Source organism: Thermosynechococcus sp. PKX95 (assembly GCF_031583295.1).
Taxonomy (GTDB): Bacteria; Cyanobacteriota; Cyanobacteriia; order Thermosynechococcales; family Thermosynechococcaceae; genus Thermosynechococcus.
In genome coordinates, this window is sequence record NZ_CP134171.1 from 1,035,222 (window position 1) to 1,149,950 (window position 114,729).

The 114,729-nt window shown below is 53.4% G+C and carries 103 protein-coding genes, 2 pseudogenes and 1 CRISPR repeat array (2 of these 106 running past the window's edge); of the genes and pseudogenes, 44 read left to right on the top strand and 61 right to left on the bottom strand.

Going from position 1 to position 114,729, the window contains the following annotated elements; translation table 11 throughout:
• The 3 genes in view from fabG to RHH81_RS04825 are tightly spaced (at most 41 nt apart) and all read right to left on the bottom strand, a layout consistent with a single transcriptional unit that may run on beyond the window.
• Positions 1–350, bottom strand: partial view of a 3-oxoacyl-ACP reductase FabG gene (fabG, locus tag RHH81_RS04815; protein WP_206201306.1) — the 5' portion only. It extends 355 nt beyond the left edge of the window; 350 of the gene's 705 nt are visible here — the first part of the coding sequence; its start codon is at positions 348–350; its stop codon lies beyond the left edge, outside the window.
• The gene (locus RHH81_RS04820) at positions 347–1,069 is read right to left on the bottom strand and encodes a M15 family metallopeptidase (RefSeq protein ID WP_206201307.1); all 723 of its coding nucleotides are present in this window, start codon (positions 1,067–1,069) and stop codon (positions 347–349) included. The genes fabG and RHH81_RS04820 overlap by 4 nt, the downstream gene beginning before the upstream one ends.
• 41 nt (positions 1,070–1,110) lie before the next feature.
• On the bottom strand, positions 1,111–3,219 hold the full coding sequence (locus RHH81_RS04825; protein ID WP_310743468.1) for a transglycosylase SLT domain-containing protein: 2,109 nt from the start codon (positions 3,217–3,219) through the stop codon (positions 1,111–1,113).
• Between the two features lie 232 nt (positions 3,220–3,451).
• Between RHH81_RS04825 and RHH81_RS04830 the strand changes: the two genes are divergently transcribed.
• The 5 genes from RHH81_RS04830 (at position 3,452) to mreD (ending at position 6,621) form a co-directional block, all read left to right on the top strand.
• Positions 3,452–3,766 carry a hypothetical protein gene (locus tag RHH81_RS04830; protein WP_310743469.1) on the top strand — a complete coding sequence of 105 codons (315 nt, stop codon included), beginning with the start codon at positions 3,452–3,454 and terminating at the stop codon, positions 3,764–3,766.
• The gene (locus RHH81_RS04835; RefSeq protein WP_206201310.1) at positions 3,763–4,122 is read left to right on the top strand and encodes a YtxH domain-containing protein; all 360 of its coding nucleotides are present in this window, start codon (positions 3,763–3,765) and stop codon (positions 4,120–4,122) included. Before RHH81_RS04830 ends, RHH81_RS04835 begins: the two co-directional genes overlap by 4 nt.
• Positions 4,123–4,310: 188 nt before the next feature.
• On the top strand, positions 4,311–5,351 hold the full coding sequence (locus RHH81_RS04840; protein ID WP_206201311.1) for a rod shape-determining protein: 1,041 nt from the start codon (positions 4,311–4,313) through the stop codon (positions 5,349–5,351).
• 12 nt (positions 5,352–5,363) lie between these two features.
• A complete protein-coding gene (mreC, locus tag RHH81_RS04845; RefSeq protein ID WP_206201312.1) occupies positions 5,364–6,128 on the top strand; it encodes a rod shape-determining protein MreC in 765 nt (254 codons plus the stop codon).
• The gene (mreD, locus tag RHH81_RS04850) at positions 6,094–6,621 is read left to right on the top strand and encodes a rod shape-determining protein MreD (protein WP_206201313.1); all 528 of its coding nucleotides are present in this window, start codon (positions 6,094–6,096) and stop codon (positions 6,619–6,621) included. Before mreC ends, mreD begins: the two co-directional genes overlap by 35 nt.
• A 45-nt stretch (positions 6,622–6,666) precedes the next feature.
• Here mreD and RHH81_RS13065 read toward each other — a convergent pair.
• Both RHH81_RS13065 and RHH81_RS04855 read right to left on the bottom strand, forming a co-directional pair.
• A pseudogene (locus RHH81_RS13065) lies at positions 6,667–6,837 on the bottom strand (hypothetical protein); the annotation flags it as partial.
• A gap of 247 nt (positions 6,838–7,084) precedes the next feature.
• A pseudogene (locus RHH81_RS04855) lies at positions 7,085–7,774 on the bottom strand (IS630 transposase-related protein).
• A gap of 549 nt (positions 7,775–8,323) precedes the next feature.
• On the opposite strand from RHH81_RS04855, the gene RHH81_RS04860 reads away from it, so the two are divergent.
• Positions 8,324–8,677, top strand: coding sequence for a hypothetical protein (locus RHH81_RS04860; protein WP_206201314.1), 354 nt, complete (start codon positions 8,324–8,326; stop codon positions 8,675–8,677).
• Here RHH81_RS04860 and RHH81_RS04865 read toward each other — a convergent pair.
• The 5 genes from RHH81_RS04865 to RHH81_RS04885 form a co-directional block, all read right to left on the bottom strand.
• Positions 8,674–8,946 (bottom strand): DUF3143 domain-containing protein, encoded by a 273-nt coding sequence (locus RHH81_RS04865; RefSeq protein WP_149817855.1) that lies wholly within the window; start codon positions 8,944–8,946, stop codon positions 8,674–8,676. The two genes, RHH81_RS04860 and RHH81_RS04865, sit on opposite strands and share 4 nt — an antisense overlap.
• A complete protein-coding gene (locus RHH81_RS04870) occupies positions 8,943–9,416 on the bottom strand; it encodes a J domain-containing protein (protein WP_206201315.1) in 474 nt (157 codons plus the stop codon). Before RHH81_RS04870 ends, RHH81_RS04865 begins: the two co-directional genes overlap by 4 nt.
• Positions 9,417–9,424: 8 nt before the next feature.
• The gene (locus RHH81_RS04875) at positions 9,425–10,645 is read right to left on the bottom strand and encodes a type II secretion system F family protein (protein WP_206201316.1); all 1,221 of its coding nucleotides are present in this window, start codon (positions 10,643–10,645) and stop codon (positions 9,425–9,427) included.
• A 36-nt stretch (positions 10,646–10,681) separates the two neighbouring features.
• Positions 10,682–11,779, bottom strand: coding sequence for a type IV pilus twitching motility protein PilT (locus RHH81_RS04880; protein WP_206201317.1), 1,098 nt, complete (start codon positions 11,777–11,779; stop codon positions 10,682–10,684).
• A gap of 67 nt (positions 11,780–11,846) precedes the next feature.
• A complete protein-coding gene (locus RHH81_RS04885) occupies positions 11,847–13,871 on the bottom strand; it encodes a GspE/PulE family protein (protein ID WP_206201318.1) in 2,025 nt (674 codons plus the stop codon).
• A gap of 261 nt (positions 13,872–14,132) precedes the next feature.
• Here RHH81_RS04885 and RHH81_RS04890 point away from each other — a divergent pair, with 261 nt between their 5' ends.
• From RHH81_RS04890 to RHH81_RS04900, 3 genes are read left to right on the top strand one after another with little or no spacing between them, the layout of a single operon-like run.
• On the top strand, positions 14,133–14,345 hold the full coding sequence (locus tag RHH81_RS04890; protein WP_206201319.1) for a hypothetical protein: 213 nt from the start codon (positions 14,133–14,135) through the stop codon (positions 14,343–14,345).
• A complete protein-coding gene (locus tag RHH81_RS04895; RefSeq protein ID WP_206201320.1) occupies positions 14,346–14,543 on the top strand; it encodes a lipopolysaccharide assembly protein LapA domain-containing protein in 198 nt (65 codons plus the stop codon).
• Positions 14,540–16,066 carry a right-handed parallel beta-helix repeat-containing protein gene (locus RHH81_RS04900; RefSeq protein ID WP_206201321.1) on the top strand — a complete coding sequence of 509 codons (1,527 nt, stop codon included), beginning with the start codon at positions 14,540–14,542 and terminating at the stop codon, positions 16,064–16,066. Before RHH81_RS04895 ends, RHH81_RS04900 begins: the two co-directional genes overlap by 4 nt.
• Here the strand turns inward: RHH81_RS04900 and RHH81_RS04905 are convergent.
• Complete coding sequence (locus tag RHH81_RS04905) at positions 16,063–17,025, bottom strand: hypothetical protein (protein WP_310743472.1); 963 nt, start codon at positions 17,023–17,025, stop codon at positions 16,063–16,065. The genes RHH81_RS04900 and RHH81_RS04905 overlap by 4 nt on opposite strands.
• Positions 17,026–17,115: 90 nt before the next feature.
• Here RHH81_RS04905 and RHH81_RS04910 point away from each other — a divergent pair, with 90 nt between their 5' ends.
• Positions 17,116–18,072 carry a glycosyltransferase family 2 protein gene (locus RHH81_RS04910; RefSeq protein WP_206201323.1) on the top strand — a complete coding sequence of 319 codons (957 nt, stop codon included), beginning with the start codon at positions 17,116–17,118 and terminating at the stop codon, positions 18,070–18,072.
• Here RHH81_RS04910 and leuD read toward each other — a convergent pair.
• Positions 18,065–18,655 (bottom strand): 3-isopropylmalate dehydratase small subunit, encoded by a 591-nt coding sequence (leuD, locus tag RHH81_RS04915; protein WP_206201324.1) that lies wholly within the window; start codon positions 18,653–18,655, stop codon positions 18,065–18,067. The two genes, RHH81_RS04910 and leuD, sit on opposite strands and share 8 nt — an antisense overlap.
• Before the next feature lie 9 nt (positions 18,656–18,664).
• The gene (locus tag RHH81_RS04920) at positions 18,665–19,717 is read right to left on the bottom strand and encodes an adenosine deaminase (protein WP_149817839.1); all 1,053 of its coding nucleotides are present in this window, start codon (positions 19,715–19,717) and stop codon (positions 18,665–18,667) included.
• A 211-nt stretch (positions 19,718–19,928) separates the two neighbouring features.
• Here RHH81_RS04920 and RHH81_RS04925 point away from each other — a divergent pair, with 211 nt between their 5' ends.
• The 10 genes from RHH81_RS04925 to cas5 all read left to right on the top strand — a co-directional run bounded on the left by RHH81_RS04925 (position 19,929) and on the right by cas5 (position 33,438).
• Positions 19,929–21,683 (top strand): RDD family protein, encoded by a 1,755-nt coding sequence (locus RHH81_RS04925; RefSeq protein ID WP_310743473.1) that lies wholly within the window; start codon positions 19,929–19,931, stop codon positions 21,681–21,683.
• A gap of 12 nt (positions 21,684–21,695) precedes the next feature.
• A complete protein-coding gene (locus RHH81_RS04930) occupies positions 21,696–22,307 on the top strand; it encodes a hypothetical protein (RefSeq protein ID WP_206201326.1) in 612 nt (203 codons plus the stop codon).
• Positions 22,308–22,327: 20 nt separating this feature from the next.
• Positions 22,328–22,900: a Uma2 family endonuclease gene (locus RHH81_RS04935; protein WP_149817833.1), complete on the top strand. Its 573-nt coding sequence runs from the start codon at positions 22,328–22,330 to the stop codon at positions 22,898–22,900.
• Positions 22,901–22,946: 46 nt separating this feature from the next.
• Positions 22,947–24,605 (top strand): type I-MYXAN CRISPR-associated endonuclease Cas4/Cas1, encoded by a 1,659-nt coding sequence (locus tag RHH81_RS04940; RefSeq protein ID WP_302676608.1) that lies wholly within the window; start codon positions 22,947–22,949, stop codon positions 24,603–24,605.
• A gap of 3 nt (positions 24,606–24,608) precedes the next feature.
• Positions 24,609–24,902 (top strand): CRISPR-associated endonuclease Cas2, encoded by a 294-nt coding sequence (gene cas2, locus RHH81_RS04945; protein WP_149817829.1) that lies wholly within the window; start codon positions 24,609–24,611, stop codon positions 24,900–24,902.
• A 252-nt stretch (positions 24,903–25,154) separates the two neighbouring features.
• Positions 25,155–27,111: direct repeats of the CRISPR family, unit length 36 nt; unit sequence GTGCCTCTACCTTTGATGCCGTAAGGCGTTGAGCAC.
• Between the two features lie 290 nt (positions 27,112–27,401).
• Positions 27,402–28,070, top strand: a complete 669-nt coding sequence (gene cas6, locus RHH81_RS04950; protein WP_310743474.1) for a type I-MYXAN CRISPR-associated protein Cas6/Cmx6 — start codon at positions 27,402–27,404, stop codon at positions 28,068–28,070.
• Positions 28,071–28,158: 88 nt separating this feature from the next.
• Positions 28,159–30,339, top strand: coding sequence for a CRISPR-associated helicase Cas3' (cas3, locus tag RHH81_RS04955; RefSeq protein WP_310744316.1), 2,181 nt, complete (start codon positions 28,159–28,161; stop codon positions 30,337–30,339).
• 14 nt (positions 30,340–30,353) lie between these two features.
• A complete protein-coding gene (gene cas8a1, locus RHH81_RS04960) occupies positions 30,354–31,871 on the top strand; it encodes a type I-MYXAN CRISPR-associated Cas8a1/Cmx1 (protein WP_310743476.1) in 1,518 nt (505 codons plus the stop codon).
• Between the two features lie 29 nt (positions 31,872–31,900).
• The gene (gene cas7i, locus RHH81_RS04965) at positions 31,901–32,773 is read left to right on the top strand and encodes a type I-B CRISPR-associated protein Cas7/Cst2/DevR (RefSeq protein WP_206201331.1); all 873 of its coding nucleotides are present in this window, start codon (positions 31,901–31,903) and stop codon (positions 32,771–32,773) included.
• Entirely contained in the window at positions 32,773–33,438 is a 666-nt protein-coding gene (gene cas5 / locus RHH81_RS04970) for a CRISPR-associated protein Cas5 (protein WP_302676603.1), read from the top strand. Before cas7i ends, cas5 begins: the two co-directional genes overlap by 1 nt.
• A 52-nt stretch (positions 33,439–33,490) precedes the next feature.
• Here the strand turns inward: cas5 and RHH81_RS04975 are convergent, their stop codons facing one another.
• On the bottom strand, positions 33,491–34,105 hold the full coding sequence (locus RHH81_RS04975) for a histidine phosphatase family protein (RefSeq protein WP_206201333.1): 615 nt from the start codon (positions 34,103–34,105) through the stop codon (positions 33,491–33,493).
• 123 nt (positions 34,106–34,228) lie between these two features.
• Here RHH81_RS04975 and thrC point away from each other — a divergent pair, with 123 nt between their 5' ends.
• On the top strand, positions 34,229–35,317 hold the full coding sequence (thrC, locus tag RHH81_RS04980) for a threonine synthase (protein ID WP_206201334.1): 1,089 nt from the start codon (positions 34,229–34,231) through the stop codon (positions 35,315–35,317).
• Here thrC and RHH81_RS04985 read toward each other — a convergent pair.
• The 6 genes from RHH81_RS04985 to rsfS form a co-directional block, all read right to left on the bottom strand.
• Positions 35,314–35,928 carry a hypothetical protein gene (locus RHH81_RS04985; RefSeq protein ID WP_310743477.1) on the bottom strand — a complete coding sequence of 205 codons (615 nt, stop codon included), beginning with the start codon at positions 35,926–35,928 and terminating at the stop codon, positions 35,314–35,316. The genes thrC and RHH81_RS04985 overlap by 4 nt on opposite strands.
• Before the next feature lie 111 nt (positions 35,929–36,039).
• The gene (locus RHH81_RS04990; RefSeq protein WP_206201336.1) at positions 36,040–37,434 is read right to left on the bottom strand and encodes an ATP-binding protein; all 1,395 of its coding nucleotides are present in this window, start codon (positions 37,432–37,434) and stop codon (positions 36,040–36,042) included.
• Positions 37,435–37,438: 4 nt separating this feature from the next.
• Positions 37,439–38,113, bottom strand: coding sequence for a two-component system response regulator RppA (gene rppA, locus RHH81_RS04995; protein ID WP_149817808.1), 675 nt, complete (start codon positions 38,111–38,113; stop codon positions 37,439–37,441).
• A gap of 30 nt (positions 38,114–38,143) precedes the next feature.
• Complete coding sequence (locus RHH81_RS05000) at positions 38,144–40,969, bottom strand: cation-translocating P-type ATPase (RefSeq protein ID WP_310744317.1); 2,826 nt, start codon at positions 40,967–40,969, stop codon at positions 38,144–38,146.
• 45 nt (positions 40,970–41,014) lie between these two features.
• The gene (locus RHH81_RS05005; RefSeq protein WP_310743479.1) at positions 41,015–42,892 is read right to left on the bottom strand and encodes a GTPase; all 1,878 of its coding nucleotides are present in this window, start codon (positions 42,890–42,892) and stop codon (positions 41,015–41,017) included.
• Between the two features lie 3 nt (positions 42,893–42,895).
• A complete protein-coding gene (gene rsfS, locus RHH81_RS05010) occupies positions 42,896–43,279 on the bottom strand; it encodes a ribosome silencing factor (protein ID WP_225901661.1) in 384 nt (127 codons plus the stop codon).
• Between the two features lie 86 nt (positions 43,280–43,365).
• On the opposite strand from rsfS, the gene RHH81_RS05015 reads away from it, so the two are divergent.
• A complete protein-coding gene (locus tag RHH81_RS05015) occupies positions 43,366–44,652 on the top strand; it encodes an AMP-binding protein (protein WP_206201340.1) in 1,287 nt (428 codons plus the stop codon).
• 30 nt (positions 44,653–44,682) lie between these two features.
• On the opposite strand, the gene RHH81_RS05020 is transcribed toward RHH81_RS05015, so the two are convergent.
• From RHH81_RS05020 to msrB, 8 genes are all read right to left on the bottom strand, one after another.
• A complete protein-coding gene (locus RHH81_RS05020) occupies positions 44,683–53,988 on the bottom strand; it encodes a hypothetical protein (RefSeq protein WP_310744318.1) in 9,306 nt (3,101 codons plus the stop codon).
• Positions 53,989–54,198: 210 nt separating this feature from the next.
• A complete protein-coding gene (locus RHH81_RS05025) occupies positions 54,199–55,944 on the bottom strand; it encodes a ribonuclease J (protein WP_206201342.1) in 1,746 nt (581 codons plus the stop codon).
• Between the two features lie 58 nt (positions 55,945–56,002).
• Entirely contained in the window at positions 56,003–56,893 is an 891-nt protein-coding gene (gene dapA / locus RHH81_RS05030; protein ID WP_302679018.1) for a 4-hydroxy-tetrahydrodipicolinate synthase, read from the bottom strand.
• Complete coding sequence (locus tag RHH81_RS05035) at positions 56,890–57,318, bottom strand: hypothetical protein (RefSeq protein ID WP_206201344.1); 429 nt, start codon at positions 57,316–57,318, stop codon at positions 56,890–56,892. Before RHH81_RS05035 ends, dapA begins: the two co-directional genes overlap by 4 nt.
• 6 nt (positions 57,319–57,324) lie before the next feature.
• Complete coding sequence (proC, locus tag RHH81_RS05040) at positions 57,325–58,146, bottom strand: pyrroline-5-carboxylate reductase (RefSeq protein WP_206201345.1); 822 nt, start codon at positions 58,144–58,146, stop codon at positions 57,325–57,327.
• Positions 58,121–58,690 carry a cell division protein SepF gene (locus RHH81_RS05045; protein WP_206201346.1) on the bottom strand — a complete coding sequence of 190 codons (570 nt, stop codon included), beginning with the start codon at positions 58,688–58,690 and terminating at the stop codon, positions 58,121–58,123. Before RHH81_RS05045 ends, proC begins: the two co-directional genes overlap by 26 nt.
• 288 nt (positions 58,691–58,978) lie before the next feature.
• The gene (locus RHH81_RS05050) at positions 58,979–61,159 is read right to left on the bottom strand and encodes a GAF domain-containing protein (RefSeq protein WP_310743481.1); all 2,181 of its coding nucleotides are present in this window, start codon (positions 61,157–61,159) and stop codon (positions 58,979–58,981) included.
• The gene (gene msrB, locus RHH81_RS05055) at positions 61,159–61,563 is read right to left on the bottom strand and encodes a peptide-methionine (R)-S-oxide reductase MsrB (protein ID WP_206201348.1); all 405 of its coding nucleotides are present in this window, start codon (positions 61,561–61,563) and stop codon (positions 61,159–61,161) included. The genes RHH81_RS05050 and msrB overlap by 1 nt, the downstream gene beginning before the upstream one ends.
• 128 nt (positions 61,564–61,691) lie before the next feature.
• On the opposite strand from msrB, the gene RHH81_RS05060 reads away from it, so the two are divergent.
• Positions 61,692–63,068 carry an isochorismate synthase MenF gene (locus RHH81_RS05060; RefSeq protein ID WP_206201349.1) on the top strand — a complete coding sequence of 459 codons (1,377 nt, stop codon included), beginning with the start codon at positions 61,692–61,694 and terminating at the stop codon, positions 63,066–63,068.
• Here the strand turns inward: RHH81_RS05060 and RHH81_RS05065 are convergent.
• From RHH81_RS05065 to RHH81_RS05095, 7 genes are all read right to left on the bottom strand, one after another.
• Entirely contained in the window at positions 63,065–63,373 is a 309-nt protein-coding gene (locus RHH81_RS05065) for a hypothetical protein (RefSeq protein WP_226971987.1), read from the bottom strand. The genes RHH81_RS05060 and RHH81_RS05065 overlap by 4 nt on opposite strands.
• A gap of 178 nt (positions 63,374–63,551) precedes the next feature.
• Complete coding sequence (gene petH, locus RHH81_RS05070) at positions 63,552–64,712, bottom strand: ferredoxin--NADP reductase (protein ID WP_206201351.1); 1,161 nt, start codon at positions 64,710–64,712, stop codon at positions 63,552–63,554.
• A gap of 147 nt (positions 64,713–64,859) precedes the next feature.
• Positions 64,860–65,882, bottom strand: a complete 1,023-nt coding sequence (locus RHH81_RS05075) for a diguanylate cyclase domain-containing protein (RefSeq protein WP_310743482.1) — start codon at positions 65,880–65,882, stop codon at positions 64,860–64,862.
• Between the two features lie 34 nt (positions 65,883–65,916).
• The gene (locus RHH81_RS05080) at positions 65,917–66,474 is read right to left on the bottom strand and encodes a methanogen output domain 1-containing protein (protein WP_206201353.1); all 558 of its coding nucleotides are present in this window, start codon (positions 66,472–66,474) and stop codon (positions 65,917–65,919) included.
• Between the two features lie 151 nt (positions 66,475–66,625).
• Positions 66,626–67,090 carry a PAM68 family protein gene (locus tag RHH81_RS05085; RefSeq protein WP_206201354.1) on the bottom strand — a complete coding sequence of 155 codons (465 nt, stop codon included), beginning with the start codon at positions 67,088–67,090 and terminating at the stop codon, positions 66,626–66,628.
• A gap of 5 nt (positions 67,091–67,095) precedes the next feature.
• Complete coding sequence (rpsO, locus tag RHH81_RS05090) at positions 67,096–67,365, bottom strand: 30S ribosomal protein S15 (protein ID WP_206201355.1); 270 nt, start codon at positions 67,363–67,365, stop codon at positions 67,096–67,098.
• Positions 67,366–67,471: 106 nt separating this feature from the next.
• The gene (locus RHH81_RS05095) at positions 67,472–68,512 is read right to left on the bottom strand and encodes a LysR family transcriptional regulator (RefSeq protein ID WP_206201356.1); all 1,041 of its coding nucleotides are present in this window, start codon (positions 68,510–68,512) and stop codon (positions 67,472–67,474) included.
• A gap of 394 nt (positions 68,513–68,906) precedes the next feature.
• Between RHH81_RS05095 and RHH81_RS05100 the strand changes: the two genes are divergently transcribed.
• On the top strand, positions 68,907–71,084 hold the full coding sequence (locus tag RHH81_RS05100) for a CHASE2 domain-containing serine/threonine-protein kinase (RefSeq protein WP_310743483.1): 2,178 nt from the start codon (positions 68,907–68,909) through the stop codon (positions 71,082–71,084).
• Between the two features lie 8 nt (positions 71,085–71,092).
• Positions 71,093–71,341 carry a FeoA family protein gene (locus RHH81_RS05105; protein WP_310742767.1) on the top strand — a complete coding sequence of 83 codons (249 nt, stop codon included), beginning with the start codon at positions 71,093–71,095 and terminating at the stop codon, positions 71,339–71,341.
• Here the strand turns inward: RHH81_RS05105 and RHH81_RS05110 are convergent.
• The 5 genes from RHH81_RS05110 to RHH81_RS05130 form a co-directional block, all read right to left on the bottom strand.
• On the bottom strand, positions 71,324–72,955 hold the full coding sequence (locus RHH81_RS05110) for a CTP synthase (protein WP_206201359.1): 1,632 nt from the start codon (positions 72,953–72,955) through the stop codon (positions 71,324–71,326). The genes RHH81_RS05105 and RHH81_RS05110 overlap by 18 nt on opposite strands.
• A 79-nt stretch (positions 72,956–73,034) precedes the next feature.
• Positions 73,035–73,379, bottom strand: coding sequence for a helix-turn-helix transcriptional regulator (locus RHH81_RS05115; protein ID WP_206201360.1), 345 nt, complete (start codon positions 73,377–73,379; stop codon positions 73,035–73,037).
• 117 nt (positions 73,380–73,496) lie between these two features.
• Positions 73,497–75,182, bottom strand: coding sequence for a B12-binding domain-containing radical SAM protein (locus tag RHH81_RS05120; RefSeq protein ID WP_206201361.1), 1,686 nt, complete (start codon positions 75,180–75,182; stop codon positions 73,497–73,499).
• Between the two features lie 69 nt (positions 75,183–75,251).
• A complete protein-coding gene (gene cpdA, locus RHH81_RS05125) occupies positions 75,252–76,037 on the bottom strand; it encodes a 3',5'-cyclic-AMP phosphodiesterase (RefSeq protein WP_206201362.1) in 786 nt (261 codons plus the stop codon).
• A 62-nt stretch (positions 76,038–76,099) separates the two neighbouring features.
• Positions 76,100–77,038 carry a DMT family transporter gene (locus RHH81_RS05130; protein WP_399364969.1) on the bottom strand — a complete coding sequence of 313 codons (939 nt, stop codon included), beginning with the start codon at positions 77,036–77,038 and terminating at the stop codon, positions 76,100–76,102.
• 245 nt (positions 77,039–77,283) lie between these two features.
• Between RHH81_RS05130 and RHH81_RS05135 the strand changes: the two genes are divergently transcribed.
• Genes RHH81_RS05135 through RHH81_RS05150 form a run of 4 tightly spaced genes read left to right on the top strand, consistent with a single transcriptional unit; the run spans position 77,284 to position 82,254 of the window.
• On the top strand, positions 77,284–79,194 hold the full coding sequence (locus RHH81_RS05135; RefSeq protein ID WP_310743484.1) for a hypothetical protein: 1,911 nt from the start codon (positions 77,284–77,286) through the stop codon (positions 79,192–79,194).
• A 53-nt stretch (positions 79,195–79,247) separates the two neighbouring features.
• Positions 79,248–81,056: a proline--tRNA ligase gene (locus tag RHH81_RS05140; RefSeq protein WP_206201365.1), complete on the top strand. Its 1,809-nt coding sequence runs from the start codon at positions 79,248–79,250 to the stop codon at positions 81,054–81,056.
• Positions 81,053–81,682, top strand: a complete 630-nt coding sequence (locus RHH81_RS05145) for a methyltransferase domain-containing protein (RefSeq protein WP_302679032.1) — start codon at positions 81,053–81,055, stop codon at positions 81,680–81,682. Before RHH81_RS05140 ends, RHH81_RS05145 begins: the two co-directional genes overlap by 4 nt.
• Positions 81,682–82,254, top strand: coding sequence for a hypothetical protein (locus RHH81_RS05150; RefSeq protein ID WP_206201367.1), 573 nt, complete (start codon positions 81,682–81,684; stop codon positions 82,252–82,254). The genes RHH81_RS05145 and RHH81_RS05150 overlap by 1 nt, the downstream gene beginning before the upstream one ends.
• Here the strand turns inward: RHH81_RS05150 and murA are convergent.
• A complete protein-coding gene (gene murA / locus RHH81_RS05155) occupies positions 82,210–83,529 on the bottom strand; it encodes a UDP-N-acetylglucosamine 1-carboxyvinyltransferase (protein ID WP_206201368.1) in 1,320 nt (439 codons plus the stop codon). The two genes, RHH81_RS05150 and murA, sit on opposite strands and share 45 nt — an antisense overlap.
• 129 nt (positions 83,530–83,658) lie before the next feature.
• Between murA and RHH81_RS05160 the strand changes: the two genes are divergently transcribed.
• The 4 genes from RHH81_RS05160 to aroB all read left to right on the top strand — a co-directional run bounded on the left by RHH81_RS05160 (position 83,659) and on the right by aroB (position 89,329).
• The gene (locus RHH81_RS05160) at positions 83,659–84,090 is read left to right on the top strand and encodes a hypothetical protein (RefSeq protein WP_302679035.1); all 432 of its coding nucleotides are present in this window, start codon (positions 83,659–83,661) and stop codon (positions 84,088–84,090) included.
• A gap of 163 nt (positions 84,091–84,253) precedes the next feature.
• Entirely contained in the window at positions 84,254–86,854 is a 2,601-nt protein-coding gene (locus RHH81_RS05165; protein WP_206201370.1) for a glycogen/starch/alpha-glucan phosphorylase, read from the top strand.
• Between the two features lie 56 nt (positions 86,855–86,910).
• The gene (locus RHH81_RS05170) at positions 86,911–88,176 is read left to right on the top strand and encodes an AmpG family muropeptide MFS transporter (protein WP_206201371.1); all 1,266 of its coding nucleotides are present in this window, start codon (positions 86,911–86,913) and stop codon (positions 88,174–88,176) included.
• Between the two features lie 46 nt (positions 88,177–88,222).
• Positions 88,223–89,329 (top strand): 3-dehydroquinate synthase, encoded by a 1,107-nt coding sequence (gene aroB, locus RHH81_RS05175; protein ID WP_310743485.1) that lies wholly within the window; start codon positions 88,223–88,225, stop codon positions 89,327–89,329.
• Here aroB and RHH81_RS05180 read toward each other — a convergent pair.
• Positions 89,326–89,559: a hypothetical protein gene (locus RHH81_RS05180; protein ID WP_206201373.1), complete on the bottom strand. Its 234-nt coding sequence runs from the start codon at positions 89,557–89,559 to the stop codon at positions 89,326–89,328. The two genes, aroB and RHH81_RS05180, sit on opposite strands and share 4 nt — an antisense overlap.
• 257 nt (positions 89,560–89,816) lie before the next feature.
• Here RHH81_RS05180 and RHH81_RS05185 point away from each other — a divergent pair, with 257 nt between their 5' ends.
• Positions 89,817–90,251: a hypothetical protein gene (locus tag RHH81_RS05185; protein ID WP_206201374.1), complete on the top strand. Its 435-nt coding sequence runs from the start codon at positions 89,817–89,819 to the stop codon at positions 90,249–90,251.
• Here RHH81_RS05185 and nusB read toward each other — a convergent pair.
• The 9 genes from nusB to RHH81_RS05230 all read right to left on the bottom strand — a co-directional run bounded on the left by nusB (position 90,230) and on the right by RHH81_RS05230 (position 98,865).
• Positions 90,230–90,868, bottom strand: coding sequence for a transcription antitermination factor NusB (gene nusB / locus RHH81_RS05190; protein WP_206201375.1), 639 nt, complete (start codon positions 90,866–90,868; stop codon positions 90,230–90,232). The genes RHH81_RS05185 and nusB overlap by 22 nt on opposite strands.
• Positions 90,869–90,892: 24 nt before the next feature.
• Positions 90,893–91,564, bottom strand: coding sequence for a DUF502 domain-containing protein (locus RHH81_RS05195; RefSeq protein ID WP_206201376.1), 672 nt, complete (start codon positions 91,562–91,564; stop codon positions 90,893–90,895).
• 33 nt (positions 91,565–91,597) lie between these two features.
• Positions 91,598–92,707 carry a M48 family metallopeptidase gene (locus tag RHH81_RS05200; RefSeq protein WP_302679037.1) on the bottom strand — a complete coding sequence of 370 codons (1,110 nt, stop codon included), beginning with the start codon at positions 92,705–92,707 and terminating at the stop codon, positions 91,598–91,600.
• A 43-nt stretch (positions 92,708–92,750) separates the two neighbouring features.
• Positions 92,751–93,884, bottom strand: coding sequence for a molecular chaperone DnaJ (gene dnaJ / locus RHH81_RS05205; RefSeq protein WP_310438430.1), 1,134 nt, complete (start codon positions 93,882–93,884; stop codon positions 92,751–92,753).
• A 17-nt stretch (positions 93,885–93,901) separates the two neighbouring features.
• Positions 93,902–95,857, bottom strand: coding sequence for a molecular chaperone DnaK (gene dnaK, locus RHH81_RS05210; protein WP_206201379.1), 1,956 nt, complete (start codon positions 95,855–95,857; stop codon positions 93,902–93,904).
• A 169-nt stretch (positions 95,858–96,026) separates the two neighbouring features.
• Entirely contained in the window at positions 96,027–96,566 is a 540-nt protein-coding gene (locus RHH81_RS05215; protein ID WP_206201380.1) for a DUF2854 domain-containing protein, read from the bottom strand.
• Between the two features lie 13 nt (positions 96,567–96,579).
• The gene (locus RHH81_RS05220) at positions 96,580–97,071 is read right to left on the bottom strand and encodes a YajQ family cyclic di-GMP-binding protein (protein WP_206201381.1); all 492 of its coding nucleotides are present in this window, start codon (positions 97,069–97,071) and stop codon (positions 96,580–96,582) included.
• 2 nt (positions 97,072–97,073) lie between these two features.
• Positions 97,074–98,360, bottom strand: coding sequence for an ABC transporter substrate-binding protein (locus RHH81_RS05225; protein WP_206201382.1), 1,287 nt, complete (start codon positions 98,358–98,360; stop codon positions 97,074–97,076).
• Between the two features lie 142 nt (positions 98,361–98,502).
• Complete coding sequence (locus RHH81_RS05230; RefSeq protein ID WP_310743486.1) at positions 98,503–98,865, bottom strand: hypothetical protein; 363 nt, start codon at positions 98,863–98,865, stop codon at positions 98,503–98,505.
• A gap of 207 nt (positions 98,866–99,072) precedes the next feature.
• Between RHH81_RS05230 and petB the strand changes: the two genes are divergently transcribed.
• Together petB and petD are read left to right on the top strand one after the other, a co-directional pair.
• Complete coding sequence (gene petB / locus RHH81_RS05235) at positions 99,073–99,720, top strand: cytochrome b6 (RefSeq protein WP_011056639.1); 648 nt, start codon at positions 99,073–99,075, stop codon at positions 99,718–99,720.
• 106 nt (positions 99,721–99,826) lie between these two features.
• The gene (petD, locus tag RHH81_RS05240; protein ID WP_011056640.1) at positions 99,827–100,312 is read left to right on the top strand and encodes a cytochrome b6-f complex subunit IV; all 486 of its coding nucleotides are present in this window, start codon (positions 99,827–99,829) and stop codon (positions 100,310–100,312) included.
• 57 nt (positions 100,313–100,369) lie between these two features.
• On the opposite strand, the gene RHH81_RS05245 is transcribed toward petD, so the two are convergent.
• Both RHH81_RS05245 and RHH81_RS05250 read right to left on the bottom strand, forming a co-directional pair.
• Positions 100,370–100,900 (bottom strand): NYN domain-containing protein, encoded by a 531-nt coding sequence (locus RHH81_RS05245; RefSeq protein ID WP_206201383.1) that lies wholly within the window; start codon positions 100,898–100,900, stop codon positions 100,370–100,372.
• A gap of 416 nt (positions 100,901–101,316) precedes the next feature.
• Positions 101,317–101,790, bottom strand: a complete 474-nt coding sequence (locus tag RHH81_RS05250; protein WP_206201384.1) for a hypothetical protein — start codon at positions 101,788–101,790, stop codon at positions 101,317–101,319.
• A gap of 175 nt (positions 101,791–101,965) precedes the next feature.
• Here RHH81_RS05250 and RHH81_RS05255 point away from each other — a divergent pair, with 175 nt between their 5' ends.
• From RHH81_RS05255 to RHH81_RS05280, 6 genes are all read left to right on the top strand, one after another.
• Entirely contained in the window at positions 101,966–103,417 is a 1,452-nt protein-coding gene (locus RHH81_RS05255) for an ATP-dependent DNA helicase RecQ (RefSeq protein ID WP_206201385.1), read from the top strand.
• Positions 103,418–103,537: 120 nt separating this feature from the next.
• Positions 103,538–104,236, top strand: a complete 699-nt coding sequence (locus RHH81_RS05260) for an FxLYD domain-containing protein (protein ID WP_206201386.1) — start codon at positions 103,538–103,540, stop codon at positions 104,234–104,236.
• Positions 104,237–104,271: 35 nt separating this feature from the next.
• The gene (locus RHH81_RS05265) at positions 104,272–105,057 is read left to right on the top strand and encodes an HAD family hydrolase (protein ID WP_206201387.1); all 786 of its coding nucleotides are present in this window, start codon (positions 104,272–104,274) and stop codon (positions 105,055–105,057) included.
• Between the two features lie 65 nt (positions 105,058–105,122).
• A complete protein-coding gene (locus tag RHH81_RS05270; protein WP_206201388.1) occupies positions 105,123–105,404 on the top strand; it encodes a hypothetical protein in 282 nt (93 codons plus the stop codon).
• 150 nt (positions 105,405–105,554) lie between these two features.
• On the top strand, positions 105,555–106,121 hold the full coding sequence (locus tag RHH81_RS05275; RefSeq protein WP_206201389.1) for a DUF2808 domain-containing protein: 567 nt from the start codon (positions 105,555–105,557) through the stop codon (positions 106,119–106,121).
• A gap of 122 nt (positions 106,122–106,243) precedes the next feature.
• Positions 106,244–106,930 (top strand): 1-acyl-sn-glycerol-3-phosphate acyltransferase, encoded by a 687-nt coding sequence (locus tag RHH81_RS05280; RefSeq protein ID WP_310743487.1) that lies wholly within the window; start codon positions 106,244–106,246, stop codon positions 106,928–106,930.
• A 6-nt stretch (positions 106,931–106,936) separates the two neighbouring features.
• On the opposite strand, the gene RHH81_RS05285 is transcribed toward RHH81_RS05280, so the two are convergent.
• Entirely contained in the window at positions 106,937–108,310 is a 1,374-nt protein-coding gene (locus RHH81_RS05285; RefSeq protein ID WP_206201391.1) for a 1-acyl-sn-glycerol-3-phosphate acyltransferase, read from the bottom strand.
• 26 nt (positions 108,311–108,336) lie between these two features.
• Positions 108,337–109,236 (bottom strand): Hsp33 family molecular chaperone HslO, encoded by a 900-nt coding sequence (gene hslO, locus RHH81_RS05290; protein ID WP_206201392.1) that lies wholly within the window; start codon positions 109,234–109,236, stop codon positions 108,337–108,339.
• A gap of 139 nt (positions 109,237–109,375) precedes the next feature.
• Between hslO and mazG the strand changes: the two genes are divergently transcribed.
• Entirely contained in the window at positions 109,376–110,497 is a 1,122-nt protein-coding gene (mazG, locus tag RHH81_RS05295; RefSeq protein WP_310743544.1) for a nucleoside triphosphate pyrophosphohydrolase, read from the top strand.
• Here the strand turns inward: mazG and RHH81_RS05300 are convergent.
• The 3 genes from RHH81_RS05300 to trxA are packed head-to-tail and all read right to left on the bottom strand — an operon-like array spanning position 110,494 to position 112,808.
• Positions 110,494–112,242: an ABC transporter substrate-binding protein gene (locus RHH81_RS05300; RefSeq protein WP_315863349.1), complete on the bottom strand. Its 1,749-nt coding sequence runs from the start codon at positions 112,240–112,242 to the stop codon at positions 110,494–110,496. The two genes, mazG and RHH81_RS05300, sit on opposite strands and share 4 nt — an antisense overlap.
• Positions 112,242–112,463: a sulfur carrier protein ThiS gene (gene thiS, locus RHH81_RS05305; protein WP_206201394.1), complete on the bottom strand. Its 222-nt coding sequence runs from the start codon at positions 112,461–112,463 to the stop codon at positions 112,242–112,244. Before thiS ends, RHH81_RS05300 begins: the two co-directional genes overlap by 1 nt.
• A 21-nt stretch (positions 112,464–112,484) precedes the next feature.
• Entirely contained in the window at positions 112,485–112,808 is a 324-nt protein-coding gene (gene trxA, locus RHH81_RS05310; protein WP_149817697.1) for a thioredoxin, read from the bottom strand.
• A 207-nt stretch (positions 112,809–113,015) separates the two neighbouring features.
• On the opposite strand from trxA, the gene psaX reads away from it, so the two are divergent.
• Complete coding sequence (gene psaX, locus RHH81_RS05315; protein WP_081711791.1) at positions 113,016–113,126, top strand: photosystem I protein PsaX; 111 nt, start codon at positions 113,016–113,018, stop codon at positions 113,124–113,126.
• A gap of 180 nt (positions 113,127–113,306) precedes the next feature.
• Here the strand turns inward: psaX and RHH81_RS05320 are convergent, their stop codons facing one another.
• The 3 genes from RHH81_RS05320 to RHH81_RS05330 form a co-directional block, all read right to left on the bottom strand.
• Positions 113,307–113,675, bottom strand: a complete 369-nt coding sequence (locus tag RHH81_RS05320) for a YccF domain-containing protein (protein WP_206201395.1) — start codon at positions 113,673–113,675, stop codon at positions 113,307–113,309.
• Positions 113,672–114,247 carry a hypothetical protein gene (locus RHH81_RS05325; protein WP_310743489.1) on the bottom strand — a complete coding sequence of 192 codons (576 nt, stop codon included), beginning with the start codon at positions 114,245–114,247 and terminating at the stop codon, positions 113,672–113,674. The genes RHH81_RS05320 and RHH81_RS05325 overlap by 4 nt, the downstream gene beginning before the upstream one ends.
• A gap of 113 nt (positions 114,248–114,360) precedes the next feature.
• Positions 114,361–114,729 carry the 3' portion of a glutathione peroxidase gene (locus tag RHH81_RS05330; RefSeq protein ID WP_302679045.1) on the bottom strand. 366 nt of this gene lie beyond the right edge of the window, so 369 of the gene's 735 nt are visible here — the last part of the coding sequence; its start codon lies beyond the right edge, outside the window — the gene reads right to left on this strand; it ends in the stop codon at positions 114,361–114,363.

A 114,729-nucleotide genomic window follows, 5' to 3' on the forward strand; every position in this document is an offset into this window, starting at 1 on the left:
AAGAAGGTGGTCTCGACATTGAGGCGAAAACTCTGCTGCCAATCACTGAGGGCAAATTGTGCCGTTGCGCCCATGCTAAAGCCACCGACAAGGTGAACCACGGCATCCAATTGCGGCATGCGCTCCACGAGAGCGGCCACTTCACTTTCATTGTTCAAATCCGCTGCCACAAACCGCACGTTGGCCAACTCCGCTGCCGCCAATTGCTTTTCGAGGGCGTCTCGGGCAGCCGCATCAATGTAGGGCACCGTCAGCGTATAGCCTTGACTGAGGAGAACCGGCACTACCCCTTGACCGAGTCCGCCTGTGCCGCCTGTCACTAAAACCGCGCGATGGGCAAATCCCCTCATGGCTGATCCCTCAGTGTGAGTTGTCGTGCTCTGTAGAAGGTTTGCAAACTGTGGCGATCGCCAACGAATCGCCAGTGCCAAGGCTCATAACTCACCCCCTGCGGGTTATGACGGGGAAAGGACAGTTCAAAACTAAAACGCGCTGCATTTTTTTCCAGCCAGCGAAAGGCGGGGGTGTCCTCAAAAGTCTCCTTGAGATGGGTGTCTGGCCGACTGCCATCGCCAATATCAATGGCATAGCCCGTATGGTGTTCGCTATAGCCGGGGGGCGCACTCACCAATGCCCGCTCACTTGCCCGTTGTGCCCGTTGCTCCTTGACCTCAAAAAAAAGATAGTCCTGATCCTGTTTGGAGCGAAATCCAGAGAGGGGCATCAACACCACCCCCTCCTGCTGCGCGGCGGCGACCATCGCCCGGAACCGTTCTGCTGCGGCTCGCCGTAATTTAATTTGGCCATCGGCACTCACCGCTTCAAGTTCTGAGAGGGGCGCCTCTTCATAGGGCAGATGTCCCAGCAGATTTTCTGTTGGCGTTAGCGTTGGCTCCGTTTCCGTAGCCGTTGGCGATTCCGTGGGACGATTGAGGAACCACACGGCTCCCACGCCCATTAGCCCCACAAGGACAAGGGTGCTGGCGATCGCCCACCCCCCTCGCCGAGGTTCTACTGTGCCCTGAGTGATTGGTTGTAGCCGCTCCGCAACAGGAATATCTTGATCCATGACGCAGTCCCGTGCCTTTTTATGAGAATAGACGATTTTTCCTAGGGCTGGGCATACAGTTGCCAGTAGTTCCAGTAGTTCTCCAAGACATTCTTGACATAGCCATAGGTCTCAGAAAAGGGAATCGATTCCACAAAGCGATCGCTATCGGTCATATCAAAACGCTGCAACCACTGATTGACATTTCCCGGCCCGGCATTGTAACTGGCCAAGGCTAAGAGCGTGTTTTGATTGTACTGATTGTGGGTGTAGTCAACGTACCATGTGCCCAAGCGGATATTGTCCTCTGGATCCACAAGGGAATAGCTCTCTAGGTTCAACTTTTCGGCAATCCAAGCAGCCGTCTCTGGCATCAACTGCATCAACCCCGTTGCCCCCACCACTGAGCGGATCTGCTTTTCAAAGCGAGATTCTTGGCGAATCAAGGCCATCACCAATAGAGGATTTAAGTTGCGAGCTAGGGACCACTTTTCCACTAATTCCCAGTAGGGCAGGGGGTAAAGGGCATACCAGAAGCGGACATCGCGGCGAATGGGCGCAAAGAACGTTGCCACCTCCGGTTCACTGGCTGAGCGCGTAAACAAGTTTTGCAGCATAAAGATGCCATCGAGGTATTCCCCAACGCCAAGGCGAATCAGGCCATCAGTGAGTTGTTCTGCCGCTGTCGGTGTCACCCGATTGTGGAATTCCCACTGCCAGCGCTGCCAAGCCTCCTGAGACTGCCGCAGCAGGTACAGTTCGCGTAGGGTGGCACTCCCCGTGGCCAAGGGAAGGAGGGGCTTGCGATCGCTCGCCACTGAGGGTCGCTGTTGTCGCAGGGTTGTAAAGGTGCCCACGGGTTTCTTGAGCAGACTGGCGGCTCGCCAAGCATAGTAGGTGTGGGGATAGCGCTCTATGACCAGTTGCCAAGTTTGGCGTTGCCCTTGGGGTTGTCCTGCTTCCCCTTGCCATTTTCCTTGCCAAAAGGCGGCTCGCGGTGCCAGCTCACTCTCAGGGTTCAATTTGAGAATTTCGCTAACCCACTGTTGTGCCTGAGACCACTGCCGTTTTTGGGCAGCCCCTTGGGCCAGTTGCCAGCGCAGTTCCGCTGCGGCGCTGCTTTGGGGATAGGTCTTGAAGAGTTGTTGTTGGCTTTGTTGTGCCCCCTTGGTGTTGCCTAGTTCCTGATGAGCTTGGTACTGTGCCAGAAGGGCATCGGCAGCGATCGCGGGTGCTTGATTTTGCCTCGCTAACTGAAGACACTTGGCCAGCAAAGGGAGACGCTCCGCCGGTGTTTTGGCTAAACGGGCAAGGCGCAGTTGGGCAAGGGCTGCTTCGGAACTTTGGGGAAAGCGGTTGATCAGGGCTTGATAGGCGGCGATCGCCCCAGAGGTGTCCTCACTCAATTGACGTCCCCGGCCCACCCGATAGAGATTCAAGGGGGTTGGTGGTGCCTTGGCATAGGCCGCTGCTGCCGGAGCATACTGCATTTTCTCCCAATAGCCAAAGGCGATCGCTTCCCAATCGGCGGGCGTCAGTTGATCGGCGTAGCGCTGCCGCAAAATTTCAAGGTAGGTGCCGTATTCCTCAAGAAAGAGGCCGTGGCGTGCCACCAGCTTCAGGTAGGGCACTTGATCGGGATTTTTCTGTAACTGTTGCGCCACATAGTTGACGACGGCAGGATGCTGTGGAAAGCGGGCGATCGCCTTTTGCGGTTGATTGAGGCTCAGGAGTGCCACTGCCGCTTCAGGTTCACTGCCATAGTCCCGCAGCAACTGTTCCCACGTTTCCTTTGCCTTGCGGTTATCTCCCTGTTGCCGATAGGCCTCCGCCCGCAGCAGGAGAATGGGTGCGGCCATGGGACGGTAAGTCTGCTCAAGATCTTGGAGCCACTGAAGTGCAGCTTGGGGTTGCTGTTGACTCAGGCTTTCTACGGCCAAAAGATAGCGGGCGCGATCGCGCTTGAGGGGATCCGCAGACTCTGCCCATTGCTTTAACTCTTGCGGACTTTGGGGCGGCGCTTCAACAGTCAGCGTGTAAAGGGGCGAAGGCGATCGCCAATGGTACCAACTGAACAGCCCACCGCCAACCATCAGTGCCGCCAACAACAGCGACACCAGCCAAGGCCGTATGCCTCGCCGCTGCTTTCGTTTTGGGAGTGATTTAACCATAATTTGCAATTCCAGCCAGCAACCCCGCTCTCCAATCTCCACAGTAAACTAGGGAGTACAACCCTATTCTTATTAAGTATGTGGCGGTCTTGGATGCAGCAGTGGCAACTGGGTGCTAGCGAGGGGCGATCGCGCTGAAGGAAATCGAATTAACGACCTCACCCGCACATCGCCCTCCACTATGGCAATCTATGAAAAGATAAACCAACAATCGTAAACTTCGATGCCCCCTATGCCACGAATGGTCTGGATTGTGATTGGCTGCAATTGCCTGATTGCGCTAATTGCCCTGTGGTTGGCATGGCAGTTGGTCAAGCTGCGCCAGATTCTGCGGGGGGTGTCCCGTGCGCTCCTAGATGCGGAGCGGAGTACCCACGGGGTCTTAGGCGGTGCCCCTGAGGTGATTATCATTGGCCAGCGGGGGATAGCAGGCTTGCGATCGCAATTGCCCAAATGGCGGCGGCAACAGCGCAATGTTCGTCTGTTTTTAACCTTGATAAGCTGGATAGGGCGACATGGTATCCGCCTGCAAAGGAGAAAGCGATGAGTCAGCAACAGGGTGGCGGTGGTGCTTTTTGGGGGGGACTGCTCCTAGGGAGCGCGATCGGGACAGTCGTGGGGCTGTTGATGGCTCCCCGCTCTGGCAAGGAAACCCGACAACTCCTGCGCAAATCCGCTGATGCCCTGCCCGAACTGCTCGAAGACATTACTGCGAGTTTTGAGCAACATCGCGATCGCCTCTCAGAAACCACCCAAGAACGCTGGCAAGCCACCTTAGAACGGCTCAAGGAAGCGATCGCCGTCGGTATCGAAGTCACGCAGCAGCAGCGGCAAACCCTGCGGCGCGAAGCCAATGGCATGGCCTTGAGTGACCCTGATGAAGAGGATGCTGTCAATCAATAGCCTGCGGTGGGTCATGAGTCAAGAAATCATGAGCCAAGATAATGAGGAGTTATCCCTTTATCAAACAATCTCGACCGAGGGAGAACCCACCGAGATTTTCCAAACAAAACGTAATACAATCTTGCCATCACGTTTTTTGGTAACAGCACTGTTACAACCAACAGGATTCAAAGAAGGGGTACACCATCGTGGGAGTATTTAGTCGGCTATCACGAGACATCGGCATTGACTTGGGCACAGCCAACACCTTGGTTTATGTGTCTGGGCGGGGGGTGGTTTTAGAGGAACCGTCCGTTGTTGCCATTGATCAAAATACCAAACAACCCCTTGCCGTTGGCGTTGAAGCAAAGCGAATGCTGGGACGGACACCGGGCAATGTGGTGGCCGTACGTCCCCTGCGGGATGGCGTCATTGCCGATTTTGAGCGTGCCGAACTCATGCTGAAGCACTTTATGCGCCAAGTGCACGGCGGTAAGAATTTGTTTGCCCCCCGTGTGGTGATTGGTATTCCTAGTGGCGTGACCGGTGTCGAACGCCGTGCCATTGAGGATGCTGCGCGGGGTGCTGGGGCGCGGGAAGTGTATTTGATTGATGAACCCGTCGCCGCCGCCTTTGGTGCGGGTTTACCCGTGGAAGAACCGACGGGCAACATGATTGTGGACATTGGTGGTGGCACGACTGAAGTGGCGGTTCTCAGTTTGCAGGGCACCGTTTTGAGTGAATCCGTCCGCGTTGCTGGCGATGAAATTTCTGAGGCGATCGTCCAGTATTTGAAAAAAGTACACAACCTGATTATTGGTGAACGCACGGCTGAGGAGATCAAGATTCGCATTGGCTCTGCCTACCCCAATGACAGCTATGACTCCGAAGCCATGGAAGTGCGCGGACTGCACCAACTCTCTGGCCTACCACGCACAGTTACGGTCAAAGCAGAAGAAATTCGCGAAAGCATGGCCGAGCCCCTCTCGGCAATTATTGAAGCCATCAAGCGTACCCTTGAGCGGACGCCCCCAGAACTAGCCGCAGACATTGTGGATCGCGGGATTATGCTGGCTGGCGGCGGTGCTCTGCTACGGGGTCTCGATACTCTGATTAGCCATGAAACGGGCATTGTCGTTCATGTAGCAGCGGATCCCCTGCGGTGTGTGGTCATGGGTACCGGTCGGGTACTGGAAAACTTCAAAGACCTTGCTCGTGTCTTTTCCACACAACCGGCAGTGATGGGTTAAGGATCAGCAGCTATGGCTTTTCTGCTGCGCTGGTGGGGACGATATGCCGGTGGCTTAGTCCTTGTTGCTTTGGTACTCACAAGTGCTTGGATTTTGCGTGAGACCAATGGGGCAGCAATTCGTGAACTGTACCGCCTTCTTAGTTTGCCCTTTCAAGGCGCAGTGGACGATCAGCAAGCCTTGATTCAAGCCCGCACATGGCAACTGGAGCAGCAACTGGCCGCCGTCCAAGCAGAAAACCAACGGTTGCGGCGAATGCTGAATGCACCGATGCTGCCCAATTTCAATGGCCGCGTTGTGCCGGTGATTGGTCGCAGTTCCGATCAGTGGTGGCGATCGCTCCTCTTGGGGGAAGGCAGTCGTCAGGGTCTCACCATCGGTTCAGTCGTGGTGGGCAACGGTGGCCTTGTCGGGCGCATTACCAGCATTACCCCCAATACCAGTCGGGTGATGTTGCTCACGGATCCCGCCAGTCGAGTGGGGGTTGTGGTGGGTCGGACGCGGCAGATGGGGATTCTGCGGGGACAACTCAACCAGCAGGTGATTGTCGAGTTTTTAGAGAAAGACCCGAAGGTACAGCCCAAGGATGTCCTCTATACCTCAGCCTTGAGTAGTCTCTATCCAGCGGGCATTCCCATTGGTGAGGTGCAATCGGTAGAACTGAGCGATCCCACCCGCCCCCATGCCACTGTTATTCTGGGCGCACCGATTGATCGCCTTGAGTGGGTCACCGTCATTCCCTATGCTGAACCGACAGACACGTTTACGCCGAACTAGCCTCAACTGGTTGATTATTATTAGCTCTGTGGGACTCTGTGCCCTGCTGAGCTTTATTCACTTACCCAACCTGCATCTATTGGTGCCCGACTGGTTTTTAATCTGGGTGGTGGTGTGGAGTGTCAAGCGATCGTGGGGACAAGGGGTACTGGCGGGTATTGCCCTCGGTTGGATTCAAGATGGTTTAGTCAGTGCTCATCCTAGCCACGCAGTCAGCTTAGCTTTGGTGGGGGGGCTGACCGCCCTGATGCAAAAGCAGCGCTTTGTTTCTGAGGATTTTATTTCGGTTGCTTTGATTACCTTTGCAATGGCCATTCTTCAGCAAACGGTCATCGCAATCCAAATGAGCCTTGGTAGTGGCTTTCCCCTCGAGGAGATTTGGCAGCACCATCGGCAAGTCGCGCTTAGTTCAGCCATTATGAGTAGTCTTTGGGCACCCTTGCTCTATGCCCCCCTGAATCGCTGGTGGACGTGGTTGCGACAGCAGGAGTAGAGAGCGCAACAATAAACCCGCCTCATGCCCAACTTGCGGCAGCCACTACTCAATCGCTGCTTGCACTTCACCCATAAAGCCGAATGCCCATTCGATGCCCCTGTTTGAGCTTGCCCACCTTTTTGAAGTTCGCCTCAGATGCGCCAGACATTTCTGTTGCCCTTTCACCTCATCACCGTTATACACGCTGAAGTCATCCGAGACGAGTACCCCTGCAAATCCCTCACCTAATAGGGTCTCTAACTCTGCTCGTAGACGGCTGCCCGCCGCGTGGAATCAGCAAAATCCCCAGTCTCCGAGTGCTTCTACCGTTGGCTTCACGCTTTCTGCTGCTCTGGCATTCGTCTGTTGCAGTATCCCCACTCGGACAGTCGGCGTTCTGAGCGTTTATGAAGGTCACTGAATGGTGGTTTTGATGAAATTCAACTGAAGTTGTATAGCTATTCCAATAAGGAATGAGATATCATCCAGCACAATACTTGCGAATCACCTCATCAATCGAACTGTTTGACCCTGCATACATCCGCGCTCGCTTCAGCGCACTAAAGTCGTGCTCAATCACATTCAAATCAGGAGAGTATTTCGGTAAAAATAACACCTCGTGACCCGCCGCTTTCACCACTGCCTGAATCGCCCCTTTTGGATGAATCGGTGTCTTTCTGGTATCTATACCGTCCTGCGACTCAACTCTCTCTTTTCTGACGCTTCCCCGCTCGCTCTCCATCAATTCGTTGGCCTCGCGCTGACCACCCATACTCACACTCCACTCGAGAGTCAAACCCCCTCTCATCGATAGACACCACCGTTTCCTCCCCATGGCTCTCTACCCATGTGTCAAGCTGCTGTTGATACGCTTGTCGCTCTGCCTCACACCCTTCTTGGTAACGCATCTGTTTTTTTTGCGGGTGATGCTCATCTGGGCGAGGGCATAACTAATGGTGGAAACTTGGACGCCAAATCGCTGGGCACGGTCGATTAAACGATCATCGGAATGAGTAGCAACATCCGCTGCTAAGGCCGCCCAATCCAGCTTCCAAGGACGACGGGGGACAACCGTGGGCGCTAAGTCGTCTCGCTTCAGCCAGCGATGGATAGTGGCGCGGCTCACCTGAAAGATTTGAGTTGCTTCACTGATTTTGCCACCTTGCTTGATATAGGAGACAACCCGCTCTCGTCAGTCCAAGCTATAGCTCATATTCTTGAGTAACATTCATGACGCTTTGAGTATAGCCTATCCCTCTTGAAAATATCTCACTCCCTTTCGAAATAGCTATATTAGTCGCGCCCGATTTTCGGTGCTAGCTCAATATATCCAGCAACAATCTGAGATTGAGTGACTGCTCCCTCCGGTCGCCCGCCGCCTCACCACTACCTAACTGCTTTGCGGTATAGACGGAGCACTGCGGCGAATTTTGGTAGATTTATATTTCTTAATACTTATAATTTCTTAACGTAAATTTACAATATTCCCAAGTGCCGATAACGTCATGGTTTCCGTGATCTAAATCACATCTAAAAGCGCTTTTACGTGGAATTACGCATGATCCCCAAGTTGCGAAGTTCATAGAATAATAACGTACAGTAAATCAATCCTTAACGAGCAGCTATATCCCCTGTTGATCCCCCACAAAATTTGCCCATGGGTGGAAGTGGACAGCGGGAAATTAATAGATGCTGACATAAGTAATTGGGGGAACACAACATGACAAAATTATTGCCCGTTACTGCCTACACAATTCGCCGTCTGTTGCGGCAATACCAAGGGCAGCTCAAATCCGTGGTGGTGGAAGGGGCTTGCTTAGTCGCTGATCCCGAAGCAGACTTGAATGCGGTGCTCGAGAGCCTTTATTTAGATGAGGAAGAAGTCTGCACCCAAGTGGCTGAAATTGAGAAGCTGATGATGACCCATCAACTCCTGTTGAAAGCAGGGGCAAAAGAGCAAGCAGCAGCCATCGAAGATCAAATCCTCTGGATTTTTGGCCTGAAGCGGATCAAGAATCAAGCCACCCAAGAAGCAGCCCCTGCAATGCCGATTATGATGGCCGTGGGCATTTAAGGCCCCGCAAAAATGGCTTCCTCCACCTCGGCACGGGGGCAGGAGTACTTAAAAGAGCGCTGAATCACACTGCCCTCAAGGCGATCGTGATAGACCACCTGTAGCTCCTCAATATCCAAGCAAATCCGAGCTGACCACTGGGGATACTCTAACTCCCAACAGTGGATATCCGTTTCGTCCCGCACACAGCCCTTTTGCTGTAGCCATGCTTCAATTTGCGGCAGGGCATGGTTGTAGAGGGGGGTTTGGGGATTAGGCAGAGTGTTCATCCAAGTTCTGAGATGCGACTGACAATTTGCAAGATCCATTCTTGCCCCTGTTGGGACAAACCGACAATTACCGCCAGAACCAGACAGCCGACAAACGTGACCCCCAAGATAAACAGAGCAAATAGCTCCCCCGGCGAGAGGGGGCGATCGTCGGGTGGCACGGCAGTAGAGCGAACAGACCCCTGAGAGCGAGAAGAGGCACCTATCCCCATCGTGCCTGACTGTTTTGACTGTGCCCGCAGGCGTAATTGCAAGTCATACCACTGCCGCTGCTCTGGATTGGTCAGCACTGCATAGGCCTCATTGAGGCGATGAAACTCCTCGCGAGCGATCGCCACCGGCAACGTCGTCGTATCAGGATGGTAGAGCTTACTCTTTTCTCGATAGGCACGGCGAATCTCCGCCAACGAGGCCGTGGGTGCCACCTCGAGAATGTCGTAGTGGGTTCGCGACGGGGACAGATGTGCCATGGCAAGGCTTACTTGACCAGATCGAAGATCTTGAACATGGGCAGGTACATCGCCACCAGAATTGACCCTACCATACCCCCTAGCACCGCAATCATCAAGGGTTCCATCACACTTGTTAGGGACTTCACCGCCTGTTCCACTTCATCTTCATAGAAGTCGGCCACCTTCATCAGCATCTTATCCAGTTCCCCTGTCTCTTCGCCCACGTTAATCATCTGGGTCGCCAGCACTGGAAAGACCCGTTCCTGTTGCAGGGCAAGGCTGAGCATTCCTCCCTTCTGCACTTCCTGTGCCGCTCGGTCAATGGCATTGGAGATCACTTGGTTCCCCGCTGTGGCACTGACAATTTCAAGGGAACGCAAAATCGGTACCCCTGAACGGGACAGCGAACCAAATGTGCGGCAGAACCGTGCCACCGCTGTTTTTTCCACCAAATCACCAAAGAGGGGTAGCTTCAACAGCAAGCCATCAATCATCAGCCGGCCAGCCGGAGTCTTGTAATAAAAGCGAATCCCCAATACCAAGCCCACCACACAGATAATCAACAATGCCATATACTGCGGCGTGCGCAGGAATTCACTAAGCGCCACCATCATGGCGGTAAAGGGCGGCAATTCCCCCCCCAACTGTTTGAAAATACCCTCAAACACAGGGATCAGGAAAATCACCATCCCCAAGAAGATGCCCACCGCCAGCAGGCCCACCACCACGGGATAGGTCAGGGCGGACTTGATTTGGTTATTGAGGCGGGCTTGATCCTCCAGTAACTTCGAGAGACGGTTGAGCACCTCATCGAGCACCCCCCCCGTTTCCCCCGCTTGGATCATAGCCACAAACAGGTTATCAAAGGCCTCAGGATGGGGACGCATGGCATCAGCAAGGCTGCTCCCCTGTTGAATGTCATTGTTGACGGCCATGAGGATTTTTTTTAATTTCGGGTTGGTGCATTGATCTGCCAAAACACCAATCCCACGCACCAAGGCCACACCTGCATTCACCAGTGCCGCAAACTGCCGCGCAAAGATCGCTCGATCTTTCACCGTAATTTTGGAGAGGAAAGTGAGGTCGAGGTCTGACTTGAGGGTGAGTTTTTTGGCCTCCTTGACCTCTAGAACCTGTACCCCTTGCAATTGCAAAGCCATGCGTGCTTCCCTTGGTGTCGAAGCTCGCTCGCGGACGGTCTTGTATTTGCCTTGGGCATCCCGGATCCGCACTTCATAGGTTGCCATGACTCAATACCCCTTCTTTTTATCAATAATTGCTAACTAGCGTGCTGCTGCCGCAGGTGTACCCGTACCAATCAGACGTTGCAACTCGTCCTGACGCGAGGACTTGGCCATTGCTGCTTCATAGGTGATGATGCCCGCACGATAATAATCGGCCAAGACTTTTTCAAGGGTCTGCATCCCCAGCTTGCCGCCCGTTTGAATTGCCGAATAAATCTGCGAGGTTTTGCCTTCGCGAATCAGGTTGGAGATAGCAGGGGTCACCACCATGATCTCTTGTGCCATAATCCGCCCAAATTCACCGGGCTTGGGATTTTTCTTAGGAACCAGCGTTTGGCTAAAGACCGCCACTAACGAGTTGGACAACTGGACGCGAATTTGCTGCTGCTGCTCTGGCGGGAACACATCCACCATACGGTCAACGGTTTGGGCAGCTGAACTGGTGTGCAAGGTACCAAAGACCAAGTGACCGGTTTCTGCCGCTGAGATGGCAAGCTGAATTGTTTCCAAGTCCCGCATCTCACCCACAAGGATAATATCGGGGTCTTCCCGCAGCGCTGCCCGCAGAGCATTGGCAAAGCTCTTGGTATCTTCCCCCACCTGCCGTTGGTGGATCAGGCTCTTGATGGGTTCATAGACAAACTCAATGGGGTCTTCAATCGTCAGGATATGCTCAGCGCGGGTTTTGTTGATCAAGTCAATCATCGCCGCCAAGGTTGTGGTTTTCCCTGATCCTGTCGGCCCAGTCACCAGAATCAAGCCCCGTGGCCGCTCACTCATTTCGCGGACAACATTGGGCAATCCCAACTGCTCAAACGTGGGAATTTTGGAACTGAGTGCTCGCAAGCAAGCAGCATAGGTTCCCCGGTCTTTATACACATTGACGCGGAACCGGGCGAGGCCACGTACACCATAGGAGCAGTCCAACTCCCAGTTTTGCTCTAGGTGCTTGCGTTGGGTATTGTTGAGCATGCTGAAAATCAGGCGCTGGCATTGCTCTGGGGTGAGGGGTTCGTAGTCGGTCGGGGTTAATTTGCCGCTAATGCGAATGTAGGGGGGTAAGCCAGCGGAGATATGCAAATCGGAGCCACCATTGGCCACCACTTGCTCCATTAGGTCTTCAATCATTAGCTCCATAGGGTGTTCCTCGTCTAAGCAGTTTGGTCAACAACACGAAAGTTCATCACTGACATTAATAATCTTGTTAATCCACAAAGCGGGGTGTCATGCAATAGGGGCATTCTAACCATTCGGGCTGCGCCTCGGCACCGCAGGTACGGCAGGTTAAAGAACTCTTACGTTTGGCCTTGAGTTCTGCCTCTAGTCCAGTGTCCGTAAAGGTGACGCGCTCCACTTCTTCGAGGGTGGTGAGTCCTTCCTTGACTAACCCCAAGCTATAGGCAAGCAGGGTTTTCATGCCCTCTTCGACGGCCGCCTCCTTGATTTGCTCGGTGGGGGCACCTTCGGTAATCAGCCGTTGCAGTCGCTCGGTGATCCGCATAATTTCGTAGACGCCGACCCGTCCTTTGTAGCCCAAACCACCACATTTACTGCAAATGGGTTGGCCAGTTGCCTTAGCCGCTTGAATTTGCTCGGGTGTCAGTTTATTGGCTTTGTAGAGGGTGAGGTTGACATCCTTGGAGGCAGACAAGCCAAAGCGCGCCAGTTCCTCACGGGTGGGTGTATAGGGAATCCGACACTCACTGCATACCCGCCGCATCAGCCGTTGGGCAACAACCCCAATGAGGGAGGCGGAAACCATAAAGGGTTCAATGCCCATTTCCGAGAGGCGGGCAATTGCACTGGGGGCATCGTTAGTGTGCAGGGTTGTCAAGACCAAGTGCCCCGTCAAAGCCGCTTCAATGGCGGTTTTTGCGGTTTCTTTGTCACGGGTTTCGCCCACCAGAATTACATCGGGGTCTTGGCGGAGAAAGGCTCGCAAAATTGAGGCAAAGTCCATGCCTTTTTCGCGAATAACCTGTACCTGCGTTAGGCCGGGGAGCGTGTATTCAATCGGGTCTTCCGCTGTACTGATGTTGACACCGGGACTATTACATTCAGCCAGCGCAGAGTAAAGCGTGGTGGTTTTCCCTGAACCAGTGGGACCTGTAACGAGGATGAGGCCAAAGGGGCGCTTGGTCATCTCCCGCACAATAGCAAGGCTCTCAGGGTCAGTAATCAGCTTGTCGAGACCGAGTTGGGTGGCGGAGTTATCGAGAATCCGCAGTACGACTTTTTCGCCCCAGCGGCTGGGGAGGGTATTCACTCGGAAGTCCACCCGTCGCCCTTGGAACATTTTGCGGATACGACCATCTTGGGGGGCACGCCGCTCAGCAATATCAAGGTCAGCCAAGATTTTGAAGCGGGAAACGACGGCTGGCACGATTTTCTTCGGCAGTGGATCAAAGGCTTGGTGAAGCACCCCATCTTTGCGGAAACGAATCCGCAGGTATTCCTCTTGAGGTTCGATGTGAATGTCGGAAACGCCTTCGGTGAGGGCTTTGGCCAAAATTTTGTTGACAAGGGCAATAATCGGCGCATCTTCTGCACCTTTCAGCGCCTCAGCAAGGTCAACCTCCTGCTCCCCTTCCAGCTCTTCGAGGCCGCCCATGGCTTCGATGTCTTCTTCGATGTTGATGTCACCGATCGCAGCCGGGGCGCTTTTGCTAGCGGTGGTTTCAGCTACCTGTTTATTGAGAATCGGGTCAATGAGGCGTTGGTAATCCTCTAGGGTGATCACCATTCGCTTGAGGGTGAGGTTGTGGGCGCGGAGTAAGCGGGTGAGGTTGTCAATGGCTTGGAGGTTATCTGGATCCACCATCGCCACGAGCAGATAGGGGGGATCAGCGTCGAGGTGCTTGGCAATGGGGATGACTTGGTAGGTGCGGCAGGTGTCAATCGGTACAATCGTGTTGATCAGTTCCTCGATTTGCTCGGTGGGGAAACGATTGAGTTCGGGATCGAGGCAATCAACCCCGTAGATCACTTTGAGTTCAAAAAGCTGTTGCTTGTGGTACTGGCGTAACACATCGGGGGGCATGGTGGTGCCCGTAATCTCCTGCAACACGGTTACGAGGGACTTGCCCGTTTTGCGGGCGGTGTTCATGGCTTCCCGCACCTGATCGATACTGGCGTAACCGGAGGCAACAATGGCTCGTTCTGTGGGGCTAGCGGCTCTGCCGCGCACGGTAAGTGCTTTCCGAGAAGAAGATGACGATGTGTTGACCATAGGGCGCGTTAGGGTCTGGATGGCTTGCCTACTATAGTAGCAACAACCTTCCCAGAGATTTCATGGGTATTTTCACGGTTTATGTTTATTGACATTTTTGTTGACAATTCTTGCTATAGACGCTTTGTAACCGCGATCGCGCTCTTTTGCATAGGCTGAAAATTATTTACAATCCTGCGGCACATTAGAAACTATTAGTTATCTGTTCTCCCTGTTAGCGCGTCCTCTTGATTCCGCCATCATCCTGTGGAGGTTTGCCCTATGCGTGTCAAAGACTTGATTTTGCCTGTGCTGGTGGTTGGTTTGGTCTTTGTTGGTTTTGGCGATCGCTTTTTGCCGGCACCTTTGAGTACGGCCAGTGCCAGTACCCGCGAGCAACTGAATGACTTTCTTAAGGGCATGTTTACGGGGTTTTCTGTCTATAACCGCTACCATAAGACGGAGGAGATGATTCGCCAAGCCGAAGGGAAGTAAATGCGCCGCTTTTTGCTCTTTTTACTCTGGATGATCAGCAGCGGGGCGATCGCCCTCTTTTCGGTACAGAATGCAAAAGCGGTGTCGCTGCGATTTTTGTTTTGGCAATCCATTGAGATGCCCCTTGGCTTGCTCTTGATCTTTGTGGCTGCGATCGCCCTCTGGGTGCCCTATTTAGCCCGTCCACTGCGGCGATGAAGTGGCCACACGCGCTGCTCATTCTACTTGTGATTGTTTTGTGCTTGATGGGGCAACCAAGAATTGCGGCCATTCCAGCCTCACCCCTCACCCTAGAAGTCAATCCAGCCGATCCACAAGCCAGTGATGCCGTAACCCCTTTCCGTACGATTGCTGCTGCTTTGGCGTGGGCACAGGCGCACGATCGCCCCACCGACATTTACATTCATGGCGGCATTTATCGGGAGGCATTGGGAACGATTCATCATCGGCAGATGCCCCTGCGACTGGTGGCTCAGGCGGGCGAACGCGTGATTGTGCGGGGCAGTCAACAATGGTCAGATTGGCAAGAAGTCTCCAGCACCCCTAGGTTCACCATTTACCGTCACCCTTGGACACTGGCTTGGGGCTTTTCGGGTAACCCGTGGACAAACTATGGCATTGAGTTACCCCTCGTAGCGCAGCGGGGCGAACTGGTGTGGTGGCGGGATACTCCCCTGCGGCAGCGACTTTCATTTAGGGAATTGCAGGGGGATGATTTCTACGTGGATGATACGGAGCAACAACTGTATGTGGCTCTGTCTGTGGGCATCTCACCCAGTGAATTGGAAGTAGCCGTTCACCGTGAGGCCTTACGCATCTTAGACAGTGGTTTTATCAGTTTGGTGGGCCTACGCTTTGAGCACTATGGCGGCACATTTAGCCAAGCGGTGCGCATTGAACGCAGCCATGACATTGAGGTTAAAGACTGTACTTTTTGGGGCAATAATTGGGGCGGCCTCGAAAGTCATCAGAGCGATCGCCTGCGGGTGGAACGAACACAGTTTCTGCAAAATGGCTGGCGGGGCATGGCGGGGGTTCATTTGCGGGACTTCACAGTGCAGCAGGTGCTCGTTCAAGGGAATAATTGGCGGGGGGCATGGGCAGGCTTTTACGATTGGGATGCGGGGGATAAGTACTTTCATTTGCGCCGCGCCGTCTTCGATCGCTACCGCGCGATTGAGAATCAAGCGGCCGGTCTGTGGCTTGATACTGATAATCAAAACGTTGAGATTCGGCGATCGCAATTTCTCGGCAATGCCGTTGTCGGTCTTTTCCTCGAGGCGAGCACAGGTCCAGTGACCATTGAAGATTCCTTAATTGCCTATAACTACAGCATTGCCCCGAACTATCTACAAACCCCCGGCATTTTTGGCTGGGCGGTTGCCCATGTTACCCTGCGCCACAACTGGATTTGGGAAAACCAAGGGGCACAAATTGGCGTCCGCGATCCTTCGCCTCGAACCGTCACCCTACCCGAAACGGGTGAGGAAGTCACGATGACCTCTCAAGATTGGTACCTAGAGGGGAATTGGATTGGTAGCCGCCAAGAGCAACTCCTGACCACCCTCAAGGGGGAACCCTTCTTGCAAACGCTGAAATTGCAGGATAACCACTGGTGGAGTGAAGCGGCCTATCCCTTTCGCCTAGAGGGGGAAAATCTCACTTGGTCGCAGTGGCAGGAGCAATACGGCAATGCCAGCGATCGCTGGCTCATCCCCTAGAGGCGATCGCGTAACTGATTGACCATCGCTTGAGCCGAGGCCTCATCGACAAACATCCCCAGTTGAATCTTAGTTTGGTCGCCGTTGCCCACCAAAAAGGCATCAGGCACCACAGCTTGGACTTTTTCTAAGTCCGCAGGTTCCTTGTAGGGAGCCAGCACATAGTAGCGACCATTGGGCATTTTTTCCACAAAAAGCTGCGTCGTATGTTCAGGTTCAGCCGGGGTTGGGCTGGCCGTAGGGGTGGGTGAGGCACTGGTTGATGGACTCGCCGCAGGTTCCAATTGGGCAAGGGTGCTGCGATTGACATCGGGAAATTCCCGCGCAGTCATATCAGGGCCGACGGGGGGCGTGGGTGATGCTGCTGTTGGCGTTGCAGGTGATTCAGTGGCAACGGGGGCAGGTCGGCGGTTGAACCACCAGAGGGCTGCGCCACTAAAGCCGGCCAGAATGCCAACCACAATTAACCAGCGTTGCACCAGATGTTGACTATTGCTTTCACGCCGTTGGAACCAAGGCCGCTGTTGGTTTTTTCGGGCCTGCTTGAGCAGCTCGCGGGTAGAGGCAAAGGGGCGCTTTGTTCGGGTTGGCGTTTGCGGGGCAGGGGGATCGCTGGCATAGGAGGGGGGCAAGAGTTCTGCTAAATCTGTGGGATCAAACTCGAAAAAGGGATCGGGAGCCACCTCATTGGTACGTTCATCGGTGGCTGGTGCTGTCTCAGGGGTGAAGGCCAAAGAATTGACAACGGGAGGAACGGTTTGGGAAGCTGTTTCTGCGGCAGCAGGGGTGACACTCGGTTCTGGGGAAGTTGCAGACTCGGGAACCGGCGGCGCTGCAAAGGGGGAATGGGCTTGTACCATGCGATGGCAGCGATATTGAGTGAGTTCTGCCTCTAAACTAAGGTTGAGGGAAGCCAAAGCCGCTTGCAAACGTTGGCGATCGACGGTGGCAGAGGTCATAGCAATCGCTCCGAAAACAGTGCCCTACAGTCCCTTCACTTAACGCACCACCCCGATGGATTATGCAGCACCCTGTGCAGGTTCCCAACAATGGCACAAGCACCCCTATTGAGCATTTGCATTCCGGCCTATAACCGTCCCCAAGGATTGGCACAAGCGGTTCGCTCAGTTGTCGCAGCCTTGCCCCCTGAGAGCCACGATCCGGTGGAAGTCATTATTATCGATGATTCTGCCACCCCCACAGCAGTGGAGGATTTGCTGGCTGGATGGTCAGGCCGCTGGCACTACCAGCACAATGCCCAGCGCTTAGGAATGGTGGCCAATTGGAATGCCAGTTTAGCGCAGGCCGCTGGGGAGTTTATCCTGCTGTTGCACGATGATGATTACCTATTGCCCCAAGGGATCACGAGGATTCTGGAAACCCTCATCCAATATGGTAGCCAGTTTGAAGTCTTTCTCTTTGGCGTGCATTTGGTGGATTCGCATCAACGCTGTTTGCGACGGCAGATACCCCGGCAGCAAACATGGCTCTCCCCAGCTCAAGCCCTTAGGCAATTGCTGCGTCATTCCTCGTTTGTGCGATTTCCCGCCTTGATCTGGCGGCGATCGCTCCTCGAGGAGGTGGGCTATTTTGATCCCGCCTACGGCGAAGCCACAGACCTCTACCAATGGCTACGCTTCTTTGCCCAGAAGGGGGTTTACACGGTTCCCCGCGCCACTGCTGCCTACACGATCCACGATCAAGCCCTGACAATGGGAATGTTTCAAGCCCAGACCTTGGCTACCCTAGGGAATATTTTTGCCGCCGCTGCGAATTTATCGATTCTCTCACCAGCGGAACTGCGGCAGTGCCAGTGTGACTTTTTTCACCAGTTTATCTTGGCGGGAACGTGGCGATTTTTGCGGCGACGGCAGTGGCAACGGGCAGAGGCAGTGTACCAGCTGTTTGATCTACCAGAGGTGATTGCATTGGGGCGATCGCGCCGCTGGCAAGGCTGGCGTTGGCTCTTTGGGGCTTGGCTTTGGCTACTGCGACGGGTTAACTAACTGCCCACCGCACATAGGGCAGCCGCGCTGCAACGTCGTGAATTTTGTCCTGATTGGCCAACAGTTGACCACAGGCATCCCATTGACCCGAAAGGAGCATTTGCCGCGTACTTTCCGCCATGGTTAAGGGAATCACTTGATCGCCTGCTGTCAAGGTCAGCGCCTGTAAGTCTAGGGTCAGTTCCGTAGTGGGCTGATCTTCTAAGAGAGTTTGCAGTGCTTGTACCTGTTCTGGAGCTGCCGTCAGACAGGGAACCCCCATTGCCAAGCAGTTCCCGGCAAAGATCTCGGCAAAGCTTTCGCCGACAATTGCTTGAATTCCCCAACGGGCGATCGCTTGGGGGGCGTGTTCGCGACTAGAGCCACAGCCAAAATTGGCATTCACCACCAGAATCCGTGCCCCTTGGTACTGAGGCAGGTCAAAAGGGTGTTGCCCCGACTGGCGATCGTCAGCAAAAACGTGTTCCCCAAGGCCATCAAAAGTGACACAGCGGAGAAACCGTGCGGGAATAATGCGATCCGTATCGATATCGTTGCCCCGCAGAGGAAGGCCACGACCGGTAATGCGTTCAATCTTGCTCATAGGTCTATCTTACTGGATTGCGCAGCCTGCCAGTGCATTTTGGGGGGAATTGCCCTGAAGCAGGTTACTCAACAGTAGGGTCGGCGGTTGCGCATGGGGCCAAGCAAAGGCATGGCGAAAAGCGGCTTCCTGACAGGCTTGTAACTCCTTGAAGTTGAGGATGTCGTGGGTGAGCAAGTTTTCGTACTCAAAGGGCAGCCGCACGTTGTGCAGACCCGCGTTGTCAGTACAGATGGCCACGTCCACCCCCGCTTCAAAACAGCGTTCAAAGACGAGGCGTAATTGCGCGTAGCTCTCAAGGGTACCCGTTTGAAAATAGGTGGTGGGGCACACTTCGAGGCATTGACCGGCTGCTGCCACTTCCTTGAGCAGCTCTGGATAGCGCAGGGGAATTTGAATGCCATGACCAATGCGTTGCAGGTAGGGTAGCAATTCGGGATAGCAGCCATTCACCGTTTCGTAGAGGTGGCCAGTGGTTTTAAGACCGCGATCGCGGGCATAGGCATAGAGTTCAATAAATTCCGCCATGCGATCGCCATAGACGCTATCGCCCCCGGCCAAGTCAATGCCACAGACAAACTGCGGAAAACTCGCCGCCAGATCAACAATGGCACGGTTCACCGCATAGGGTAGCCGCGTGTGCATACAGAGAATTTGGCTCGTGACAATCGGGTATTCTGGTACTTGGCAAGCCAGACCCACCGTTTTAACAATGTCGGCCATCTGCTCAATGCGATCGCTCTGGGATCGCTGCGGATCCGTGCGCAGATAGGGGGTATAGCGCAGCTCTAGATAGGCCAAGTTTTCAAAAATATAGGCGCCGCGAATCAAGCGAAAGATGAAATAGGGCAAAGTTTGCGGCGTTTGCACACTCTCCACTAGGGTGTGGAGTTCGAGGTATTCTTCAAGGGATTGGCGGGGGCGCGTATAAAAGGTTTCAAATTCCTCATAGTCAGGAAAGCGATCTGCAAGGGCGCGATCGTTCCGCTGAAAATACCGCCAAAGAATACGCGGTACAACTGAGCCACCCAAATGCCGATGTAGTTCTGCGTACAGTGCCATACGTGCTCCTTGAACTGGCCAAAACGCAATCAATACCTAAGCTGCCCAGAGGGGTCAATGCCCGCACCTCAGCCATCGAAAACAGAACGAAAACAGTGATGAACGAAGGATTAAATTGTTCTAATGTTAACAAATTTTACAAAGGTGGCGCAGGAACCAATGGGCGCAAACGCTAGGATCATTTCGATCTCCAATTGGTTGGGTATCGCGAATGTGGCCTTTTCGGCGGCGAGGACGGCTTCCCCATTCTCTCTCTAGCGGCAATGTAGTCACGATTGCTTTGCAGCTGTACCGTCATCAGGGCAATCGCTACTTTCTTTTGAGCCTTTTTGCCCATGCGTGGTTTTTTCTGCTCACCATTGCCGCCGTGCTGATCGTGGCCGTAGCACTGATTGTTGGGGGGATTCTTGCTGGGGCGATGGATAATGTTGCCCCCTTTCTCGGGCTCACAGGCATTAGTGTCCTCGTGGCTTTGCCCTTTTATCTCTTTGGTTGGACACGGCTAATGGCCAGTGGTGCGCTGCTTTCTCGCCGTATTTACGCTGTCCTGACGGCCCTTGAGGAATCAGAATCGGCAGCCCGCAGCTTTATTTTTCCCAAGATGCTGAATTATTTGCTGGCCACTCTGATGGTCAGTGTCATTTTGCTCTTGGTGTATGGGGTCTTGGGGGCGATCGGCTACTTAATTTATTTGGTGGCATCCCCCTTAGTGCAATTCCTCGAGCAGAATATCCAAACGGAACCCGCAAGAAGTCTCTTCTTTTTAACTTTTCTGCTCAGTATCCTGTTGCTAGTGCTCCTTGCGCTGTTGGTGATTAGCTACTTTATGGCGCGGCTCTCCCTTGTTGATGTGGTCTTAGCCCTTGAACCCGACTGTACGCCCCTCAAATCCGTTCGGCGCAGTTGGCAACTGACGCAGGGACAGGCATGGCATACCCTAACGGTATTTTTTGTTGCTTCCCTTGCAACGATTCCCGCCAATCTCCTTGGCAGTATTATCAACAGCGTGGTGATTCTTCCCGTTGCTGGCCTCTTTGTAGGGGTTTTGCTCCTGCCCCTCTGGCAAGGGATCAAGGCAGTTCTGTATTGGGATCTGCGAGTCCGCAATGAAGGAGCAGCGTTTCAAGTCCGCCCTGAAGCAGTGAATCCCCTGCGCTGGTTGCGGCGGGTCACACTACGCACACCGGAAAGCATCGAGTTGGACTTTGCCCTAGCAGGAATTGGCAGCCGCGTTTTGGCTTGGCTGATTGATCAGGTGATTCTCTACACGGCACTTGTGCTTTTTTCGCTGGCGGCAGGGTACATCTACTTCTATGCCCTTTACCCGTGGCTGATTGAGGTGCTACCCGCTAGTGGCCAAAGTATTGAGGCTTGGAGTTTGGGCATTTACCTATTGGTGATGTTTGCCTTCTACAACGGCTATTACATCTTCTTTGAAACCTACTGGCAGGGACAAACCCCCGGCAAGCGCTATGCAGAAATTCGCGTTGTTCAAGATAATGGCCGCCCCATTGGTCTGCGGGAAGCGACCTTGCGCAGTCTGCTGCAACCCATTGATTTTGCTTTTTTTGGTATAGGGGCATTCCTAGTGGCGTTATCTCGATCAGAAAAACGTTTGGGAGATAGGGTGGCGGGTACCCTTGTGATTCAAGATGAACAGGCGACGCGGTTGGCACCTAAAGCTACAACCGGTCAGCAACCACAGGCGGCTTGGGTGCAGGAGTTGCGATCGCTCGCCCATTGGGAACAGATGACTCCCGAACACTATCTCCTAGTACGCAATTACCTCAACAATCGCGATCGCCTGAGTCCTGTCGGTCGTTATCAAGCGGCTCAAGAGCTGCGCCAGCAATTAGAACCCCTGTTGCTGCCCACCTATCCCGCCAACTGGCCTGCCCTCAGTGCCGAGGACTTCCTAGAAGGTCTATACATAGCCTATCGTCAACAATACCAGTCATCCCCCTAGTGTGAGGCCGTTATGCGTTTGCTGCTGACCCTTGGTTGTAGTCTGACCCTTTTGGGCGCTTTTCCCCTGCTCATAGGTCGGGCGAGTGAAGTGACGATTCAGGCTGCTGCCCCTATCCCCCAACGCTATCAACTCCTAGGCTTATCCTTTGAAACACCCCTACAATTTTCGCCACCCACTTCTTTTGGTGAAAATGGCGTTGCTGTGGTCTATCCCGCCAATGCCGTACCGGGGGAGCACGAGTTAATGGTGAGCCTGATTAGCCTACCCAAAACAAGCGAGGTACTGGGGGGACTTTCCGATCAGGAGTTGCGCAGTTGGCTACGGTTTACCCAAGTGGGGGGTCCTCTCTCAGCAGCCCCCGCACGCATTGAGCGGCGAATTTTGGGACGGCGAGTCCGTGGTGAACTGTTTTATTATCCAACCCCCCGACCGATTCACCAAGAGTTATATTTGATGCATCTCCAAGGGGGGCAGCGGCTGGCTATTCTCTTTGAAGCCGAAGATCGGGTGCCCTTACTCGTGGTGGAGCAGGTCTTTAACCACGTGGCAGCATCATTCCAAGAATTACCCCCGCGATCGCGAGAATGGAAACGTAGTTTTGAATGGTGGAAAAACCGTTAGATCTTTGAGGGGCAATAGCTATGCACCATGCTCCCCCCGTGTATCTACCCAAAACCCTTCAGTTCACTGAAGAGCAATTCGCAGAGATTATCAAAGCCAATCCTAATCTACGGTTTGAATTAACTGCTGCGGGAGAATTGGTTGTTATGCCCCCTACAGGCGGCGAAACGGGTCGCTACAATGCCGCCCTCACGGCTGACATTAGTCTTTGGAATCGCCAAACTCAACTAGGTGAGGTCTTTGACTCCTCAACGGGATTTCGCCTGCCCAATGGCGCCATTCGCTCACCCGATGTTGCATGGATTACCAAGGAACATTGGCAGCGCCTAACCCCAGAGGAACGTCAAGGCTTTGTGCCTCTTTGCCCCGATTTTGTGATTGAACTCGCATCTGCTAGTGATGACTTGTCCCATTTAAGGGCAAAAATGCAGGAATACATGGACAATGGTTGCCGCCTTGGCTGGTTGATTGTCCCCCAGCAACAAATGGCAGAAATTTATCGCCCCCAGCAAACACCAGAGAGCGTGTCTCTGCCAACAACGCTTTCAGGAGAGGAAATTCTTCCTGACTTTTGCCTTGCATTTTCTCCCTAAGGCCAATGGATAAACCAGTGGAATCTTCTCACTGGAGATATCAATCATGGAACAGACCGTTGCCTGCGCTGAAACGGAAACACTGCGCGTTAGCTCTCTGCGTGCTTTTGCCTACTGTCGGCGGCTATTTTATCTCGAAGAAGTTGAGGAGCTTTATACCCAAAATGAATCCGTCTTTGCGGGGCGGCGGCTCCACGCTGAGCTACAAAAACTAGAACGGGAAGACTGGCAGGAATTTAATCTGGAAAGTGTAGCCCTTGGCTTACGAGGGCGGGTTGATGCACTGCGTACCTTGGAGGGGCATTTGATTCCCTACGAGCACAAAATTGGCCGTTCTTATCGCGATCGCCAGCAGCAGCCCCAAGCTTGGCACAGCGACAGGGTACAAATTCTGGCCTATGCCTGTTTACTAGAAACCGTTCTCGGCGTCACTGTCCCCGAAGGCCGCATTCACTATCACCGCGATAACATCACTGTACGGGTTCCTGTAGATGAGGCAGGCCGCCAACTGGTGCGGGACACAATCGAGCAAGCGCGTCAACTGCGTGCTTCCCTAGAACGTCCCCCTGTCTGTAGCAATGAAAAACTCTGTCTCAACTGCTCCTTGGCACCTGTTTGCCTGCCTGAAGAAGCCCGCCTCGCCCGAGATCCTGAGCATTTACCCCTGCGGTTATTTCCGCGAGATGACGAGCGTGAGATTATCCATGTCACGGCTGGCAAATCGGTAATCAGGCGAGCTGGCGAGCAGCTACGGATTGCCATTGACGATGAACCTGAGCAAAAGCTGCCCATTCAGCAGGTGGGTCAAGTTGTTATCCACAAATTTGCCCAAATTACCACCCCAGCCATTCATCTCTGTGCCTATGAGGATGTCGGTGTTCACTTCATCAGCAGTGGTGGGCGCTATATCGGCAGCATTGACAACCGCAAGGGCAGTATTCAACGGCGTATTCGTCAATATCAAGCCCTGACGAACCCAGACCAATGTTTACGTCTTGCCCAGTTACTGGTGAATTGTCGCGGACAAAGTCAGCGTCGCCTGTTACTCCGAGGACAGCGGAATCGCCAAGATGCTCTGCCTGCATTGCAAGAGACCACTACGCAAATGGATCGGCTCATTAGCAGCATCTCCCACGCCAATTCCCGAGAGGCTCTACGCGGCATTGAAGGCAATCTCGCTGCCCTGTATTTTTCGGGATTGCCCTATCTTCTAGGGGATCAAGTCCCGAAGGAGCTGCGCTTCAACGGTCGCAATCGCCGCCCCCCGAAAGATCGTTTTAATGCGCTGCTCAGTTTTGGCTATGGCATGCTGCTCAAAGACGTAATGAATGCCATTCTTACGGTTGGTCTTGAACCCGCCTTTGGCTTCTATCATCAGCCGCGTACCCAAGCACCACCCCTTGCGTTGGACTTGATGGAAATTTTCCGCGTCCCCCTTGTGGATATGGTCGTTATTGGTTCGATTAACCGTATGCAGTGGAACCTTGACCAATGCTTTGAGGTACGCCGAGATCACGTATGGCTGAGTGACTATGGGCGCCGCAAGTTCATTGAACTCTATGAAGCCCGCAAAGGTGAAACGTGGAAGCACCCAGTAACCAACTACTCGCTCACTTATCGGCGACTCTTGGAGCTGGAAGTGCGTTTGCTTGAAAAGGAATGGTGTGGGGAAGCAGGTCTATTTGGCAAACTCATTTTGCGTTGACCTATGGGTGAATCCAAAAATTGGTACCTCATCTGCTACGACATCCGCGACCCCAAGCGCTGGCGACAGGCTTATAAGCAGTTAGAGGGCTATGGTGAACGATTACAGTTCTCGATTTTTCGCTGTCGTCTCACGCCACGGGAGCGGGAAAAGCTGCGCTGGCAACTGGAAAAAATCCTCACCAAGGAAGACAGTCTCCTAATCGTAGGATTGTGCAGCCAATGCGTTGAGCGGGTATGCGCTTGCAACCGAGCGGGGACATGGCCAATGTCGGAGCAGAACTTCAAAATCTTTTAGCATGCAAGCACCTCTGGACTCAAATATTCTCCGAACGCACTGATATTCAAATACAGCCCCTTGACTAGGTTTGAGAGTTTTTGTTAGATTTAGAGGTGCTTGAAAATCTCTGAACCTATTCCCCAGAGCGGGATCGACAACTGAATACTGACCGAGGCTAAAAATTTTACAGTCACAAAAAAACGAAGTGCCTGAGGTGCTTGAAAAGTGACTGTGCTAAGCTAGTCCTAGAGGCATTTCTAGGGCGCCGCTGTGCCTCTACCTTTGATGCCGTAAGGCGTTGAGCACATAAGGAACGGCCAAGGAACGGCCAAGGAACGGCCACGTGCCTCTACCTTTGATGCCGTAAGGCGTTGAGCACTCTAAAATATTCTTCAAGAAAAGCATCCACATAAGGTGCCTCTACCTTTGATGCCGTAAGGCGTTGAGCACAACTAGAAGCATAGTTTACACCTTTTCACGAGGTAAAGTGCCTCTACCTTTGATGCCGTAAGGCGTTGAGCACACTTTGCTCTCAGCTCTCGAGACTGTCCCTGAGGGGTCTCCGGTGCCTCTACCTTTGATGCCGTAAGGCGTTGAGCACAACGAGTCTGGGCTAACAAGCCAACACCCAACCCAAGACTGTGCCTCTACCTTTGATGCCGTAAGGCGTTGAGCACTATCTAAAGAGCAAGGAATATAAGCATGTAATGGCAGTGCCTCTACCTTTGATGCCGTAAGGCGTTGAGCACTCGCCACCCTTGTAGAGACTATAGGCGCCCGAAAAGGTGCCTCTACCTTTGATGCCGTAAGGCGTTGAGCACTTTCAGGAGAAATAGACCCTGAAACATCAAGTGCCTCTACCTTTGATGCCGTAAGGCGTTGAGCACAACTTTACAAAGTAAACGGCGCTGAAATTCTGTGGTGCCTCTACCTTTGATGCCGTAAGGCGTTGAGCACAACCAAAAGCTTAAACGTTTGAGTTTCAAGATTAAAGGTGCCTCTACCTTTGATGCCGTAAGGCGTTGAGCACATGAACGGTATCAATTAGAGGAAAACAACTCTGATGTGCCTCTACCTTTGATGCCGTAAGGCGTTGAGCACCAAACAGGGGTAGATTCAGGGTTGCTTTCTTTTGGTGCCTCTACCTTTGATGCCGTAAGGCGTTGAGCACTTTTTTTCTGATATTTATCGATTCAGTGTTTTATCTGTGCCTCTACCTTTGATGCCGTAAGGCGTTGAGCACGTTTTTGATAACCGCCATTGACAACCAAGGGGGGAGGTGTGCCTCTACCTTTGATGCCGTAAGGCGTTGAGCACAACTCAACGAGAACAGTTTATTGGGTTTGTTAATGAAGCTAAGTGCCTCTACCTTTGATGCCGTAAGGCGTTGAGCACCTTCTGTGATTAGCTATGGTGCAGAACCGCCCATTGTGCCTCTACCTTTGATGCCGTAAGGCGTTGAGCACGCATCTGTATACCAATTAATCACCGCCTCGCGTTTAGTGCCTCTACCTTTGATGCCGTAAGGCGTTGAGCACCCCTGAAGGCCACGACTGCCCGTGCCTCTACCTTTGATGCCGTAAGGCGTTGAGCACTTGGAACGCAGAATAGCTTCCAGCTCTGGCCAGCCGTGCCTCTACCTTTGATGCCGTAAGGCGTTGAGCACCGGGGCGTGATTAAGTCCACCATGCCGTGTTCGTGTTGGAAGTGCCTCTACCTTTGATGCCGTAAGGCGTTGAGCACGCAAGAAGGCAAGGGCAAGAAGGCCGCCCAAGAAGGTGCCTCTACCTTTGATGCCGTAAGGCGTTGAGCACTTGCAGGTGGTTGAGCTGTGTGCCTCTACCTTTGATGCCGTAAGGCGTTGAGCACGTATAAAAATTAAATCTCCTTCCTTTGGATAATCTGTGCCTCTACCTTTGATGCCGTAAGGCGTTGAGCACGCACAACCTTCTCTGTTATTACATTTGCTCTAGGGTGCCTCTACCTTTGATGCCGTAAGGCGTTGAGCACTATGGGGCTGACCACCACCCGTGCCCCGTTTATCGAGTGCCTCTACCTTTGATGCCGTAAGGCGTTGAGCACTCAGAAAGAGCCAAATCAGCACTTCGGGTCAGTAAAAAGTGCCTCTACCTTTGATGCCGTAAGGCGTTGAGCACTCTCTTGGACGTTTTTCTAAGGCTCGTTTTTCTGTGTGCCTCTACCTTTGATGCCGTAAGGCGTTGAGCACTTTTGCCAGAGGACGTTGTGGACAAGATTAATAGTGCCTCTACTCCTAGCGCTGTGGGCTAGCCCAGTGGTTGGTTAACTTTCTTGAATAAAAATAAAAATTTGTATCCAAAAGCTTTTTTGCTCCTTGTGGTTACCTACAGTAGAAGTTAAAATTTTTGTAAGTTGACAACTATAAGCCATCCATTAGCATGATTCTTGAAACTAGACAGTGGCTACCCTTGGCAGTGCTCCAGAGACCCATAGTTGAGGGAAAGCATTCAGATTAGGCGGGGATAATAAGATAGCGTTATGACTAGCCACAATCACTTTCTTGAAATCCATTACAGCTTGCGTGGAAGAACACTGCCAGCAGATCATGGCTATGCATTGTACTCTGCTATTAAAAAACAGTTGCAACAATTGGGGCGGCCAGATCTACCTTCAGATATACCAAGTGATCTTCGCCTTAGCAGTATTGCTGGGATTCCTAACGGTGAGGGAATGATTTATCTAAATCGTGCTTCACGCTTTCGCCTTCGCTGTCCTACAGATCAAGTGCAGACGTGGTATCGCTTTTTCCAGAACCAAGTGTTGGATATTCAGGGGCATCTGATTCGCCTTGTGCAACCTCGAATTACATTGCCAGAGCCTTCAGGAACCCTCGCAGCTCGCCTAGTCACTTTCAAATTAGAAGCAATTGATCACCTAGAAGTGCCCCGCTATTTTTTGCAATCTTGTCAAAAAGGCCTAACTCATTTAGGCATTCAGGGCAGAGCCTTTATTCCCTCTGACGCCAATGGCGACTTAGCACGGCGCACGATTCAAGTAAAAGGCAGGAAGGTAGTGGGCTACCGCGTGATTGTCGAAAATTTAACTCCTGAAGATTCTCTAAAGTTGCAGTGGCATGGATTGGGTGGACGACAACATTTTGGCTGCGGCTGGTTTTACCCGGTCAAGGAGGAACCAGATGCCGCCTAGTTCTACACCACCAAAACTGGAACCTGATATCTTATTAGCCAAATCTTCGGTTCCGGGAGCAGCAGATTGGCAAGGAGCTTACCATCTTGTGGGTCATACTGCCGCTGTTGTGAAATCAGTCACCAGCCTCGTGGATTGCTTGGGCGATCGCCTGATCGAGCAATTTGGGCTAACCTGTGAATTTAACACCCTGAGGGCAACGGCACGGCTGGCAGCCTATTTACACGACTGGGGCAAGGCCAATCACCAATTTCAAGGGGTGGTAAGGTACTCCCTCAGGGGTTCAACTCCATCTGTGCAGCCTCAACAGAACCCCTTGCAATACCCACAACTAATCCGTCATGAAGTGGGGTCTGTCTTGCTGGCGTGGGAGTTCCGAAACTGGCTTGGACGATGCCCCAACGCTGACTTGATGACAGCGATCGCCGCAGCAGGAGGACATCACCTCAAATTAGGCGGTCAGCAGGGGCGAAACACCGGTGCACTGGGGGAGATCCGCGAGGGCAGTGGCGACCCTTACCTGTACTGGTATGTCCATCATCCTTCCTTCCACAAGCTGCTTCGCTATGGGGTGAGAACCCTAGGGCTGCCTCAAATCAAAATCATTCCTCCTTTTGCGTTCTCATCGCGATGGGATATTAAAACAATCAAAGATAAGCGTGACGAAGTCTTGAATGCTTTCATCGAATGGGAACCAGATCTAGCGTTTCTTGCCGTTGTTAAAGCGCTACTGATTGCAGCAGATGCCATTGGTTCTGCCTCGGCGCAGGTTTCAACGAATATTCAGGAGTGGATTCGATCAGAGCTAGAGAATACCCTCACGGAAGCTGATTTACAAAAGGTCATTGATGCGCGTCGGGGGGAATATCCACTGCGCCCATTTCAGATTGATCTTAAAGACAAGTCGAAACGGGTAACATTGGCACGGGCAGGTTGCGGTACAGGGAAAACCCTTGGTGCCTATTGCTGGGCACAACGCCATGGCATTGAACGCAAGTTGTTCTTTTGTTATCCAACAACGGGCACTAGCACCGAGGGCTTTCTGGGCTATGTTCATCACCAAGTAGAGTCAGAGCTGTTGCACTCTCGGTCGGCTATTGATTTGGAGTTGGCTTGCACAGGAGAAGAAGAAGACAATGGCGATGGAGCGGTTAATGAGGCCGCTCAGAAATTAGAAGCCTTCAAGGCGTGGGGGGCAAAGGTTAATGTTTGCACTGTGGATACCGTTTTGGGACTCCTGCAATGTCATCGCCGTCCCCTGTACTGCTTTCCAGCTCTTGCCAAGGCTGCTTTCGTCTTTGATGAAGTTCATTGCTATGACGATGCTCTCTTTGGTGCCTTACTGCGATTTCTCAAGGTTGTTAAAGCGCCGATTTTGCTGATGTCTGCCTCATTTCTACCGGCGCAGGTGGCGGCGATTCAGCAGGCAGTGGCAGAGGAAATTGCAATAATTCAAGGCCCTCAAACGCTAGAAGACCTGCCCCGCTATCGTTTCCATGAGCTAGCACAGCCAGATTGGGAGCGGGTTCAGCAAGAACTTGACCAGGGCGGTAGAGTTCTGTGGGTTTGCAATCAGGTCGATACAGCGATCGCCATCTACCAAGAGGCAAAAAAGAGGGGCTTGACGCCTCTCCTTTATCACAGTCGCTTTCGCTATGAAGATCGGGTGAAACACCATCGTGCCGTGGTGGAGGCTTTCCAGCAAGATCAAGCTGTTCTAGCAATTACGACCCAAGTGGCAGAAATGTCTTTGGATCTATCTGCAACCCTCCTTGTGACTCAAGTGGCGGATCCCGCAGGGCTAATTCAGCGATTGGGGCGACTAAATCGCCAATACTGTGGTCATTCCTGTGATGCTCTCTTTTACCCTGACGAAAACGTTGGTTTTCCCTATAAGCAAGGGGACTTAGAGGCAGGCTGGGCACTGGCACGCGCCTTCAAAAAACAAGATGTGAGTCAAAGGCAACTGTCAGACTGGCTCAAGCAAGTGAATATTAACACCAAGCCAAAGGAGCACTGCATCTGGCTAGACGGTCGCTGGCAAACCTACTCTGCTCCCTTGCGTGAAGCAGGCTATACCATTACTGCACTCCTCGAACAAGAGCTGGAAAAAATTGCCCCACTGAAGTCGAGTGAATTGCCGCGCTACACCCTTCCCCTCCCTACTAAGAACATCAAAGGTTGGCAGCGCCATAAGAGCGGTTATCTCATTGCCCCTAGAGAGCAGTGGCGCTATTGCCCAGAACTGGGTGCTGTTGAACCTAAGTAGGAGGTGAGTGAGCTTTGAGTCAGTTTACCCTGTCCCTTTTTGACCCTAATTTCCTCCTCCCCCATCGCGCAGGGGTTGCAGGATTGGCTCTAGCCTTATCTGAACTGGAGAACCAACGCAATGATGCTCCATTGGCGTGGAACATTACTGATGAAGCAGTTGAGTTGACATGGAAAGACAGTGATCAAAAGGTTGTGACATGGCTGCTAAAGCAAACCTATCAGATTAATCACCAAGGCTATCTAGAGGTTCCTGCCCTCAAGCTTGATGCACAGGGGCAATACACGTTTACCCAAGGGGTACTCACCACATTCCTCCAGCACAATACGCAGCGCAAACTCAGCAACACTTCTGTCACTTGCACGTTCTTAATTGAGCCGGATCAACCAGAGATCTCGATTGAGGTGAAGCCCCTAGAGAGCTGTTATTACACCAGCGACTTCAAGGAAGCCTTTAACAATAAGGGAGCCTTCAAAAAAGAAATTCCCCTGAAGGGAAACCATCTGCCCGGACTGGTGGAATGTTTTGTCAATGGTCCCTATCAAGAATCGCCGCAGGGCTTTCTGGCGTTGCTTTTTTTGCCCCTTGCCTGTGGCTACTACCAACTTCCTCCCCAAACTGTTGGTGGCAAGCTCTCTGCCCGCTCAGCACTGGTGATTCCTGAAGTTCAAAATCTAAAGCACTGGGTTAAGCGCCGTCGGGCGATGTCGGGGTGCACCTATCGAGACTTTCGTAGCAGTGGCGCTGGTGAATCTGCTTTGCACTTTCTACTGCAAGAGAAGGCGATAGAAGAGAGTCAGCAGTTTGGCGGGCACTACTGCGAGGTTTACCAGTTGGGGAAGCAAGTCTGGGATGCCCAGCAAGCTTACCTGAAACAGGCGGTGTATCGCGTAGAGGTTACGGATGAAGTCCTCGAATTGTATGAAGTCGCTCGCCAAGTTTTTCCTGCGCACGTGCGACAAAAGGAGAATGGTGAAACTTGGTTAGCTCTTTCTAAAGCACTGCCTTGGATTTGTGACAATTTAATTGGAGGTCAGCCTTGGTATGCAGGTTTCTTTGAGTTTTACAAACGTAATAAGGCCTATGAACGTGAAGGGTTGGTAAAAATGACTGAATACTTGAATCCTGATGAGCGAGTGCTGTTTGAGGTGGTCCAAGGTGCCTTTAGCGTATACCTGTCTGGGCAATTCAAACAGGCTCAAAAGCAAGGTCGCAACTTAGACTATGGGCAAGTGACCGATAAGGTCATCTACCGATTCCAACGTCCGAGTACGCAACAGGAATTTGCTACTGCATTGGTGGATTTCCTAAGCCAGTTTCGCAGCAAGGCCGCTCGCGATAAGGGCCCGCAAATTGTTCACTGGATTCACCGTGAGGAAAACTGGCGGCGAGCAAGAGATCTGGTACTGCTGGCGATCGCTACCTACCGCAGTAAGAGAGGAGACTCTCTCAACGGTGTCGATATCCCCTTGGAATCAATGGCTGAAGGGGATGTCACAGAAGATGAAATGTTTTCCTTCGCCGATGAATAGTTTCTGTCTCTAATTCAGGAGAAATAACAATGACGAAACATCTTTTTGCAACAATTGTAACGACCACTGCTGTCGCAGCCAACAACCGCGGGGAAGGGGATGGCAGCACCCTCTCAACTTTGCAAAAAATTACCCGTGGCAATGATCAATACACTACTGTGAGTGCAGAAGCGATCCGTTGGGGATTGCGGGAGTATTTTCAAAACCATTACGAAAAAGAGACCAACCGTACATTTAACCCTGAAACCGATCGATATAGCTTCAAAGATGAAAAGTTCAGTGCTGAGAAATATATTGATGATGACTTGTTTGGCTACATGGACGCCAAAAAGGGGAAGGATAATGAAGATGCCACGACCAAACGGCGGGGTGCCCTAGAAATTAGTCGCGCTATGAGTCTGGATCCCTATTGGGGGGATATTGCCTTTGGCTCGAAAGGGGGGGAAAAGGGCAAAACCTCGATTCACAGTACAGAGGTGCACTGCACTGCCTATCAGTACACGATCGCCCTCACGCCAGAAAGTCTTAAGAAACCGGAACGGGCACTACTCGCCTTGGATGCTATTGGCGCTGTCCGTCATGTGGGCGGTAACCATGCCCGCTTTTTGTACGACTTTCGTCCAGAGTCCATTGTGCTTCGGATAACCGATGATCCCAGCCCTTGGATTATGGACGTGTTTAAGCGCATTGGCGAATCGGTGGGCTGCCCGCGGCTAGTGCGACTAGTGGAAGTGGGGGATGTGAAGGCTGATGAGCTAATTGTTGGCGGTGAGATTGCCGATACCCCCTATGGTCAACAGTTAAAGGCGTTAGGGGTTCAGGTCTATCGCGGGGTCAAAGAAGCGATCGCCCACGCCAAAGAACAATTAAAGCAACAACTCAAGCTTGAGGTGCCTGTCTAATGCAACTTTACATTGATTGTCCCTGTACCAGTTTTCCCCGCAGCTTTGCCCGTGACTTTAAGGAGACCTACCGCTATCCACCCCCCTCCACGATCTATGGCATGCTCCTTTCCCTGATCGGTGAAGAGAATTTGGATCAACATTGGGGTGTCAAACTGGCCATTGGTATCGTTGGTGCTGACCCGCCCATTTCGCGAATTTTACGCAAACAGCGGCATCACAAGTTCAGTAAGAATCGCCTCGGCACCTATTCCACGAGTAAATTCTCCAAGCCGAATCACCATGAACTGCTCACAGATGTGCAAGTGGTTGTCAAAGTTGATTCGAGTGAGGAAAATGCACCACTGAAGCTGGTTGATCGGCTGGCGATCGCCCTCACCACACCCCAGCAAATTTCCCGCTTTGGTGGCCTGAGTTTGGGGGAGTCGTGGGCACTGGTCAATGGTGTACGCCCCTATCGGGACAACGATGGCTCGATCCGCTGGCTCATTAAAGACAATCGAGGTCTCATTAGCCTGCCCATCTGGATCGATCGTCAGAGCAGCCAAGGAACCTTTCAACGCTTTCGCTTAGGCAACGAATTTGAAGACCATTGCTGGGTCAGGATTCCGCAGCTAACTGTGCCAACCCCAAGATCGCGACCCTCCGCCGCTCGCAGATCTTGATGCCAATCGAGCAAATTGCGGTTTGTTAACAACCTTAACCTGAGCTGGCCGTCTAGGAGCACTGATTAAAGGCATTGATGCGCCACCAGCGGATATTTTCTGCCTCAAAGCGGCCATCTAAATCCACTCGTACTGAAAAGTCAAACCAAGCAGCGGGGGGAATTTCCATCCCCCACAGGCGATCGCTCCCCAACACAACACTAATCAGGCACTGCAAAAAGCCGCCATGACTAATACACCAAACACACTGCTCATCCCTGTGGCGTCGGAGTTGTTTCCAAGCCTGTTTTGCCCGCTGCCAAGCCATGGCCATTGACTCTGCCTCTGGTACGGGAATCAGGTAGTCACTCTCTTCAAGTTTTTCACAGAGATCGGGATGCTGCGCCTGCGCCTGCGCCCACGTGAGTCCTGTGAAAATGCCCTGATCAATTTCAATTAACTCCGCCAACTCTTGAACCTTTAGGTCAGGACGAGGATTCATGAGCATCGCCGTATCGTGGCAGCGTTGCAGCGGACTCGTGTAAATGGCATTCGGCGGTGGGAGTTTTTCCCGCAGGGCAAGGGCTTGCTGCCGTCCCCGTTCTGTGAGGGGCACATCTTGCCGTCCTAACATGACACCTGAGGCATTACCCACAGCCTCACCATGGCGGATCAAAATTAAGCGCATTGTGTAGCTCTCCCCTAGGGCGGCAATTGGCAAGTGCAACCCCTGATCGCTAAAATTATCGTACTGTGTGGCTGCGCTCTATCCTCAGCCTCAAATTTATTCATATTTCTTGACTGCGTACCTGTGCCTGTAACACTCTCTGCTCCCCCCATCCGTCCTGCTTGGCATGGCCTGATTCACGCCTACCGTGACTTTTTGCCCGTGAGCGATCGCACCCCAGTAGTTACGCTCTATGAAGGCAATACACCACTGATTCCCGTGCCTCAAATTGCTGCACGGATTGGCCGCAATGTCTCGGTTTATGTCAAGTACGATGGCCTCAACCCGACGGGGAGCTTCAAAGATCGCGGCATGACGATGGCCATTTCCAAGGCCAAGGAAGCGGGAGCCGAAGCCGTGATCTGTGCCAGCACAGGCAATACCTCAGCCGCTGCTGCCGCCTATGCCCGCCGAGCGGGACTGCGCGCCTATGTCTTGGTGCCCGAAGGCTATGTTGCCCAAGGGAAACTCGCCCAAGCCCTCCTGTATGGTGCCGAAGTCATTGCCATTGAGGGCAACTTTGATAAAGCCCTAGAGATTGTGCGCCTAATGGCGGAAACTTACCCCGTGACGCTGGTCAATTCCGTCAATCCCTATCGGCTAGAAGGACAGAAAACCGCTGCCTTTGAGGTGGTGGATAGCTTGGGCAATGCCCCCGATTGGCTGTGTATCCCTATGGGTAATGCAGGAAACATTACCGCCTATTGGATGGGCTTTTGCCAGTATCGTGAGCAAAATCGTTGCGATCGCCTGCCGCGCATGATGGGCTTTCAAGCAGCGGGATCTGCCCCCCTTGTCAAGGGTGAGATTGTCACCCATCCGGAAACGATTGCGACGGCCATTCGTATTGGTAATCCTGCCAACTGGCAACGGGCGATCGCTGTCAAAGAAGCCAGTCAAGGAACCTTTGAGGCCGTCACCGATGAGGAGATCCTCAATGCCTATTGCCTGCTGGCCTCCGAGGAAGGCATTTTCTGTGAACCTGCTAGTGCGGCTTCTGTGGCGGGTCTCTTGAAATTGGCCGATCAGGTGCCCAGTGGTGCCACGGTGGTTTGTGTACTGACGGGCAATGGTCTCAAGGATCCAGAAACAGCGCTCAAGCAACAGAGCGATCGCTTCCACCGCCACATTGAACCCACTGAGCAAACCGTAGCCAAGGTCATGGGCTTTTAGAAACCGCGTTCCGCTCGCATCAGGTGGCGACTGGCCTTCAAGAGTTGTACTGCGGCTCGATTGGTGGCTAAGCTGGCAACATTGGCGGTGGTGGGTGCAGCTGCTGTCAAGCTGGCAGGTTGAGCTAACTGCTGAGCACGGCTAAACAGATCGCGCACGGTGGGATTGCCCCCACGAAAGTAGGCCATTTCTGCTTCGGTGCGGGTCAACTCACGACTCACTTGAAAAGGCGCATCAAAGTAACTGCGGGAGAGATCGGCTTGACCCGTGCGAGCCTCACCAAGGTTGCGAGCAGCTTCATAAATACGGGTGGCTGCTTTGGCCGTTTCCTTGGCTTGGAAGTAGTTGCCGCTTTGCTGAAGTTGCTGGGCTGAGGCCAGTAGGCGATCGCCCAAGCTCAAGAGACTGGCATCTACCCCACTCATGGACTTTGCCCGCATCCCTTCATATTGCGCTTTGGCGAGGTCTCGAAACGCACTCCGCGCCTCCCGTTCCACAGAGCTAGATGAAGGAGAGCCGGGACGTGCCATTGCGGCTGGAGCGATCGTCAGCGGTAGGAGAATTGCTGCAACAGTGGTTGCCACAAGAGGTTGCCATCGTAGAGTCATCATCCTATCCTCCAATTCAACTTGAGTAAGCAGATCTGGCGCTTGGAGCAGTGGTTTGTGCCAGATCCAGCTTGAGAATATCAAGTGAAAGTGACGTAAAAGTGACAGCCTATCCTAGGGAGCAAGGGGCAATCTGACGGTAAAGGTAGAACCTTGATTCTCTTGGCTGTGAACTGTGATGCTGCCCCGGTGAAGATGGACGATTTGGCGCACAATCGCTAGTCCTAGCCCTGAACCGCTAATGCCCTGTTGTCGCACCCGCTCATCCCGATAGAAATAATCAAAAATATGGGGCAGGGCCGCTTCACTAATTCCCATGCCTGTATCACTGACGTGAATCACTGCTGAGCTTCCCTGCGGTTCTAACCGAAGCGTAATCGTGCCTCCCTTGGGGGTATAGCGATCAGCATTGGTGAGCAGATTGAGGATCACTTGCTTGAGCATCTCGCGATCGCCCTGAATAAACATAGGAACCGATGGCACTTCGAGATAAAAGTGATGACTAGCTGTGCCTGTTTCCTGCCATTCTTGGACGACTTGCTCGATGAAGGGCACTAAATCAAAGGATGTGGCAAAGTCTGGGGGAGATACCCCCTCATAGCGAGCCAGAAAGAGCAAATCATTTACCAGTTGTCCCATGGCCTTCGCCAGCGTGGCCACTTTTTCTAGCCGAGGTAGGGACTGCTCAGGGGCTTGTCGAGCCAGCAGGAGTCCGACTTGGGCATGGCTGAGAATTGCTGCAATGGGTGCTCGCAGTTCGTGGGAAGCATTGGCCGTAAATCGAGCTAGGCGATCGCAGGCGGCCTCAAGACGCTGTCCCCGCAGATCCACTTCCTGATAGAGTTGGCGAAACCAATGAATTGCTAAACCACTACTGCCCAACCCCACCACCACCGCCAATAGGAGCACAACGGTATTGATCTGCCGCAGCGCCTCTAAATGTTGTTGGCGATCGGCCAAAAGGCGATCTTCTTCGCTCATGAAGGCGTTAATAGCAACACGGGAACGATCCATTGCCTGTTTTGCTTGCTCCAATTGCCGATAAAAGTAGAGTCGTTGCTCCGTCTCTGCTAGAGAAAGGTTGGGGGCGTCCTCCAGTTGCTGTGCTAACAAGTGAAAAGTTTCTTCTACTAAGGATTTGAAGTGCCGAAAGTGCTCTAACTGGTGTGGGTTATCGCTGATCAGTACCTCTAAATTCTCAAGGGTTAAGGGCAATTGGGCGGCAGCAGTGTAGTACGGTTCGAGAAAGCCCACCTGTCGCGTGAGATGATAGCCGCGCACCCCTGTTTCAGCATCAATGAGGTGATTTAATAGCTCCCGTCCCTCAAGCTGCACCCGTTGCGTATGGCGCACCCATCCTTCGTAGTCCGCAATGCTAGCACTGAGCCAAATCAACACCCCCACAGTACTCAAGAGACAGCACACAGGTAGGGCAATGATGACAATGCCCCGTTGGGTGGGGGGCAGTCGCTGCCATCCTTGAACCTTTAGGCATAATCCCTTCAGCATCGTTCTAGGAACTGGCTTGTAGGCGGTAGCCCATACCGTAGATGGTCTCTAGCCAATCGGCACACCCCAGCTCCCCTAGGCGCAGGCGCAAGCGGCGAATTTGGGTACTGACGGCGTTACTTTCTGGTTGATTGTCCCACTCCCAAAGGTTCAGTTCCAGTTGTTCGCGACTAATGACTTGCCCCGGATGACGCAGAAAAAACTCCAAAAACTGGTATTCCCTTGTGGAGAGCACGATCGTGCGATCGCCCCGTTGGAGTGTCATTGAGGGCAAATCTAAGACTAAATCTTGCAGATACAATTGATCGCCTAGCCATTGGGGCGATCGCCGGCCAAGGGCACGCACCCGCGCCAACAGTTCCATCACATCCACGGGCTTGATCAAATAATCATCGGCACCCGCATCTAGCCCCATCACTTTGTCAGCAGTGGTATCTTTGGCGGTGAGCAACAGTATGGGTGTGCTCTTCCCCTGTTGACGGTATTGGCTACACAGTTCGAGGCCACTGACTTTCGGTAGCATCCAGTCCAAAATCAGCAAGTCATAGGTTTTTTCCTGCATCAGCCATTGGGCTGTTTCTCCCTCCTGAACTCCATCCACCAGATGCCCCACGTGGGAGAGGGCAGTGCTCAGCGGCTCTAGTTGCTCTGGATCATCTTCTACGAGGAGAATGCGCATCCAACCAAACCCTGAGTCAACCTAGAGACACTACTCTAATAATTTTAGTTCTTGGCCTTTGTTGAATAGCCGCAACACCAGTTTCTCTAGCTCCACCCACACAAAGACAAGGGTGCTAAAGCCGATGCACACGGCTAGCTCAGTTCCCGAGAGCAGATAGGTACCAAAGAACCGTCGCAAGGGGGAGGCGTAGATCAGCAGGAGTTGCAGAATCGTTGTCAGGATGACTGATCCCCAAACAAAAAGGTTGGAGGTGGGGCTCATTTCAAGCGTCAGCCGTGTACTGGAACGGGCGGCAAGGGCATGACCCATTTGAGCGAGACAGAGGGTGGTAAAAACCATGGTTGTCCAACGTCTTGGATCGAGTCCTCCTTCCAGATGTTCAGCGGTGTAGCTGTAGGCCCATACCATCAGGGAGATGCCGACGATCGCCAAGATCAAACCGACACGAATCATATAGGAACCCAAGCCACGGCTAAAAATACTTTCATTGGGTTTAACCGGAGGACGCTTCATGACATCGGGATCCCCCGGCTCAACAGCAAGGGCAAGGGCAGGCAGACCATCCGTCACCAAGTTCATCCAGAGGATTTGCAAGGGCGTTAGAGGCACACCTCCTAGTCCCAGTAGGGGTGAGCAGGCAATCGTGATCACCTCACCAATGTTGGAGCCGAGAATGTATTTAATAAAGCGACGAATATTGCTGTAGATCACTCGCCCTTCCTCGGTAGCGGCGACAATGGTGGCAAAGTTATCATCCAAGAGCACCATATCGCTGGCTTCCTTGGTGACATCCGTCCCCGTAATCCCCATGGCTACGCCAATGTCGGCCTGTTTGAGGGCAGGGGCATCATTGACGCCATCACCGGTCATGGCCACAATTTCACCGTGACGTTGCAAGGATTTCACAATCCGCAGTTTGTGTTCTGGAGACACCCGCGCATAGACATTGACGGTCAGGGTTGCTGCATCCAGTTCTGCGGGACTCATTTTTTCGAGGTCTCGACCGGTTAGCGCCTGATCGCCCCACTGACAGATACCAATTTGACTGGCGATCGCCTGTGCCGTCAGTTGATGATCCCCCGTAATCATAATCGGGCGAATCCCAGCAGTGCGACAGGTGGCGACGGCCGCCAGTACCTCTGGACGCGGGGGATCAAGAATGCCCACTAGCCCCAACCAGATCAAATCCTGCTCACTGGTATCTACACTCTCCGCTGGTGGCAGCGCTGACCAGTAGCGATGGGCAATGCCCAAGACCCGCAGCCCTTGAGCGGCAAAGCGATCGTTTTCGGCGAGAATCTCTTGGCGATCGGCCAGTGTTAGGGGTTGAATGTCGTGCCCCACCTGCCGCCATTGACAGCGTTCCAAGGTCAGTTCGGGTGACCCTTTGGTAATCATCCAGTAGGGTTCCTTGGCGGCAATCGCAGGAACGGACTCACTGCGGTAGAACGTACTCATCCGCTTGCGATCGGCATCAAAGGGAAACTCCGCGACCCGCTCCGCCTTTTCCTGCAATGCTTTGAGGTCAATCCCCCCTTTAGCGGCCAAGGGCAGGAGAGAGCCTTCGGTCGGGTCGCCGAGAATCACCCATTCGGCTGCGTGTTGTTTGAGCAAGGCATCATTACACAGTGCCCCTGCCAGTAGCAGTAGGTGCCGTTCGTATAATGCTGAGGCGTCATCGGTATTGGCGTCGTAAAAGTCGCCCTTGGGTTCATAGCCATTGCCGCTCACCTTGGCGCGATAGAAGGTAGTAGCCACTGCCTGCACCACCATTTTGTTTTGGGTGAGGGTACCCGTTTTATCCGAGCAGATCGTTGTCACACTCCCCAGTGTCTCCACGGCCGGCAGCCGCCGAATCAGGGCATGGCGTTTCACCATCCGTTGTGTTCCCAAGGCAAGGGTGACGGTAATCACGGCGGGCAAGCCTTCGGGAACCACGGCCACCGCCATACTGAGGGAGACTTCAATGAGATGCGGCAGCAGTGAGGGATCGTAGAGACCCCCAGCAATCACGACAATGCTCACCAGCACCAACGCAATGGCGACTAGGCGATTGCCCAGCTCGGTCATCCGTTTTTGCAGGGGTGTGGGTTCCTGCTCCACCCCTTGCAGGGCAGCGGCAATTTTCCCTAGTTCAGTGTCCATGCCGATCGCGGTGACGACGGCGATCCCTCGCCCTTGGTTAACCTCTGTGCCCGCAAAGACTAGATTGGCGCGATCGCCCAGTTCCGTATCAAGGGGCAAGATTTGCGCAGCATTTTTACTGGCGGCTTCTGCTTCACCGGTGAGTGCTGCCTCGCGGATTTGCAGGTTGACCGCTTCAAGGAGGCGACCATCGGCAGCTACTTTGACCCCCGCTTCCAAAAAGAAAATGTCCCCAACCACCAGTTCAGGGGAATCAATTTCCATGACCTTGCCCTCGCGCAGGACACGCACCTTGGGCGCCGCCATACTTTTCAGCGCAGCGAGTGCCTCTTCAGCACGGGCTTCTTGGACATAGCCTAGAATGGCATTGAGAATAACCACCACCAGAATTGCAGTTGCGTCCTTGGGGAAGGGGATGGTGTTTTCTTCGAGGGATTCGAGAATCTCCAATGTGCCAGAGATGAAGGCCACCACGAGCAGCATGATCAGCATGACATTGCGAAACTGATCAATGAAAATCTGCCAGCGCGGGCGGCGGCCATTGTCAACGAGTTCATTGCGGCCATATTGGGCTTGTCGCCGTTGCACTTCTGCAGAACTCAGTCCCTGTTGGCGATCGCTCCCCAGGCGGCTAATGACTTCATCAGCACTCAGAGCATGCCAAACTGATTCACGATCCATGGGGGAGGAGGCATTGGAGGAGGTCATGGCGGGTGAGGAGATGAACAGTTTTTATCCTTTCTTTATCTTCGTCTATTTTTCTGGAACCATACCAAAGCGCTGCCAATAGTCCTCATAGCGCGCCATCAGCGTCAGAGGTGGCTCAGGCTGTGTCCAAAACTCTACGAGGGTGTGTCCCGTTGCCCAAGTGTCTTGATTGAGGGGGCTACGACGTTGTAGCAGCAAGGGAGCCAAGGTTTTCAGATCAAAGGGGCGCGTTGGTACCTCGATGCAATCGCTGGCATTTTGCAACAGCGTGTAGAGTTCATAGGCCAGTTGCAATTTACAAAGAATCACCGGCAGGTGTTCTAGGGGCAGTTGTTCGGCGAGGAGCCATGCAGCGGCGGGAGACCCCGTGAGCATGGTCGAAAGAAACTGGAGCACTGGTCGCTTGAGCAAATCGGTAATGCCCTGACTGGTGGTGATGCGGTGGCAATAGGTGTCAATGAGGCGAGAAGCAGCGTGAAGCCGTGTCTGGCGATCGCTAAGCCAGCGAGCCATGCGGATCTGCTTGGCGGGGGCAATTAAATTCACAAGGGTATCACTGAGGGCATCGAGTCCCCAAGCCATGCGTTCTTCAGTGCCGTTGACAATCGGCAAAATATGGGGCGTATAGGTGCCCAACTGTTCTTGGCGATAGGCCACCGCCTCGCGAATACTCACTTCCTTGGGATGGGTACCCCGTTGCCAGTCGTAGGGGGGATGCCATTCCCGCAGGGGGCGTAGCCGATCCACTTGGGTGACCGCCACCACAATCGGCAAGTCCCTCACCTCTTGGCGAATCAATTGCAGGGCGGTGATGTCCGGGGCAAGGGCAGGATCCAGCGCTGGGGTCAGCAGCAGCACTACATCCATGCGCGGCAGTAATTCCCGCAGGCGAGCTTGAATATCGGCACCGCGAATATCTTCGTAGCCGGGGGTATCCCACAGGGTCAAATCCTGCTGCCAACGGTATTGCCGGATCTCGTTTGTGTTGGGCAAGGGGGAAACACGGGTGGTGGGGGCAGCAAATAAACTATTGATCAGGCTACTTTTGCCTGCGCCGGTGCGACCCACGAGAAAGACGTTCACAGGCTCAGTTTCGGCACGGGCAAGGGGCAGACTCTGCTCTAAAATGTCCTGTAATGTGCCTGTATCTGTGCGCGGGGTGGGGGTGGGTAATTCCAGTTGGGTGAGGCTGCCACTGTAGAGGGCGATCGCCCGCAGTCCCAAGGCCTTGAGCACCTGTTCCCGCAGGGTGAGCCCCAAGTTAGCAATCAGGGCTTGATTGGCCTTTTGCTGCTGCTGTTGGGTAAAGGTTTTGGTAATCGCCACACTTGGATTGAGGAGCCACTGCGCCCAATTCCAAGCCGTAAAGCCCCAACGCGCAACGGGTGCCACCTGCCGTGAAAGTTCATAGGCGCGCACTGCCTGCCCCACAGTTACCCGCGACAAAATTGGGTTGAGGGTTTCCAGCCAGCGATCGACATCATCAATCGTGTCCCGCAAGAGGCGGTAGGCTTGGGGCACATAGATTTGCAGCAGAGGACGCTGAGCATTGGGATAATAGACCTTGGCAATCTCACTGACGAGGGTTTGTGCCCGCTGCCAAAAGAGTGGCCAATTTTCCCAAGGGGGTGGGTCTTGACGACTCTGCTCAAGGGTGTGTTGGAGAATCTTCAGGGCGCGTTGATCCGTTTCTGAATCACTGCTTCTTGGCAAATCAAAGGGACGGGGGTCAATCTCTGTCGGCTGACCCTTGAGCCAATGGGCAACCCCCCACCGCCACAGCAGCAGAATCAGCACGACTACTGCCCAGACCCAACTCAGTCCCCAAGCATGAATTTGTATTGAGGCCGCGGTGAGGATAAAGCTGGCGATCGCCACCAGTGGCAAGATCAAAAGAATCCACTGCCACCAAGAGGGCTGCATCGGCTAGGTGGTTACTAGTGACTCAAAGGGAATGCGTTGGGCGTGGCCCCAAAAGGCCTCAAGGTTGTAGTATTGACGTTCCTTGGGCAACTGCACATGGACAATCACATCACCGTAGTCCATCAGCACCCATGAACATTCCGCTTGGCCTTCAATATGTTGGGGCTGGCGTTGGCAATGTTCAAGAGCCGCCTCCTCAATCCCTTGATAAATGGCGCGCACTTGGGTTTTTGAGAGTCCCGTAATGATCACAAAGTAATCGGTGAGGTAGGACACACCACTCACATCCAAAAGGCAGATATCCACTCCCTTGCGATCGTCGGCGGCATAGGCTGCGGTCCATGCTAGTTTAAGGCTAGGGTCAGCAATTGCAGCTACCCGTTGCATCTGTTGAATAGTCAGGCTGCTGTCTCCTAAACGCACTCCTTTATCCTTTGATTTTACCTATTGGTTTAGGGAGGGGTAGGACAAATTTGTTACAAAACCTTACGAGTATTGCCCCCCACTGGCTGTGGTATCCCTACAACGGACAATGGCACATTGCTACCGCCAGACTCCTCGAGCAATTAGCCAACTATCAAGAGCAACTCCAAGAGCAACAACCCACTCTCCTCGTTCTCGCAGAACCCGATCCCCTCTCGTTTCTCAGTGGTTTTCTCGCAGCGCTCTCCACAGGGACGCCTCTATTACTGGCCAATCCCCACTGGCAGTCCCAAGAGTGGCAGCAGGTGGCAGCGATCCTACCCCAGAATTTCATGGCTTGGGGAACGGTGCCCCCCCTCGACCCCCAAGGATCTGGAGAACCATTGCCCCAGGGCTGGATTCTGATTCCCACTGGCGGCACTCAAGGGCGGTTGCGCTGGGCAATTCACACGATCGCCACCCTCAAGGCAGCTGTTGCCGGGCTACAAACCCACTTGCAACAAGGGGCGATTCACTGTCTGAGTATTTTGCCCTTGTACCATGTCAGTGGTCTCATGCCCGTGGTGCGATCGCTCTGGAGTGGTGGAGAACTCTATCTCGGTACCCATCTACGGGATCTACGGCAAACGGCACCTCCTGCCAATGTTGATCTGTGGCTGTCTCTGGTACCTCGGCAACTGCAACAGGTGCTTGCAGACCCTCTGCCATGGCTAGCGGATTTAAGGGGCATTTTCGTGGGCGGTGGCCCCACTTGGTCGCAACTATTAGAGGAAGCAGCAACCCAGCGCTTGCCTCTATGTCTCAGTTATGGCATGACAGAAACTGCTGGCATGATCTGTGCCCAACGGCAGGGGGAATTTTTGGCGGGCGATCGCTCCTGTGGTCAGGTCTTACCCCATGCCCAGATTGCTTTAACCCCTACGGGCGAGATTCAGATTCAGGCCGCCTCCCTTGCCCTTGGCTATTACCCTGGGTTATTCCATGAAGGGATATTCCAAACGGACGATCGCGGCGAATGGCGGGGCGATCGCCTCTACATTTTGGGACGCAGCAGCCGCAAAATCATCAGTGGTGGCGAGAATATCTACCCCGAAGAGTTAGAGGCCTTACTCCTTAACAGTGGCCTTGTCCAAGACATCCATATCTATGGCGCACCCGACCCCCTCTGGGGCGAACAAGTCATTGCCCTCTATGTGGGAGACTCCTCCCCTGAGGAACTCAGCCGATGGCTCAAACAGCAGTGCAGCGCCTACAAATGCCCCAAGAAATGGATTTCCGTGCCCCAAATTCCCCGCACGCCCCAAGGAAAAGTGCGACTATCCTCGATTGAGACCTAGCCACTCTAAGCATGACCAAAAAGCCAATACTTAAGCAGGAGTATTCGGGTTCCGTGCTACTTCTGCGCGAACATACCAAACCTCATCCTTCGCAAGGGTTTCGAGGGCAGAAGCAGGAGTATTGGGGTTCCCCGCTACTGCTGCGCGAACATCCGTCCAAAAGTGGCTAGCTAGCTCTGCTAGTCGGATGGTAGCGGTGTTGTTGCTCTTAGCCTCTTCAATCAACGAAACAATTTCAGGTCTTTCTGCTACTGCTCTGCGGACATCGCTATCCTCATCCTTCGCAAGGGTTTCGAGGGCAGAAGCAGGAGTATTCGGGTTCCGTGCTACTTCTGCGCGAACATACCAAACCTCATCCTTCGCAAGGGTTTCGAGGAGTGAGACGGGGGTATTCGGGTTCCCCGCTACTGCTCTGCGAACATCCCTATCCTCATCCTCAGCAAGGGTTTCGAGGAGTGAGACAGGGGTATTCGGGTTCCTCGCTACCGCTTGGCGGACATAACTCTCCTTATTCTTCGCAAGGGTTTCCAAAACAGAAGCAGGAGTATTGGGGTTCCCCGCTACTGCTGCGCGAACATCCGTCCAAAAGTGGCTAGCTAGCTCTGCTAGTCGGATGGTAGCGGTGTTGTTGCTCTTAGCCTCTTCAATCAACGAAACAATTTCAGGTCTTTCTGCTACTGCTCTGCGGACATCGCTATCCTCATCCTTCGCAAGGGTTTCGAGGGCAGAAGCAGGAGTATTGGGGTTCCCCGCTACTGCTGCGCGAACATCCGTCCAAAAGTGGCTAGCTAGCTCTGCTAGTCGGATGGTAGCGGTGTTGTTGCTCTTAGCCTCTTCAATCAACCAAACAATTTCAGGTCTTTCTGCTACTGCTCTGCGAACATACCAAACCTCATCCTTCGCAAGGGTTTCGAGGGCAGAAGCAGGAGTATTCGGGTTCCGTGCTACTTCTGCGCGAACATACCAAACCTCATCCTTCGCAAGGGTTTCGAGGAGTGAGACGGGGGTATTCGGGTTCCCCGCTACTGCTCTGCGAACATCCCTATCCTCATCCTCAGCAAGGGTTTCGAGGAGTGAGACAGGGGTATTCGGGTTCCTCGCTACCGCTTGGCGGACATAACTCTCCTTATTCTTCGCAAGGGTTTCCAAAACAGAAGCAGGAGTATTGGGGTGCCCCGCTACTGCTGCGCGAACATCCGTCCAAAAGTGGCTAGCTAGCTCTGCTAGTCGGATGGTAGCGGTGTTGTTGCTCTTAGCCTCTTCAATCAACGAAACAATTTCAGGTCTTTCTGCTACTGCTCTGCGGACATCGCTATCCTCATCCTTCGCAAGGGTTTCGAGGGCAGAAGCAGGAGTATTCGGGTTCCGTGCTACTTCTGCGCGAACATACCAAACCTCATCCTTCGCAAGGGTTTCGAGGGCAGAAGCAGGAGTATTCGGGTTCCGTGCTACTTCTGCGCGAACATCCCTATCCTCATCCTCAGCAAGGGTTTCGAGGAGTGAGACGGGGGTATTCGGGTTCCCCGCTACTGCTCTGCGAACATCCCTATCCTCATCCTCAGCAAGGGTTTCGAGGAGTGAGACAGGGGTATTCGGGTTCCTCGCTACCGCTTGGCGGACATAACTCTCCTTATTCTTCGCAAGGGTTTCGAGGGCAGAGGCGGGAGTCTTCGGGTTCCGTGCTACTGCTGTGCGAACATCCTGAGCCTCATATTCATCCTTAGCAAGGATTTCGAGGGCATAGGTAGGAGTCTTCGGGTTGCCCGCTACTGCTGCGCGAACATCCTGAGCTTCATCCTCAGCAAGGATTTCGAGAGCATAGGTAGGAGTCTTCGGGTTGCCCGCTACTGCTGCGCGAATATCTGTACAAAAGTGGCTAGCTAGTTCAGCTAGTCGGTCTGTAGAAGTGTTGCCACTGTTAGCTTCCGTGATTAAAGCAGCAATTTCAGGTCTTCTTGCTACTGCTCTGCGGACATCACTTTCCTTATCCTTCGCAAGGGTTTCGAGGAGTGAGACAGGAGTCTTCGGGTTCCCCGCTACTGCTGCGCGAACATCCTGAGCTTCATCCTCAGCAAGGATTTCGAGAGCATAGGTAGGAGTCTTCGGGTTGCCCGCTACTGCCACGCGGATAACCCATTTGTTCTCCTTCACAAAGGTTTCCAAAACAGAAGCAGGAGTATTAGGGTTCCGCGCTACTGCCACGCGGACAGTCCAATCGTTCTCCTTCGCAAAGGTTTCCAAAACAGAAGCAGGAGTATTAGGGTTCCGCGCTACTGCTGCGCGAACATCCGTACAAAAGTGGCCAGCTAGTTCGGCTAGTCGGTCTGTAGAAGTGTTGCCACTGTTAGCTTCCGTGATTAAAGCAGCAATTTCAGGTCTTCTTGCTACTGCTCTGCGGACATCACTTTCCTTATCCTTCGCAAGGGTTTCCAAAACAGAAGCAGGAGTATTGGGGTTGCCCGCTACTTCTGCGCGAACATCCAAATACCAATCCTTCGCAAGGGCTTCCAAAACAGAAGCAGGAGTATTGGGGTTCCCCGCTACTGCTCTGCGAACATCGCTATCCTCATCCTCAGCAAGGATTTCCAAAACAGAAGCAGGAGTATTGGGGTTCCCCGCTACTGCTCTGCGAACATCGCTATCCTCATCCTCAGCAAGGATTTCCAAAACAGAAGCAGGAGTATTGGGGTTCTGTGCTACCGCTTCACGAACACTACTCTCCTCATCCTCAGCAAGGGTTTCGAGGGCAGAAGCAGGAGTATTGGGGTTGCCCGCTACTTCTGCGCGAACATCCAAATACCAATCCTTCGCAAGGGCTTCCAAAACAGAAGCAGGAGTATTGGGGTTCCCCGCTACTGCTCTGCGAACATCCCTATCCTTATCCTTCGCACGGGTTTCCAAAACAGATACTTCTGCAAGGGTTTCGAGGGCAGAAGCAGGAGTATTGGGGTTCTGTGCTACCGCTTCACGAACACTACTCTCCTCATCCTCAGCAAGGGTTTCGAGGGCAGAAGCAGGAGTATTGGGGTTCCACGCTACTGCTGCACGGACATACTTATTCTTATCCTTCGCAAGGGTTTCGAGGAGTGAGACAGGAGTCTTCGGGTTCCCCGCTACTCCTGTGCGGACATACTCCTCCATATCCTTCGCAAGGGTTTCGAGGAGTGAGACAGGAGTCTTCGGGTTCCCCGCTACTGCTCTGCGAACATATGTACAAAAGTGGCTAGCTAGCTTTGCTAGTCGGATGGTAGCGGTGTCGTTGCTCTCAGCCTCCTCAATCAACGAAACAATTTCAAGTATTTCTGCTATTGCTATGCGGAATTCTGCTAATATTATGCGGCCAATCCAATTCGTAAAGGTTTTGAGGAAGTGGACAAAATATTTGTTCATCTTCGCAAGGGTTTTGAGGAGTTTCGCAAGGGTTTTGAGGAATGAGACAGGGGTATTGGGGTTCTGTGCTACCGCTTCACGAACACTACTCCCCTTATCCTTCGCAAGAGTTTCCAAAACAGGAGCAGGAGTATTGGGGTTCCCCGCTACTGCTCTGCGAACATCCCTATCCTTATCCTTCGCACGGGTTTCCAAAACAGATACTTCTGCAAGGGTTTCGAGGGCAGAAGCAGGAGTATTGGGGTTCTGTGCTACCGCTTCACGAACACTACTCTCCTCATCCTCAGCAAGGGTTTCGAGGGCAGAAGCAGGAGTATTGGGGTTCCACGCTACTGCTGCACGGACATACTTATTCTTATCCTTCGCAAGGGTTTCAAGGAGTGAGACAGGAGTCTTCGGGTTCCGTGCTACTTCTGCGCGAACATACCAAACCTCATCCTTCGCAAGGGTTTCGAGGAGTGAGGCAGGAGTATTGGGGTTCCTCGCTACTTCTGCGCGGACAGTCCAATCGTTCTCCTTCGCAAGGGTTTCGAGGGCAGAAGCAGGAGTATTGGGGTTCCCCGCTACTGCTTGGCGGACATCCGTACAAAAGTGGCTAGCTAGCTCTGCTAGTCGGATGGTAGCGGTGTCGTTCCTCTTAGCCTCTTCAATCAACGAAACAATTTCAGGTCTTTCTGCTACTGCTCTGCGGACAGTCCAATCGTTCTCCTTCGCAAGGGTTTCCAAAACAGAAGCAGGAGTATTGGGGTTCCCCGCTACTGCTCTGCGAGCATATCTATCCTCAGCAAGGGTTTCCAAAACAGAAGCAGGAGTATTGGGGTTCCCCGCTACTGCTTGGCGGACATCCGTACAAAAGTGGCTAGCTAGTTCGGCTAGTCGGTCTGTAGAAGTGTTGCCACTGTTAGCTTCCGTAATTAAAGCAGCAATTTCAGGTCTTCTTGCTACTGCTTCACGACAATCCCCATCCTTCGCAAGGGTTTCCAAAACAGAAGCAGGAGTATTGGGGTTCCCCGCTACTGCTCTGCGAACATCGCTATCCTCATCCTCAGCAAGGGTTTCGAGGGCAGAGGCGGGAGTATTGGGGTTCCGTGCTACTGCTCTGCGAACATCGCTATCCTCATCCTCAGCAAGGGTTTCGAGGGCAGAGGCGGGAGTATTGGGGTTCCGTGCTACTGCTCTGCGAACATCGCTATCCTCATCCTCAGCAAGGGTTTCGAGGGCAGAGGCGGGAGTATTGGGGTTCCCCGCTACCGCTTCACGAACATTACTCTCCTTATCCTTCGCAAGGGTTTCGAGGAGTGAGACAGGAGTCTTCGGGTTCCCCGCTACTGCTTCACGACAATACGAATCCTTCGCAAGGGTTTCAAGGAGTGAGACAGGAGTCTTCGGGTTCCCCGCTACTGCTGCGCGAACATCCGTACAAAAGTGGCTAGCTAGTTCAGCTAGTCGGTCTGTAGAAGTGTTGCCACTGTTAGCTTCCGTGATTAAAGCAGCAATTTCAGGTCTTCTTGCTACTGCTTGGCGGACATACTTATTCTTATCCTTCGCAAGGGTTTCGAGGGCAGAAGCAGGAGTATTGGGGTTCCCCGCTACTGCTTCACGAACATCCCAATCCTTATCCTTCGCAAGGGTTTCGAGGAGTGAGACAGGAGTATTGGGGTTCCCCGCTACTGCTGCGCGAACATCCGTATAAATATAAAAAACATCCGTAACATCCGTATAAATATAAAACGTATAAAAGTGGCTAGCTAGCTCTGCTAATCGGGTGGTAGCAGTGTCGTTGCTCTTAGCCTCCTCAATCAACAGTCTTTTTGCTACTGCCACGCAGAGAGTCCAATCGTTCTCCTTATCCTTCTTCGCAAGGGTTTCGAGGAGTGAGACAGGGGTATTCGGGTTCCCCGCTACTGCTTGGCGGACATCACTCTCCTTATCCTCAGCAAGGGTTTCGAGGAGTGAGACAGGGGTATTCGGGTTCCCCGCTACTGCCTGGCGGACATCACTCTCCTTATCCTCAGCAAGGGTTTCGAGGAGTGAGACAGGGGTATTCGGGTTCCCCGCTACTGCTTGGCGGACATCACTCTCCTTATCCTCAGCAAGGGTTTCGAGGAGTGAGACAGGAGTATTCGGGTTCCCCGCTACTGCTTGGTGGACATCACTCTCCTCATCCTCAGCAAGGGTTTCCAAAACAGAAGCAGGAGTATTGGGGTTCCCCGCTACTGCTTCACGACAATACGAATCCTTCGCAAGGGTTGCCAAAACAGAAGCAGGAGTATTGGGGTTCAACGCTACTGCTGCGCGAACATCCAAATACCAATCCTTCGCAAGGGTTTCCAAAACAGAAGCAGGAGTATTGAGCTTCCACGCTACTGATGCGCGAACATCACTCTCCTTGTCCTTCGCAAGGGTTTCGAGGGCAGAGGCAGGCGTCTTCGGGTTGACCGCTACTGCTGCGCGAACATCCTGAGCCTCGTCCTCAGCAAGGATTTCGAGGGCATAGGTAGGCGTCTTCGGGTTGCCCGCTACTGCCGCGCGAACATCCTGAGCTTCATCCTCAGCAAGGATTTCGAGGGCATAGGTAGGCGTCTTCGGGTTCCCCGCTACTGCTGCGCGAACATCCGTCCAAAAGTGGCTAGCTAGCTCTGCTAGTCGGATGGTAGCGGTGTCGTTGCTCTCAGCCTCCTCAATCAACGAAACAATTTCAGGTCTTTCTGCTACTGCTCTGCGGACATCGCTATCCTCATCCTCAGCAAGGGTTTCCAAAACAGAAGCAGGAGTATTGGAGTTCCGCACTACTGCTTGGCGAACATCCGTATAAAAGTGGCTAGCTAGCTCTGCTAGTCGGATGGTAGCGGTGTCGTTGCTCTTGGCCTCCTCAATCAACGAAACAATTTCAGGTCTTTCTGCTATTGCTCTGCGGACATCGCTATCCTCATCCTTCGCAAGGGTTTCCAAAACAGAAGCAGGAGTATTCGGGTTCCCCGCTACTGCTCTGCGAACATCCCTATCCTCATCCTTCGCAAGGGTTTCGAGGAGTGAGACAGGGGTATTCGGGTTCCCCGCTACTGCTGCGCAAACATTACTCTCCTCATCCTCAGCAAGGGTTTCGAGGGCAGAGGCGGGAGTATTGGGGTTCCCCGCTACTGCTGCGCGAACATCCGTACAAAAGTGTCTAGCTAGCTCTGCTAGTCGGATGGTAGCGGTGTCGTTGCTCTTAGCCTCCTCAATCAACGAAACAATTTCAGGTCTTTCTGCTACTGCTCTGCGAACAGCGCTATCCTCATCCTTCGCAAGGATTTCCAAAACAGAAGCAGGAGTATTGGGGTTCCCCGCTACTGCTCTGCGAACAGCCCAACACTCATCCTTCGCAAGGATTTCCAAAACAGAAGCAGGAGTATTGGGGTTCCCCGCTACTGATGCGCGAACATCCTGAGCCTCATCCTCAGCAAGGATTTCCAAAACAGAAGCAGGAGTATTGGGGTTCCCCGCTACCGCTTGGCGAACATCACTCTCCTTATCCTTCGCAAGGGTTTCGAGGGCATAGGTAGGCGTCTTCGGGTTCCCCGCTACTGCTGCGCGAACATCCTGAGCCTCATCCTCAGCAAGGATTTCCAAAACAGAAGCAGGAGTATTGGGGTTCCCCGCTACCGCTTGGCGAACATCACTCTCCTTATCCTTCGCAAGGGTTTCGAGGAGTGAGACAGGGGTATTCGGGTTCCCCGCTACTGATGCGCGAACATCCTGAGCCTCATATTCATCCTTCGCAAGGATTTCGAGGGCATAGGTAGGCGTCTTCGGGTTGCCCGCTACTGCCGCGCGAACATCCTGAGCTTCATCCTCAGCAAGGATTTCGAGGGCATAGGTAGGCGTCTTCGGGTTCCCCGCTACTGATGCGCGAACATCCGTATAAAAGTGGCTAGCTAGCTCTGCTAGTCGGATGGTAGAGGTGTCGTTGCTCTTAGCCTCCTCAATCAACGAAACAATGTCAGGTCTTTCTGCTACTGCTCTGCGGACATCGCTATCCTCATCCTCAGCAAGGATTTCCAAAACAGAAGCAGGAGTATTCGGGTTCCGTGCTACTGCTGCGCAAACACCCGTATAAAAGTGGCTAGCTAGCTCTGCTAGTCGGATGGTAGAGGTGTCGTTGCTCTTAGCCTCCTCAATCAACGAAACAATTTCAGGTCTTTCTGCTACTGCTCTGCGGACATCGCTATCCTCATCCTCAGCAAGGGTTTCCAAAACAGAAGCAGGAGTATTGGGGTTCCCCGCTACTGCTTCACGAACATCCAAATACAAATCCTTCGCAAGGGTTTCCAAAACAGGAGCAGGAGTATTGGGGTTCCCCGCTACTGCTCTGCGAACATCGCTATCCTCATCCTTCGCAAGGATTTCCAAAACAGAAGCAGGAGTATTGGGGTTCCCCGCTACTGCTCTGCGAACATCGCTATCCTCATCCTTCGCAAGGATTTCCAAAACAGAAGCAGGAGTATTGGGGTTCCCCGCTACTGCTCTGCGAGCATATCTATCCTCATCCTCAGCAAGGGTTGCCAAAACAGAAGCAGGAGTATTGGGGTTCCCCGCTACTTCTGCGCGAACATCCAAATACCAATCCTTCGCAAGGGTTTCCAAAACAGAAGCAGGAGTATTGGGGTTCTGTGCTACTGCTTCGCGAACAGCCCAATCGTTCTCCTTCGCAAGGGTTTCGAGGGCAGAAGCAGGAGTATTGGGGTTCCCCGCTACTGCTCTGCGGACATCCCTATCCTTATCCTTCGCACGGGTTTCCAAAACAGAAGCAGGAGTATTGGGGTTCTGTGCTACTGCTTCGCGAACAGCCCAATACTCATCCTTCGCAAGGATTTCCAAAACAGAAGCAGGAGTATTGGGGTTCTGTGCTACTGCTTCGCGAACAGCCCAATACTCATCCTTCGCAAGGATTTCCAAAACAGAAGCAGGAGTATTGGGGTTCTGTGCTACTGCTCCGCGAACAGCCCAATACTCATCCTTCGCAAGGATTTCCAAAACAGAAGCAGGAGTATTGGGATTCCCCGCTACTGCTACGCAGACAATCAAATCGTTCTCCTTCGCAAGGGTTTCGAGGAGTGAGACAGGGGTATTCGGGTTCCCCGCTACTGCTGCGCGGACATACCACCAATGCTTCGCAAGGGTTTCGAGGGCAGAGGCAGGAGTATTCGGGTTCTCCGCTACTGCTTGGCGGACATCACTCTCCTTATCCTCAGCAAGGGTTTCGAGGAGTGAGACAGGGGTATTCGGGTTCCCCGCTACTGCTTGGCGGACATCACTCTCCTTATCCTCAGCAAGGGCTTCCAAAACAGAAGCAGGAGTATTGGGGTTCCTCGCTACCGCTTGGCGGACATCACTCTCCTTATCCTTCGCAAGGGTTTCGAGGAGTTCAGGAAGAATCGTTGTTGCCCTAGCCGCCTGCTGTCTTACTTTTGCGCTTTGACGCTGAACTGCAACTGTCAATGCCCAAGTCGGCGGCTCTGTAAGCTTTAATATTCGTATTAAGGTTTCATCACTAATGCTCTGTCGTTCACTGTCTTGGAGCACAAGGAGTTTCATCCCAGGATTGCGAGCTACTGCCGCCGGAAATTCCTCAGCTAGTTTATAGAGGGTCGCTGGAGGGGTCTGGGGATTCATCGCCACTTTACGGCGGACATTGGCCGCTGGATGTTGTGCTAAAGTTGTCAGGAGAGTATGGGATGCACTGAGGTTCTGGGCAAGAGCTTCTGCTAACGGTTTATTGCTTTGAGCTTCCGATAGCCAAGCCTCTAGGACTTCAGCAGGGGTATTGCCATTGGCAGCAACCGCAAGGCGCACTTTTTCATGGGGGTCATTGGCCAACATCCGCAAAATGTTTGGTGAAGTAGTAGCAGACTGCGCTACCTGCCGACGCACACAAGGGTCAGGATGCTGAGCTGCAGTAGTCATCGAATTAAGATCAAAATCATCAATATCCATTGCGCGCCACAATTTTTATTTGCGACATTGGTACTAGTCAGTTATTGTAATTCTAGCTTTAGTTGTTAACTACTGAAAGCCCCCGATCGTTTCAACGCTAGCTAGCGCAGCGGCAACAAAAATAAACGGGCAGGGATGCCCTACAAAATAGGCACCTTCTCCTGCCCAAGGGGCTTGATGCTAGCCAACCACAGAAGCGGTGCTGCGACGCCGCCGAATTCCTGTCGTCACAGTGGGGGTGACTTCGATGGGTTGCAGAAGCAATAGGACTGAGGCATTGCCCTGAAGTTCACGGCGCACCAGTCGCACCAGTTCCCGTTCAATGTGGGCTTTGACCCCTGCCCAATCGATATCGCCGTTGCGGGCATATTCACTCCAGCGATCGCTCAAAGCAGTTTCGACCGTGGCATGTACCCAAGCCTGCCAAGCCTGTGGCTCAATCGCCGTGACCACACCCCGCAGGTGGACTTCAGGAGTAGCTTTCAGACTGCCATCAGTACCCACCGCCACCGCCACGGTGATAATGCCTTCCTCAGCCAGTTGTTGTCGCTCTTGCAGCACATGGGCTTTGACAATGCCACCGCGATCCAGTAACTCAATACCAGCAGGTACCTTATCGACGACCCGAATCGAGTCACGGGTGAGTTCCACCACATCGCCGTTGTCAATAATCACCATATTCTCCGGGGGAATGCCCATGCTCTGAGCCGTTTGGGCATGTTTCACCAGCATGCGGTGCTCGCCATGTACGGGCAAAAAGAACTTGGGCTTCGTCAAGGCCAGCATTAGCTTTTGATCCTCTTGGCAGGCATGGCCAGAGACGTGAATGCCCTGTTCGCGACCGTAGATGACTTTGGCGCCTTGCATCATCAGGCGATCGATCATGTTGACCACGGCAATCGTGTTCCCCGGAATGGGGTGAGCCGAGAGAATCACAGTATCGCCGGGGCGAATTTTAATTTTGTTGTGTTCCCCTTTGGAAATCCGCGTCAGGGCAGACAGAGGTTCCCCTTGGGAGCCAGTGGTCAGGTACATCACCTGATGATCGGGGTACTTGTGCATCATGTGCAGTGGCACAAAGAGATCGTCTGGGCAGTGAATGTAGCCCAACTGCCGCGCATGGGCAATGACATTGAGCATCGATCGCCCCAAGACCGAAACCACGCGGCCATGCTTTTGCGCCAATTCCAAGGCCATACTGAGGCGATGTACCGAAGAGGCAAAGGTGGTAAAAATAATCCGCCCCTCTGCTTGGCTAAAGGCACGATCCAAGTTGGGAAACACCGATCGCTCCGAGGGGGTGTGGCCGGGCACTTCCGAGTTGGTGGAGTCACTAATGAGACAGAGAACCCCCTTCTCCCCATGCTCCGCTAGCCGCTGAATGTCAAAGCACTCGCCATCAACGGGGGTAAAGTCAAATTTGAAATCCCCGGTGTGGATAATCACGCCAATGGGGGTATGAATCGCCACGGAGAAGCTATCGGCAATGGAATGGGTATTGCGGATATACTCCACAAGGAAGTTTTTGCCCAAACGCACCATCTCCCGCGGCTGTACCGTGCGCAGTTCGGTGCGATCGCCAACCCCTGCCTCTTCGAGTTTCCCTTGCAGCAACGCCATGGCAAGGCGAGGGCCATAGATGACGGGAATATCAAACTGCTTGAGATGAAAGGGGATGCCACCAATGTGATCTTCATGACCATGGGTCACAATCATTCCCTTGATTTTTTCGCGGTTTTGCCGCAGGTACGTCATATCGGGTAAGACGATATTGACCCCATGCATGCCATCAGTGGGAAAAGCTAACCCTGCGTCCAGCAAAATAATTTCATCTTGGAATTCAAAAACACAGGTGTTCTTGCCAATTTCGTGCAGCCCACCGAGGGGAATAATTTTCAGGGCAGCAGTTGCAGCGGATTGACTCATAGGTCTCCTTACGATGAAACAACAAAAAGGTGCAGCTTGGGAAATGCCCAGCGTTGTCTTAAGACTTCAGTAGGCCAAGAGCATCTAAAACAGGCTTCAATTGGTCAATCACAGCGTCACTCGCAGACGTGAGGGGCAGTCGGGGAGCACCCACCGCCCAACCTTGCAGGCTGAGGGCAGCTTTGATCGGAATCGGATTCGTCGTCACAAATAAAACCTTGAACAGGGGCAATAGTTGACAATGAATAGCAGTCGCTGTTGCTGTGTCGCCTTGGATAAAAGCTTGGATCATCTCTTGAATCCGTCGACCAACAAGGTGACTGGCCACACTGACGACACCATAACCACCCACGGCCAGCAATGGCAACGTTAGGGAATCATCCCCAGAGTAAATGCGAAAATGTGGCGGCAGCTGGGCACGAAGGGTGCTGGCTTGGTCAAGGTTGCCACTGGCCTCTTTGATGGCAATAATGTTGGGATATTCGGCAAGGCGGATGACGGTTTCAGGGAGTAGATTTTGCCCTGTACGGCCGGGGATGTTGTAGAGCATGAGGGGAAAGTCCGGCACTGCCTTGGCGATCGCCTGAAAATGGGCATAGAGTCCTTCTTGAGGGGGTTTGTTGTAGTAGGGTACCACCAAGAGGGCACCATCGAGGCCGAGTTCTGCGGCCTTTGCCGTGGCATGAATGGCTTCACGAGTGGAGTTGGAACCCGTACCTGCAATCACCTTGGCTTTGCCTGCCACAGCCTGCTGCACTGTTTGAAAGAGTTGAAATTCCTCTTCCCAAGTGAGGGTGGGGGATTCGCCGGTAGTGCCGCAAACAACAATACCATCGGAACCGTTGGCCACAAGGTGCTGTGCCAGTTCTGCCGCCACATCGTAGGCGATCGCGCCATCCTCTGTAAATGGCGTAATCATGGCGGTAATCACACGTCCAAAGTCAGTCACAGTCCACCCTCAGCCAAGTCCCGTTGTAGTTGCCCAATGGTAACCGCGCGGCTGTACACGCGCCGGCGATCGCCCAAGGTTTCTAAAATAATGGCTCCGCGTCGCCAGCTTTGGGGCGATCGGTAAATCGCCAAATTATTGTCGGTCTCTACACTTCCATAGCCGTTATTCCTCAGCCATGCCTCCAGTTGTGGCATTTGTGGCAGTGACACCGCCAGAACTTTCGTGTGATGCCAATAGGCCGCGATCGCTCCCACGACTAGTCCCCAACGGTAGGGCAGGGGAGACAACAGACTCCAGTGGCAAATTTGGCTCAAACTCAAGGCAGTGATGGCAGTGACACAGGCAAAGTAGTCAATGAACACCACCTTCACATCTAAGCCTTCAATGGCGGGGGGGTCAACGGTTGTGGCAGAGTTGGGCATAGGCACTTAGTTGAGGGCTTGGGCACGCTCGTAGGCCGCTTTTACCGTTTGCATGAGGGTTCCACGCACACCAGCAGCTTCCAGTACTTCGAGACCCGCAATGGTTGTCCCCGCAGGACTGGTGACCGCATCCTTGAGTTGCGCCGGATGCAGCCCGCGCTCATTAAGTAATTGTACTGTGCCTGCTATTGTGCCATAAACGAGTTCCTGTGTCAGCGATCGCGATAGCCCCACTGCCACCCCCGCATCGCATAGTGCCTCCACCATCAGGGCAACAAAGGCAGGCCCTGAGCCAGAAAGTGCGGTGACTGCGTCCATTTGCCCTTCACTGACAGCCACCACCTGCCCCAGTACCCCTAACAAATTCTTAATCTTGCGAATCTCCAGTTCACTGGCGGCACTATCGCTAACAAGGGCAATCACGCCGGCGCCCACTTGGGCTGGTGTATTCGGCATCGCCCGAAAGATCAACCGCTGGGGAAACAGTCGCCGCAGCCGCCCACTGTTGATCCCTGCCATAATGGAAAGGGCAACGCCAGTGCCCTGAGCTACCGGCGTATCCGCCAGTTCTGACTCAATATCGGCAAAGACCTGTGGCTTGACCGCCAGTAGGAGCGTTTCGGCTGTAGCGACTTCTAGGTTCGTTGTCACTCTGACCCCATAGGTGTGGGCTAGATACTGCTGCCGCTGAGGCGATCGCGCCGATACCCACACCTGCTCTGGCAAGAGACCATCTGCCAGCAACCGCGAAAGCATTGCCTCCGCCATGCGGCCACAGCCAATGATCCCAAGAGCCGGCACCCTAGGCACTACGCTGTTGTTGGGCATTCATCCCCCAAGCGGGTGGGGGGGCAACAGGTGTGGTAGCTGGGCGAACGCCACCCACTTGCGTACTCACTTGCACACAGCTCGGTGTAAACAGGAAAATGCTTTCACCAATACGCTCTTGGTGACCATCAATCGTGAACGTGGCACCGGCAACAAAATCCACTGAGCGTTGGGCTTGCTCTGGCTCCATCAAGGTCAGATTTAGCACCACAGACTTCCGCTCTTTAAGAGCCTTGATCACCTCAGGCATTTCACTAAAACTGCGGGGCTGCATCACCAAAACTTCCGCCACTGCCCCCCACCAACGACCGGCATTGGGCATCCCAATCACATTCGAAGGAGCTGATCCCGTCGGCACTGAACCAGTGGCAACTGAGGGAGACGGACTAGTGTCAAAGTCATGACTCAGGGTTGGCCGCGATGCGGGCAGCGGTTCCACCTCCGGTTCCGTGGTTAGCGTTCGTGCCGTTCCTTGAGGGTATTCCTCATCGTAGATGTCAGTCTCTGGGGTTAGGCCCATGAGGTCACGGAGTTTGCCCAACATAACGACTCACTATTGCTCCTAATAAATAAATGTATGAGTTGTAAGAGTTTTCTGACGTGCCGTAGCGGAGTCACCGCGACAGGTCAGAGGGATAAAAGCCAGATGATATGTTTCATGTCTTAACAATCCTAGTTTCGTGGCTAAAAGGGAACCTATGCACAAACGCCCACGAGAGTTGAGTTAAAACAGAAAGGTTCAACTGGCCATTTTACAGGAAACCGGGAGAAAACGATGAAGTTGGCCTTAAGTCTCTCGCTTTTCCTTGGGTTTGTCAAGGGTAACAATGCTCTAAATTGGGTTGGCTAAGGGAATCCGAAACCAAAACGTCGCTCCCTGCGCATCGCCCTCTTTGACGCCGATTTCACCCCCATGAGCGATAATAATTTCTCGGCAGAGATACAGACCTAAACCAATGCCCGTGCGATGGTGGTTTGCACCGCCACGATAATAGAGATCAAAAAGGTGCGATCGCTGGTCAGGGCGGATGCCGACGCCATTATCCTTGACGGTGCAGTAAAGGCTATCTCCCTGTTCCTCTGCCGTCAGGGTGATGGTGATCCCGGGACGATTGTGTTTGAGGGCGTTGGTGATCAAATTCTCATAGACTCGCCGCAGTTGCATAGGATCAACAGGCACAAGGGGCAACGTGGGGGGGATATCAAGTTTCACGGTGGCTTTATTTTTCTGGAGCAGCGGTTGTAGCTCCGCCAAGATCTCCTTGACAAGCGTGGCTAAGGATGTGGGCGCGATCGCCAAAGAGAGGGAAGGTTGCTGATCCACGTCAATATGCAGCAGTGTTTCAATCAGATGTAGTTGCCGCTGCTGGCTATGCTGAATACAGGTCAAGGTGCTGCGGGGCACAGGAATCGTGTCGCTGGTGTCGTTCTGCAAGAGATGGTTAATGACCATCAGGGTACCTAGGACAGGGGTGCGTAAATCATGGGACACGGCGTGCAAAAAGACATCCTTGAGGTGGTTGAGTTCCTCTAGTTCACGCATTTTTTGCTGCAACTGCTCGGTACGCTCGGCCACCTGCTGTTCCAAATTGGCATTTAAGGCCGCCAGTTGTTGATAAAGTTCTGCTTGTTGCAGGGCGATCGCCACCTGAGTCGCCAACTGCTCCAAAAAAGCGCGCTCGTAGGGCTGCCACTGTCGCGGGCGGTCACATTGGTGGACTCCCAGTAAAAAGCACGGGCCCTGGGGCTGATGTTGGATCGGAATCAGCAGACAAGACTGGATATGGTGCGCTGCATACACCTGTCGCAGATGGGGATCAAGCATTTCCCGCTCCCAGGAGAGTGTGGCCGGTGTGGTCAGCAGCCGTGAACGGTAATGCACGTTTTGCAGGAGAGCCTCAAGATTCGTGTGCCACTGGGGCGCCATCGCCGCCGCCACCACTTGAATCTCCTCTGTCCTCGGATCAAAAGAGACAATAAACACGCGATCGCTGAGGAGATAGCGGCGCACTTCCACCACCGTGGTATTGAGAATCTCTGGCAATTCCAGCGTTTGGCGAATGCGCAGGGCAATTTCCGCCAGCAGTTGTTGCCGTTGGGCAGCCAATTGTACGTTCTGTTCAGCGGTTTTGCGTTGGGTAATATCCCGTATTCCCACCACCCTCGCCCAGCGCCCCCGATAGAGAATGGATTTTCCCTGAACCTCAACAATCAGTGCTTCACCACTTTTGGTGCGAGCAAGGGCTTCAAAGGGAACATCAATGGGCTGCTGAATTCGCTCTAAAATCAGCGATCGCGCCTCTGGATGGGTCAGCAACAACACCGACTGCCCCACTAGTTCTGAAGCCGTATAACCAAACAGCCGTTCAGTTGCGGCGTTGACATCAAGAATTGTCCCCTGCTCATGGATGATTACTGCCTCAGAGGTGGCTTGAAAGAAGGTGGCTAAGCGGGCTTCACTTTCCTCTAGTGCTCTGAGGGCACGGTGGCGATCGCGACTTTCTACCACCAAAGACACCAGATCCGCGAGGGAAGCGGCAAACTGCTCTTCGGCAATAGTCCACTGGCGGGGTGAACCAATGTGTTCGTGGCAGAGGATGCCAATCATGCTCCCTTCAACCCAAATCGGCACATCCAACAGCGAGGTAATGCCAAGAGGTTCTAAATAGGTCTTGCGAAACTCCCGCGTGCGGGGATCGTGCCAAGCGTCATGGGCCGTAATCGTGCGCTCCTGTTCAAGGGCAGCAAAATAGTCGGGGTAATGACTAGCAGTGAGGGTCATCCCCACCGTAAAGGCCTGGGGCGACTGCTGAAACAACTGCACACATTGAATTTGCTGGCGATCGCCCGAATAAAACCACAGACTCACCCGTGCCACATTGAGACTGCGGGCACTCGTCCAGAGAATGTCCTGCAAAATCTCCTCAAAGTTTGCTCCGTGGAACGGCTGCCGCCGCGCCAGTTCTACCAAAATGCGGTTGAGACTTTGCAGTTGTTCAATCACGGGGGTCATCAAGAGGCGGCAGAGTCAGGGATAAATTCCAGTGCCGCTGAGTTAATGCAGTAGCGCAGTCCCGTGGGTGGCGGGCCATCCTCAAAGACATGGCCGAGGTGGGCATCACAGACATTACAGAGAACTTCTGTGCGCACCATGCCATGGGACAGATCCCGCTCCATGCGGATATTTTTGGGGTCAAGGGGTTGCCAAAAACTCGGCCAGCCACTGCCAGAGTCATACTTGGTCTCAGAGCGAAAGAGCGGCGTGCCACAGCAGACACAGCGATAGAGTCCGGGCTTTTTGTTATTCCAGTAGCAGCCCGTAAAGGCGCGCTCCGTTCCCTTCTTGCGGGTGACATAGTACTGCTCAGGGGTAAGTTGAGCTTGCCATTCCGCATCTGTTTTCACAACCTTAGCCATGTTTGCCTCAGAAATAGACCGTGATCCTACTCCTCAGCATACTTAGGCAGACAGGGAAGTTCCAGTCTTTTTGCCAAAGGTTCCCTGCCAAGGGGAAAATGTAAGGGCAATCTTGACCTTGTTTGGTTATGCCCGTTTCGCTGCCCCTTACTTTTGATTTGGCCTCTGAGTCCGAGTTTTATACTCAGGTCAGCGCTGGAATGCAGGCAGCACAGCAGGCCAATTGTCAGTTCCTCAGTTTAGGCATCTCCTTACCCACCGTTGATCCCCTGATGCTGTTGGCTGGCCTGATGCAGGTCAGTGGCGAAAGTGAGCATTTTTACCTTGAGCAAGCGGGAGAGATTGTTGCTGCCTGTGGTGCGGTGGCGACCCGCAGTGTTCAGGGACATCAACGGTTTGGGGAACTCCAGCGTTTTAGTGAACAAATCCTCAGCCGAGTGTGGGCGATCGCTCCAGCCGAACCGCGCCTGTTCTGTCAATTTAGTTTTTGGGATCACCTAGGCTCTAACTGGGGGTTCTTACCCCGCTGGCAGGTGATTCAGCGTCTGGATCAGGTTTGGCTCACCCTTAGTTGTGCCTTAGAGACCAGTACACCCCATCGCCTCTGGCAAGACTGGCAACTAGTGCAGCGGGCACTGACCCACATTCTGGCTGATCCGCCCCCCTGTCCACCACCACTGGCGATCGCTCTTCCGCCTCTAGCTGAGCAATACGGGCAATTTATTACCAGTGTCCAGCAGGCTCTCAAGCTCCTTGAGGAGGGAGACCTCGAAAAATTGGTTTTGGCCGCTGCCCTCACCCTAGAGCAGCCTCAGGGGTTCAACTGGCTGGGAACGTTGCAAAATCTGCGTCAGCAGTACGCCAATTGCTACATCTTTAGTGTTGGCCAAGAGCGGCAGCAGGTCTTTTTGGGGGCGAGTCCCGAACGCTTGGTCAAGATTGCCGATGGCGTTCTCTGTGCCGATGCTTTGGCGGGTTCCCGTCCCCGTGGGCAAACCCAACAGGAGGATCAAAGCCTGCGCAATGGCCTTTACCACAGCCCCAAGGAACGCTACGAGCATCAGGTCATTGTTGAATTTCTCTGCCAAACCCTCCAACAGTTGGGCATGACCTGTGAGGTGCCTCCCAAACCGCACATCCTTGAGCTAAGTCATATCCAACATCTGCAAACGCTGATTCAGGCCCCGCTGCCGCAACCCATTCATATTCTCCAAGGGGTGGCGGCCTTACATCCAACGCCCGCAGTGGCGGGGTATCCTGCTTCACGGGCACAGGACTGGCTGCGGCAACTGGAACCCTTTGATCGCAATGGTTATGCTGCTCCCCTTGGTTGGGTGACACCCAGCGGAGAAGGGGAATTCATTGTCGGAATTCGCTCTGCCCACCTTCAGGGCAACCATGCCCATCTTTTTGCTGGGGCGGGGATTGTCAAAGGCTCTCACCCGGAACGGGAATGGCAGGAAATCCTGTGGAAATTTCAGACGATGATCTCAGCTTTGGCTTAGCGCAGGGGGGGCTGTTTTTTGCTCATCGTCAGCATCGGCAAGGGCTGGGAGGATTGGGGCGGCAGCGCATACTGGGGCACTTTCTCAGGGAGAGGACGTTCGGGCGATCGCTGGAGCAGGCGATAGAGCAGCGCGCTGCCCATCAAACCTAGACCCAATAGCAGCAGACCGTTGTAGCCCCCCAAGCCACCAATGGTTGAATCCACACCTCCCATTAGCAGAAGGAAGGCGGAGATGGGTTCTTTACGGTAGGCTTTGCGCAGAAAGCGAGGATAAATCATAGGCGATCGCTGGGTACTCACCATTAGAAGAATACGAGAATGCTCATGACTTGGCGTTAAATAGGTTACATTTTAGCGACCCTACGCCACACATTGATTTCTCAGTAACAGCTCGATCAGGCGACTTACTTCTATCCTGACAGATCCAAAGGGCACTTGGCATTGAGGAAAAAAGGGGGCGATCGCCCCCCAACTGATCTCCCTAGTAGGTTTCCACGTGCCAACGGCCTTCTTTTTTGAGCGTGCCCTTGAGGAACTCTTGCCAATCGGCACCATTTTTGGCTGCCGCTGCTGCCATTGCTTCATCAATACCCGGCTCCATCCCCTTCAGACCACAAATATACACATGGGTGTTTTTCTTCTGCAGGAGTTGCCAGATTTCATCCGCATGCTCAGCAATGCGACCTTGGATGTACATCTTGCCGCCGTCGGGGGTTTTCTGCTCACGGCTAATGGCATAGGTGAGGCGGAACTGATCGGGATACTTTGCCTGCAGTTCTTCTAACTCATCCTTGTAGAGGATATTCGCGGTATAGGCAACGCCAAAGAAGAGCCATGCCAGACCCTTGAATTGATAGTCTGGATTATTTTCTTTGAACATGCGCCACAAAAAGGCACGGAAGGGGGCAATCCCCGTTCCTGTTGCCAACATAATGATCGTTGCTTCTGGATCATCGGGCAGGAGCATTTCCTTACCCACGGGCCCAGTGATTTTCACTTCATCGCCAGGTTGCAGTTGGTTCAGGTAAGAAGAACAGACCCCATAGATGGTTTCGCCGGTTTCTTTGTCCTTGTACTCTAGGCGCCGCACACAGAGGGAGACGGTTTTGTCATCTTGAAAGTCACCGTGGCGGGTCGAGGCAATCGAGTAGAGGCGCAGCTTGTGGGGTTTGCCATTGGCGTCAGTACCCGCAGGAATAATGCCAATACTTTGGCCTTCGAGATAGCGCAACTCGGTACCAGAGATGTCAAAGATGATATGCTTGACGGTTCCCTCGCCCCCTTCGCGCACCAACTCTTCATTGGAAATGACCTTACCAATGCAGGGATTATTGGGACGATAGATATTGACGGGAATATCAACTTTCTTTTCTTTAACTGGGGCAGCACTATTATTGGATACGGGTTCCGTGGTGGCAGCCAAGGGCGCAGCCGTACCATCGAGGGGTTGAATGCTGACAATTTTGCCCCCCCAGCGGGTAATCTGCTGCATAAACTGATTCATGCGGTCATAGGGAACGTTGAAAAATTGACTGCCACTGTTGCGGATGGCATAGTCGGTTTTATCGGTTTCGGCATTTTGTCGCAGTCCCACCACTTCATAGCGAAACATCCGACTGCCAGAATTCGTCGCATTGTACATGGGCTACACGATCTCCAAAAATTTACTCAGCTTTACATTCTGCAACACAACGTCCCAACCGCGATCAACTATCACGTTTTGGCTAGGGGATTGCCGTGCTTTGGCCACCCACATTATATCTAGCAGGGGCAGCTACAGGGGCTTTCCCTAGGGGTAGGGCTGAATTTCTTGGCTGGAAGAGACAGGCGCACTCATCCAAGCATAGGTTTGTAACACATAGCGATCGCGCCCTGAGCGTTTGGCCTCGTACAAGGCAGCATCAGCAGTCGCTACCAGCTCCGCCATTGGGCAGTCCCTAAGGGTGGCGCTCACGATGCAAATGCCGGCACTGACGGTGAGGTAGGGTTGCACTGGTGAACTGGCATGGGGAATCCCTAGGCTGCGAATGTAGTTAAAAATCCGCTCTAAAACACAAATGGCAACATCATGGTGGGTGTGGCGCAACAGGAGAATAAACTCTTCACCGCCATAGCGAGCCACGAGATCAGCTTCCCGCACTTGGGATTTAATGGCGTGGGCTACCCGTTGCAGGGCGCGATCGCCCGCCAGATGGCCATAGGTGTCGTTGTAGCGCTTGAAGTGGTCAATATCCAGCAGGGCAATGGCAAAGGGGGTATGGGTGGTGGCCGATTCCCGCCAAGCTGTCCGCAGACAGGCTTCAAAGGCACGGCGATTTGCCAATTTAGTCAGGCTATCTTGCTGTGAGACCCCCTGTAGGTGGCGATTTTCCGCCTCTAGCTGTTTTTGCCGCTGCTGTAGCTCCACAATTAGAGCTGTTTGCCGGGCCATTTGCTCTTGCAAGCGCTGAAACTGCTGCCGTTGGACGATGAACTGTCGCAGAAAACGGGGCTGGCGAAACAGGCGCAGGAGAATCAAGGGGGGCTGGCAACGGTGGATACCCACGGCTTCCACTTCGATTTTTTGTCCTTGGTGGCTGCGGAGGCTGCCGGGTACCATTTGGGTGGCTTGCTGCCAAAGGGGCAGCCATTGATGCAGTTTCTCTGGCGGGGTGACCACCAGTTCACTGAGGCTGCGACCCAGAACGTTGCCGCCGAAAAATTCACGACCGCTAGGGTTAATGGCCACAATTTGGCCTTGGACATTCATGACCAGCGTTGGCTCTGGCAACAGATCGATCCATGCGCCAATATCGAGTGTAAAGTCGCTCATCTTAACCCCGCCGGAATGTAAGGACTTGACTGGCTTAGACTGACTCAATGCGATAGTATTCTCGCCCCTTGGCCGCTGAGGCCGCAGCAGTAGGTTGGGTATAGATCACCACGTGGCACCCTTGATCCCCATTGGCGATCGCCTTTTCAATACAGACCTTGGCATAGCCCAAATGGTGCGCCACAATCACGCCAAACACATTTGAGGTCATCATGCACAACGAGGGATGACCCACCACGCCACTGCCAAGGGGACAACGCTGATTCCCTAAGATAATACGTTCCTCATCCTGCTCAATCAGGAAAAATCCCCCTTCAATGCGATTTTTGAGATCCACAAGAATTTGGGCAACCGTCTTGGCATCAAGGGGGCGATCGCCAAGGGCTTGAGTGTAGAGAGCGTTGATTTGATTGCCCATTTGCTGCCCTACAAGGGCAATAAACCCAGAGGCATCATCGAGACCCACGACATCTTCTAGCGTCTCCGCTACCAACCCCAGCAAATTTTGCAGAAAGATCGAGGACTGTAGGCTGATTTGCAGATTCCCTATCTCTATGGGAGTCTCAACAGGGGACGGTTCAGTGGCTGTCATGGGTAGTGCCCTCAGGGAACGGCGGTTAAGCGACCCTCACTGCCCGAGTGTATAGTAAATAAATCGAGAAAAGCAACTGGAATTCATCAAGAATTCTTTATACTTTTTTGATTTTTTAATCAGAAGCTGCTCCTCGTCTCAAGGGGTGCGCTCACTCGGCATTTTGCGATCGCTGAGCCTGATAGGCCTGCCAACTCTCGACCACACGACCAAAATTGGTGCGAAACTCTCGCCAGCCGAGCCAACTTCCCTGCTCGTGCTCATCCCAAGATGCAGAAAGAATGCCATAGCTCAGTCCCAGCGCCCCAAGGCCAAACAGGCCTAAGCTAACGATAACCACTGCCACATTGGGCAACTTGAACCAGCCCTCGTGGACGACCAAATAGCTCAGGGGAAACGTCATCAATCCCAAAAGCGTGGGGGTACCACAGCAGATTGCCATCCGGGTAACCATGCGTTGGCTGACAATTTCTGGAATGCCTGTACTTTTTTTGGCTGGCTTGGCTGGGGATTTTGGGGTATTAGAACGGACGGCTGCGGCAGCAGGAGCTTTGGCAGACTTGGTTGCTCCTTTTTTCTTTTTAGGCTCAAAAGGCAGATCCGACCGTTTTGCCATTGTCTTTAACCCCGAATTCCTAGACGTTCAATGAGTTGGCGATAGCGCTGGGCATCGTGGCGATGGATATAGGCCAGTAGCCGCTTGCGACGGCCAATAATTTTCAGCAGTCCTCGGCGAGAGGCGTGATCTTTTTTATTCGCCTTGAGATGCTCAGAAAGCTGCTTGATCCGCTCCGTGAGGATGGCAACTTGGACATCCGCAGAGCCAGTATCGGTACCGTGGATCTGGTAGGTGTTGATGATTTCTTGTTTAATGTCGTGTTGCAGGGCCATGGTCATCAGTTATGAACAGCGCGATCTATTATCATACTCCGATCTTTTGAAATAATAAACTCTCCTGAGCGCGACTATTCTGCCTGTTGGCTGCCACTGCGTCGCCCTAAGAATTACTGACATTGGTGCTGTTTTCCTCAAGGGGGGCGATCGTCAGCAGTTCCTTAAGGGGTTTTTCACTATCGGAGATGGGGGACTTGGCCGTTGTCAGTTCTGTATCAATGGCAAAGGTGGCAAATTGGGTGAGAATTTCACGGCAGAAGACCTCGGCTGCCCGCGATCGGTAGCGATTGGGATTGGTAATCAGTGACAGGGTGCGTTTCACCACCACATTTTCGATACCCATCCGCCGTAGGCTCCCCAGTTGTAACTCCTTCTCAATGGCGGAAATGGAGACAAAGGCAGCCCCCAAGCCCGACTGCACGGCGTTTTTAATGGCCTCAATGGAATTCAGCTCCATCTCCACCTTCAGGCGGCGAGGGTCAATGTTGGCGCGCTGCAGTACCTGATCAATCACCTTGCGAATGGTGGATTGGGCATCGAGAGCAATAAAGCCCAGCTTGTACAAGTCTTCTTTGGTGAGGGTTTCAGCACTAGCCAAGGGATGATCCACGGGTAAAACCAGTGCCAGTTCATCCTCAGCATAGGGGGTGACGGTAATTTGCTCGCTGAGTTCTGAGGGAACTTCACCACCAATAATTGCCAGATCAATTTGACCGTTGACCAAGCTCCAGCAGGTGCGGCGGGTGGAATGCACATGCAGTTGAACAGCGACTTCGGGATATTTGCTGCGAAACAGGCCAATCATGCGGGGCATCAGGTAGGTGCCGGTGGTTTGGCTGGCTCCAATGATCAATGTCCCCCCCTGCAATTTTTGTAAGTCTTCGATGGCACGGCAGGCTTCATGGCACAGGGAGAGAATTTGATCGCCGTAAGCCAGTAGGAGTTGTCCGGCTTCGGTGAGTTGGGCACGGCGTCCCCCGCGGTCAAATAGGGGAACATCCAGTTGGCGCTCAAGGTTTTGCACCTGTAAACTCACTGCGGGTTGGGAGACGTAAAGGCTGTCAGCGGCTCGCTTAAAGCTTCCTTCGAGGGCGATCGCCTTCAGGATGCGCAATTGATCAAGGGAAAAGGGCAGTTCGGACATAGGCATTGAGGCCATAGGCGTGCCACTAAGAGGCGTTTTTCTGAACTTATCAGGAATCATGCCCAATTGATATCTATCCCCGCACAAGAAGGCTGAGTTTGGCGTGCCAATGATGCAAAATAGCACATCTGAAACCTATTGTAAGGGTTCAGTTTCCCCCGCGCGATCGCTGACTTTTGTTACATGTTGTTACATTATTGCGCTGGGGAGCGATCGCCATCTAGCACCAAGAATCTAGCACCAAGAGAACAGTTGCCTCTATTGGCTGCTTCTTAACCCCCTATCCCGTTGCTCATCCCCTAGCAGCAGCGGAAAGGGAAGATGGCGGTTCGCTAAAATCGGTCTAGCGATGCTCTCAAGGCGCCGCTGCACAATTGCGCGAGGAGTTGAAATCGTGCCCTACCCTTGGCCAAAATGGCTGCCGATGCCGGTTGTTGCCACCACACTGGGAGTAGCCGCTGTGGTGATCGGTGTGCGCCAACTGGGACTGCTTCAGCCGTCGGAACTGAGTCTGTATGACTTCTATGTGCGATCGCAACCCGCCCGTGACCCTGATTCGCGTATCCTGACAGTGCTGGTGACGGAGCAGGACATTCAAGCCCAAAAAACGTGGCCCCTGCCGGATGCTACCGTTGCCGATCTCCTCACCCGCCTCAATGCCGCTAGCCCGCGTGCCATTGGCTTGGATATTTTCCGCGATTTGCCCCACCCCCCCGGCCACGACGAGCTGCAAAACATGATTCGCATCAACCCGCGCATTATTCCAGTGTGCAAATCAACGGGGGAAACAGCGGAGCAACCCGAAGTGCCGCCACCACCCAGTATTCCCGCAGCACAGGTGCCAGAGCGAGTGGGCTTTGCCGATATCCCCCTCGATAATGATGGTGTCATTCGCCGCAATCTATTTGTGATCAGCAATCCTAAGGCGCAGCGGTGTACAACGCCCTTTTCCTTTGCCCTGATGCTGGCACTGCGCTACCTAGAACAAGACCCCGCTCAGACTATCAAACTCGATGACAAGGGTTTGACGCTCAATGATGTGCATTTTCCCCTCCTCAGCAGCGATGCCGGTGGCTATGTGGGGGTGGACGATCGCGGCATGCAAACCCTGCTGAAGTACCGCTCACGCACCGCAGTGGGGCCAACGGTTTCCCTAACGGATGTACTGACTGGACGAGTGAGCGAAGACCTGATTCGCGATCGCGTCGTTTTGATTGGGGTGTCTGCGCCGAGCATCAAGGATATTTTCCTCACCCCCTATAGCGGTAGTGATGCCGTGACGCAGCAAATGCCGGGGGTGGTTGTTCATGGCCAGATGGTGAGTCAATTCCTGAGTGCGGCCCTCGACGGCGAAAGTCCCATTTGGTATTGGCCGCTGCCGGTGGTGCTTGGCTGGATTCTGCTGTGGGCTGGGGTGGGCAGTGTCCTTGGCTGGTGGTTGCGGCAACCGCTGTGGTTGGGGGGCGCGGTAGTGGGGGGACTCATTGTCCTTTTTGGTGGCGGGTTTGGCATTTTTGTGATCGGGAGTGGCTGGATTCCCGTGGTGCCGCCGGCGATCGCCCTGGTGCTCAGCAGTGTCGGCATGGTTGGCTATGTGAGTTATCAAGCGCAGCAGGAGCAAAAATCTTTCCAAGAAAAAGTACAGGAACAGGAAAAAGCCTTGGCGCTGTTGCGATCGCTGATGGCCGAGGATACGGCAGCCCTCAATGCAGCCCTGCGAGAACCCACAGAAATTACCGGCAAACCCCGTTCTCTCCTCAGTGGTCGCTACAAAATCCAAAAAGTCTTGGGGTCAGGGGGCTTTGGCCGCACCTATTTGGCTCAGGATACCCAGCGACCGGGGAACCCCCTCTGTGTGGTCAAGCATTTGCGACCGGGACGCACCGATGAGCGCTTTATGCAGGTGGCGCGACGGCTCTTTCATACCGAAGCAGAAATCCTTGAAAAGTTAGGACGCCACGATCAAATTCCCCTCTTGCTGGCCTATGTTGAGGAAAATCAGGAATTCTATCTAGTGCAGGAGTTTATTGATGGTGCTTCCCTAAGTGAGGAGCTGAAACGCAAACACACGGAAGCCGAAGCCACCCAAATCCTACGGGAAATCTTGGAAGTGCTGAGTTTTGTCCACAGTCACTATGTGATTCACCGCGATATTAAGCCCGACAATATTATTCGCCGTGCCAGCGATCGCAAGCTGGTGCTGATTGACTTTGGAGCGGTGAAACAAATTCAACCCCAAGAAGTGAAGCAAACCCAAGGGAGCACCGTGATTATTGGCACAATGGGCTACGCCCCCCCCGAACAACTCTCTGGACAGCCCACCCTCAGCAGCGATATTTACGCTGTGGGTATGATTGTGCTGCAGGCTTTAACGGGCATTAAACCCCGCGACCTTCCCCGAGACCCCCGCACGGGTGAAGTGGATTGGCAACAGTGCGTTACAGTCAGTGAGCGGCTAGCGGCAGTGCTAAATAAAATGGTGAAGTTTAACTTTAGCGATCGCTATCCCTCCGCCAAGGAAGCCCTTCAGGACGTGCGGCGCTTGGGAACCCCTGCTGCATCTGTTTCATGAGGCGGCCTGTGTTGCTGTCTGAACTGCCCCTTGGGACGCTGGCACGCATCACTGCCATTGAGGGAACCCCTGCTTGGCAACGCCGCCTTGCAGCCGTGGGATTGACGGTCGGCCAAACCGTCACCCTGTTGCGTCGTGCCCCCTTCAGTCAAACCTTGGCCGTACGGGTGGGTGCCCTGACCGATGTGGCCATACGGGCAACAGATGCTAGCACTATCCTTGTGGAACCGCTGCGAAATCTAGAGGCTTGGGACTAACTGGGCATCCTCACGGTTAGAATCCTTGGCTGCTGCTGCCAGCAAACCGTAAAAGAGAGGATGAGGCGCATTGGGACGGGAACGAAACTCGGGGTGAAACTGCACCGCAATAAAGAAGGGGTGAGCCGGATACTCGATAATTTCTACTAAGCGGCCATCAGGCGAGGTGCCCGTAATTTGATAGCCCGTTTCCAAAAAAAGGCTGCGATAGGCATTATTAAACTCGTAGCGATGGCGGTGCCGCTCGTAGATGACCGTCTCCCCATAGAGCTTTTCGGCAAGGGAATTGGAGGCTAGGCGGCAGGCATACAAGCCCAAGCGCATCGTTCCCCCCAAATCCACAATGTCCTGCTGTTCGGGCAACAGGTGAATCACGGGATGGGGGGTATTGGCATCAAACTCAGCACTGTTGGCATTTTCTAAGCCCGCAATATGGCGTGCCCACTCAATGACGGCACACTGCATCCCCAAGCACAGCCCTAAAAAGGGAATCCCCTGCTCACGGGCGTACTGAATAGCCGCAATTTTCCCTTCGACCCCGCGGATGCCAAAGCCCCCCGGCACAACGATGGCCGCCACATTGCTGAGGGCATTTTCCACCCCGTTTTCAACCACTTCCTCGGAGTTGACCCAGCGGATCCGTAGTTCTTGATCAAGGGCGATCGCCGAGTGCCGCAGGGCTTCCACCACCGAAAGATAGGCATCACTGAGGCGGACATATTTGCCCACAATCGCCACCTCTAAGGGGGTATGGGAACGGTAGAGCCGCTCCACCAGAGCCTGCCACTGACTGAGATCCGGTTGCCGTTGCTCCAAGTTCAAAAGACTCAAAACTTGGGTGGCTAACCCTTCGCGCTCAAGCAGCAGGGGCACTTCATAAATACTTTTGGCATCCGGCGAGGGAATGACACATTCCACAGGAACATCACAAAATTGGGAGAGCTTTTCTTTAATGCCGGGGACAAGGGGGCGATCGCAACGACAGATCAGAATATCCGGCTGAATCCCAATGGAGCGCAATTCCTTCACCGAGTGCTGGGTGGGTTTGGTTTTCATTTCCCCTGCCGAGGGAATCCAAGGCACCAAGGTTACATGCATAAACAGCACATGGTGCCGCCCCACCTCCGTGCGAAACTGACGGATGGCCTCTAGAAAGGGCAGCGACTCAATATCGCCAACGGTTCCCCCAATTTCAATGATCACCACATCGGGGTTTTTGTCCTTCGCTACCCGCAGAATGCGTTCTTTAATCTCATTCGTAATGTGGGGGATGACCTGCACTGTTCCCCCCATATAGTCGCCGCGTCGCTCTTTGTTAATCACCGCTTGGTAAATGGATCCCGTCGTGACGCTATTGAGGCGGGACATGGGGGTATCCGTAAAGCGCTCGTAGTGCCCCAAGTCCAAATCCGTTTCGGCACCATCGTCGGTGACAAACACTTCCCCGTGCTGGAAGGGACTCATCGTGCCTGGATCCACATTGATGTAGGGATCCAGCTTGAGAATTGACACGGAATACTGCCGCGATTTCAAGAGGCGGCCCAGACTGGCGGCAACAATTCCCTTACCAATGCTGGAGACAACACCGCCGGTCACAAAAACATATTTCGTCATTGCTAAATGCTAGTGGTGAGCCGCAAAGGGCATACTCGTAACACGTACGCCACTATTCTCGCATATTGGGGCATGGCGCCTAGGAGAAATTGTGCACCAATTCCTTGACCATTTGGGATTGCTCTTCAATCCGCTGCTTCAGCCGCTGACACACCAGATCACACAGCGGAAAGATCGTCGGGTCAGCAATTTCGTAATAGACGGTAACCCCTTGGGGCTGGCGCCGCACCAGACCTGCCTGAGCAAGGGTTTTCAAGTGCTTTGAGACATTGGCCTGCCCCAAGCCCGTTTCCTGAATAATCTCCGAGACATTGCGTCGTCCCTGTTTCAGGGCACAGAGCACTTGCAGCCGACTCGGTTCCGCCAGCACTTTGAAATAGTCGGCAACGTGGACGAGTAACTCAGGGGAAGGGAGATCAACCATAGGGGATATCGCACACTAGAGACACAGATCAAGATAACTTAGCTTAATGATTCTATTATATGACTGTACAGTAAATAAAGCAGCCCACCCTAGGGATGGGGAATGCTGCGAGGAGCGTTAGCGCAGCTTCACTGGCAACTTGATGGCCGATTTGGGTGAGGTGGCCGTTGTGTTTTTTTGCCGTAGCCGTTGGGCATAGAAGGACGCCGCCTCATCTCCACGGGCACATTCTTGGGCAAAGTTAATCAGATGATGCCCCACCACACCCACGTGGATCACTTGTTCAATTTGGCCTTTTTTCAGGGCCGGCCCTGCCAGTTTCCAGAAGGTCTTGCGGTAGCTGCCCCAAAGCCCCACGTGCCAGAGGAGATTTTTCATGATCCGCAGTCCCCGCAGGATATTTTCGCGGCTGAGGCGAGCTGGGCTATTCGGCACTGCAATGCGGTTGGGATAGGTGTGTTCCATTTGATAGGCAAACCGCTCGTAGAGAAATTCGGGTTCATAGGCCGTTGTGATGGTGCGGCGCCACATTTCCACCACCTCTTCGTAGGGCATGAGGAACTCAACATTGGACTCGCGGTTTTCATCATGGTTGAGGCGGCCTTCTGCTTCCAGCCGGCGCCAGAGAGGCGTACGCGGTAGAGCGTGTAGCAGGTTAATTGTCAGAGTGGGAATGTGGGAGGCGCGAATAAACTCAAGGATGCGATCGCCCGTTTGGGGGGTATCGGTATCAAAGCCAATAATGATCCCAGAAACCACTTCCATGCCGTAACGATTGAGGGTTTGCACCGCCTGCAAAATCGGCATACTTAGATTTTGATCCTTGTGGATGGCGTGGAGGGCTTCAGGTTCCGGGGTTTCAATGCCACAGAAAATGGTACAGAAATAGGCCTCCCGCATCATTTCTAGGAGTTTTGGGCTTTGGGCAATGTTCAGGGTCGCTTCGCAGGCAAATTGCAGCGGGTAGCCATTGGCCCTTTGCCAGTGAATGAGGTGCGGCAGTAATTCGGTCACCGCGCGGCGATTGCCAATAAAGTTATCGTCAACGAAATAGACCGCCCCCGGATTCCCAGAAGCCAGCATTGTATCCAGTTCCTTGAGGATTTGCTGCGGCGTTTTCAGGCGCGGATTGCGGCCATAGAGTTCGGGAATATCACAAAACTCACAGCGAAAGGGACAGCCACTAGAAAACTGCACACTGCCGAGGAAGTAATTTTCCATGCGCACGTGCTGGTAGGCAGGCACAGGAAATTCACTCAAGGGTAACCGTGCCGTGGTTTCAAAGATCAGTTGTTGGGGCGGGCGCTGGCTACCGTACTCGTCAAAGTAAGCAATCATTTTATCGGTGGCATCCCCCAGTTCCCCTAGGTGGAGAATATCCACATCGGGATAGTATTCCGGACAACTGGAGACCGAAGGCCCGCCGAGGGCAGTGAGTTTACCGTGACGATGGGCAATGTCGTTGATTTCTAAAATTTGTGGCCGCTGAATGTGCATGCCGCTAGTAATGACAATATCAGCCCAAGCATAGTCAGCATCGGTTGCTGGCCGTACATTTTCATCAATCAGGCGCACTTCCCAAGATTCTGGAAGATAGGCGGCCACCAACAAAATCCCTTGGGGTGGCATAAAGGCGCGCACCGTGCCCATGAGGGGGTAGGCGTGGTGAAAGGTGCCAAAGGAGCGGCTATAGCGGGGGAAAATGCAGAGAATACGGCGATGATTGCGGGGGGTATAGGGGACTCGACCACTGGTCATCTCGGGAACCGGTTTAATCTCATCGGTGCTCCGACTGAGGTTCATAGCCCACCACTCCTACCTACACGCACTTTTCAATAGGTATAGCCTACAAATGTGTCTATCGCCTAGGTTTTAGTACCCTTTGGCACTAAAGTCCAATGTGAGGGGAATCTCAACCCGCTCAATGTGGGTTCTAAAGGTGCCATCGGGGTATAACGACAGATGACGAAAACCGGGACCAATGGGTTCAAGGGAAAATTCAGGGGCGCGAGGCAAAAACTGGATACAGGTGGAGGGGCAGCCGAGATACATTACCCCTTGCCGCTCGGTGGCAAATTCCTGATGAATATGGCCAAAGAGGACAAGCTTCACCTGCGGATGGCGATCCAACACAGCAAAAAGGTGCTCAGGGTTTTGTAGGCGGCTACTATCAAGCCATGGGGCACCGGTCTCAAAGGGGGGATGGTGCAGGGCAATGAATGTGGGGCGATCGTCCCCGCGACTCAAGGTTGCCTCTAGCCAGCTTAAGGTTTCAGGACGCAATTCACCATGGACTTTGCCATCCGCTTGGGAACTGAGGAGCAGGCCTTGCCAAGTCCCAAGATTGATCTGGCGATCGCCCCTCAGCGGCGGACGTTCCAGCGCCGGCAGCATTACCCTTGGTTCATCATGGTTACCGGGAATCCAATATACGGGACAGGTAAAGTCCCTGAAAGCAGTGGCCAAACGGTCGTAGGTGGTGGCAACGGGTTCCTGTGCCAAGTCTCCCGTCAACAGCAGGGCAGCAGGGGCATGACGGTGAATTACCCCTAAAACAGCAGCTAGGGATTGAGCCGTGGGCAGGCCAAGGAGTCTGCCTTCATCTGTGGCAAATAGATGCAGATCTGATAACTGGATCAGGTGAAAGGGATCATTCATAGACTTGCTGGGGTGTGGGGACGCTGGGCAGGAAACTGACCTATTTGACTGAGGTTAATCGACTACTTTTGATCGACTACTTTAACGCTGACCGAAGTTGCCGATTCCCGCAAGCGGGCGGGTAAGGGGAGTTGTTGCCACCACCGCCCAAGCACTTGGCGCTGATTGATGATGTAAATGCTCATGAGCGTTAGCCCCACCCCCACCAACTGAACCTGACTCAGGGTTTCCCCTAAGAACCAATGCCCAAAGGTGAGGGCAAATACTGGGGTGAGAAAGGTCAGGGCACTGAGACTAGTCAGATTCCCCTTGGCAGCGAAATAGAAAAAGACACCGTAGGACAGGGCACTACCGAAGAGGGTGGCATAGCCCAAATTAAAGACATCCGGCCACTGTAGAGCCGCCCAAGGTGCTGGGGTATTCAGGCTCGGCAAGAGCAAGAGGGGCAACCCGCCCAAGACCATGTGCCAGCCGGTAGCCACAACGGGATCCGCATAGCGTGCCAAGGGACGCATGAGAATGGTTCCCACGGCCATTGAGAGGGCAGCCAACAGCATCCACAGTTCACCTCGCTGCCACCACTGTCCCCAAGGAATACCTTGCCATGCGCTGGGTTGATGGAGCAACGTCAAGAGATCATCGCCTAGACCAATACCACTAATGCCCACTAAGCCAAGAAATAACCCCAGCCAGCCCCAGCCGCCAACGCGCTCTTGATATAGCCAGCGGGACAGCAATGCCACCGCAAGGGGTTGGGAGTCAATCATGACAGAACCCAGCCCGGCTCCCGTTTTTGCTAAGCCAGTGGCCAGAAACCCCTGAAATAAAAAGCCATCCACAAGGGCAAAAAGACTAATCCATCCCCACGCCCGTAAGCTATTGGGTTGGGGCTTACCGAGGGCGATCGCCACCGCTAAAACCAACAGGCCTGCGGGCACAAGGCGCACACCGGCAACCCACAGCGGCGAGGTATGGGGCATCACCTCTTTCATGGCCACCATGGCAGTTCCCCAAAAGAAAAAGGGGGAAATTAAAATCAAGCGTTGCCAGAGTGCGGTCACAGGCGTTGCAAAATCAGGAGAAATGTTAAGGATTATTGCGATTCGTATCCTTAAATTATAATCCTGCCGTGGGAAACGGCAACTTCAGGAGGGAATTGCCAAGTTGATTTGCTATAACAAGTTCTAACGACCTCCCTAGCATCCTAGGGAAATTGCAGGCAGTGGGTGAGGAGCCGCAGCAGGAAATGAAAGCACTAGAGGTTTGGCAACGGTGGTTCCGGCAGGTTCCTAAGTCAGCGGAGCCAGCGATCGCCCCTGCGGTAACAACAGCTGTTGAATCTATTCCCTCCCGCTGGCAAGCCTATCGTCAACGACTCATGGCATATGAGGGGTGGCCTTGGCTCATCCCCTTTTTAATCTCCGGCGTAACCCTGATGACCGCCAGTGCTTGGCTATTGGTTTTACCCCCCTTGCCCGATTGTCGTCACTCCGGCCTCGTCATGAGCGATGGCGATCGCCTCTACTGTGCCGATCAAGCCGCCCTCCACGGCAACTTACCCTCTCTGGCTCAAGCCATTGAAACCGTCAGTCAGTGGCCCGAAGATCACCCCCTGTTTCCCCAAGCAAAGCGGCGTGTGGATGAATGGTCAGCCGCCCTACTCGTGATTGCCCGCCAACAGTTGAGCCAAGGCAATATTGATCTGGCAACGCTGCTCCTGAAAAAAATCCCCACCACCGCAGCGAGCTACTCCCAAGCTCAAGAGCTACTGACCGCAACGAATGTGGGAGAAGGGGGAAACTTGTTGGCCACGGCAGAGGCGGCGCTGCGCCAGCAGGACTGGGGGTTGGCATTACTGCAAGTGAAACTGATGAACCAGTTGGGCACCGACTACTGGCGCGAACAGGCACAAAAGCTCTCGGTGCGTATCTCCCAAGAACAGGATGCGTGGGTGCAATTGGTGCAGGCACGGGATTTGGCGGCTTGGTTAACAGCCAATGAACTGGCCGAGGCGGTCATGCTGGCTCTGCAAATTCCCCCCGAGGCGGTTGTTTATTCCCAAGCCCAAGCGGATATTCGCCGTTGGATTCCTGAAGTGTTTGTGTACGCTGAAGAACGCTTAACGGCAGGTGATCGCGAGGGTGCCCTAGCACTGATTGAAAAAATTGCCCCCGCTCTCGATGTGTCCTACCACGATCGCCCGATTGTCATCTTGGGGCAGGCCAAAGCCCTTGCGGCCAAGGGAACGGTTTTGGGCTACTGGGAAGCGATCGCCCGCGTGCAGCAGATTCCCACCACGGATCCCTTCTATGAATCGGCTCAGGCCTACCTCAAAACATGGCAGCAGCAGTTGCGCAACCAGCAGCATCTTCAGTGGGCATCGTGGCTCGCCAATTCTCATCTGCGCTGGGGGTATGCCTTGGCCATTGCTCAAGCTCGGCAGGTGCCCCTTGGTCAGCCGCAACGGGGCCAAGCCCAAGGTTTGATTGCCCTTTGGCAGCGGGATCTGCGTACGATTAATGAGCAGCCCTTGCTCCATGCGGCGATCGCCCTCGCAGAACAGAAACAGTATCAGGCCGCCCTAGGGGTTCTGCAATACTTCCCCAGCAATGCTGTGCTTGCTTCTGTAGTGGCCAACTACCGCAACGAGTGGCAGGAAAAACTGGAAGAAATTGAGGATCGTCCGATTCTGGATCGAGCGATTCGCTTGGCACGGGAAGGCAAACTAGAGGAAGCCATTCAAACCGCTGAGCAAATTGGTCGCGATCGCGCCCTCTACCGTGAAGCTCTCAATCGCATCTGGCAGTGGGACTATGAACTCAGTGTGCGCCAACGGCAACAGGCAGCACCCACGCCCGCTTGGTGGGAAAGCCCCCCCAGTACTCCTGAAAGGACTTCTGAACCAATCACCGAACCAGAATCAGCTCCGCCAGCAACACCAAGGACTTCTGAACCAGTCACCGAACCAACATCAGCTCCGCCAGCAACACCCACGCCAGAGGCTGCTACCCCTGCACCCACCCCTGAGGCATCTCCCACCCCTGAAACCACGGTTACCCCTGCCAGACCTGCACCGACACCTGAAGCCACTGCTGCCCCGACGCCGACACCTGTTCAACCGCCAGCAGCGGATCCCGAACCAATGGCTACCCCCTAGCGATCGCTGGTCATCGTAAAATAGAGGCTCTGTGCAGTATCGGTAGCCCAGCTATGCGTCTCTCGCAAATGCTTTTTGTCACGCTTCGCGATGATCCAGCGGAAGCAGAAATTCCCAGCCACAAATTATTGCTGCGGGCGGGATATATTCGGCGGATTGCCAGTGGTATCTATAGCTATCTGCCCTTGATGTGGCGAGTGCTGCAAAAAGTGAGCGCCATTGTCCGTGAGGAAATGAACCGCAGTGGTGCTTTGGAATGTTTGCTGCCGCAATTGCAACCCGCTGAACTGTGGCAAGAGTCGGGACGCTGGGACACCTATACCAAGGCCGAAGGGATTATGTTTTCCCTCACTGATCGCGCTGAGCGGCAGTTGGGACTAGGGCCGACCCATGAAGAGGTCATCACCATCCTCGCTAAGGACTTGATTCGCTCCTATCGTCAGTTGCCCGTTCACCTGTACCAAATTCAAACCAAATTCCGCGATGAGATTCGCCCGCGATTTGGTCTGATGCGGGGACGAGAATTCATTATGAAGGACGGCTACTCCTTCCATGCCGATGTGGCCAGCCTCAAGGAAACCTATCAGGTGATGTACGACACCTATAGCCGTATTCTTCAGCGCTGTGGCCTGACGTTTCGAGCCGTGGAGGCGGATTCGGGTGCCATTGGCGGATCGGGATCCCATGAGTTTATGGTGCTGGCTGCCGCTGGCGAAGATGAAGTGCTCTATACGGCTGACGGCCAATATGCCGCCAATGTGGAAAAGGCCGTTTCGCTGCCCCCTGACGCGGTGCCCACAACTTACAAAAAGGTGGCGACACTAGATACCCCCAATACAGCAACCATTGATGCCCTTGTTGAGCACTTGCAGTGCCATCCGACGCAAATTGTCAAAAATGTCCTCTATCGAACGGTTTTCGATAATGGGCGGGTGGGTCTGGTGTTGGTGAGTATTCGCGGCGATCAAGAGGTGAATAGCGTCAAGCTGCACAACACCCTCACTTCCCTTGCGCCCAACTACGGGGCAACGAAATTGCTGGATCTGCGGGTGGCGGATGCCAATACCGCCCAAGAGTGGGCAGCCACCCCCATTCCCTTTGGTTACATTGGCCCTGACATAGAGGACGGCGTTATTAAAGCCGATCCCCAGATCATTCCCCACTGGATTCGCATTGCCGATCACACCGTAACGGAGTTAAAGCGGTTTATTACAGGAGCCAATCGCGATCAACAGCACCGTGTCGGTGTCAATTGGGGCAAATCCTGTCCATTACCGGCCATTGTCGCCGATGTTCGCAAAGCCCAAGCCGGCGATCGCGCCTGCCACGATCCAACACAGCACCTAGAGACCGCCCGTGGCATTGAAATTGGCCATATTTTCCAGTTGGGGACAAAGTACTCTGAGGCAATGAAGGCCACCTACACCAATGAACAGGGGGAAGAGGTGCCGCTGGTGATGGGCTGCTATGGCATTGGGGTTTCCCGCTTGGCTCAGGCGGCGGTGGAGCAGCACCACGATCCACAGGGCATTATTTGGCCGCTGGCGATCGCCCCCTATCAAGTGATCATTGTCGTTCCCAACATCGAGGATGGGCAGCAAATGCAGGTGGCCACTGACCTCTACGATCAGCTTCAGGCGGCAGGAATTGAGGTGCTCCTCGACGATCGCGATGAGCGGGCAGGGGTGAAATTCAAAGATGCGGATCTCATTGGCATTCCCTATCGCCTAGTGACGGGGCGGGCGATCGCCAATGGTGAAGTGGAACTCGTGATCCGCGCAAGCGGTGCCAAATCCACCCTCCCTATAAGCGAAGTTGTTCGTTATCTTCAAAAGGAGATTGCTCAGCAGTTAGGTCGATGATTCTCAATCCCTACCAGCGCACGAAACTGGATAGCCGCAGCGATGATCTCTTTTACGCGGCACCGCGCTTTGTTACCCACGTGGATGATTTCTTTCTTGCCCGCCTCACGGATCTCTACCGCCAATACTTAAAGCCACAACTGCGGGTTTTGGACTTAATGAGTAGTTGGGTGTCCCATCTACCACCAGAGCTATCCTTTGCGGAAGTGGTGGGCCATGGGATGAATGCGGCGGAGCTAGCCCGCAACCCTCGCTTGGATCGTTATTTCGTTCAGAATCTTAATGAAGAGTTGGCCTTGCCCCTAGAGGATGCTAGTTTTGATGCCGTCTTGATGGCGGTGTCGGTGCAGTACCTCCAGTATCCTGAGGCCACTTTTACAGAAATTGCCCGTATCCTCAACCCCCAAGGGGTGGTCATTGTCAGCTTCTCGAATCGCATGTTTTTTGAGAAGGCGATTCAGGCGTGGCGCGAGGGTACCGAGGGCGATCGCCTGCGCTTGGTGCAAACCTACATTGATAGCATTCCCTCCCTCAAGGTGGTAGAAACTCAGCTGCCCCGTCGCTGGCCTTGGCTGGGATTTACTGATCCTTTCTATGCTGTCGTGGGTCAAAAGCAGTCGGCGTGATGGTCAGAGGAGGCGTCTATGAGCAGTTTCGCGGTGCCCTCCTTGGACTTCTGTGGGGCATCGCTAAAGAGGATATCTATCTAGCCCAAGCACTGCCCCACCAATGGTTAACCCCCAACCAAGGGGAGTGGCCCGTTCAGCTGCCGCAGTTGTTGGCATCATGGGATCAACCTTTGATCTCAGTCCCCGCGGCGTTGCAGGAGATTCAGACCCTACTCCATGAATACCTCGCGGCGGCTTGGGCACCTGAGCCTTTGGCCGTACCTCTAGAGAGAGGAGAGGTGATCCGCTATGCCTTGGCGATCGCCCCGTGGGACTTAGAATTAGCCCATGAAATTGTTATCAAGCAGCAACCCAGTGCTGGTCTTCTCTTAAGCTGTCTTTTTGGTGCCTATTGGGGGGCATTAGCCTTACCCCTCAGAGCCTGGGAGTATTGGACGCCGACAGTGGCTGCGGTGCTGGGGAACGTGATGATGCAATGGACAGGGGGTATGGGAACCGAGATGGCACTTGCCCCCAAGGACGGACTAAAACACTGGAGAAGGGGCTGTACTCGGAACATAACGCTCTAGCTGTGCACCCAAACCCCGCAGCTTGGCTTCAATTTGCCAGTAGCCCCGATCTAAGTGCTGCAAGCCATAGACGTGGGTTTCGCCGTGGGCAGCCAGTCCAGCAACGACTAAAGCCGCTGTGGCACGCAAATCCGTACCTGTTACCGGTGCACCCGAAAGATAGGGCACCCCTCGGATGGCAGCGTGATTTCCCTTGACGCGAATGTCGGCGCCCATGCGATTGAGTTCAGCCACATGGCCAAAGCGATTTTCAAACACCGTTTCGCTGACTAAACTATTCCCCTCACTGATGGCCAGCAACGTCATCATCAAGGCCTGCATATCCGTGGGAAAGCCAGGGTAGGGGAGCGTTTCAATGTCGGTGGCACGATAGCGCTGCGCAGGGGTAAAGCGGACACGGGTGGGATCGGGAAATTCAATCCTCGCTCCCATTTCTTCCAGTTTGGCAACCACAGGTGTTAGGTGACTGGGAATGACCGGTGCCAATGTAATGGCCGAGCGGGTGACGGCAGCCGCCAAGAGAAATGTGCCCGCTTCAATGCGATCGGGGATAATTTCGTATTCAGTGCCGTGGAGGCGATCGACCCCAACAATGGTAATCGAATTGGTGCCTGCCCCATAGATTTTTGCCCCCATGGCGATACAGAAGTTGGCCAAATCCACCACTTCCGGTTCTTGAGCGGCATTTTCAATCGTGGTTTCCCCCTCGGCAAGGGTGGCGGCCATCATCAGGGTTTCCGTTGCACCAACGCTGGGATAGTCCAAATAGATGCGGGTTCCCTTCAGTTTGGGGGCACTGGCGGTAACAACACCGTGGTCAATCGTGACTTCGGCTCCCATCGCTTGCAGACCGCGCACATGCAGTTCCACCGGACGAGCGCCAATAGCGCAGCCGCCGGGCAAGGGAACACGAGCAATCCCCAACCGTGCCACCAATGGACCAATGGCAAAGAAACTCGCCCGCAGTTGGCTGACCAAACTATAGGGGGGATCATTGGTATTTAATTCCGTGGCATCAATGGCGATCGCTTCACTACCGAGGCGGTGTACCTTGACCCCCAATGCCTGTAAAATTTCCCCAAGGCGACGAATATCCGCTAAGTCAGGCACTGCACGAAGAATGGTTGTATCCGCTGCTAAGAGTGCCGCCGCCATCAAGACTAATGCTGAATTCTTGGCTCCGCTAATCCTCACCTCCCCCGATAACCGATAGCCCCCCTGAATCTTGAGGTGTGCCTGCTCTGTGGTCAGCGGCGTTGCGGTCGAGGTTAGCATATTTCACTCTCACAGCCAAAAGAATTCCAAGCGATTATATCCTATCAGTGCGAATTTTATGCAAAGATCAGTATTAACAAAAGAGGGACAAATGCACGCCTGTTGTTTTGCAAATAATTTAAGGATTGGATGGAACACCAAAACCTCAGCGATTTACTGCGGCAAGAGGCAGCTAAACAGCGTCAAGCGCCCAGCAAGCGGAGTCGACACCAGCCCACCAAGGCAGAACTAGAGCAAGAACTGGCCGCCCTCAAAGCAGCGTTAGCAGCGGCAGAAGCTGAGAAAACCGCTCACAGTACCCAGATAGAGCAACTGCAACAGGAAGTGCAAACGTGGCGCGATCGCGCCCAAGCCCTCGAAACTGAGCTTCAGAACCTCCAAACCCGCCATCAGACCCTAGAAGCCGAATTTGAAGAGGCCAAAGAAGTCATTCGCCAACTCACGGCGCCTCAGCCCTACCGCTTTGAGGATGTGGGATTTAAACCCCTTGTTAATGAAGTTCCCATCCCCAATCCCAATGCCTCTCCCCTTGGGGATGCGGAAATTGGTTGGTTTGATTAGGGATTGCCCAAGGGATTGGCAGACTCTTTGAGAAGATTAAAAAAATGTAAAGGCAGATAAATCAATTATTAAAATTCCCGCAGCGGTAGTCTAATGTACATTTCACAAATCTGTATTAGCCTTAAGTTAAGTGATTGCCGATTCCTTCAGAGCTACAGGTTGCATGAATAATTCCGCCACGCCCAACGGTCATCCTGTTCATTCAGTTTCCCACACCAACCCTACTGCCAACGACGAACACTGCGATTTGTATATCGAGAGCGATCGCACAGGGATGACCGTGCAAACCCTGAAGCGCGCCTTTGTTGATAACCTGCACTACATCCAGGGCAAGGATGCCATGTTTGCCACGCCCTACGATTACTTCATGGCACTGGCCTACACGGTGCGCGATCGCCTGCTGCATCGACGGATTAAAACCGCCCAAACCTATTTTGAGCAGGATGCCAAGGTGGTCTATTACCTGTCGGCAGAGTTTCTCATTGGTCGCTTGCTCCTGAATAATCTGATTAACGTCGGCCTCTATGAGCAAACCAAACAGGCCATGACCGACTTTGGCTTAGATCTCAATGAACTCATGGATCGCGAACCTGAACCAGGCTTAGGGAATGGCGGCCTAGGACGGTTGGCGGCTTGTTTCCTCGACTCCTTAGCCACCCTCGAAATTCCCGCCGTTGGCTACGGCATTCGCTACGAGTATGGGATTTTCGAGCAAATCATCACCAATGGCTGGCAGCACGAAGTCCCCGACAACTGGCTGCGCTTTGGCAACCCTTGGGAGATTGCCCGCCCCGACTACAATGTCGAAGTTAAGTTTGGCGGCCACACCGAAGCCTACACCGATGTCCAAGGGCACTACCGCGTGCGCTGGATTCCCAGTACCACCGTCTTGGGCACCCCCTACGATACACCAATTCCAGGCTATGGCAAAAATACGGTGAATACGCTCCGTCTGTGGAGTGCCCGCGCTGCTCAGGATTTTAATTTACAGGTCTTCAACGCCGGCGACTACACCCAAGCGGTCTCGGAAAAAACCTTTAGTGAGAATATCTCGAAGGTTCTTTACCCCAACGACAACACTCCCCAAGGCAAGGAGCTGCGCCTGCGGCAACAGTATTTCTTTGTCTCCTGTTCGTTGCAGGACATTATTCGCCTTTACCTGCGGCGGCACACCAGCTTTGATGCCTTCCCCGACAAAGTAGCCATTCAGCTCAATGATACCCACCCCGCCATTGGGGTGGCTGAACTGATGCGATTGCTGGTGGATGAGTACCAACTCCCGTGGGAAAAAGCGTGGGACATTACCCAGCGCACTTTTGCCTACACCAACCATACCCTGCTGGCGGAAGCCCTTGAACGCTGGTCGGTGGAACTTTTTGCGCAACTACTGCCGCGCCACCTTGAAATTATTTACGAGATTAACTACCGCTTCCTCAACGAGATTCGCCAACGCTATCCCGGCAACATTGCCCGCTTAGCACGCATGTCCTTGATTGAGGAAGGTCATCCCAAGCAGGTGCGCATGGCGCATTTGGCCTGTGTCGGCAGCCATACGGTCAACGGGGTCGCCGAACTGCACACAGAGCTGATCAAGCAGGAGCTGATGCGGGACTTCTACGAGATGTACCCCAACAAGTTCCAGAACAAAACCAATGGCATTACCCCCCGCCGTTGGCTATTGATGAGTAATCCCCGCTTGGCCAGCCTGATTACCGAAACACTGAAGAGCGATCGCTGGATTACCCACCTTGAAGACCTGCGCGGCCTAGAACCCTACGCCACGGATCCCGCCTTTCAGGCCAAGTGGCAGCAAATCAAGCAAGCCAACAAAGAACGCCTAGCGGAGTACATTTGGCGCCACAACCAGATTGAGGTGGATCCCTATTCCCTGTTTGACATTCAAGTGAAGCGGATCCATGAGTACAAGCGGCAGCACTTGGCGGTGCTCCACATTATTACCCTCTACGAACAAATCAAGGCCAACCCCAGCATTGACATTCAGCCGCGCACATTTATTTTTGGCGGCAAGGCAGCCCCCGGCTACTTCATGGCCAAGATGATCATCAAGCTGATCAATGCGGTGGGGGATATGGTCAACCATGATCGGGATGTCAATGGCCGTCTGCGGGTCGTGTTCCTCAGTAACTATTCCGTTTCCCTTGGGGAAATGACCTATCCTGCGGCTGATCTTTCAGAGCAGATCTCCACCGCTGGTAAGGAGGCCTCCGGCACCGGCAACATGAAATTTGCCCTCAATGGTGCCCTGACGATTGGTACTCTGGATGGGGCAAATGTGGAAATTCGCCAAGAGGTGGGGGCAGAGAACTTCTTCCTCTTTGGTCTGACGGCGCAAGAGGTAATGAGCCTGAAAGCTGAGGGCTACAATCCCTGCGAGTACTACAACAGCAACCCAATGCTCAAGAAAGTGATTGACAGCCTGATTTCCGACTACTTCAATCCACGTGAGCCGGGGCTATTTGAACCGATTGTCAGTTCCCTGCTCAACGAAGATCCCTATATGCTGTTGGCGGACTACCAATCCTATGTGGACTGTCAGCAACGGGTTGCCCAAGCCTTCCGCGAGAAGAGCCACTGGACACAGATGTCTATTCTTAATGTGGCGCGCATGGGCAAATTCTCTAGCGATCGCACGATTGCGGAGTACTGCAAAGACATCTGGCACGTCAAACCCGTCCCCGTTTCCCTAGATACCTGTCGGCCCGCTTTTCGCCCCAGCCGCATCAGTCAAGCCAGTAGTCTTTAGGTGACTGCCCCTTTTGCTCTACACTAGGGCAAGTCTCAAGCAGGGAAACGACATGAATGGCGGGAATCGGCGCAGCTCTACGGGTGTTTCAAAGTCGCAAAATGGCAGCACTGCTCTTGCTGGGCTTTTCCTCAGGGTTGCCCCTGTTTCTCACCAGCCGAACACTGCAAGCATGGATGACCGTTGAGGGCATTGACTTGACCGCTATTGGTCTCTTTAGCCTCGTGGGGTTGCCCTACTCATTGAAGTTTCTCTGGTCTCCCTTACTGGATCGCTATACGATTCCCTTTTTGGGACGGCGGCGGGGCTGGTTACTGCTCATTCAGGTGCTCCTCTTGGGGGCGATCGCCCTAATGGCGGTACAGGATCCCAGTACGAGCCTACGGCTATTGGCAGTGAATGCCTTCGCCATTGCCTTTTTGAGCGCCAGCCAAGATATTGCGGTGGATGCCTATCGTGCCGATGTCCTAGAACCCCTTGAAATGGGGGCGGGTGCAGGTATTTACGTCCTTGGCTATCGCATTGCGCTCTTGGTCACGGGTTCCCTAGCCCTGATTCTTGCCGATCAACTGCCTTGGCCCGTGGTTTACGTCCTGATGGCGCTGCTGATGCTCGTGGGCATGGTCACGACCCTTTGGGCACCGGAACCCGAAGTCCATCCCCCGGCTCCTCCTTCATTGGCACAAGCAGTGATTCGCCCCTTCCTTGATTTTTTCCAGCGCTACGGCTGGGGAACAGGGCTGATTATTCTGCTCTTTATCTGCCTCTACCGCTTGGGGGATGCGCTCACAGGGAACATGATGACCCCTTTCCTGTTGCAGCAGGGCTTTAGCCAAACCCAAATTGGTGCGGTGCAAGGGGGTGTCGGGCTGATTGCCACGATTGTTGGTGCCCTTGCCGGCGGGGCGGCCATCAGTCAAATCGGTATTCACCGTGCTCTTTGGATCATGGGGGGATTGCAAGCTTCTAGCAATGTCTCCTACTTTGTTTTGGCCAATGCCGGTGCCAATCCAACGGTGATGGTGGCCGCCATTAGTATTGATAACTTCTGTGCCGGACTGGCGATCGCTGCTCTGACGGCTCTTTTAATGAGCCTCTGCAACCCTCAATTTAGCGCAACGCAGTATGCCCTGCTCTCTAGCCTTTTTGCCTTTAGTCGAGACGTGCTAGCAGCCCCTGCGGGCAAAGCGGCAGAGATCATGGGGTGGCCGCTCTTTTTTCTCTTTACAATTGGCGCTGCCTTACCCGCACTTCTCCTCCTGCCGTTTTTTGCCCCTTGGCAAGCGAAGCCGGCCTTTCCCCGCCCCGGCAGTGATGACTGAAAATACTTAAAAATACTTAATGTAGTTGTCCCCAGCAAATCCGACAATGACGACGCTGATTCCCGTTCCCCTTGGTGAGCACGCCTACCGAATTACCATTGGTGCCAACACACGGCGGCAGTTGCCTGCACTGTTGGCCGAATATACGCCCTTGACGCCGAAAGCCCCTGCCCTCATCGTTTCCAATCCGCAAATTTGGCGGCACTACGGCACGGATGTGCAAGAGGCATTAACGCAAGCGGGCTGGCAAGTCACCCCTTGTATTCTCCCAGCAGGGGAACGCTACAAAACCCTCAGAACCGTTGAAAAGATTTATGATGCTGCCCTGAGTCAGCGTTTAGAGCGGGGTTCTACGCTCTTTGCCCTTGGTGGTGGCGTCATTGGCGACATGACGGGCTTTGCGGCGGCGACTTGGCTGCGGGGGATTGCCGTGGTTCAGATTCCCACCAGTCTCTTGGCGATGGTGGATGCGGCGATTGGTGGGAAAACAGGGGTGAACCATCCCCAAGGCAAAAATCTCATTGGAGCCTTTCATCAACCTCGTCTTGTGGTCATTGATCCCGATGTTTTGGCAACCCTGCCCCCCAGAGAATTCCGGGCTGGTATGGCAGAGGTGATTAAGTATGGTGTGATTTGGGATACTGAGCTGTTTGATTTGTTGAGTCAGCTGCCGCGTTTGGATCGCATGGCTGCTGTGCCTGCTGAGCAGTTGCTTCAAATCCTACAGCGTTCCTGCCAAGCGAAGGTGGATGTGGTTAGCAAGGATGAGCGCGAAACCGGACTGCGGGCCATTTTGAATTACGGGCACACCATTGGCCATGCCCTTGAAAGTATGGGCAACTATCGCCTTTTGAATCACGGCGAGGCTGTGGCCATTGGCATGATTGCCGCTGGGGAACTGGCGGTGGCCTTGGGGTACTGGTCAGCAGAAGCCGCCGCTGCCCAACGGGCATTGATTCTCAAGGCAAAGTTGCCGACCACAATCCCGGCTTACTTTGATGTGGAGGGACTGCTGGCACTCCTAGAGCATGACAAGAAGGTTCAGGCGCAACAGGTGCGATTTATTCTCCCCACCGCCATTGGCCATGTGGACATTTTTGATCAGGTACCGACCGACTTGATTCGGGAGACACTCCATCGCCTCCAAGCCTAGCTAGGGGGCGCCGTATCTAGCAGCGCTTTTTTGGTTGCTTTCAGTTCTTGCCAAAGGCGTTTAATTTGCTCATAGGCTTCCTGAGGGGAAAGCTTGCCACTGTTTTCGAGACTGGAAATGTAGCTCACTCGGGTCGCAAACTCCTGTAAGTTGGCATCAAATAAAAAGTTTTCGGGTGTAAACTCACCGTGGTAACGGCTGTAGGGATGTAAAAATTCGTATTTATTCATTGCTTACCTATCCTTTTTCTCAGGGGTTAACCTATTCTTAACTTCATTTTAACCATTTTCTCTCGGATAACTGTAGCTGCCGCAACAAAACAGTGATCTTGCTGGGGGCAAAACGGCGCTTTGTTAACAACTATGGGCAAAAGATTAAGCATTATTAACTTTGATTGATCAAATAAAGGAGACTTATCACACTACATATACGAGAGTGATCCCTTGCGATCGCCAGATATCAATGCTGTGATTTAGGAAATGGATAAATGATGCACGGACTCTCCTTGGCTCCCCGTTATCGCTTAGATGATGTTGATCCTTGGCTTCTGGGAATTGATCCCAGCCGTCATTACTGGCTGCAAGTCAATGGGGATCCCCAGCAGCGGGTGGCCATTCCGGGGGTCTGTGTCCAGAGCATCTCGGAACTACGGGAGATTATGGAGGCGGTGCGATCACTCCTACCGGGGCAGCAGTTGCAAATTCAGCGAGCAGCCACCTGTTTAGAAATTCACTGCGTGGCTGAAAATCTCTTGGCGATCGCCCACCCTGTTGCCGGTGCCCCTGTTTGGCATCTCTTTGATCGCGAAACCCTCGAAAGTTTAGTGATGAGTGCCCATCCCCACTGGCAATGTCGGCCTGAGGATGTGGAATTGGGGCGGCAGCAATTGTGGCAGTCGTTTCAGTTACCAGTGGCCGCTTGAGCCGTGTCAAGGGCCTCACTGATCCGCCGCAGCACACCATTGATAAAGCGATGACTACCTTGGTCGCTGTAGCGTTTGGCCAGTTCGATCGCCTCGTTGATGGCCACTGGCTTGGCCACGTCAAGATAGCGCATCTCTGCGACGGCCATTTCAATAATGGCGCGATCTAAGTGCGTCAGTCGCTCCAGTTGCCAATCCACCATTGAGCGATTCACCAGTTCTTGAATCTCCGTTTGGTGTCGCTGCAAACTGCGCAGTAGGGCGATCGCGTAGGCTTGAACTTCCTCTTGATGGGCAAAGTAGAGAATTTCGGGTAAATCGAGGGCAGCACCTATTTTGTTCAAGCCCTTTTCCGCCCGATTGAGGGCATCTTGAAGCACCATCTGTGCCTTTTCGAGGTGGGGCAACTGAAACTCGCTATGGTTGAGCAGTCGCTGACTTTCACTAAGTTCAGTGCCGGCCTGTTCGAGGGTATCGCGCACATCACTCGCCAGCGTCCGTACCGCCATCAGGATCAAGCTGCGGCAGTCACTTTCATCGAGCAGTTTCGGTTGGCGTAACACTTGAGCGGCACTGAGCAACGCCAATTCACGGGCAACACGACGAGCAGTAATCATGGGTAAATCCTCAAAAACGAGTTCTTAACGCAACGACGCAGGGGCGGGGGGCAGGGTCGAGGTCGGAACTGATCCCGGTGTAACAATCCCCCCGGAAATAATCAGCTTAAAGGCATCCTCGATCGAAATATCCAAATCTCGCACATCCCGCTCACTGGCAATCACATACCAACCGGTGGTGGGGTTAGGCGACGAGGGGATAAATAGACTCAACATTGGCTCGGAAAAGACCGTTTGCAATGAACCATTAATCGTGCCAGTGACAAAGGCCACGGCCCACAGACCCGACCGCGGGTATTCTACGAGCACCACTCGGCGAAAGCGATCGCGCGAGTCCCGCAGAATTGTCTCTAGGAGTTGTTGCAGCACCTTATAAATGGTGCCCGCCAAAGGGATGCGCTTGAGAATGCTCTCACCTGTGTTCAACAGCCACTGGCCAAAGATATTGCGTGCCATCAAGCCAATGAGCAAGATCCCTGTTAAGGGCACCAAAATCCCCACCGCCACATTGAGCAGATCCACCAACAGGGGGTGCCATGTTTTGAAGGGGTTCACCTGCTTAGGAATACGGGTGAGGAGATCCAAGACCCAACTGGAGACAGAAATCGATAGCCAAATCGTTGTTGCCAGCGGGATCACCACCAGCAGACCAGCAATGAGATCATTTTTAATTGCTTGTTGGAGTCGGTGCAACACAGATACTCGCACGAGCAGACTTCTGTTTCTAGCTTAGCGGTTGCTGCCACTGCGGTCACGGTGAAAGGCCAAACTGCTGTAGAGCATGAAGGCGGCATCCCAAGGACTGTCTTCACGGCGAAAGAGGTTAATGTGGGGGGGAATTTTACTCAGGAGTTCGCTAAAGTCCAAAGCAGTTTCAGCAAAACTGGTAAAGTCTTGCCACACGGGGCGATCGCCACAGTGCTGCTGCCACAGACTCGATAACTGCCGCCACTTCACCCATGAGGTATTTTGATCCAACTCCAGATCACTCTGGATCACCTCTGCCACTTGATTGAGGGGAATCCCTTGGTGAAACTGGTAACCGCCGCGATAAAAGCGCAGGATTTGATTTTGCTGAAACAGGTGAAGATCACAGCACTGGGCATGATCCTGAATTTGTTCTTTACGGGTGACTTTTCCTTGGCGATCGCGATCGAACACTTGCTCAAAAATCGGCAGCAATCCCTCCACGCGCTGGCTGACCTGTGACCAAGTAAACGTTAACTCCACTGGCTCTGGCGAGAGCGAACTGGTACACACCACACGCGGCTGTGGCTCCAAGGCTGCAAAATAACGCACCTGCAAGACGGGTGTGGCTGTCAGTGCCTCAAAGGGGACACAAAAGAGGGTAAACCCCTGCTGTTTCAGTTCTTGGCAATAGACGGTGAGTTCCGCAAAATTGCCCGTGCGGATCAAACGCCAGCCCCGCGACGGAATCAACAGTCGCGCCGTGTAGGGGTCAATCTTAAACATGGTGGCCAAAAGACGGGCAAGGATCGTCCGCTGCTCAGAGCCAGCCACCCCCTCCAAAACCAGAAGGCCTTGCTGCTCGACTCCCACCACGGCATGGGTTGCTAAAATCGCCTGTTGCCGCTGCTGTTGGCGAATTTGCTCAATTTTTTCAAGGCCGCGCCGAGCCATTTGCGTCAGCTTGGGGCCACAGTTCAGCCGCAGTAATTGGCGAAAGTCTGACTCCGCCTCCTCTAGCCGCTCTGTCTTGAGATAGAGTTGACCTCGGCACAGGAGGACACGGGGGTCCTCAGGAGGCAAGGTGGCCAGCAATTTTTCTGCCTGTTGGAAATTTCCTTGATCCAGTGCTGTCAAAACCTCAGTCAGCATGGCCAGCGCCCCCAACGGTTTTTTCTATTTTAGGCAACGCGCCCTAACCACCAAATAAGCTGCCGAGGAAGCCCTCTAGACCGCCTTTGCCCATACGCTCGCCGCGAATCTTGGCCAATTTCTCCAGCAGTTCTCGCTCTTCATGGGTGATATGGGTGGGAATTTCGACATCAACGGTAATGAGGTGATCGCCCCGCGCCACGGGATTGCCCACACGGGGGACGCCTCGGCCTTCTAGGATTAACACCGTACCGGGTTGGGTGCCTGCGGGAATCTTCAGTTCTGCTTCGCCATCCACGGTACTCACGGGAATCCGACAGCCAAGAATCGCTTGCAGGTAGCTAATTTTAATCCGTGATAGGATGTTGTTGCCTTCGCGCTGAAACTCAGGATCGGGTTCGACAAACAGATACACATAGAGATCGCCGGGAGGGCCTCCGCGCAGACCGGCATCTCCTTCCCCTGAGACCCGCAGCCGGGTGCCATTGTCCACCCCCGCAGGAATCGTAATTTTCAATTTTTTGCTGACTTGGATGTGGCCTTGGCCGCCGCAGGCCTCACAGCGAGATTCAATCACTTCCCCCGAACCGCCACAGGTCGGACAGGTGGTCAATTGGGTAAAACTGCCGAAGGGAGTGCGTGCCGATCGCCGCACTTGACCGATGCCACCACAGGTACTACAAGTGACTGGCCGTGTGCCGGGTTTGGCCCCTGTGCCTTGACAGGTTTTACAGGTTTCCAAATGATTAATGCGAATTTCTTTCTCACCGCCAAACACCGCTTCGCGAAACTCGAGTTTGAGGTCATAGCGCAGATCTTCACCGCGGGTTGGCCCCTGCGACCGCCGCCCACTGCTGGTAAATCCACCAAATCCACCCCCAAAGAAGGTTTCAAAAATATCGGCGAAGCCGCCCATGTCACCAATGCCAAAGTCACTGAAGCCAGCAGCCCCGACGCCACTGACCCCGGCTTCACCAAAGCGATCGTAGTTGGCTCGCGCTTGGGGATCCGAGAGCACCTCGTAGGCGCGGTTGATTTCCTTGAACTTTTCTTCAGCGCCCGGTTCTTTGTTGACATCGGGGTGATACTTGCGAGCCAAGCGCCGATAGGCTCGTTTTAATTCTTCAGCATCCGCAGAGCGTGAGACACCTAAGATCTCATAGAAATCACGAGCCATAGCCACCGTTACCTAAATTAATCAACCGCTTCATAATCTGAAACAACTGTTTCTTCATTATCGCTGATTATTGTGGCATCACTATCTAAAACTTGAGTGGCTTGGGAACTAATCGTAGCACCCCCCATTGTCGGGGTTGAGGTCATCATGGAACCGCCTGCGGTTTGTTGATAGACCACCGTTCCCAAGGTCACCAAGGCCTGCTGCAGGGCTTCCATCCGCTTGCGAATTTCATCGGGGGTAATATTGTCATCCACCATTGCTGCCTGCATACTCTGAACCACCGGCTCAATCCGTGCCCGTAGATCGGGAGTTAATGTGATGCCATGGTTTTTGATGGTTGATTCATAGCTGTACAGCAGGGCATCGGCTTGGTTGCGCAGTTCGGCAATCTCTTTCTTGATTTGGTCGGCTTGGGCATAAATCGTTGCCTCTTGGCGCATGCGCTCGATTTCCATACTGCTGAGGCCACCGCGATTGGTAATGCGCACACTTTGTTGGCGACCGGTGGCGCGATCGACGGCAGACACACTCAGGATACCGTTGGCATCAATATCAAACGTGACATCAATTTGCGGCACGCCGCGAGGGGCAGGGGCAATGCCCGTGAGCTCAAAGCAGGCCAGTTGTTTATTGTCTTTTGCCATCGGGCGCTCCCCTTGATAGACAGCAATTTCCACGACCGTTTGGCCATCGGTAGCGGTGGAAAAGGTCTGCGTCTTACTGGTGGGGAGGGTGGTATTACGTTCGATGATTTTGGTAAAGACACCGCCAAGGGTTTCCAACCCCAGAGACAGCGGGGTGACATCTAGGAGCAGGAGATCTTTGACCGTTGTTTCCTTGCCCAGAATGCCGCCTTGAATGGCTGCCCCTACGGCAACGGCTTCATCAGGATTAACGGAGCGATCGGGAGTTTTGCCACAGAATTCCTTCACCAACTGCTGAATGGCAGGAATACGGGTTGAGCCACCGACAAGTAACACCCGATCAATCTCTTGAACCGTCAAACCGGCATCGGCGATCGCCTGCTGCATGGGTTCGAGGGTGGCCTGAACCAAGTGGGCGCAGAGTTCCTCAAACTTACTGCGGGTGAGTTCCATTTCAAGGTGCTTAGGCCCTGTTTCATCAGCCGTAATGAAGGGCAGGTTAATGGAAGTGCTCAGGGTGCCCGATAACTCCACCTTGGCTTTTTCAGCCGCTTCGCGGAGGCGTTGCAGTGCCATTTTATCTTTCGAGAGATCGATCCCCTCCTGCTCCCTAAAACAGGCCAAGAGCCAATCAAGAATACATTCGTCAAAATTATCGCCCCCTAGGTGGTTATTCCCCGCTGTGGAGCGCACCTCAAAGACGCCATCCCCCAGTTGCAGAATCGAGACATCAAAGGTGCCCCCGCCCAAGTCAAAAACCAAAATGGTTTGATCTTGATCCTGCTTGTCGATGCCGTAGGCCAAGGAGGCCGCCGTTGGCTCGTTGATAATGCGCATTACCTCAAGGCCAGCGATCGCCCCCGCATCTTTGGTGGCTTGGCGTTGCGCATCACTAAAATAGGCTGGCACAGTAATGACGGCTTGGGTCACGGGTTCCCCCAGATAGGCTTCCGCATCCTGCTTCAGCTTTTGCAGGATCATGGCAGAAATTTCTTGGGGGGTATAGGTGCGATCGCGAATCTGCACATCCACCATGCCATCGCGACCCGGCACACAGGTATAGGGCACGCGCCCCCGTTCTTCAGCGGTTTCCTCCCAGCGGCGACCAATAAACCGCTTGATACTGAAAATCGTGTTCTCGGCATTGGTGACAGCTTGCCGTTTCGCCAGTTGACCCACCAACCGTTCGCCCGATTTGCCAAAGGCAACAATACTGGGGGTGGTGCGCCCACCCTCGGCACTGGGGATCACGACAGGATTCCCCCCTTCTAAGACTGCCACACAACTATTTGTGGTTCCAAGGTCGATGCCAATGACTTTACCCATAGCCGTAATCGCCGTTTCCAAAAATGCGTTGTCAGGAGGAGACTGCTTGCAAAAAAGTCTTACTCTTTAGGCTAGAATGCCGCAATGATGATGCTATCGTAACACCTGAATTCAGGGCAAAACGGTTTACCAATCATCTTAGGCAACTGGAACAGGGTTGACCACAGGCTTACTCGCGAATCAGCGCCACTGCCACACGGTTGTTTCCCTGATCCGTCATGCTTACCCGAATATTGGGGCCAAAGAATGTCTGCATCTTGGCTTGCTTCGATTGCCACACCTCAAGGGGAACCGCCGGGGAGTCAAATTCTAAAATTAATGTATAAGCACCGTCTGTTAAGGTCTCGGCGATCGCCACCAAGACAGGACGCTCGGCATCCGAGGGACTCAGACCTAAACTGGCCAATGTGCTATCTAAGTGTGCTTCTTGACCGTAACGATAACGGGTGACATCCTTACGGATTTGCGTTTGGGTGGGGGTTGCTTGGGCACGGCCAGCGATCGCCTCTGGGGTTGGGGCTTCACGATAGGGTACCGGTTTGAGTTCTGCCGCTTTGAGTGCCAAGCCGCCTAAGAGCAGGGGCACACCGTAGAAAAAGCCCGCTAGATTCAAGGTGGCATTCCCTGTGGCATAGGCCACCACTCCCACCACCGTCAGCAGTGAACCGACAATTAACCCCAACGTTCCCAGCGATACAGACCCCAACATGACCCTTTAACCCCTAGCGGTAGTTCGTAAATTGTAATGGCACGGGGTAATCCTCAGTTTTCAGGCGCTGGATCACTGCTTGTAGATCATCCTTTGATTTGGCACTGACCCGTACCACATCCCCTTGGATCGCGGCTTGCACCTTCTTAAATTCATTGCGGATAAGCTTGCTAATCTCTTTGGCTAGTTCTGAATTGATCCCGCGCCGCAATTTGATCAACTGTTTGACCCGTTGACCACCCGCTGCTTCCACAGGCCCATAGTCAAAAATTTTCAGAGACAACTGCCGCTTCGCCGCCTTCTGTTGCAGAATCGTTTGCACTGAATTGAGCGTAAATTCACTATCGGTGTGAATTGTCAGTCCCTCTTTTGTCAGTTCAAGGGTGGTCTGGGTATCCTTGAGGTCATAGCGGGCTTTGATCTCTCGCTCCGTTTGATCCACTGCATTGACCAGCTCTTGCCAGTCAAAATCACTCACAATATCAAAGGAAAATGTGCTTGCCATGCCTAGGGTTTTTGGGGATTCACTTGACCAATTACCTTTAATTTACCGTCATCAGTGACCTGCCAAATGTCATAGACCCCGACAACATCGCCATTTTCATCAATATCGACATTGCCACTGGCGCCTTGATAGTTGATTTCTTTGCCTTCCCGCAGTAAAGCCAGTCCCTTGCACACATCATCCACTTCTTCCCCCGGTGCGTTGGCCACATCGCGCAATTTGCTGCGAATCCCTTCACCCGTATTTTGTCCTGCGGCCTGTGCAGCTAGTACAAGGAGCGCGGCGGCATCCCAAGTCTGAGCACCAAAGGCCGGCAGATCGCTCCCTTTTTTAGCACGCCACAGTTCTCGCAGGCGACTCAGGGCTTGACCATCGGCGCCGGGAACGGTTCCCTTGGCACCGGCAATAATGTATTTGCCATCGGGAGTACGGCCCACTTGCTCAGGGAAACTTTCGGACTTGACGCCATCGGTGAGGAGAATGGCCACGTTTTGGGTGAGACCTTGCTCAAAGGCGGATTTCAGGAGCAGGCTACCCGTTTCCGGATACAAAATAGCCACCACCGCATCGGGGTTCCCGCTAAAAGCGGCAGCGGCTTCTGTTGTGAAGGTGGTTGCCCGCTCATCATAACGGGTGGGGCGGTCTTCATTGATCACGGTTCCCCCTAGGGCTTTGAAAGCGCGGGTAAATTCCTGCTCAAAGCTGCGGCCATAGTCATTGTTGATCACCACGGTGGCGACTCGTTGATACCCCTGTTCTTTGGCCAGTTGGGCAAGGGCTTGGGCTTGGTAATTGTCGGGGGGAGCAGTGCGTGCCCAATAGCCGTTAAAGTCTCCTTTCTTGGCGCGTTCAGTCAGGAGTGTACTCGTACTGCCGGGGGAAATTAGCATCACTTGACCGCGGGTGGCAATATCGGCGGCGGCATTGGAGACACTACTGCCAAAAGAACCAACGACTCCGGCAACTCGGTCAATCTCCACCAACTTCGTCATCGCTTCTGCCCCAGAGGCAGGATTGGATTGATCATCAGCAGCAATAAGCGTGACGGGCTGGCCATTAACACCACCACAGGCATTCACTGTTTCCACCAGCAGGGGGACAACTTCAGCTATAGGGGTTCCCACCGAGGCTAAGTCGCCGGTTGAGGGCAACAATGAGCCAATCCGCAGCCCCTCACCCGTTGGGGTTGTGGTGGTGGTGTCCGCCTCGCAGGCGCCAATGGTAAAGAGGAGGAGTAATCCTGCAAAAATCTTGGCAGCTGCCCATCCGCTTGACGGCTTCTGACCCATAGCTATACACCCTCACAATTTGTCAGCATGCTACTGCAACTGCGGGAATCTTGCAATGCGCAGAGAGGATACCTTGCACAAAAAAAGGGGCATTCCCACATCAACAGCCCCTTTACATCCAATGCTCTGTGGATGAGTTTTCCTAGGTAGAGGGACGAACTTGCCGCGCCATATTCAAGAAGGCAGCCATATTAGCCCCCGGACGACGCCGCGCAAAACGGGTGTAGGGAACACTGGGGGTGACAGGGGTGGGGGTGGGTTCTGCGGGAGCTGTGGCAACGGGGGTGGGTGCGGCGGCAACGGGTTGAGCGGGTTGAGGAGCAGGAGCAGGTTCAGGGGTCGGGGCAGGTTCTGCCGCTTTAGTAGGGGTTGGCGGTGCAGCAGGGGCAGCCGTGCTCTTATCTAATTCAATGTAAAACTCGCCCTTTTTGCCCAAACCAAAGAGTTTCGCGATTGCCCCCAATAGGCCAAAAATCGCACCAAAGAGTTTCTTCAACAGATTCATCTCAAAGCCTCCCAAGCGGTCGTTGTGAGTAAGGTAGCAGAGGAGACAGCCCCAAGTCAGCATCCTGAAGCTGTTGAGACTTTATTATCGGACGCTCGGTGGCGCCAATCAACCTGAGAGTGCCGGTAACTCAATATGGAAAGTCTGAGAGGGCATATGTTACATTTTTCAAAGTAAAGCAGCGGTTTCGCAGGACTAATCACTGTTATGAACAAAGTTTACGACTGGTTTGAGGAACGCCTCGAAATTCAGGCGATCGCTGACGACATCACCAGCAAGTATGTGCCGCCCCACGTAAACATTTTTTACTGTCTGGGTGGCATTACCCTCACCTGTTTTTTAATCCAATTTGCCACGGGCTTTGCCATGACGTTTTACTACAAACCGACGGTGGCTGAAGCCTTTGCCTCTGTGCAGTACATCATGAATGAGGTCAACTTTGGCTGGTTGATCCGCTCCATTCACAAGTGGTCGGCCAGCATGATGGTCTTGATGATGATTCTGCATGTCTTCCGCGTCTATCTTACCGGTGGCTTCAAGAAACCCCGCGAACTTACTTGGGTGACGGGTGTGGTCTTGGCGGTGATTACCGTCAGCTTTGGGGTCACGGGCTACTCCCTGCCTTGGGATCAAGTGGGCTACTGGGCGGTCAAAATCGTTTCCGGTATCCCTGCGGCGATTCCCGTGGTGGGCGATCAACTGGTGGAACTAATGCGCGGTGGTGAAAGTGTCGGTCAAGCCACACTCACTCGCTTCTATAGCTTGCACACCTTTGTGCTGCCGTGGTCGATCGCCGTCTTTATGCTGATGCACTTCCTGATGATTCGTAAGCAGGGCATTTCGGGTCCCCTGTAAGCCAAGCATCAAGAAATGTAACAGAGCCTGCTCTTTTCGGCGGTTCCACTTGTTATGCTCCAAGTAATCTCCCCCCTTGCTGACCCTCTAGGAGAACGATTCATTTATGGCAAAAGTTTTGAAAAAGCCTGATTTAACGAATCCGGCGCTGCGGGCAAAACTGAAAAAAGGCATGGGCCACAACTACTATGGCGAACCCGCTTGGCCCAATGACCTGCTCTATATCTTCCCCGTGGTGATTATGGGCACGATCGCCCTTGTGATCGGTCTAGCGGTGATGGATCCTGCCATGGTCGGTGAGCCAGCGGATCCCTTTGCCACCCCCTTGGAAATTTTGCCGGAGTGGTACCTCTATCCCACCTTCCAGATTTTCCGGGTGGTGCCCAACAAGCTGCTGGGGGTGCTCATGAATGCCTCCATTCCCTTGGGCTTGATGCTGATTCCTTTCATTGAAAGTGTCAACAAGTTCCAGAATCCTTTCCGTCGTCCTGTGGCCATGACAGTCTTCCTCTTTGGCACATTGGTGACGCTATGGCTGGGGATTGGTGCTGCTTTCCCCTTGGATAAGTCGCTGACTCTCGGCCTGTTCTAGACATCTTAAGAAAACACCTCATTTGCTTGCGCATCTGGCGATCGCTGGGTGCGCTTTTTAGTTGGGATTTTGCGAGTCAGTTTTTTCAATAAAGGGCCGAATTTCGTTCAAATCAATGTAGCGATCGGTGGCATTGCGCAGCTCACGGGCAATCATGCCTTCGGTGGAAACAACCGTAATGTGGGTGTTTTTGGAGCGCAGGAGTTCGATCGCCCGCTCAAAATCGCCATCGCCACTAAAGAGAACGACGCGATCGTACTGACCGACGGTGTTGAACATATCAATCACAATTTCAATGTCTAAATTGGCCTTTTGGTAATACTTGCCTAGGGTCTCGTCGTAATATTCCTTCAACAGTTTTGTGCGCACCGTATAGCCAAGGTTAATGAGGGCATCGCGAAATGAACGCTGATCTTGCATGTCCTTGAGGCCGGTGTACCAAAAGGCATTCACCAATACAATGTTGGGATCACGGGTGAAGAATTCGAGAACACGACGGGGATCAAAAAACCAGCCATTTTTCTGCTGGGCATAGAACATATTATTCCCATCGATAAAAATTGAGAGCCGTTCTTGATGGGGAAGCATAATTAGGGAGAACCTATAGATCAGTGATGTATGTGTAATAGAAGAACCGTTGATAGAAGTTTGAATAGGCGATGGATTTTATACATTCTATAGGAGAGAATTTGACAGGATTCAAGGGAGCAAGAGCTAGTCCTTCAACAGGTAACAAGATAAAAAGAAGGTAAAAAGAAATATACGATAAGTTTTGCGATCGCTCGTAATCAGAAAAGTAAAAGTTCGCTAATGGTTCAGTGGGAACACTTTTAAGAAAAAGAAAAAATTTATTAATGCTTTTTAACCACTGCAATCTATTTTAACCACTGCAATCTATTTTAATGGAACTGCATAGCGGATGCTATAGTTTTTTCCTTGGCGATCGCCCCTTAAACACCAAAAAAGGGGGCAGTGCCCCCAATCCTTCATGTTTTTCACTGCGTTTAATACAGGGCACGTACCGGCGGAGCTGGCATCACCGCTGGGGGGGGTGGGGGGGCAAAGAAGGGTTGTTGCGGCGGTGGCAGCGGCGACTCCACCATCAAATTGCAGGGAAAGGGCGTACCGTACATCGAGGTACAGAAGGGACTATCAAGATCACGGGTGCGCACAGGGGGTTGATTGCTTTGCTGATACCACGCATCCGTAGAAACGTAGTTGATCCGCCGTGCCCGATTCACAATGTCATTATCCCGATAGGTGGGAAGCCCAAACGTAAAGGCCGCGTCGCCAGCGATCGAATCATCTTGCCAGTACCCCTGACTGCCATCAATACGATCAAAAGCCTGCGGCAAGGTGGGCTGACTGACAGGAAATTGTTGGGGATTGATGGGTTGGCGGCGGCTTTGGGCAGTTGCCGGAGCGACCACCGCTGCCAACATTGCCACGCACACCAGCGGCACAAATTTCATGCCCATAGGTTCATCTCCATAAGCGTTTTACACTTCGGCAACAGTGATAGGCCTAAAGGGTCTTAGGCATCCTAGGATTTCTTGCTTAAAATTATTCTAAATTCACTCCTCTTGCTGTTCCCAGAAGACTGTGCCGCTTTTTGCAACGCTGAGACTTCTCATCAAGGCTTAAGCCAGTGCAATGCCGGATGCCGATTTAGATCTCATACAGGCCGCCCTACAACAATACTGGGGCTATTCTGAGTTGCGATCGCCTCAAGCAGAGGTGATGACGGCACTCTTACAACGGCGGGATGCCTTAATTGTCCTCCCTACCGGAGCGGGCAAAAGTCTCTGTTTTCAATTGCCAGCAGTGCTTCAGGGCGGATTGACGCTGGTGATCTCGCCGCTGCTTGCCCTCATGGAAAATCAGATCACTGAATTGCGGCAACGGGGTCTTGCGGCAGCGGCCTATCATAGTGAACTGCCCAGCCGCCAACGCCGCCAGATTCTCTCGCACCTAACCCACTACCGCCTGCTGTATCTTTCGCCAGAGTCCCTATTTTCCACCCCCCTTTGGCAGTGCCTCTGTGCAGCACCGATTCAACTCAATGGCTTGATTGTGGATGAAGCCCATTGCCTCGTACAGTGGGGCGATCGCTTTCGACCCGTTTATCGTCGCTTGGGAACGGTGCGGCCTGCCCTGCGCCAATGTAAACCGCTGCACCCCCGGCTGGCGATCGCTGCTTTTACTGCTACCGCCGATCCCAATGCCCAACGCACCCTCATTGAGGTTTTAGGTCTAGAGCAGCCTGTGCAGATCATTCACAGCCCCTATCGTGCCAATCTCCATTTAGCCGTACGCTCTGTGTGGAGTCGGGGGTATCGCCGCCATTGTCTCCAGCAATTTCTCAAGCAGCAGGGCAGAACCTCAGGCTTGATCTATGCCCGCACTCGCCGCGACTGTGAAACCTTGGCCACTTGGCTTCAGGAGCAGGGGTACCGCACCACCGCTTACCATGGCGGACTGCCGGCAGCACAGCGACGCCAAATTGAGAGCGATTGGTTGCAGGATAAGCTACCCTTTGTGGTCTGTACCAATGCCTTTGGTATGGGGGTGAATAAACCCAATGTGCGTTGGATTTGCCACTATCAGCCACCCCTGCAACTCGGTGAATACCTCCAAGAGGTGGGACGCGCTGGGCGAGACGGCCAACCAGCACAGGCACTGGCCTTGGTGAGCGATCGCTGGGGTTTAGATCGCGAAGATCAACAGCGTTGGCACTTTTTTCAGCGCCAAAGTCAAGATACTTACAATCGCGCCATGGCACTTCAGACGCATCTGCCCCTCAGGGGTAATCTTCCGCAACTGCGACAACACTTTCCTGAGGTGGAACTGACCCTAGCATTACTGCATCAACAGGGGGCACTCCGCTGGCAAGACCCTTTTCACTATTGCCGTCAACCCTTAGCACAGGTGCCACCGCCGCCCAAAGACACTCAAGAACAGTTGATGCAAGAGTTTCTCTATCACCGCGGCTGCCGCTGGCAGTTTCTCCTCCAAGCCTTTGGTTTTGCCACTGAGGCAGGGGGATTGCGTTGTGGCCATTGCGATCGCTGTCGGCCTGCGAACCGTACCTGTAAAATACCGTGAATTCACAGATTGGTATCACTGGGACTTTGTGTACACTGGCACATAGAACGGTAGGTTTACCATCGGTAGGTACAGGTTTCCCAGCAGTCATTCTGTTGCCACAGGGTAGGGGTTGCGGGCATGGGGCTACTACAAGTTGAGCAAATTCGCGAAACACTTCAGGATGTGCTTTCAGAACACGCCGTTGTTGTGCAGGTGAACCAGTTTCGCAACCAATTAAACATTGTTTTGAACAAACCCCCCGGCACCGTTGCCCACTATTCTGCCTTGGTGGGTCTCCTCAAATCCCGCTTGGGACAGTTTCACCTCGACGATATTGCTCGCATTAAAATTATTGGCCGCATTCAAGGTTCGCCTAAACCCGATTGGGAAGAGGTCATTGATCTACGCCCCCCCAACCCAGCCCTAGCTGCCCCTGTGTATGCTTCCTCGGCTCCGTGGGTGGTCGCGATCGCCGCTGGGGTTGTGAGTTTACTAGTGATCTTTAGCTATCATCTCGGTCAGTGGCAGCAACAGCAACGCATGCAGCACTTGATTGGCGGTACCCTTGCGCAACAAGGCGTCACTATGGCCGATTTTAAGTGGCACATCGAGGGCGGTGCACCGTTTATTGTGGGCGTTCTGAAAAACTACAGTGAAGAGCACTTGCGCATGATTCAGGCGGACTTTGAACTTTTTGACAAGGCAGGGCAGCGGGTCGGCGCCGTTTCGGTACAGGTTTATGGCCTTGGCCCTGAGGAAACTTGGCACTTCCGTGAACCCGTGGGCAATCATCAGGCAGTGCGAGCACGACTGGTAAAATTACAGTCATTCCATTAAGTTTTCCCCTAAAAGGGGTAGAGTAAAAACCCTCTATGGCTCACCTCAACGCCCTGATTTTTGACGTGGATGGCACCTTGGCGGACACTGAGCGGGATGGCCATCGCATTGCCTTCAATAAAGCCTTTGCTGCGGCAGGCCTAGATTGGGAGTGGGATATTCCCCTCTATGGTCAACTGCTGGCGGTGGCGGGGGGTAAGGAGCGCATGAAGTATTACCTTGATTGCTTTCGTCCCGATTGGCCACGTCCCCAAAATTTGGATGCCCTGATTGCCGACCTGCACAAGGCGAAGACCCGCTACTATACGGAGCTATTGGCAGAAGGGGCGATTCCCCTGCGGCCGGGGGTGAAACGGCTGCTCACTGAAGCCCGTGAAGCAGGATTACGTTTGGCGATCGCCACCACAACCACCCCTGCCAATGTCACCGCACTCCTTGAAAATGCCCTTGCTGCTGATGGCGTCAGTTGGTTTGAGGTGATTGCCGCTGGGGATGTGGTGCCCGCCAAGAAACCTGCGCCCGATATTTACTTCTACACCCTTGAAAGAATGCGCCTCTCGCCCCAAGAGTGCCTTGCCTTTGAGGATTCCGCCAATGGGATTCAGGCAGCCACCGCCAGTCGCCTAGCGACCATTATCACGATCACCGACTACACCAAGGATCATGATTTTCGGGATGCAGCGCTTGTCTTGGATTGCTTAGGGGAACCCGACTACCCCTTTCAAGTGATTCGCGGTGAAGTGGGCTGGACCACCTATGTGGATGTGCCCCTATTGCGATCGCTCCACCAACAGTGGACAAGTACGTTGAGTCACCGATGATTTTCTGGCCACAGCGTTTTACAGTGAAGAATATACGAACCTAGCCTGAGTGATTAAAGAACGCAATGTACACGATTGATTTAATTCTGCGTCATGTCCCCATGCCCGTGAGCATTGAACGCAAGGAAAGTGCCGCAGCGACAGCAGTCTATCAGCAAATTCAGCAGGCGATGGCCAGTGGCACCCCGACTGTCCTCGAACTGACGTGCGATCGCCAAGTGGGCAAGAAGTTAACTGTCCTCACCTCAGAAATTGTGGCCGTACAGATGGCCGATAAGGATGCCCCCTCCAGTGTCGCCAGCCGGGGGGGATTCTTTGCTCAGTTGGTGCAGCAAACCAGCAATTAAGTAAAAATCTCTCAATAAAGTTTAGTTTTTCTTCGCAATGGTGAGTCTTTGCCGTTAGGATACTAAGCAGACTGATCCGTAGGGGAACGTTGAGCGAATCCTCCCCGTCTGAAAGTCAGGTATCTGTGGTGTGTCGTAATAGGGTTGTCTATGGTGAAGCGTTTCCTACCGGTTCTGATTCTGTTGGGGTGTAGTCTTGGTCTTGTGACCCCTGCCCTTGTGCGAGCCCAAGTCAATCAGGGTTTTACCTTCACTTGGGGAGATGGTCCCAGTGGACGGCAGCAACTCCAGTACCATTTAGAAAACGGTACGCCCGGCTTTATGGGCGATCGCTACTGGCTGCGCTTGGGTGAACAAAAAGTCGCGATTAATCGCATTAACATTACTTATCCCGATTACTACAACGGCATTATTGATCCTAGGGGTATCGAGGTACGGGTGGGGGGCGATCGCGGGAATCGCTTTTTTCAATTCCGCCGTAATCTTGGCCAAAAAATTGAACTAGCGGAGGTGTCCCTTGACCGCGATAACCGCGTCATTGACATCGTACCCGCAGAGGTCATTCCCGCAGGCACGCCCGTGCAAGTGATCCTCAACAATGTGCGCAATCCCAATCATGGCGGGATGTACTACTTCAATGCGCGCATTGGCTCCCCCGGCGATATTCCCCTGATGCGTTATATCGGGACTTGGATTCTGAGTATTGCCAATAACTAAGCCAATAACTCACTGGAACTCAATTTGCCAATTTGCGAACTGGTTCGCCATCCCTAGCCAGATTGGGGCGATCGCCCGAGGCTAGTCTTTGTGTGTCACAGCCGGTTCACTCTTCACGCCTGATGCTAGATTCTGTCAAGTCTTCATTCCCCCACATTTCGCCTCTCCTCACTCCCCTGATGTACCGTCTGGTGGGGGATATTGTCCTGCGGCGCTATTTTCGTACCCTTGAGGTGCAAGGGCAGGAGCAGATACCCAAAAGGGGGCCCGTGATCTTGGCACCCACCCATCGTTCCCGTTGGGATGCGCTCATTATTCCCTATGTGACGGGACGGCGGGTGAGTGGACGCGACCTCTACTACATGGTCTCCCACGATGAAATGCTGGGACTGCAAGGCTGGGCAATTGGTCAGTGTGGTGGTTTTCCCGTCAATACCCAAGCGCCTTCGGTGAGTGCCTTGCGGACAGGTGTGGAACTTCTGCGGCAGGGACAGGCCTTGGTGGTCTTTCCTGAGGGCAATATCTTTCGCGATCGCCAGATTCATCCCCTAAAGCCGGGCTTGGCGCGTTTAGCCCTTCAGGCAGCTCAGCGCTGTCAAGAAGCGATCCAGATTCTGCCGATTTTACTCGATTATGCTCAGCCCTATCCGCAGTGGGGAAGCGAGGTCAAGGTGATCATTGGTGCTCCCTTGAGTACGGGCAATTACAATGTTACCCACCCCAAAAGTGCTGCCCAAGAACTGACGAGTGATCTTTTGAGGGCACTGCAGCAGCTTCAAGAGGGGCGATCGCTCCTGTGTTTGGCTTGAATCCCTCTAAGAATCCGTAGGCACAATTAGCGCTTCAAATTGCTGGCGAATCTGGTCAGTGACTTCCTTAACGGCCTGTCGTGCCCCTTGGCGATCGCGACGATACAGCGGCCAATAGCTCTCTAAATTGAGGGGGTCTCCGACACTGAGGCGCACCTGCCGCAAGCCCACCAAGCGATTCACATTGGGGCTTTTTCCCTCTAACCAATCAAACGTCCGCCAGAGGATCAGTGCCACATCGGCAAAGCGATCAATCGTGAATTTCTCACGGATATAGCTACCCGTAATCGAGGTAAATCGCTCCGCAAGACGCATATGACGTAATCGCACATTGGCTTCCTCGGCCAACCAATCGGCTAAACAGCGCTCTACGGCAGACAGTTGTGCCAAATCACCGCGAAACATCCGTTCCCAAGCGGCCTGTTCAATCCGTCGGCAGCGACTCACAAAATCTTCACTGGCCTTAAGACCAAAGTAGGACTCTGCCACTACAAGGGCACTGTTGAGGAGTCGCTGAATCCGTGCTGCCAATTCGGCATTGGGGGAGTCAAAGGGGGGCAGTTCGGGAAAATCTTGGCGGTAGGACGTGGCATAAAAGGTCTCTAGGCGATCCAGCAGGTGCATCGCTAAATTGAGCAGGCGGCGGTAGAGGTCCTGCGGTTCGGTACTCTGAGAATTGGTGGGGCAGCCAAGGCGGTTCTCCAGTTGTGCCATCAGCATGGCCATGCGTTCCCAAGAGGGCTGACTGAGGCTGTACTGAATGCCAACGGGGAGAATGACCACAGGGAGCGATCGCCCCGCCTTCGTCAAATCTTCCAGACACCAAAATCCCAGTTGTGCCACGCCCGGCTCTAAAGGTGCGACCAGTTCATTGTGTTCATTCGTTGCCCCCTCCGGCGCTGCTGCTAGGGGAAATCGTCCCTCCAAGAGTAACTCCCGTGCCGATCGCAGGGCTTGGCTATCGAGCTTGCCGCGCATGATGGAAATCCCCCCCAACCGTGAGAAGAGCCAACCAATTTGCTCCCCTGCCCAGAGGGGAATCCCGCGATCGTAGAGAAAATAACCATTCGTGGGGTGACGCAAGCGAATGCCCAGCCGCCGTGCTGTTTGCGGCAATAGATGCCACATCAAATAGCCCATCACCAAAGGATCATCCGTACAAGGATGGCGAAAGGCAATGAGGAGCCGCACCTGTCCCCGCTGAAACTGCTCGTAATAACGGGCAAGGGTCTCGACATTCACCCCTTCCACCCGATTGAGACCAAGGCCGTAGCGGATGTAAAAGGGCAGGAGCCGTGCCGCCGTCCACCAAACTGGATAGCTAAACCGCTGGGGGAGAAAATGCAACGGGGGTTGGGCAGTCGCAACCACACTGGACATGACGCAAACTCCTCAGAAACAAGGGTTTAGACTGAGGCAGTGGCCAACTCCGCAATCAACTGTTCCAACATCGGCTGATCCGCCCAATAGACAGCATTACAGAACTGACAGGTGGCTTCCGCCTTCGCCTCTGTGGCTAGAATATCCTTTAATTCTGCCTCCCCTAGGAGCTTGAGTGCCGCTAGCATCCGTTCATGGGAACAGCCACAGTGGAAGCGCACCATTTGCCGTTGGGGCAAGAGTTGCAAGTCCATATCCCCAAGGAGTTCCTGAAAGATATCTGGCAGTGTCCGCCCCGCCTGTAGCAGGGGTGTAAAGCCCTTGAGATTGGCCACCCGTTCTTCAAGGGTGGCGATCAGGTGTTCATCATTGGCAGCTTTGGGTAGCACCTGTAACATCAACCCACCGGCGGCAGTCACCCCGGCCTCTTCAACAAAAACGCCTAACATCAGGGCTGAGGGGGTTTGCTCTGAAGTGGCGAGGTAGTAGGTGACATCTTCGGCAATTTCCCCGGAGACAAGCTCCACCGTACTGGAATAGGGATAGCCGTAGCCAAGATCGTGGATGACGTAGAGATACCCCTGACGCCCCACTGCCGCACCCACGTCCAGTTTGCCCTTGGCATTGGGGGGCAGTTCAACACTGGGATACTGCACATAGCCGCGAACCGTGCCATCGGCACCCGCATCCGCGAAAACCGTTCCTAGGGGGCCATTGCCTTGAATGCGCACATTCACCCGTGCTTGGGGCTGTTTGAAACTAGAGGCGAGAATTAAGCCAGCGGCCATGGTTCGTCCCAAAGCAGCCGTGGCAACGTAGGAGAGTTGGTGGCGTTGGCGGGCTTCATCGGTGAGTTGAGTGGTAATGACGCCCACGGCACGGATGCCTTCAGCCGCAGCCGTTGCTCGCAACAGAAAATCTGCCATGATTAGCCTAAAGAAATGTTTCGTTACACTTAGTTTATCTCCTTTCAATTGACCCCAAGGGCAGCCACCTGACGGGCAACATTTGGGAGACCCCTAGCAAGAACATCAGGAAATTGGCGATGATAGGCAAACAATCGTGATGCAGCGTCCAGTGATTGCGCCTATGGCCATGTCCTTAACTGTTTTGTCGGCGGCAACTGTCTTGGCAGAAGCAACAGAATTGCCTGAAGGGGGTCTGATTACGGAGATTCCGACGCTGGCGATCGCCCACCGCTTAGCACACCACCTCCGCCACCACTGGCCTTTAGAGACACCCTTGACACTCATTGACGCCCAACACCAGAGCACACTCCTCACCCTTGGCGAATTGGCAGAACTAACAGAGGCCACCTGCCCGCTACAACTGTATCTGCCACCCCCCCTACCAGAGGCACTGATTCAGTTTCAACGCTTGATTGACGTGGTTCGAGAACTGCGCCATCCTGAGCGAGGCTGCCCTTGGGATTTGCAGCAAACACCCACTACCCTCATTCCCTACGTTCTTGAGGAGGCCTATGAAGTTGTCCATGCCCTTCAAGAGGGAGACACCGGGGCGATCGCCGAAGAATTGGGAGACCTGTTGCTGCAAGTCGTGCTCCAGAGTCAACTGGCTCAAGAAGCCGATCAATTTACCCTCGCCCAAGTTATTCAAGGGATTACCGATAAGCTGATCCGCCGCCATCCCCATGTCTTTGGTGAAGTGGCACTCACCACTGCGCAAGAGGTGCGCGATCAATGGGAGCAAATCAAAGCGGCTGAAAAAGGGACTGAAGACCGCCTCCCCCTGAGTCAAAAGCTGCAACGCTATGCCCGTACCCTGCCCCCCCTGATGGCGGGTATGAAAATTGGTGAGCGAGCCAGTCGCGCTGGCCTAGATTGGCCAACCATTAGCGGTGCATGGGAGAAATTTTACGAGGAGCTGGCGGAGTTTCAGGAGGCGCTTCTACAAGGGAATGCCGAGCAACAGGCTGCGGAATTGGGAGACCTGCTCTTTAGTGTGATTAACCTTGCCCGCTGGTGCCAACTAGATCCTGTGAATGCCCTGCAACAAACCTACCAACGCTTTATCCAACGCTTGGAGTGTATTGAGGCGGCCATCGATCGCCCCCTTGAAACTTACACCCTAGAAGAACTGGAAGCCCTATGGCAACAGGCCAAGGTACAGTTAGCCGCAGACAACCGAACCGAAGTGCCACCGGAGACCAAACCCGAAGAGGCCTAATCCATGGCTGCCATTTCCACTTTCAGTTCATCGAGATTCCACAGGGCACCCCCCAGCGCCGTGGGATTCGCGCCCACCACATGATTGCGAAAAGCCGTGAGGGAGAGGGGATTCACCAAGTAGATAAAGGGGAGATATTCCTGAGCCAGCCGCTGGGCTTCGGCGTAGATTTGCTTGCGGCGTTCTAGATTGAGTTCCTGTGCTCCCTGCACATAGAGATCACTAATGCGCTGCTCCCAGTCGGCCACCACTCGACCCGTGATCGGCGGTTGGTTGGGTGCCGGTTGCTGATTGAACGTATGCAAAAGGCCATCCACGCGCCAGATATTGGCACCGCTATTGGGTTCATTGCCACCCCCCGTAAAACCGAGGATATGGGCTTCCCACTCTAGGGAATTGGAGAGACGATCCACGAGGGTGCCAAAGGCCAAAAATTGCAGATCCACCTGCATGCCGATCGCCCCCAAGTCCTGCTGAATTTGTGTCGCTATCGCCTCACGGATTTTGTTGCCCGCATTGGTAATCAGTGAAAAGCGGACGCGGTTCCCTTGAGCGTCAAAGAGGCGACCTTGATTGTCGTAGCGGAAGCCTGCCTCTTGCAGTAATGCCTTGGCTTTGGCCACATCGTAACGGTAGGTGGGCAGTCCCTGCTCTGGGGAGAAGTAAAAGGGGCTTTGTACGGGAATCGTTGAGTGTTGGGGCGCCCCTAGGCCTTGGTAGATGTTGTTAATCATCCGCTGGCGATCGAGGGCATAGGCCACTGCCTGACGGAACCGCACATCGTTAAACCACTCGGACTTCACGGGATCCACAAGGGGCTTGCCATTGCGGCGACCGCGATTGAGATTAAAGGAAAGGAAAAGGGTATTGGGACTCGGCCCACTGTTGTAGATGCGAAACTGGCCGCGCTTTTCCTCGCGTTTCAAAAGAGCAAACATCTCAGGGGTAACGGCAAATAGATCCAGACCGCCCGAGCGAAATTGCAGCATGGCGGTGTCGGTGGATTCCACAATTTGCCAAATAAAGCGTTCCAGATGGGGCAGGGGCGATCGCCAGTAGAAGGGATTGCGCCGAAAAATCAACCGCTGGCTATTCACATAGCGATCCATGACAAAAGGGCCATTCCCCACAATCTGCCGTGGATCCGTATCAGTTCCCCACATGGACAAAAACTTCAACCGCCCTTGGCTATCCCGTTCTCGTACCGCTTGCCGCAGCAGATGGGCGGGTAAAATCGGCAAGCCAGTATTGCGTAAAAACGGCGCAAAGGGTTCAGGGAGCTTAAACGTCACTTGGCGATCGCCTTGGGCGGTCACTTCGGGCAGCAGCCCCTTCTGGCCAATACGGAGAATATCGCGGCTACTGGTGGGAATCTCAGGATTGAAATAGATCTCATTGTAGGTGAAGACCACATCCTCACTGGTGAGGGGCATCCCATCCGACCATTTCAGATTCGGCTTGAGTTGAAAGACAATCTCGAGGGTTTCAGGCTTAATTTGCCAAGATTCAGCGAGGGCTGGCTCCAGCTCACCCGTGAGGCCATTTTCTTGAATTAACCCTGTATAAAGGTAGCTAAAGACATTGGGGGACTCTTGGCTCAGGGCATAGTTAAAGGTTTTTGGGTCTGAGGTGACGGCGGTCACCAATTGGTTGCCACGCGGCGTAATTAGGCCAGCACAGCTTCCGAGGCTGAGGGTGCATAGACAAACCAGTAGCGCAATTAGAGGCCATCGCCACCCGCGCATCAGCCGCCACCGACAATCGTGACAATTTCCAAGCGATCGCCCGCCTGCACATAGGTGGTTTCCCAAAACTGCCGATGTAAAATCTCACCATTGTATTCAATGGCAACAAGGCGGGGGTGAATGTTGAGCAAGTCACAGAGTTCTGGAATCGAGAGCGATCGCCTCAGGGTGCAAGGAGTGCCATTGACATGGATGACGATCGCTGGCTCAACAGGAACCATAGCAGTAGGGGCGTATCCAGCTTAGAGGAACTGGGCAAGGGTTGCTTCAATTTTGGTTTTGGGTACTGCACCCACCAAAATATCCACCTTTTGACCGCCCTTGAAAATCATCAGTGTTGGGATACTGCGAATACCGTAGTCGGTGGCCACCTTAGAGTTTTCGTCGGTATTCACCTTGACAACCTTGACCCTGCCCTGATACTCATTGGCAATTTCGTCAACAACGGGAGCCACCATGCGACAAGGTCCACACCAAGGCGCCCAAAAGTCCACCAGTACAGGAATATCACTATTTAATACTTCTTCTTCAAAGGTGGCATCTGTAACGGACAATGCACTGGACATAAACAGAACCCTTATAACGAATCTGTAGCCTTAAAAATATACTCTAGCAACCTTTAGACCAATCTTGGGCTTTAGATTATTTTTTGATACCCTAGGCAGTCTAGCTCGCGGCTAGGTTTGATTTGCAGTATATCACGTCGCCCTCGGCATACAGGAGACTATCGGCGTATAATAGGATTGCCGTTTCCTATCCAGAGGATGTCAACTATGGCAACAAAATCTGCAAAACCCACCTACGCTTTCCGTACCTTTTGGGCTGTGCTGCTGTTGGCCATTAACTTCTTGGTTGCCGCCTACTACTTTGGCATCCTCAAGTGACGCTCATCCCGCTAGTGAAAGTCCCTGCGGGTGCGGGCAATCTGTTCATGCAGCTTTGCCACTTTCTGTTGGATCTTCTTCCAGTTGGCTGACCCAATCTGTTTCCGCTTCAGTCTGCGTTGCAGCAATTGAAGCTTGCGTAAGCATCGAGGGGGCACCCTAGCCCCCCATTACTGGTAATCACTTCAACTCACGGCCAAAGGGCAGTAATCCTAAAATCATCAGCTTGAAATGCTGCTGCGCAAAGGGCAGGCCAATAATCGTCACCGCCAAGAGCAACCCCCAAAAGAGGTGATTGAGGGCAATGCCCCAGCCCACAACCAAAAGCCACAGGATATTAAAGATCATCGTTAGGGTGCTGTTGGCATCGGGCGCTTCAACAATTTGCTTTCCAAAGGGCAATAGAGCACTCCAACCCAGTTGAATCGCTTTAATCCCAAAGGGAATGCCAATGATCGTCAGGCACAGCGTCACACCGCCCAGCATATAGCCAATGCCCGTCAGGAAGCCGCCAAAGATTAGCCAAATGATATTGCCCAGAAGACTCATGATCCGCTGCTCCAAACATTACCTAAGCCTAGCCTAGCAAGTAGCCAGTCGAGGAATTCTGCATAGGCAATCTGAGTCTGGAACCATGACGGTGGCAGTTGTCCAAAATAGGTCATCGCGAGGATTAGGGTGAGAATCGTTGTTAAAACTGCAAAAACAGTATTTTTGAGCAGGTTTTGGGGAACGCGATCTTGGCGATAACGGGTAATGGCCTCACGAATGCGCTGGGCGAGTTCAATCGCTATTTCTTCTTGCGTTTCTAGGCGATCGCCCACATCGGCTTTTGTAATGGTGACGAGCGGGCGGTTGTCTTGAACCACGCTGACATTGTCGCGATCGCCCACTCTTTTGATGGTAATGCTCTCAACGGGAATATCTTCATCCTCTGCCACTTGCAGGATACGGCGTTGAATCGCTGCCGCCCGTTCCTCGGGGGTAAAGGAGCCAATGCCTTCACGCACCTCAAACAAAACTTCGCCATCGAGGATCACTAGGTATTCCTGAATCTCAGCCGCCGCTGGGGGTACTTGGGCATCTTGCGCCATTGAAGGCCACTGTGCCTGCCCCACCACCAGTAAAAAAGCGTGTCCAAAAGCGTGGCTTTGTCATAGATGGCGGGGATGCAGGCAGTTCATTCTCCATTTTTGGGTGAAATCCTTGCCTGCCGCTGCTTTAGCGAAGATCCTTAACAATTGGTCGCTAGGTACTCTGCCAGTGCCTCCGAACCGCCAATGTATTGGCCGTCAATAAAGACTTGAGGAACCGTTGTTGCCCCTGTCACTGCTTGGAGCGATCGCAGGCTAGCCCCCTCACCGATGACAATCTCATCGTAGTGAATGCCCTTTTGCGCCAGCATGGTTTTGGCGTTGGCGCAGTAGGGACAGCCCCGCTTTGTAAAGAGAGAAACACATTGCCGCTTGTAGCTGGGGTTGAGGTAGCAGAGCATCGTTTCCGCATCCGAGACCTTAAAGGGGTCGCCGGGTTCTTCGGGTTCAATGAACATTTTCTCGATGACGCCATCCTTCACCAACATTGAATAACGCCAAGAGCGCTT

Coding starts and splice junctions, on each gene's coding strand:
- RHH81_RS04820 (WP_206201307.1), bottom strand. CDS start 1,069: ATGGATCAAGATATTCCTGTTGCGGAGCGGCTACAACCAATCACTCAG.
- RHH81_RS04825 (WP_310743468.1), bottom strand. CDS start 3,219: ATGGTTAAATCACTCCCAAAACGAAAGCAGCGGCGAGGCATACGGCCT.
- RHH81_RS04830 (WP_310743469.1), top strand. CDS start 3,452: ATGCCACGAATGGTCTGGATTGTGATTGGCTGCAATTGCCTGATTGCG.
- RHH81_RS04835 (WP_206201310.1), top strand. CDS start 3,763: ATGAGTCAGCAACAGGGTGGCGGTGGTGCTTTTTGGGGGGGACTGCTC.
- mreC (WP_206201312.1), top strand. CDS start 5,364: ATGGCTTTTCTGCTGCGCTGGTGGGGACGATATGCCGGTGGCTTAGTC.
- mreD (WP_206201313.1), top strand. CDS start 6,094: ATGCTGAACCGACAGACACGTTTACGCCGAACTAGCCTCAACTGGTTG.
- RHH81_RS04860 (WP_206201314.1), top strand. CDS start 8,324: ATGACAAAATTATTGCCCGTTACTGCCTACACAATTCGCCGTCTGTTG.
- RHH81_RS04865 (WP_149817855.1), bottom strand. CDS start 8,946: ATGAACACTCTGCCTAATCCCCAAACCCCCCTCTACAACCATGCCCTG.
- RHH81_RS04870 (WP_206201315.1), bottom strand. CDS start 9,416: ATGGCACATCTGTCCCCGTCGCGAACCCACTACGACATTCTCGAGGTG.
- RHH81_RS04875 (WP_206201316.1), bottom strand. CDS start 10,645: ATGGCAACCTATGAAGTGCGGATCCGGGATGCCCAAGGCAAATACAAG.
- RHH81_RS04880 (WP_206201317.1), bottom strand. CDS start 11,779: ATGGAGCTAATGATTGAAGACCTAATGGAGCAAGTGGTGGCCAATGGT.
- RHH81_RS04885 (WP_206201318.1), bottom strand. CDS start 13,871: ATGGTCAACACATCGTCATCTTCTTCTCGGAAAGCACTTACCGTGCGC.
- RHH81_RS04890 (WP_206201319.1), top strand. CDS start 14,133: ATGCGTGTCAAAGACTTGATTTTGCCTGTGCTGGTGGTTGGTTTGGTC.
- RHH81_RS04895 (WP_206201320.1), top strand. CDS start 14,346: ATGCGCCGCTTTTTGCTCTTTTTACTCTGGATGATCAGCAGCGGGGCG.
- RHH81_RS04900 (WP_206201321.1), top strand. CDS start 14,540: ATGAAGTGGCCACACGCGCTGCTCATTCTACTTGTGATTGTTTTGTGC.
- RHH81_RS04905 (WP_310743472.1), bottom strand. CDS start 17,025: ATGACCTCTGCCACCGTCGATCGCCAACGTTTGCAAGCGGCTTTGGCT.
- RHH81_RS04910 (WP_206201323.1), top strand. CDS start 17,116: ATGGCACAAGCACCCCTATTGAGCATTTGCATTCCGGCCTATAACCGT.
- leuD (WP_206201324.1), bottom strand. CDS start 18,655: ATGAGCAAGATTGAACGCATTACCGGTCGTGGCCTTCCTCTGCGGGGC.
- RHH81_RS04920 (WP_149817839.1), bottom strand. CDS start 19,717: ATGGCACTGTACGCAGAACTACATCGGCATTTGGGTGGCTCAGTTGTA.
- RHH81_RS04925 (WP_310743473.1), top strand. CDS start 19,929: ATGTGGCCTTTTCGGCGGCGAGGACGGCTTCCCCATTCTCTCTCTAGC.
- RHH81_RS04930 (WP_206201326.1), top strand. CDS start 21,696: ATGCGTTTGCTGCTGACCCTTGGTTGTAGTCTGACCCTTTTGGGCGCT.
- RHH81_RS04935 (WP_149817833.1), top strand. CDS start 22,328: ATGCACCATGCTCCCCCCGTGTATCTACCCAAAACCCTTCAGTTCACT.
- RHH81_RS04940 (WP_302676608.1), top strand. CDS start 22,947: ATGGAACAGACCGTTGCCTGCGCTGAAACGGAAACACTGCGCGTTAGC.
- cas2 (WP_149817829.1), top strand. CDS start 24,609: ATGGGTGAATCCAAAAATTGGTACCTCATCTGCTACGACATCCGCGAC.
- cas6 (WP_310743474.1), top strand. CDS start 27,402: ATGACTAGCCACAATCACTTTCTTGAAATCCATTACAGCTTGCGTGGA.
- cas7i (WP_206201331.1), top strand. CDS start 31,901: ATGACGAAACATCTTTTTGCAACAATTGTAACGACCACTGCTGTCGCA.
- cas5 (WP_302676603.1), top strand. CDS start 32,773: ATGCAACTTTACATTGATTGTCCCTGTACCAGTTTTCCCCGCAGCTTT.
- RHH81_RS04975 (WP_206201333.1), bottom strand. CDS start 34,105: ATGCGCTTAATTTTGATCCGCCATGGTGAGGCTGTGGGTAATGCCTCA.
- RHH81_RS04985 (WP_310743477.1), bottom strand. CDS start 35,928: ATGATGACTCTACGATGGCAACCTCTTGTGGCAACCACTGTTGCAGCA.
- RHH81_RS04990 (WP_206201336.1), bottom strand. CDS start 37,434: ATGCTGAAGGGATTATGCCTAAAGGTTCAAGGATGGCAGCGACTGCCC.
- rppA (WP_149817808.1), bottom strand. CDS start 38,113: ATGCGCATTCTCCTCGTAGAAGATGATCCAGAGCAACTAGAGCCGCTG.
- RHH81_RS05000 (WP_310744317.1), bottom strand. CDS start 40,969: ATGACCTCCTCCAATGCCTCCTCCCCCATGGATCGTGAATCAGTTTGG.
- RHH81_RS05005 (WP_310743479.1), bottom strand. CDS start 42,892: ATGCAGCCCTCTTGGTGGCAGTGGATTCTTTTGATCTTGCCACTGGTG.
- rsfS (WP_225901661.1), bottom strand. CDS start 43,279: ATGCAACGGGTAGCTGCAATTGCTGACCCTAGCCTTAAACTAGCATGG.
- RHH81_RS05020 (WP_310744318.1), bottom strand. CDS start 53,988: ATGACTACTGCAGCTCAGCATCCTGACCCTTGTGTGCGTCGGCAGGTA.
- RHH81_RS05025 (WP_206201342.1), bottom strand. CDS start 55,944: ATGAGTCAATCCGCTGCAACTGCTGCCCTGAAAATTATTCCCCTCGGT.
- RHH81_RS05035 (WP_206201344.1), bottom strand. CDS start 57,318: ATGCCCAACTCTGCCACAACCGTTGACCCCCCCGCCATTGAAGGCTTA.
- proC (WP_206201345.1), bottom strand. CDS start 58,146: ATGCCCAACAACAGCGTAGTGCCTAGGGTGCCGGCTCTTGGGATCATT.
- RHH81_RS05045 (WP_206201346.1), bottom strand. CDS start 58,690: ATGTTGGGCAAACTCCGTGACCTCATGGGCCTAACCCCAGAGACTGAC.
- RHH81_RS05050 (WP_310743481.1), bottom strand. CDS start 61,159: ATGACCCCCGTGATTGAACAACTGCAAAGTCTCAACCGCATTTTGGTA.
- msrB (WP_206201348.1), bottom strand. CDS start 61,563: ATGGCTAAGGTTGTGAAAACAGATGCGGAATGGCAAGCTCAACTTACC.
- RHH81_RS05060 (WP_206201349.1), top strand. CDS start 61,692: ATGCCCGTTTCGCTGCCCCTTACTTTTGATTTGGCCTCTGAGTCCGAG.
- RHH81_RS05065 (WP_226971987.1), bottom strand. CDS start 63,373: ATGGTGAGTACCCAGCGATCGCCTATGATTTATCCTCGCTTTCTGCGC.
- petH (WP_206201351.1), bottom strand. CDS start 64,712: ATGTACAATGCGACGAATTCTGGCAGTCGGATGTTTCGCTATGAAGTG.
- RHH81_RS05075 (WP_310743482.1), bottom strand. CDS start 65,882: ATGAGCGACTTTACACTCGATATTGGCGCATGGATCGATCTGTTGCCA.
- RHH81_RS05080 (WP_206201353.1), bottom strand. CDS start 66,474: ATGACAGCCACTGAACCGTCCCCTGTTGAGACTCCCATAGAGATAGGG.
- RHH81_RS05085 (WP_206201354.1), bottom strand. CDS start 67,090: ATGGCAAAACGGTCGGATCTGCCTTTTGAGCCTAAAAAGAAAAAAGGA.
- rpsO (WP_206201355.1), bottom strand. CDS start 67,365: ATGGCCCTGCAACACGACATTAAACAAGAAATCATCAACACCTACCAG.
- RHH81_RS05095 (WP_206201356.1), bottom strand. CDS start 68,512: ATGTCCGAACTGCCCTTTTCCCTTGATCAATTGCGCATCCTGAAGGCG.
- RHH81_RS05110 (WP_206201359.1), bottom strand. CDS start 72,955: ATGACGAAATATGTTTTTGTGACCGGCGGTGTTGTCTCCAGCATTGGT.
- RHH81_RS05115 (WP_206201360.1), bottom strand. CDS start 73,379: ATGGTTGATCTCCCTTCCCCTGAGTTACTCGTCCACGTTGCCGACTAT.
- RHH81_RS05120 (WP_206201361.1), bottom strand. CDS start 75,182: ATGAACCTCAGTCGGAGCACCGATGAGATTAAACCGGTTCCCGAGATG.
- cpdA (WP_206201362.1), bottom strand. CDS start 76,037: ATGAATGATCCCTTTCACCTGATCCAGTTATCAGATCTGCATCTATTT.
- RHH81_RS05130 (WP_399364969.1), bottom strand. CDS start 77,038: ATGGTGGCCATGAAAGAGGTGATGCCCCATACCTCGCCGCTGTGGGTT.
- RHH81_RS05135 (WP_310743484.1), top strand. CDS start 77,284: ATGAAAGCACTAGAGGTTTGGCAACGGTGGTTCCGGCAGGTTCCTAAG.
- RHH81_RS05140 (WP_206201365.1), top strand. CDS start 79,248: ATGCGTCTCTCGCAAATGCTTTTTGTCACGCTTCGCGATGATCCAGCG.
- RHH81_RS05145 (WP_302679032.1), top strand. CDS start 81,053: ATGATTCTCAATCCCTACCAGCGCACGAAACTGGATAGCCGCAGCGAT.
- RHH81_RS05150 (WP_206201367.1), top strand. CDS start 81,682: ATGGTCAGAGGAGGCGTCTATGAGCAGTTTCGCGGTGCCCTCCTTGGA.
- murA (WP_206201368.1), bottom strand. CDS start 83,529: ATGCTAACCTCGACCGCAACGCCGCTGACCACAGAGCAGGCACACCTC.
- RHH81_RS05160 (WP_302679035.1), top strand. CDS start 83,659: ATGGAACACCAAAACCTCAGCGATTTACTGCGGCAAGAGGCAGCTAAA.
- RHH81_RS05165 (WP_206201370.1), top strand. CDS start 84,254: ATGAATAATTCCGCCACGCCCAACGGTCATCCTGTTCATTCAGTTTCC.
- RHH81_RS05170 (WP_206201371.1), top strand. CDS start 86,911: ATGGCGGGAATCGGCGCAGCTCTACGGGTGTTTCAAAGTCGCAAAATG.
- aroB (WP_310743485.1), top strand. CDS start 88,223: ATGACGACGCTGATTCCCGTTCCCCTTGGTGAGCACGCCTACCGAATT.
- RHH81_RS05180 (WP_206201373.1), bottom strand. CDS start 89,559: ATGAATAAATACGAATTTTTACATCCCTACAGCCGTTACCACGGTGAG.
- RHH81_RS05185 (WP_206201374.1), top strand. CDS start 89,817: ATGATGCACGGACTCTCCTTGGCTCCCCGTTATCGCTTAGATGATGTT.
- nusB (WP_206201375.1), bottom strand. CDS start 90,868: ATGATTACTGCTCGTCGTGTTGCCCGTGAATTGGCGTTGCTCAGTGCC.
- RHH81_RS05200 (WP_302679037.1), bottom strand. CDS start 92,707: ATGCTGACTGAGGTTTTGACAGCACTGGATCAAGGAAATTTCCAACAG.
- dnaJ (WP_310438430.1), bottom strand. CDS start 93,884: ATGGCTCGTGATTTCTATGAGATCTTAGGTGTCTCACGCTCTGCGGAT.
- dnaK (WP_206201379.1), bottom strand. CDS start 95,857: ATGGGTAAAGTCATTGGCATCGACCTTGGAACCACAAATAGTTGTGTG.
- RHH81_RS05215 (WP_206201380.1), bottom strand. CDS start 96,566: ATGTTGGGGTCTGTATCGCTGGGAACGTTGGGGTTAATTGTCGGTTCA.
- RHH81_RS05220 (WP_206201381.1), bottom strand. CDS start 97,071: ATGGCAAGCACATTTTCCTTTGATATTGTGAGTGATTTTGACTGGCAA.
- RHH81_RS05225 (WP_206201382.1), bottom strand. CDS start 98,360: ATGGGTCAGAAGCCGTCAAGCGGATGGGCAGCTGCCAAGATTTTTGCA.
- RHH81_RS05230 (WP_310743486.1), bottom strand. CDS start 98,865: ATGAATCTGTTGAAGAAACTCTTTGGTGCGATTTTTGGCCTATTGGGG.
- petB (WP_011056639.1), top strand. CDS start 99,073: ATGAACAAAGTTTACGACTGGTTTGAGGAACGCCTCGAAATTCAGGCG.
- petD (WP_011056640.1), top strand. CDS start 99,827: ATGGCAAAAGTTTTGAAAAAGCCTGATTTAACGAATCCGGCGCTGCGG.
- RHH81_RS05245 (WP_206201383.1), bottom strand. CDS start 100,900: ATGCTTCCCCATCAAGAACGGCTCTCAATTTTTATCGATGGGAATAAT.
- RHH81_RS05250 (WP_206201384.1), bottom strand. CDS start 101,790: ATGGGCATGAAATTTGTGCCGCTGGTGTGCGTGGCAATGTTGGCAGCG.
- RHH81_RS05255 (WP_206201385.1), top strand. CDS start 101,966: ATGCCGGATGCCGATTTAGATCTCATACAGGCCGCCCTACAACAATAC.
- RHH81_RS05260 (WP_206201386.1), top strand. CDS start 103,538: ATGGGGCTACTACAAGTTGAGCAAATTCGCGAAACACTTCAGGATGTG.
- RHH81_RS05265 (WP_206201387.1), top strand. CDS start 104,272: ATGGCTCACCTCAACGCCCTGATTTTTGACGTGGATGGCACCTTGGCG.
- RHH81_RS05270 (WP_206201388.1), top strand. CDS start 105,123: ATGTACACGATTGATTTAATTCTGCGTCATGTCCCCATGCCCGTGAGC.
- RHH81_RS05275 (WP_206201389.1), top strand. CDS start 105,555: ATGGTGAAGCGTTTCCTACCGGTTCTGATTCTGTTGGGGTGTAGTCTT.
- RHH81_RS05280 (WP_310743487.1), top strand. CDS start 106,244: ATGCTAGATTCTGTCAAGTCTTCATTCCCCCACATTTCGCCTCTCCTC.
- RHH81_RS05285 (WP_206201391.1), bottom strand. CDS start 108,310: ATGTCCAGTGTGGTTGCGACTGCCCAACCCCCGTTGCATTTTCTCCCC.
- hslO (WP_206201392.1), bottom strand. CDS start 109,236: ATGGCAGATTTTCTGTTGCGAGCAACGGCTGCGGCTGAAGGCATCCGT.
- mazG (WP_310743544.1), top strand. CDS start 109,376: ATGCAGCGTCCAGTGATTGCGCCTATGGCCATGTCCTTAACTGTTTTG.
- RHH81_RS05300 (WP_315863349.1), bottom strand. CDS start 112,242: ATGCGCGGGTGGCGATGGCCTCTAATTGCGCTACTGGTTTGTCTATGC.
- thiS (WP_206201394.1), bottom strand. CDS start 112,463: ATGGTTCCTGTTGAGCCAGCGATCGTCATCCATGTCAATGGCACTCCT.
- trxA (WP_149817697.1), bottom strand. CDS start 112,808: ATGTCCAGTGCATTGTCCGTTACAGATGCCACCTTTGAAGAAGAAGTA.
- psaX (WP_081711791.1), top strand. CDS start 113,016: ATGGCAACAAAATCTGCAAAACCCACCTACGCTTTCCGTACCTTTTGG.
- RHH81_RS05320 (WP_206201395.1), bottom strand. CDS start 113,675: ATGAGTCTTCTGGGCAATATCATTTGGCTAATCTTTGGCGGCTTCCTG.